The following is a 108,672-nucleotide window of genomic DNA, read 5'->3' on the forward strand; positions in this document are numbered from 1 at the left end:
GGGTCGAAGCCACGGGCTTGATGAACGCCATCCGACAGCCGCTTGCATCGTTCGTAGCGCGGAACATCACGGTCTCGTAGCTCTACGCTGCGTCTGCTTTCGGCGCCTGCGCCTCGAAAGCAGAACTTCGCAAAACCACCCACAGCGGTCCTTCCGGTAGCGACCCAACCCAGCCGCCGGAAGCGCTGTTGGCGTTTCCACGAAGCGGACGTCCGTCAGCCGCTCGGCAACTTCACCTCGGGGTGGGGAGCGGACTTCAGCCCTTCGCCCCAAAGCAGACCCCGAGGGTGCCGCAGTTCACCGCTTGCCAGCGGCAGCCAAGCTCGTCCGTTCCACAATCTCGACCGCACCGCGACGTAGCTCGATCAAACCCGCCTCGGCCCATTGCGCCAGGATGCGGCTCACGACCTCTCGCACGCTGCCGACGTCGTCCGCGAGCTTCTGATGGGTCACGGCGACGACACCCCGTGGATCGGCCTCGGCCAGAAGGCGCTGGGCGAGACGCCGCTTGAGCGGCGCAAACGCGACCTCGTCGATCAGCGTGAACAGGCCGGACATCAGCCGCGTGTAGTCGTCCATGACGAAGCTGCGGAAGGCGGCACTCTCGCCCATCAGATGCTGGAACGTGCTCACCGGCAGCGCCGCCAGTTCGGTGCGCTCCTCGGCCACGCTCTGCGCCGGGAAGGTGCCGCCCGACAGGAGGCACTGCGTGGTCAGGGCACAGGTGCCGCCTGGGCCGACCTTGTAGATCAACACCTCGCGCCCGCCCTCCGACATGCGGAAGATCCGCGTCCGGCCCTCCAGGCACATCAGATAGTTGGCGCATTCGCCATCTAGGTCGTAGGCGATGGCGCCTTGGTTCAGCACCGGGAAGTGCACGGTTCCGCGTGCGATCTGGAGATGCGCCGGGCTGAGCGCTTGAAGCAGCGGAAACCGGTCGATCCATCGCTCGACCTTCTGGGCATCCGTCATGGCTGGCTTCGTCCCCCCGGCCATGACGACGGGCTGATCGTCCGGCTCACATTGCGCTTTTCTCCCGGCGCGCCCGACTTGTGTGACCTGGGTCACCGACCGGGTGCAGCGATCCGGCATAGCATCGCGACACAACGAACACGATACGGGTGCCACCCATGTGCAGCCCCGCCGGGAGTGAACCGATGCGCCGCCTCGCCCTCAGCTTCATGCTGGCCGCCCTCGCCGCCAGTCCGGCCGCCGCCGAACAGGATCTGTTGCTCGGGGCCGACATGACCTCGCCCGCTATGACCAAGGCCGAGATGAGCCGTGCCGACGTCGAAGCGATGATCAAGGCCGCCGACGGCAAGCCCGTCGATCTGCACGACAAGTCCCTGTCGGGCCTCGATCTCTCCGGGCTGAACCTGCGAGGCGTCAACTTGCGGACCGCGCGCCTGAACAAGGCCAACCTGCGCGGCACCGATCTCAGCGGCGCGAACCTCGAACAGGCGTGGTTCCTGAAGGCCGACCTATCCGGCGCCAAGCTCGCGGACGCGAAGATGTTCGGCATCACCGCCCGGGACGCCGACTTCAGCGGCGCTGACCTCAGCCGGTCCATGCCGATCGGCGACTTCAAGGGCGCCAAAATGAGCGGCGCGACGTTGGTCGACCTCAAGGGCGGCGCCGACATCAAGAACCAGTCGATGGGCCTGATGCGGGCGGTGTTCACCTCGGTGAACTTATCGGGCGCAAATCTGAAGGGTGCCAATCTCGGGCGATCGCGCCTGGAATACGCCGATCTCAAGGATGCGAACCTCACGGACGTCGTGCTGATGGGCTCGGACTTGTCCGGGGCGAACCTGACTGGCGCCACGGTGGCGGGCGCGGACTTCAAGAACGTCGACGTCAGCGGTGCCCGGCTTATCGACCTCAAGGGTCAGTCCGAGGCCAAGGACTGGGCCGAGCGCGTGAACGTCGACCGCGCCATCACTCAGGCGTCGAACTAACCTTCGTTTCCTCGCCCCAAACCCAATCACGGAGATCCATGCTCATGACGACCCGCCGCATCCTGCTCGCCGCCTTCGCCGTCGCCCCCATGCTGTTCGGCACTGGTGCGATCGCCGCCGAGATGACCTACACACCCGCCGCGTTCGAGGCAGCTCAGAAGGCGGGCAAGCCGATCCTCGTGCACATCACCGCCCCGTGGTGCACCACCTGCGCGGCGCAGAAGCCGATCCTCTCGAAGCTAGAGGCCGAGCCCAAGTTCAAGGACCTCCAGGTGTTCGATGTCGATTTCGACAGTCGTAAGAACGTGGTGAAGCAATTCGGCGCGACGATGCAGAGCACGCTCATCACCTATAAGGGCTCCAAGGAGACCGGGCGCTCGGCAGGCGAGACCAAGCCCGAGGCGATCGCGTCGCTCCTCGACAAGGCGATCTGAGCCGTCATGATCACGAGCCTGGGCCTCGCCTTCGTCGCTGGCATCCTCTCGGTGATGTCCCCCTGCGTGCTGCCGCTGCTGCCGCTGGTGCTCGGCGCGGCGGCCTCAGAGCACAGGTTCGGTCCGGCGGCGCTCGCCGCCGGGCTCGCCCTCTCCTTCATGGTCATCGGGCTGTTCGTGGCCACCGTGGGGTTCGCCATCGGTCTCGATGCTGGCCTCTTCCGAACCGGCGCGGCCATCATACTCATCCTGATTGGGCTAGTCCTGATGGTCCCGGCGGCCCAGACGCGGCTGGCCGTGGCGGCTGGTCCGATGAGCAACTGGACGGAGAACAGGTTCGGCGGGTTCTCGACGGTTGGGTTGCTGGGGCAATTCGGCGTGGGCGTGCTGCTCGGGGCGATCTGGAGCCCGTGCGTCGGCCCGACCCTCGGGGCGGCCTCACTGCTCGCCTCACAGGGACGAGACCTCGGCACCGTCGCGTTGACCATGCTCCTATTCGGCCTCGGAGCGGCCCTGCCACTGCTCCTGCTCGGCACGCTTTCACGCGAGGTGTTGATGCGCTGGCGTGACCGGATGATGGGCCTAGGCAAGGGGCTGAAGACCGCCCTCGGCCTGATCCTCGTGGCGACAGGGCTGATGATCGTCACGGGCTACGACAAGACGGCTGAAACCGCTCTGGTCAACGCCTCACCGTCCTGGTTGACCAAACTGACCACCGGTCTCTGACGTTCCCAAGCCAGAATAACTGGCACGTAGATGAGAGTTCCAAGTCCACGCCGCCACGTAGAGGTTTATTCTCGCGGAGGCGCGCTATATGGAGTTATCTCCTTCGCGCGGGACATCTGTGCCATGCCCGATCGAATTTCGCGCATTCCCATTGTGACGGCGTTCCATGAGCCCGTGACCGGCAGCGTGCAGTACGTGGTCGCCTGTCCCAGAACGCTACGGTGCGCCCTCATCGATCCTGTGCTCGACTACGACGAAAAATCAGGAGCCGTGGCAACTCGCTCGGCGGACAAGCTTCTCGCCTATGTCGAGCAACAGGGGCTCACCGTGGAGTGGGTGCTCGACACCCATCCACACGCCGACCACTTCTCAGCCGCGGCATACCTCAAGACGCAGACGGGCGCGCCGATGGCGATCGGTGACCAGATCGTGCAGGTGCAGGCGCTCTGGAAGGATCTCTACAACCTGCCCGAGGCTTTCCCTTGCGATGGCTCACAGTGGGATCGCCTGTTCGCAGACGGAGACCGCTTCCACGTAGGCGAGATCGAGGTGACGGTGCTGTTCTCGCCGGGCCACACGCTCGCGTCCGTCACGTACCTCGTGGGGGACGCGGCCTTCATCCACGATACGCTGTTCATGCCGGACGGTGGCACAGCGCGAACTGACTTTCCCGGAGGTAGCGCCTGTGCGCTCTGGCGCTCGATCCAGCGCATCTTGGCGCTGCCCGCGGATACGCGCTTGTTCACCGGCCACGACTACCAGCCGGGTGGCCGCGAGGCGCGTTGGCAAAGCACCATTGCCGAGCAGCAGTCGCAGAACCGGCACCTGCTCGACGGCCATGACGAGGCGCATTTTGTGGCGCTACGTCAGGGAAGGGATAGCTCCCTGTCGATGCCACGCCTCATCCTTCACGCCCTACAGGTGAACATACGGGGTGGCCGAATGCCGGAGCCAGAACGCAATGGTCGTCGGTATCTCAAGATCCCGCTGGAGGCGCTGTCCGGCGCTGCTTGGCAGTGATGATCATCGACGATCTCGCGGTCGCTTCGACGGCCACCGCAGCAAGCGGAGCGATTAGGAAGCGATGACGAGATTAGCAGCCGCCTGCACCCTCTTCCTGGGGCTGTTCCTCGGACCAGCGCTTGCCCTCGAAGCGGTGACACCCGGCTACTATGCCGATCAGAAAGTCGTCTACCAGAACGACAGCGGGATGCCGGACAACGCCACCTACTTCAAGCACATCCTCGGCAACATGAAGAACCACATCGAGGCGGTAGGCAGGGACCACATTCAAATCCGAGTGGTCGACTTCGGCGACGGCGTCGATCTGTTTCAGATGGCAGCCAAGGACCCTAAGCTTGCGCAGCAGATCGACGGCCTCAAAGCAGACGGCGTCAAGTTTTTGATCTGCAAGAATACCCTGACGATGCGCAAGATCGATTGGCATGAACTCTACGGGGTGACGGAGACAGACATCGTCCCGAGCGGAGTCGCCGAGATCGTCCGGCTTCAGGGCATGGGGTTCACCTACGTACACCCCTGATCAATACCCTCTCAGGCTCGGGAAGGCGCTGGTTGCCCCGGCACATGTGTGGGACCCCTACCTCGAGGCCGTGGCGCTCAGGGTCATGCGGTAAGGCGGATGCAGCTTCAATCCACTCTCACATGCCCGCACTGCGACCGTCAGGAAACGGAAGCGATGCCGACCGACGCCTGCCAGTTCTTCTACGAATGTACCGGCTGCGGCACGCTCCTGCGCCCGAATGCAGGCGACTGCTCCGTGTTCTGCTCCTTCGGTGATGTGACCTGTCCGCCGATCCAGGAAGCCCACAAAAGCGGCCAACCTGCGCTCTGCCGTGCTTGATCATAGCGGCCAGCCCAGCCGTTCTATCTCATCGACAACCTGGAAGCGGACCTTCCCGAGGCCCGCAATGGGTCGTGAGCGGGGGCGGGAGCGATGTCTGCTTCTATGGCATTGCCGCTCCGAATAGGAACGGCAGAAATCCATCCTGAGCAGCCATCCCGCGCCCGACCCAACTCGGCCATCCTGCCTCTGCACTTACCTCCCCGGAAGCGGACACCTTTAGTCGGCCCCTACGTCATGGCTTCGCGCGAACCACCGGTCCCGGTACGCTCGGACCCGCTCGGCGCCGCCGGCCAGCGGGCCGATCCAGCCGGCATAGCTGTCTGGCCGCACCAGCACCGCGCTGCCCGTGTCCCCGAACGCCGCCACGAACCGCCCTGCGTCGTCCGGGGCTGAGGCGAGCTGAACGACATGGCCGTCCGCCCCCGCAAAATCCTCGGGGCGTGGTCCCTCATCCGGCAGAGCGAGCACGAGAGTGGGATGCGACGGGTCGAGTGCCCGGTGAAGGTGCGTTTGCCTCCAGGCCCCCTCGATCCATTGCTGGACGGGCAGGTCCGGCATCCGGTCGCCGGCGCGCAGGGCGCCGGGATGCCCGTCATCCTCCGAAAGCGGGCTGTCGCGGTAGCCGAGGGCGATCTGCGCCATGGTAGCAGTGGCGTTCGCCTGTACTCGGTCGACGCCTACGATCCAGGGGCCGAGATGGTTGAACAGAGTGCGTACCACCAGGTTCTCGGTGCCGATCGTCGTCGTGAGGCTGTCGGTGCGTGAGAGGACGCTGCGCATCACCGGTAGCCGGTCGGCCTCGTAGGTGTCGAGCAGGTCGGCCGGTGCCTCGCCGCGCGAGACCAGAGCGAGCTTCCAGCACAGGTTGATCATGTCCTGGATGCCGGTGTTCATCCCCTGCGCGCCGGCCGGGGAGTGGATGTGCGCGGCGTCCCCGCCCAGGAACAGGCGCCCGATCCTGAGGCGGGGCACCATGCGGCTGTTGATGCGGAACCACGAGCTCCAGGTGAGGTCATGGAACCGGGCCGGGATGGGGGAGCGCTGGTCGTAGATCGCCTGCAACTCCTCGAGCGGGGGTGCAGTGTCTTTCGAGGGCGCGCTCAGCGGGTTCGAGGCGATGAGGCGGAAGTGCTCGCCGCCCATCGGGAACAGCCCCATGAAGCCGTGCTCGGACGAGAAGATGTGGAAGTCCGTGTCGGCCAGAGCACCGTCGATCTTGAGATCGCCCAGCGCGTAGTCCTCGGTGCGGGTATGACCTTCGAAGGGTAGGTCGAGGGTGGTGCGCACGAGGCTGTGTGCCCCTTCCGCCGCGATGATCCAGGGCGCAGCGACCCGCTCCAGGGCGCCATCGGGACCCTCGAGGACGGCATGGGCGGGCGCAACGTCAGGAGCATGCGCGTCCTGCTGGATGCCGACGATCTCCGACTTCCATTCCGGCAGGACGCCATGGCTTGCGCAGGCTTCGCGCAGCACGCGCTCGGTCTCGGCCTGCGATACGAACAGGATGTACGGATAGCGGCTCTCGACATGCGCGAAGTCGAGATGGAAAACCCGCTTGCCGCCGCCGTAGACGCTGCCGTAACGGCCCGGATTGCCGAGGCGGACCAACTCTTCGGCAAGCCCACGTTGATCTAGTAGTTCGAGGGTCCGCGCCTGGACGCCGATCGCGCGGGAGGTGGTGGCCGGTGCATCCCGCTTGTCGATGAGGCGCACGGGGACGCCGAGGCGCGACAGTTCGAGGGCGGCGGTCAGACCGGTTGGGCCGGCTCCGACGATCAGAACGGGGTCGGACATGGTACCTCCTTGTGCGTCAGTCTCCAGCCAGCCACGGCGAGGCCTCGTCGGGCGGGAGTTCGGGACCATGGGTCTCCTGCGTGTAGAGGCGCAGGCGTCGGCGATCGGGGTCAGCGAAGACGACGAGCCACGCCTGGATTGCGATGAGGACAGGCGAGTGAGCGATGCCCGCCGCGTCGAGGTGCGCCATCCATTCGTCGAGGGCGGATCGGTCCCGCACGGTAAGGGTAACCGGATCAAAGCCGGCCTGACGCGCGGCTTGGATCGGGTCAAGGCGCAGTTCGAGGTGCGTACCGAGCCCCGGGACCTTAAGGATGAGAGCATAGAGTGAGCCGTCGGCGTGCCGATGGTCCCAGGCTTCGACGCGACGGGCACCGAACGCCTGTTCGTAGAAGGCGAGGCTACGGTCGAGGTCGGCGACCGAGAACTTGAGATGATGTATGCCGTTCAGGATCGGTGTCGCCATGGCGCACTCCGTCCGGGGAGAATGCGGCTCAGGACTGAGCCAGCGCCCTGACTGTCCATTTCTGTTAACCGCTTAACAATGTCAAGGACGCCGAGGAAGACGCCAGCTCCGCCGCTCGTCCCGCCCGACTTCGTGCGCGACCGCTATCGCGAAGTCCTCCCGCCCGGCGATGCCCTCGCGTTGGAGGCACTGTTCGCTTTGCGCTCAGGCGTGCAGGCGCTCGACAACGTCGTCGCGCGCTGGCTGGGCAACGACGCGCTGACACCTGGACGTTGGCAGGTGCTGGCGGTGTTGTGGTCGCGCGATGAACCCGTGCCCCAACGCGAGATCGTCGTGGCGCTGAAGGTCTCGCGCGCCAACGTGTCGATGCTGGTCGATGCCCTGCAGAGGGAAGGGCACGTCGAGGCGGCTCCAGACCCAGCGGACGGACGTCAGGTGTTGGTCTCGCTGACGCCTGGGGGCCGTGCGGTCACAGATCGGCTCATGCGGGAGACGGCCGGCAAGTTGCGGCTCAGTCTTGCCCTCGACGATGATGCGTTGCGCGCCTTGACCGATCTGATGATGCGGCTCCTTCCATGATCTTAGCGCCGTAACAATTTACATTTGATCGAGTGAATGGACTGGGCCTATCGAGCCGGGTGTGCGTGTCCGTTTTGAACCTCTGGCCCTCCAAAGCCGACCGGCAGAAATCCACCCCGAGCGGCCATTCCGGAAGCGACCCAACCCAGCCGCCAAGACAGCTATCGGCGCTCTCCCAAAGCGGCCGTTCATCAGCCGTGCAAGAACTTTGACTTTGGTTTGAAAGCGGTAGTCAGCTGCTCGCTGGAAAGCAGCCGTTCGGCTGCGCGACTAAATCCTTCATTTAACCGGCGCAGTCGCCACCCCCCGAAACGGACATCGGACGGTGCGACGACACACCGACGACGGCGGGTGAACGACAGATCACACCGGCCTACGCCCGACGACCGGTCCCGTAGCGGGCCAGGAACATGGCCACCGCCTCCTCGACCACGACCGCGTCGCGGGGGGCATCCTTGAAACCGTCACCGATTGCCATCACACGCGGCCAGATCACGAACTCCTGGATCAGCCCCATAAACTGGCGCGCCGCCAGTTCGGGCTGCTCGCAGCACAGCAGCCCCTGGCCCGTCAGCGCGGCCAGCACATCCGCGAACGCTGCCACCAGCGGCGCCTTACCCGCTCGGTAGAACTCCTCGGCGATCCAGGGCAGGTGGCGCGACTCCGCGATGACCAAGCGTGTGAAGGCGATCTGGTCCGTCCCGTGCACGAAGCGTAGCAGCGAGCGCGCGAAGCCGCGCAAGACCTCCCCGGGGTCGGCCGCCAAGGCCGGCGGCGCGTGGGCCACCGCTGCCACCTCGGCCCGCACCGCGTCCCAGTGCCGGTCCACCACCGCCCGGAACACTGCGTCCTTACTGCCGAACTGGTTGTAGACCGTCTGGCGCGACACGCCGGCCGCCTGACCGACCTGCTCTAGGTTCACCCCTTCGTAACCGGCTTCCAGAAACAGGCGCCGCGCTGCGTCGAGGATCGCGGTCGGGGTGCTCGCGCTTGACGTGAACGCCCCGGTCTCGCCACCGTGCCCGTCGTCCCGGATCGCCGCGCCGCGCCGTGCCATGATCGCACCCCTCTGTACTAGACTGTAAAGTCAATATACACGGGTAATCCCATGAGGTCGACCACACCGGCAAACGCGGGCGCGACCCCGATCCGGGAGCATGCCATGCTCAGAAACCGTCCCGGTCCGCGTCCTGCCACGGGCGGGGTCTCGCCCGACCTGCCCCGCCCCCTGATGGCATGGTGCAGCGTCGCCGTCCTGTTCGTCGTGCAGATCTTCTCATGCGTCGACCAGCAGGCGCCGCGCCTGCTCATCGCCCCGATCAAGGCTGACCTCGCCATTTCCAACACCGAGGTCAATCTTGTTATCGGACTCGGCTTCGCCCTGGCCCACGCGATCGCTGGCCTGCCGATCCGCCGCCTTGTCGACCGCGTCTCGCGCTCCGCGTTGCTCTCGACCGGGCTCACCCTGTGGTGCGCCTGCACCGTCCTATGTTGCTTCGTGCGCTCCTTCCCGCAGCGGGCGCTCGCTCGCGCAGGCGTGGGCGTCGGCGAGGCCACCGGCACCCCCGCATCGGCGCAGATTGGCCTTCGTCGTGTTTGCGGTCTCGGCCTACGTCGGCGCGGGGTCCGCGCTGGTGCCCGGCAGCGCGAACGGCGACGAGACGCAGCTTTGGCGCGCGCTCGCCGTGGGCGCGCCGGCCCTGGCGGTCCTGGCCACGCTTGCGGCCTTCGCGGGCCTGTACCCGTACCGGGCCTGCGTGGCCGCCAATGCCGGGGCGGCGCTGGCGACCGCCGCCTGAGGAGGATGTCATGACCGAGCCTGCCGCCCCGACCGTGCCCCCCGAGGTCGCCTGGAGCCGCTTGTCGGCGGATGCGCTCAACGACCTCGCCCGCCGCGACACCGTGGTCTTGCTGCCGGTGGCCTCCACCGAGCAGCACGGGCCGCACCTGCCCACCGGCGTTGACGACTACCTAGGCACCGCCGTCTGCCGCAGAACGGCCGAGCACCTCGCGCCCAACCAGCCGGTCGTAGTCGCCCCGACCGTGTGGTGTGGGTTGGCCGACCACCACGTCGCCTTCGGCGGGACCTTCACCCTGTCGCTCGCCACCTACCACGCCCTGCTGCGCGACCTGTGCCGCTCGATCCTGGCGGCGGGCTTCCGGCGGATCGTGCTGGTCAACAGCCACGGCGGCAACATCGCCGCGCTGTCGGCGCTCTCCGTCGAACTGACGCGTGAGTTGGATGCACCGATCGCGACGGTGACGTACTTCATGGAGGCCGCCGACGCGGTAGCGGGCATCCTGGAGGACCAAGCCAATGTCATGCACGCCTGCGAAGGCGAGACCGCGATGATGATGGCGCTGGCCCCCGAACTCGTGGACGCGACCCGGCTGCCCGAGGCGCATGGGCCAGCCTTCGACGTGGCGGCCTCGCTGCTGCCGACGCTCCGGCGGGTGCGCGGCTGGCAGGAGGTCTCACCGGGCGGCGTCGCCGGGGACGCGCGGCGGGCGAGCGCGGCCAAGGGCAAGGCGCTGCTCGATGCCTGCGCTCAAGCGCTGGCCGATCGGCTGCGGGCCGGTGAGCCGTGGTCATGACGGCGCAATCTCGGGGCGATGGGACGGGGGGGGATCACTATGACGGCAAGCGAGACGCCCGAGACCTACCGGGTCGGCGGGGCGAGCGTGACCAAGATCCCGGAGATCGCGTTGCCGTTCCCGGCCTCCGCGCTCCTGCCTGACTACGATCCCGACGTGGCCACGCCGACGCGGGACGGCTCCCAACCCGGCGACGCCAGGGGTCGGCAGCTGACCGTGTCCGTCCACGCTTGGCTGGTGCGCGTCGGCGGCCTGACCGTGCTGGTCGATGCGGGCGTCGGCAACGGCAAGACCCGCGCCGCGAAGGCGTTCGACCACCTTGATACGGCTTGGCTCGACCGCCTCGCAGCCGCGGGCGCCCGGCCGGAGGACATCACCCACGTTCTGCTGACCCACTTGCACACCGACCACGTCGGCTGGAACACTGTGCCAGGGCCGCACGGCTGGGTGCCGACCTTCCCGAACGCGCGCACCCTGCTGCCGCGGCGGGGCTATGAACTATTCACCGCGCCGGACGGTCTCGCGCGGCCGAACCACGATATGTTCGCCGACAGCGTCCAGCCGGTGGTGGAGGCGGGCACTGCCGAGTTGGTGCCGCCGGAGGGAGGCGAGGCACTGCCGGGCTTCAGCTTCCTGCCGACCCCGGGGCACAGCCCGGACCACATGTCGATCCTGCTGCGCGCGGACGGGCGGGAGGCGTTGTTCGCCGGTGACGTACTGCACGACCCGGTGCAGGTCGCCCAACCCGACTGGTGCTCGATGTTTTGTGCCGACCACGACGAGGCGCGCCGGTCGCGGCTGCGCGTGCTCGAACTCGCCGCTGAGCGCGGCCTGACTTGGTTCAGTTCGCACTGCGCGGGCACGTCCGTCGGCACCGTCGCCCGGGTGGGTGATGGCTTCGCGTGGTCGTTCCTCTGAGGCGACGACCGCTGACGCGATCCGCACGCCCGATACCGATGCCCGCCGCGATCCGAAAATCCACCGCATGACCGACCTCATCCGCTACCCCTCGCCCCTGCCCGCGCCGCTCTCGAAGGCGGTGCGCGTCGGCGACCTACTGTTCCTGTCTGGTCAGACCCCGCGGGGGGCCGACCAGAAGCCGGTGGGCGGCGCCATAGAGGAGCAGACCGAGGCCGTCATCGCGGCGATCCAGGCCACGCTCACCGAGTTCGGCCTCGACCTGTCCGCGATCGTGCGTTGCACGGTGTGGCTGTCCGACCTCGGCCTGATGGCGCGGTTCAACGCGGTGTACGCGGCGGCCTTCGGCGCGCACCTGCCGGCCCGCAGCACCGTCGAAGCCAAGCTGGTCGGCGGCGTGGCCGTCGAGATCGAGGCGACCGCCTTCGTCGGCACCTCGCGATCCGTCCCCCTCGGGTGAGGCGCACGGTCCGGCACTAGGTACAAGCGCCGATCTAGCCCACGAGCCTGCGCTCGCATACCGGCTGGGGCGGACGCGCATCACCCATTCGATGCCGACCTCATGGCATTGCAATCCACGCATTTTGACTTTACTGTAAAGTAAATAACCTTATGGTTCATGAGGCGGGGGCAATCCGCGCGCCCATCCCGCCGCCTGGGGGATCTCATGTTCGTGCTACCCGCAGCGACCACCGCCAACGCGTCCGAACGCCTCTACACGAAGATCACTTGGCGGCTGCTGCCGTTCCTGACGACCTGCTACATGTTCGCGTTCCTCGACCGGATCAACATCGGCTTTGCCAAGCTCCAGATGCAGAGCGACCTCGGCTTCTCTGATGCCGTCTACGGCACCGGAGCGGGGATCTTCTTCATCGGCTACGTCATCTTCGAGATCCCGAGTAATCTGCTCCTGGCGCGGATCGGCGCGCGCAAGACCGTGGCGCGGATCCTGATCCTGTGGGGCATCGTCTCGGCGGGAATGATGTTCACCCACGACACGACCACGTTCTACGCGCTGCGCTTCTTGCTCGGGGTGTTCGAGGCCGGGTTCGCCCCCGGCATGATCCTGTACCTGACCTACTGGTACGCGCCGGCGCGGATGGCGCGCGTGATGGCCGTCGTCATGGCTGCGGGGCCGATCGGCGGGGCGCTGGGCGGCCCGATGTCCGGCTGGGCGGTCGCGGCTCTCGACGGCGTGCACGGGCTACGAGGTTGGCAGTGGATGTTCCTGATTGAGGGACTGCCCTGCGTGGTGCTGGGCGTGATCGCCTACCTTACCTTGACCGACCGGCCCGAGCAGGCGCGCTGGCTCGATGATGGCGAGAAAGCCCTCCTGGCCGGGGATCTGGCCGTCCATCCGGGGCGGGTCGAGGGCCACAGCCCCCTGCTTAAGGCCGTGCTCGATCCGCGCGTGCTCGGCATTGCTGCCAGCAACTTCTGCGTGATCTGCGGCATCTACACTGTGAGCTTCTGGCTGCCGACGATCCTGAGCGCGGCGGGCCTTACCAGCACGACAACTATCGGCTTGGTCTCCGCGCTCCCCTATGTCGCCGCGCTTGCCGCGATGCGCCTGTTGTGCCTGAGTTCCGACCGGCGCCGGGAGCGGCGCTGGCACAGCGCCCTGTGCGGCCTCGTTGGTGCCGCGGCGCTTCTGCTCGCGACGACGTACCCGCAGACCCTGGCGGTGGCGCTGCCCGGCATCACGCTGGCGACCGCGATGATGTGGGCGTCGTACACGGTGCTCTGGGCCATCCCAGCCGACTACCTCGATCCGGCCGCCGCGCCGGGTGGCATCGCCTTCGTCAACGTCGTGGGCGTGCTCGGCGGTTTCTTCAGCCCGGTCATCATCGGCTCCGTGAAGACCGCCACCGGCAGCATAAGTGCGGGGCTGCTGGTGATGGTCGGGCTGCTGGTCGCGGGGGCGGTGGTGATGCTGGCTAACCGGCTGCCCCGACCCGCGTGAACCCGGGGCGTCACAGACGGCGACAGGTAACCCCGCCGGTGCGCTCGCTCCGCCCCCGAAACACGTCATCGAACGGTGAGACGCGATGGATACGATGGTGAAGTTCTTCGACGGGCACAACGATACGCTGCTGCGCCTCTCGCTGTACGCTCGGCCCGACCCGGAGCAAAGTTTCCTCGACGGGCGGCCGGACGGGCACATCGACCTGCCGCGCGCCGAGCGCGGCGGAATGCTGGGGGGCCTCTTCGCGCTCTACGCGCCATCCGAGACGGGTCTGAGTTTCGATCACTTCCACGGCGCCAGCTACGATTGCCCGCTGCCGCCCGAGGTGCCGCTCGCCGTCGCCCAGCGGATCGTATTGAAACAGGCCGCCATCCTCATGCGGATTGTTGCCGCCTCCGAGGGTGGGGTCGTCCTGTGCCGTGACGTCGGCGAGATCCGGTCCGCGATCGACGTGGGCCAGTTCGCCGTCGTTCTCCACCTGGAGGGCGCGGAGGCGATCGACGAGGATCTGCAAGCGCTCGACGTGCTGCACGCGGCGGGCTTGCGCTCACTGGGGCCGGTCTGGAGCCGTAACAATGCCTTCGGTGGGGGCGTCCCGATGCGGTTCCCCAGTTCGCCCGACGCCGGTCCGGGGCTGACGGCCGCCGGCGCCGAACTCGTCCGCGCCTGCAACCGGCTGCGCATCCTCGTCGACCTATCGCACCTCACGGAGCAGGGCTTCTGGGACGTCGCGTGCCTGTCGCAGGCGCCCCTCGTGGCAACTCACTCGAACGCCCACGCCGTCTGCCCGTCATCGCGAAACCTAACGGACCGTCAGCTCGACGCTATCCGGGACAGCGACGGCTTGGTGGGGCTGAACCTGGCCACCTGCTTCCTGCGGCCGGACGGCCAAATGTTGGCCGACACCGATCTCGACGTGGCGGTGCGTCATGTCGATCGACTTGTCGAACGCCTCGGTGAAACCCGTGTTGGATTGGGGTCGGACTTCGACGGCGCCGTAGTGCCCGACCGCGTGGGGTCGGTGGCGGGTACCCAGGCGATCTTCCGAGCACTATCGGAGCGAGGCTACAACGACGATGCCCTCCGCCAGATCGCCGTTGAGAATTGGCTGCGCGTGCTGTCGGTGACGATCGGCTGATCGCCCGTCCTTCGCCATTGAGCGCGCTGCGTCTGCTATTCTGCTCCGCCCTTTCCGAAAGGGTCAGGCTGTTTTAGCCAGGCCCATGCCTTCGAAGCCAGCCGAACTGCCAGTAAGCAGATGCTCCGAACGGTCGAGAAGGGTCGTGAGCGGGCGCGACGACGACGTCCGCTTTTTATACATTCCCGCCCGGAAGCCTACCAGCTGAAATCCACCCATCAGAGACACTCACACGAGCGATCGGCAGCGGCTGATGCTGGCCGTAAGCGGAACGGCCGCTTCGGAGAATGCCGGCCGGAAAAGCGGACAGCCTCCTATCGACCCAACCCGGCCGCCGTAAGTGCTGTCGGCGTTCCCCCAAAGCAGACGTTCGTCAGCCGTCCGACAACTTCAGCTCGGGGTGGAAACCAAACCTTGGCTTTCCGGCTTAAAGCAGACCTTCCGTCTCCCTCCCAAGGCGTCACCCCACTCAATGTGAACAGGTCTAGGTTGAGGGCGCTGGTAGGATCACGCACCGGCGAGGATGACTTCGATATTCAGTAACCGTCGGTTTGCGGACCGCAGCTGGGCGCGGCCGGGCGTTGATGCAGGTACGATCCTTTGTCCGCATCAGGTAAGAAGGAGGAAGGTTGCAGTCTAAACGAGCGCGCCCGTGTCGTATCGGAGCGTCTCCCGTGCAGGGCGATGCGATCGGAGATGCGTCTCGGACCTTGAGCAGCCCCAAACACCTGACGCTCGCGCCCGCGAGCCTCTCCCGCAGGAGTTCCGCCATGCACTACGTCACGAAGGAGAAGACACCAGACGGGCACTTCATGATCAAGGTCGCTGGCCGCTCTGTGACGGAGACGCACGAGAAGCGGAAGGCCAAGAAGCTGGTGCGGGCTCTCTGCAACCTGCGTCGTCTGAAGAAGGACAAGGAAAGTCTGGTCGCCTCATGATCGGCCTGAATGCCAGCAGTCTCGCTGTACCGCGCCTACACGAGCTGTATCTCACCTTGCTTGAGGCCGAGTCGTTTGGCGAGGTCGCGCGACAGGGCGCCGACGACCTCGACCTCCATGGCATCCGTCGCCATTGCGCGAACCTGGGTCAGAGCCGTCTTGGCCGACACGGCCAGGACGGCGTAGACGCGCACTGCCTCACGCTTCTGATGCACGGCGATCAAGAACGCGGTGCGTTTTCCCTTCTTCCTTAACGGACCGTCTTCAGTGCCGTCCTGCGCGAACTTGGGCATCAATCGTCATCATCGTCGGGCTTCTCCTTGGTGATGGCCCCGGTCCTGGGATCGACGTGGAACTCCATCTTCACGCCATTCTTCAGACCCTCACCCTCCCAGTGCCCATCGTCGGCCTTCACCTTCGTCACCGAGGTGTAGCCTGCCTCCTGGAGCTTCTGCTTGACCTGTTCGACGGGCATCCAATCGGGGCCAGGCACGTCTTTCTTGGCCATCGCGGAGCCGGCGCAGCCCAGCGCCAAAGCCAGGGTTAGAGGTGCGAGCACTACCGATTTCATTAGCCGCCTCCATTTCCGTTTGTGTCCAACAACGGGTGGCTCATGGAGCGGTTGCGCGGCAAGCACTGAAGAAGGCTGCTAAAGCTGCTCCTCGACACTCATGACGCCGGGACATGCCCGCAGCGCGCGGGCAATCTCGGTGACCGACTGGCGTGAGAGACGCGCGAACGAGATCAGGATCTCGTCCTGATCCGGGTCGGCCGCCCGCTGCACGACGAACTGGCGGATGCGCGACGCACGATTACCGGCGATCTCGCGAACCGTGTCGAACGTGACTCGTCCTGCCTCGGCCAGGACGCGCAGCGGCTGAACCTGGAGGCGGTTGTGGTAGCGCTCCTGAAGCGGCTTCAACCCGGCCAGGATTGCGAGCAGGATGACGGTGGTGGCGATCCCGGCGACGTAGAGACCGCAGCCGATCGCGAGCCCGATTGCCGCTACCGCCCAGAGGCTCGCCGCCGTGGTGAGGCCCTTCACGACCTCTCCGCGCAGCAGGATCGTGCCCGCACCGAGAAAGCCGATGCCGGACACGACCTGAGCGGCGATACGAGCGGGATCGAGCACGACGTTCTTGGTGCCGAGCACATCACCGAAGCCGAAGGCCGAGACGATGATGATCAGGCAGGCGCCGACGCCCACGAGCATGTGGGTACGCAGCCCTGCCGCCCACAGCAGGCGCTCGCGCTCGACGCCGATCAGGCCACTGAGGACGGCGGCGAGGAGGAGACGTGCGATGATCTCAACGTTACCGATCATGCCGTGTCCGCGATGGGGCGCTCGCCTCGGTGCTCACCCTGTTGGCGGCCAGTGCCGCTGCACGGCCTGCGGCCGCGTAGAGGTTGAGACGCGAGTACACGCCAAAGCTTGAGCCATCGTCCAGAAAGCCGCCGCCGGGTCCCTGCGTCTCAGTCAGGATCGCATTCGCTTCGGCAAGCGTGATCGAGGGGAAGGCTGCAGTCAGGAGATGGCCGGCCTCCGGGGCGATCTTGCCGACATCCTCTTTCATGTCGGCTGTGCTCTGGTGCACGACTGGCAGACCGTAGGTCTGGGTAGCGTTGTAGAGGGCCTCGTTTGCCGTTGGGTCCTTGAAGCGTCCGTTGTCGGCTGCGGCGCAGATCGCAATGGTGTCGCCGCAAGCGCCATTCAGGAACGCGTCGAGATCGGCTCGAGCCGCCTTCAACGCTACGGTATAGTCGGTGACGACGATCTCCTTGTCAGGTCCATGGCTCATCTCGTTGAGGACGGCGGGGTTTTTGCGGGTCTGCCCCACATAGGCTGGATCGTTGGCGAGCAGATGGGCGACGGCGTGCAGGGCCGTGGCCCGGCCCCCGAGCACGTCCATCGCGTAGTGTGCACCGACGACGATGCGGTCGTTGCCGTATTCGGCGGCCCGGGCGATCATCTGCTGATAGCGTTCGGGCACGAGGATCGCGAGGACCACCGCCTCGGTGTAGCCGTAGGTCGTGTGGCCGCTCGGGTAGGAGGGACTGTCGAACAGGTTCTGGTTGGGGCCGCGAAGCCAATCGAGACTGTGTGAGGGGCGGCCGAAATAGTCCTCGCCGCGGAAGGCGATCAGGCGTGGCTCGGTCTGGAACGGTCGGGAATTACCATAGGCGTCGGCTCCCTGGCTGCCGGCCGGGCGTCCATAGGCCTTGCCGAACACATCGGTGACGCCACCGTTGGCGGTGAGGATTGCAGTCGCCGCCTCGGACACTGGCGTCTTACCGTTCGTCGTCGCGTTGGCAAAAAAATACTTGCCCGCGTTTGAGTCTGATTTGGTGATGTTGTTCGTGTACCCTATAAGATCTGAGATTGATGGGGATATACTAGCGAACGTCCTCGTATCCTTATACTGTGCTCGCTCCTGATAGGCAGCGCCGAGTTTCGATCCGAGGCCATCGGCGAGTTCAGTGGCATTGCCATCGGTGATGAAGCTGTCGCGCAGCGCAAATTTCTGCTGCTCCGAAAACGACATGAGGAGTGGCTGCTGGAGTGCGCCGATTTGAATATCGCCGGTGATCTTCAGGTTCGCGGCCAAAGCCGCCTTGCCTTCGGGTGAGTTGGGTAGCGCGGCAACGGGCGCGAGCCCGGTCAGAGCTGCGATGTTAGGCGGAGATTGTGCCTGCGCGCGGAGTGGGACCAGCGTTAGGACGAAGATGAGGAGGTGTTCGGCGAGTCTGCTCATCGGATGAGCCTAGCGCTGTTGGATCTGCGGCGAATAGGGGTGGATGCGCTCCGTCCGCAAACCCTCGTGAAAATCGACCTTTACCAGGCCAGACATGCCGCGCCCATGGCGATGGCGAGACAGGATGTGATCCGACGCGCGGTCAGCGTCTCCTTGAGGAACACGCGCCCGATGATGGCGGCGTAGACCACGCTGGTCTCGCGCAGCGCCGACACCACGCCCATCGCGTCGTACTGCATGGCCCAGATGACGATGCCATAGGCCAGGAGTGAGACGAGGCCGCCGGTAAGCGCCATCACGGTCTGCACCCTGGTGTAGGCCGGGGGCTTGCCGCGCATCAGGTAGAAGATGGGCGGCATCGTGAGGCTCCAGAGAAGGAACATGCTGTTCGTGTAGGCCACGCTGCTCCCTGCTAGCCTAACACCGATGCCGTCCACGACGGTGTAGGCGCCGATCAGAACGCCCGTGGTGAGGGCGGCGGGGAGGAAGTCGGCTCGGAGGCCCTTGCCCTGGAAAGCCAGCGTGATGATCCCGGCGGACACCAAGACGATGCCGATGGTAGAGACGATGTTGATGGCCTCGTGGGCGAAGATCATCGCGCCCACGGCGACCAGAACGGGTGAGGACCCGCGTGAGATCGGGTACGTCTGCCCGAGATCACCGACGCGGTAGGTCCGCACCAGGGAAAGGTTGTAGCCGGTGTGGATGATGGCCGAGGCGATCACGTAGGGCCAGCTCGCCGCGTGGGGCCACGGCACGAACACCGCTGCGATTGCGGTGACGCAAGTGACCGCGATCATCATCAGCGTCATCGACCAGAGCCGGTCATCACCGCCGCGGAGCACCGCGTTCCAACTTGCGTGCAGGATCGCGGCGCACATCACGTAAGCGAGGACGAACGGGCTCATGGAAGCGGCTCAGGATTGTCAGTGCTATGCCGGGTAGGCCCAATCAGCGCGATAGAGACTGCTGAACGGTCGCTCTCTTCGCGAGATGTGGCGATAGGGCGAGCATGATCGGGACGACGGCCAGCGCGGTCACGGCGCCTGCGACTGCCGCCCAGCGTGATGCGTCCCGTGACGGAGCGACTGCTGGAGACGAGGTAAGCTGTGATGCGAGAGTCAACCTGTTTCCTGCATCGTTCACGCACAGGATGCCGACCCTCGGTGATGCCGGCAAACGACTAATGCTGACGCTCGTGTGAGAAAACTTGACACAGGCGGCTTGTCGCTCAGAGGCCATGGAGGCGTTCGCGAAGCCTTGAGCGGCCGCGCCCTGACCCTCAGAACGCACCTTCCGCCATCCGAACAGCAATTCCCGATGGCTCGCGAGATTGATGCACACGCATCCTCAGCTGTCATGATATGCCGTCAAGCACGACCGTGGTCACAAGACCATCGCCCCTCAAAACCGGGACTTCGCATGCTGGCTTGGTTTCGCGCGCTCATGCCGAAGGAGGACCGCTTCTTCGACCTGTTCGAGCGCCATGCTGCCACGCTCGTCGATGGCGCGGCCGCGCTCAGGGCACTGCTCGACGGCACGCAGGACATTCCGGCGGCGTGCGCTGCCATCGCAGCCCACGAGGACGCGGCCGACGCGATTACCCGGGACGCGCTCCTGGCGGTCCGCCGCACCTTCATCACGCCGTTTGACCGCGGCGACATCCAAGCCCTGGTCACCTCGCTCGACGATGCCATCGACCAGATGCTCAAGACCGCCAAGGCCGTTCAGCTGTTCGAGGTGACGGCCTTCGAGCCAGCGATGCGTGAGATGGGCAGCGTAATCCAAGAGGCTGCGAGCGTGGTCGCCGAGGCTCTCCCGAAGCTGCGGGTGTTGGGTGAGAACGCCACCACGCTGAACACCCTGACCGAGCGCGTCATCCAGCTGGAGGGTCGCGCGGACGACCTGCACAATGCTGGCGTGAAGGCTCTGTTCAGGGCCTCCCGACAGGATCCGATGGCGTTCCTCATCGGGTCCGAACTCTACGATCACCTGGAGAAGGTCATGGATCGGTTCGAGGACGTGGCGAACCAGATCAGCAGCATTGTCGTCGAACACGTCTGAGCCAGCGAGCCACATGTGACGCTCCTGATTGCCCTCATCGCCGTCGCCCTGTTCTTCGACTTCCTGAACGGCTTGCACGATGCCGCCAACTCGATCGCCACCATCGTGTCGACCCGAGTGCTTGCGCCGCGCTACGCGGTGTTCTGGGCGGCGTTCTTCAACTTCGTGGCCTTCCTGGTCTTCGGCCTGCACGTCGCCGGCACGGTCGGCTCCGGCATCATCGACGTCACCGTGGTGAACGACCGCGTGATCCTGGGCGCGCTCGGCGGGGCGATTACCTGGAACCTGCTCACTTGGTATGCCGGTATCCCGTCCTCCAGCTCGCACGCCCTCATCGGCGGCCTTCTAGGAGCCGGCGTCGCCAAAGCCGGGCTTGGCGCGATCGTCTGGCCGGGTGTCATCACAACGAGCGCCGCCATCGTGCTCTCGCCTGCACTGGGTTTCATGCTCGCGCTGATGCTCGTGCTCGCAGTATCGTGGATCTTCGTGCGCTCCACGCCGGTCGCCGTGGACGGGCTGTTCCGAAACTTGCAGTTCGTCTCGGCCTCGCTCTACTCCCTCGGGCATGGCGGCAACGACGCTCAGAAGACCATGGGCATCATCGCCGTGCTCCTCTACGCCCACGGCGAGGAGAGTGGCGGGTTCCACGTGCCGCTCTGGGTGGTGCTGTCATGCCAGACCGCGATGGCGCTCGGCACCCTGCTCGGCGGCTGGCGCATCGTGCACACGATGGGATCGAAGATCACGCGGCTGACACCCATGCAGGGCTTTTGTGCCGAGACAGGCGGTGCACTGACTCTGTTCGCCGCGACCGCGTTCGGGATCCCCGTCTCGACCACCCACACGATCACCGGGGCGATCGTGGGTGTCGGCGCGGCGCGGCGGGTCTCGGCGGTGCGCTGGAACGTGGCGCAGGGCATCGTGGTCGCCTGGGTCATCACGATGCCAGCCGCCGGTCTGGTCGCGGCCCTGGTCTACGGCCTGTCCGGCCTAGCGCTGCCGTAAGGTGGACCTCAAGCCATCTCTTAAGCGGTACGATGCGGGCGGCCGACGTCGGCTGGTCGTTGTCAGCGCGCTGGGGGTGGTGGAAATCCTCACCTGGGGGTCTTCGTTCTACCTGCCCGCCGTCCTGGCCGGGCCGATCGTGCGGGACACCGGATGGCCGCTGGCCGGGGTGGTCGGCGGCCTCACGCTCGGTCTATTGGTGGCGGCATTCGCCTCGCCTTACGTCGGGGCAGCCATCCACCGCCGCGGCGGCCGGCCGGTGCTGATCCTTGCAGCGCTTCTGCTCACGTCCGGCTTGACGATAGTCGCCATGGCGCCCGGCCTGCCGGTCTACTTGGCTGGTTGGCTCGTGATGGGATTGGGCATGGGTTGCGGCCTGTACGATCCCGCCTTCGCTACGCTCGGTCGACTCTACGGTGCGGAGGCTCGGCCGGCGATCACCACCCTGACGCTCTGGGGCGGGTTCACCAGCACGATCTGCTGGCCACTGTCAGGCTTCCTCGTAGGCCAGATCGGCTGGCGGGGAACGTGTCTGGCCTACGCAGGGCTGCATCTCGTGCTCACGCTGCCGCTGGTGCTTACCCTTATTCCGTCTGTCCAGACGCAACGCGAGACGCTTGGCTCCGCAGCATTCACGGACGCTCCGTTCCCGGTGGACAGGCGGCTGTTCCTGTTGTTCGCGGGCGTGCTGGTGCTCGGTGGCGCGGTCATGTCGATCGTATCGGTACACCTGCTGGCGTTGCTGCAGGCACGCGGTGTACCGTTGACCTCGGCCATCTCCTACGGCGCGCTCATCGGTCCGGCACAGGTTGCGGCCCGCGTGATCGAGATGTCCAACAAGGGGCGGCACCATCCGCTGTGGACGCTGACGGCTGCCCTGAGCTTGATCACTCTCGGGATAGGGTTGCTGACCGCTGGCATACCGGGCTTGGGCGTGTGGCTGGTCCTCTACGGGAGCGGGAACGGGATCTACTCGATCGCCCGCGGGACGGTGCCGCTCGTCTTGTTTGGTCCCGAGCGTTACGCTGTGCTGGTAGGCAGGTTAGCCAGACCGGGTTTGGTCGCTCAAGCGCTTGCTCCGTCGCTCGGTGCGTTCGTGCTCGTGCGCGGCGGGGTGGACGCTCTGTTCGTGCTGCTCGTCGGCTTAGCTCTAAGTAACCTTGGTATGGTCGTCGCTCTGTGGCGGGTCCGATGATCCTGCTCAGCTGGTTGTGCCTGAGCGAGGCATCGACGCGAAGGTTTCCTGATCAGGCTGCCCGAAAGCGGACTTTCTGAGCTTCCGCGAAGGGTCGGGAGCGGGACCCGTGATGCTGTCCGCTTCCATGCGGTGTCACCCGAGAGCGGACGAGCGGAAATCCACCCAACCCAGCTATTCTGAGGTGCCCGCCAACGCAACTGAAGCTGGCCGTAAGCGGCCTGTCCGCTTTGGAGAACTGCCGCGGGAAAAGCGGATCGCCCCCTATCGACCCAACCCGGTCATGACGCGATACGGATTGCTTTCCCGCTAGCAGACATTCCACTGCCCCAATGCGGATCAATCGAGCCGAACTGGCCGACCTCGGGACCTTCCTGACCATCGCGCGCCACCGCAGCTTCCGGAGGGCGGCCTTGGAGCTTGGCGTCAGCGCCTCTGCGCTCAGCCACGCGCTCAAGGCGATGGAGGCGCGCCTAGGCGTCCGCCTCCTCAACCGCACCAGCCGCAGCGTCACGCTGACCGCGGCGTGCGAGGATCCACTGGTGATGAGCATGGCGAAGCCGTGTGTGGCATGCATGCGCATCACCGCTATCTCAGAATGGCTGAGGCGTCCGGGCTTGTTCAGGTTCTCGATCGGCACTGCTCGCTGCGGCACGCATGGCCGGAACGGTTCACGTCGGATGGGTGGCGCGGTTAAGTCAACGTTGGGACGAGAAGCCAGCGGGAACCGGGTGAAGGTGGATGCACTTCCGCAATTGACAGAGCGGAACAGCACCATGACGATCAGCGACACTCCGCGGCCTCACGAGACGTGCAACAACACGCCCTCGAACGCTAAGGCAGTCTCCATCGCAGCGCTCAACGCCCGGCTGACGGACGGCATCGACCTCGCCCTGGCGATCAAGCAGGCGCACTGGAACCTCAAAGGGCCTTCGTTCATCGGCATCCACCTGATGTTGGATGGTTTCCGCGATGAGATGGACGACCTCAACGACAAGGTCGCAGAGCGGGCGGTGCAGCTCGGGGCTACCGCCCTCGGCTCGACCCAGGTCGTGGTGGGATCAACCAAGCTCCCCGCCTACCCGAGTGGCATCTACGCCATCGCCGACCACATCGCCGCGCTGATCGACAGCTACGCCGCCTACGCCAACGCGGTGCGCGAGAACATCGACGAGACCGACGAGGCGGGCGATCCCGACACGGCCGACCTGTTCACCGAGATCTCCCGCGCCGTCGACAAGCAGCTGTGGTTCCTCGAGGCCCACGTGCAGGAGCCGACCGGCGCCCTGCGTGACGGCAATGCGGGGCGCTGAGGGCGCATCACGCACGCGCCCTCCGCGCCGACGCGACGATGTTTTCGCATCGTTCGCCGGCGCGTCCTCTCCTCCCCCTTGAGGGATGGCGCTGGGGCGGGGGTCGTCAGGGTCGGGCAATATGGTGCCCCCTGCATCGCCCCCACCCCTGGCACAGCCCCGCAAGCTGAAGCGATCCCGGGCAGGCCCGGGGTCGCCAGGGAAGGGGAGAGGCGGTTCAACTGAACTTCAACAGCTTGATCGCGTCGAAGTCCTGCACCCCGCCGCCCACGCGCTTGGTGGTGTAGAACAGCACGTAGGGCTTGGCCGAATACGGGTCGCGCAGCACGCGCATCCCGGTTCGGTCGACCACCAGATAGCCCCGGCGGAAATCCCCGAAGGCCACCGACAGGCTGTCCTTGGCGAGATCCGGCATCGCCTCGGCCTCCGTGACCGGGAAGCCGATCAGCGTCGCGGGCCGGCCGGCGGCGAGCGGCGGCTGCCAGAGGTAGTTGCCCTCGCTGTCCTTGAACTTGCGGATCGCGCTCTGGGTGCGCCGGTTCATCACGAAGCCGGCATTCTGGCGATAGCCCGCCCGCAACCCGTAGATCAGGTCGAACAGCACGTCCCCCGGGCTGGTTGATGCGAAGGCCCCGGCCGCGCCCGTAGCCACGAAACCGAGCTTGCCCGGCACCCAGGCCGCATTGGCCACCGTGTCGTAGTTCAAGAAACCCCGCGGGCGGCTCGCGCCGTTGCCGGCCACGAAGGCGACGCCCTCTTGCTCGGCGAAGGCGGTCTCGATCTCGGCCGAGAGCCATGCGTCGAGATCCACCACGGCGTCGTCCAGCAGCGTCTGGGTGGCGGCCGGCATGGCGTAGAGTTCCATGGCGGGGAACACGATCTCCGAGAGCGCAGGCCCGTCGGTCTGCGGGCGCGGCGCGGTCTCGGCCGCCCAGCCGGTCACCGGCGCGCCCACCGAGACCGCGCGCTTGTAGTGCGCCCCCGAGATCTGCTGCACGCTGGCGATGGACCGGATCGGCGAGATCTCGCCGAGGCGCGTCAGCACGGTCCGCTCGATCGTGTCGGGCACGAGGTAGCCGCCGTCCGGCCCCGAGCCGGCCGAGAGGGCCTTGGCCTCCAGCCGCTTGAGGCCTGCGCTCTCGCCGGCCCGGACGTAGAGGTCGAAGGCGGCCTTGTGCTCCTGCGCGCCGGCATCCATCCGCGGCCCCGGCTGGCCCAGCGGCGGCCGGGCTTGCTCTAGGTTGATCCGGTCGAGGCGGGTGCGGGCGGCGTCCGGCGCCGCGTCGATCCGGGCGAGCTTCTCCTCGGTGAGCACATCGGTGCCGAGCCGGCCCTCGATCCGATGGATGCGGCTCTCGTTGGTCTCCTTGAACGCCGCGAAGGCGGCCGACAGTTCGTCGAGGGCGGAGCGGACCGGGGCGCCCTCGGGCCGGACGGCCTTGTCCTCCAGATCGGGGAGGCCGCTCTTGGTCTCGTAGGCGGCGGGCGCGCGGGGAGTATCGGCGTGCATCGGAAACCTCTGGATCGGGGGTGAAGTCAGGGCCGCGGGGCGGATGTCGGGGCGATCCGCCGGGCGAGGCCGCGGATCTCCGCGGCCAGCACATCGGATGCGTCGGGACCGGGGCTCGCCCGGGCGCTCGGCTGGAGCGGGAAGGTCACCAGAGAGATCTCCCAGAGATCGACGCGGTGCAGCCGACGCTCGCCGCCCGCGCTCCGGCGGGCGAGGACGGTGCGGAAGCCGATCGACAGGCCGTCGAGCCCGCCCCCGCGCAGCAGCGCGTCGACCTCCCGGGCGCGCTGCACCGCGAGGTTGAGCTGCCCCTCCGCAAACAGGCCGTGGGAATCCTCACGCAGGGCGAGCCAGCGGCCGATCGGCTCGGCGGGGTCGTGCTGGAACAGCAGCCGCACGCCGGCCGGCCCCTGGCGCGCGAGGCTCGCCGCGAAGGCGCCCGGCACGACCACGTCGCGGCCGAGATCGGGCACGCCGAAGACGCTGGCATAGCCGGTGAAGTGGCCATCCATGGATGAGTCCTCGGGCGTCGTTTTGGGAAAAAGGCGGTCTGATCCGCGGGCGCGCCTTCCCTCCTCCCTCTGCGGGGGCGGGCCGCCCCTGCGAAGCCGGGGTCGGGAGCCACCCTCCCCCGTGGAGGGGGGAGGGAGAGCGTCGGCGCTTCGTCAGGCCCCGCCGGGCCTCTCCGGCGGATAGCCCACCGCCTCGCGCTTCTCGGAGATCGCCAAGAAATCCGCCGCCTGCACCCGGCGCCACAGGGATTCCCGCTCGCCCGCCAGCGCCTCGATCCGGTCGAGGTCGGGTTCGAGATCCACCGGCCCGAAGGCGGGCTCCAGCCAGACCGCGAGGGCCTGCGCGGTGCGGCGCGCCAGCGGGATCAGGGTCTGGCGGTAGAGCGCCCGGTTGGCCTCGGCGTAGTTGGCGTGGGTGTTGTCCCCGGGCAGGCCGAGCAGCAGCGGCGGAACCCCGAAGGCGAGCGCGATCTCCCGGGCCGCCGCGTTCTTCGCCTCCACGAAATCCATCTCCCGGGGCGACAGACCGAGCGGCTTCCAGTCGAGCCCGCCCTCCAGCAGCAGCGGCCGGCCGGCATTGGCGGCACCCTGGTAATTCGCCGCCAGCTCCGCCTTCAGCCGGTCGAATTGCGGCTCGAACAGCGTCGCCCCCGCGAAGACCAGCGCCCCGGAGGGCCGGGCGGCGTTGTCGAGGAGCGCCTTGTTCCAGGCGCTCGCGGCGTTGTGGATGTCGAGGGCCGTCGCGGCCGCTTCGATCGGCGCGAGGCCGCCGGTCTCGTCCTCCGGATTGAACAGGCTGAGGGCCAGGATCGGCGCCACCTCGGGGGCGCCGGGGGGCGGCAGATCGAACCGGCGGCTGCGCCCGCCCACGGTGTAGATGTAGGCCGCCGGCCAGCCGTCGGACCCCGGCAGCATCCGCATCCGCCCCGGGCGGAGGGCCTGCAGCGCCGCGAGCCGGCCGTCGAGGGTGACGGCCTCCAGATAGGCGGTCCCGGTCAGGAGCAGGTCGGCGTAGGTCGTCTCCAGGAGATGCCCGCCGCTCTCCCGCGGGTTCGGTCGGGCGAGCAGCGCCAGCAGATCGCTCCCCCGATCGGCGCCCGGTCCGGTGGCGATCAGCGGCAGGCTCGCGGCGCTCTCGGCGACCAGCCGGACCGCCCGGTGGACCACTGGGTTGCGCGCATAGCCGGCTTGCGCCAGCGCCGTCGGGTCGCGGGGCGTCCAGCAGGCCCGGCCATCGGCGTAGAGCGCGAAGGCCGGAGCGGCCTTGGTGGCGGGGGCCGCCTCGCGCGCGTCGCGGCGGGTCACCCGCGCCAGCCGTTCGAGAAGGGTCGACATGGCGGTTCGGTCCTGGATTGGGATCTTGCGATGCGCGGCCGCTTGTCCGCGCAGCCGGGCGTGGCCGACCGGCGGGGATCGGCGCGGCTTCGGGTCTGGCCGAGGACAGCCCCGCCCGGTCGAAGCCCGGCGGCGTCAGGATTTCGCCCGCTGAGCCCCGATCGGCGCGCTCACCGACAGGCCCAGCGCCTTGCGGAGCCTGACGGGGCCGGAACGCGCTGCCGGAACAGGGGAAAAGACGGGTGCGCGCGGCGCTGCGCAGGTGACCGTTGTACCGGCGCCACAGTGAAGCACACGATATCGTGTATACAGGATGCAGTTCGTTCCTGAGACCACGAACCGCCTCTCGGCGCGCTTCCCACGGAGGCGCGCCGCATTGTTTTGGGGCCGTGCGGCCGATCGCGTCACAGACGCCGGATCCGCGGTTCCGCCCGCACCTCCAGCATCAGGTGCGTCAGCGCCCAGACCAGGGCGTCGAGCCGGTCAGGCGAGGCTCCGCCGGACAGGCCGTCCGGCCCGAAATTGCACAGCTCGTCCTCCAGCGCCGGAAACGCCCCGACATGGTGGACGAGGCCGCGGGCGTAGAGCAGCGAGACCGGCTCCGCCCGAAGGTACTTGCCCCGCGTGGCGTGGACCCGGGTCACCGGCACCGCCGGATCGCATTGCGCCAGCACGGCCGCCGCCATCTCGCCCCCCTGGTTGACCTCGACCACCAGGGCATCCGCGGCGAGGCGGTGGTAGAGCGCCAGCGCCGCCCCGGCCCAGGCCTGCGGGGTGGCCCGGGACAGGCTGGCATCGGCCAGCACGAAGGCGCGGCCCCCGGCGCGGCCGGCCGCCACGATCCCGCAGGCATCCGAGCGCGCCCCCGAGGTCGCAGGCGGATCGACCGCCACGACGATCCGCCCGAGATCCGGCGCGTCGGCGACCCGGCCCGCTTCGAGGCTCCCGCGGTCCCACAGGGCGTCGTCGCGGTCCTCGATCAGCTCGCCGTCGAGTTCCTGGCGGCCGAGGCGCGTGCCGGCATAGCGCCCGACGACGCGCTCCAGAAAATCGGGTGCGAGATGATCGGCGTTGTCGCGGGTGCGGGCGCGGCTCACCACGGTGCGCGGGTCGGCGAGCAGGCGGCGGATCAGCGGCACCGGCCGCGGCGTGGTGGTGACGAGGTTGCGCGGCCGGGCGCCCAGGCGCAGGCCGAATTGCAGCATGTCGAAGGCGGCCTCCGGCCGGCGCCACTTGGCGGCCTCGTCGCACCATGCGGCGCCGAATTGCGGGCCGCGCAGCGCGTCCGGCTCCTCGGCCGAGAACGCCTGGGCGACGGCGCCGTTGCCCCATTCGAGGCGGCGCCGGCTCGGCGACCAGACGGGCCGGGATCGGCCGCGCCGGGGCAGGCTCAGGAGCCCCGAGGGACCCTCGATCATCACCTCGCGCACGTCGCAATGCGTCTCGCCCACCAGCGCGATGCGCCCGACCGGCTCGGGCGTGAAGGCCGGATCGCCTTGGGCGAGGGCATCGACCCATTCGGCCCCCGTGCGGGTCTTGCCGCTGCCGCGGCCGCCGATCACCGCCCAGGTCGTCCAGGGGCCGGTCTCGGCCGGCGGGAGCTGGTCAGCGCGGGCGCGGTGCAGCCAATCCGCGTCGAGGGCCCGGAGCAGTTCGGGCGGCAGGGTCGCGAGGAAGTCAGGCAGGCGCCCCGCGGCCGACAAAGCCATCATAGCGTCGCGCGATCTCCGCGCGGAGGGCGGGCAGGTCGCGTTCGCTGCCGTCATCGCCGCCCTCCCCCGTCGCGCCGCAGGCGCCCTCGGCATCGATCTCGTCGAGCAGCCGCTTCAGGCCGCCGAGGTCGCGCAGGATCCGGGCGGACTCGGCGAGCGCGACACCCTCTTGGCTCAACGCCGCATCGTAGGCGGCGATCTGCCGGGCGATGTGCGCGCGCAGGTGCGTCAGCAGGTTCGCTGCGTCGATCGTCGGCGTTGGATCGCCCGCTGTCGACTGCGTCAGCGGCGTCAACCGGATGGCCGCGCTCAAGCATTCCGTCCGGCTGTGCCCGAAGCCCAGAGCCGCCGCGATGTCGGCGGGATCGTTGCCCGGCTGGCTCAGGAGCCGGGCCACAGCCTGACGCCGCGACGTCGACCATCGCAGGAAGACGGAATGCCAGTGCGGCGGCCGCGGCCATCCGTCCCGGGCGTTCCACGACTTGATCGTCCGCGGCTTGATCCCGGTCCGGGCGGCGATTTCGGTGATCGGCAGGTCGGTCTCGCGCAGGAGCTGCAGCACCGCAGCGCGTCGCTCGGCGGGATGGGCAGCGCATAACGGCATCGCCGTCTCTCCGCACACGTCTCGACCGTGCCTGGGTGATAGCCCAGGAGCGCGCCGGTGTCAAGCCTTAATTCCTAAATCGGCGCACTTTAGGAATTCCGGCCGGTCCCCGGAGGAACGGAGGCGGTCCGTCAGGATCGAAGCCGCGTCCCTGTCCTTCTTCATCCGATCGGATGCCGCGACGGTCCGCCCGATCGCACCGGCCGGCGTCATTCCGTGCGCCGGCCTACGTCTCGCGGGGGATCAATCATCCCATCCCTGTGAATGACAGCTCCAAAGGCGGCTGAAGACCGGAACGGCGCCCCGGTCGACACGTTGACGGGCGCATTCCACACGGTCCTCTCACCCCCACAGCGCGTCGAAGCGAGTCGAACCGAGTATGGTCGGACAGCCACCAGGGTCCGGAACGGCTGCGCCGCAGGACGATGGTCCCGTGGGGGGTTCCGACATGGCTCCGGCGCAGGGCAGCGCCGAGGCGGCGCTGAGCGACAGCTTCAGGCGCTTCGCCGACGTCGTCCCGCTGATGATGTGGCGCTCGGACGAGAAGGGCCACGCGATCCACCACAACGAGTGCTGGCTGGAATTCACCGGGCGTCCGCTCGCGGCGGAACTCGGTCTCGGCTGGCGCGAGGGGCTGCACCCCGAGGATTTCGACCGGCACGCGCGGATCGTCGCGCAGGCCTTCGAGGCGCGCGAGCCGTTCACCGTGGAGTTCCGGTTGCGCCGACACGACGGCGTCTATCGCTGGCTGCTCGATACCGCGCGCCCCCTGATGGAGGATGGGCGGTTTCAGGGCTATCTCGGCTCCTGCTTCGACATCACCGATCGCAAGCACGCCGAAGAGAACATCGAGCACGCGCTGGCCGAGAAGGAGACGCTGCTCGCCGAGGTCTACCACCGCGTCCGCAACAACCTGCAGGTGATGGTGAGCCTGATCGGCCTGTACGGCCGGGCGGCGCCGGATGCCTGCCGCGGCAGCTTCGAGGCGCTGGGCCAGCGGGTCCGGGCGATCGCCCTGGTGCAGCAGCACCTCCACGAGGCGCCGCACATCGCCTCCATCGACCTGCGGGATTACCTGCACCGCCTGGCCTCGGGCCTCGGCCAGCTCCGGCGCGCCGGCCGGATCAGCGTTCAGGTCGAGGGCTCGGGCAACGGGCTCGTGGAGCCGCGCACCGCCAACGCCCTCGGCATGATCGTGGCCGAGATCGTGGCCGAGTGCCTGGATGCCACCGCCGAGCACGTCGCCTGCGCCATCAGCATCGGGCTGGATGCCGCGGCGGGGCTGCCGCTGCGCGTCTCGATCGTCTCCGGCGTGAGCGAGATGGCGGCCTCCGGACGGCCCAATGTCCCCAAGCTCGGCCCCCGGCTCATCGCGGCCTACGCGGCGCAGGCCGAGATCGCCGTCTCGGGCGATGCCAGCCCGGCCGATCCCCTGAGGCTGACCCTGCCGCCGACCGCCGCCGTGCAATGACCCACCGCGTCTCTGGGCCCCGTCGCCACGACGGCGCGGACGGCCTATAGCGACGCGGACGCGACCCGGATCCGGACCAGCATGCTGCCCCCGATCGACACCATCATCGAGAATTTCGAGATCGTCGAAGACGACGATATGCGGCTCGAATACCTGATCGAACTCGGCCGCGCCCTGCCGCCGATGCCCGATCCCCTGCGGACCGAGGCCAACCGGGTCCATGGCTGCGAGAGCCAGGTCTGGATCGACACGGCGGCCGAGGGCTCCGGCCCGGAACGGCGCGTCAGGCTGCAGGGCTTCAGCGATTCCTTCATCGTCCGCGGCTTCGTGGCGCTGATGGTGGCACTCTACACCGGCAAGACCCCGCGCGAGGCCGCCGAGACCGACGGGCTGGACCTGTTCCGGCAGCTCCGCTTCGGCTCCCACGTCACGTCGAAGCGGTCGAACGGCGTGCGGGCGATGGCCGAGCGCATCCACCGGGACGCGACCCGGCTCGCCGCGGAGGGGTGAGGCCGGGCGGCGCTCATCCCCGCCAGAGGCGCAGGCGCGCCTGCTCCGGCCCCGTGGCCTCCCGCTCCAGGCCGTAATGCTCGGCGAGCCGCCCGAGGGCGATGCGCGCCACCACCTTGGCGGACCGGGCCGGCCAGCGCCGCTCGACCTCGATCCGCTCCAGGCCCTTCAGGAAGCCGCAGAGATCGATCAGCAGGCCGGACAGGTCGCTCCCGACCGCGTCGAGGGCGCCGCGCACCCGCTGCCGTGCTGCGATCACGTGGTCTGCCGCCGAGGCCGGATCGCGCGGGCCGCCGCCATCGACACGGGTCGCGCCGAATTCACCGCCCATCCGGGGCAGCAGCGCGGCAGCCTTCATGTCCCGCCGCAGCCGCTCGCCGGCCTCGAAGGAGACCGCGTCGATCAGCGGGACGCCGTCCCGGCCACGGCGGCGCACCATCCAGGCGAGCGGGTTCTCGGCGGCGTTGCGCAGGACCGGCCCCGATGCGTCGTCGCCGGCCTCGACGGTGAGCACGCGATGCTGGGCGGCGAAGGCGGCTTCGCCCCCCGCCGCCTGCCGGCGCAGGCGCGATCGCCCGGCGCTGGTGATCGTCAGCCGCGTGCCGGCGGCATCCCGTTCCGCCAGATCGGCCGCCGCGAGGGCCCGGCCGGACGCCGCCGTGAAGCGCCCGCTCCCCACGGAAATGCCGTCGCCGCCGCGCCGGACGATCAGCGAGTCCTCGGCGAACGGGTCGGGGCGCGCATAGGCGCCCGGCTCGCCGAGCCGCACCAGCAGGCGGGCGGCCTCGGGCGGCAGATCCGCCGATCGGGCCCGCCCAGGCTTCGTCGCGCCGGCACCACGGGGCCTCGTTCCCGACTTGATGTTCATGTTTTGTTCCTGTGAGTGCGTGGCTCAGCGGCGCCCGCATACCCTGTCAGGACAATCGTGAAAATCAAGGCTTATTTACCTACGATCCACCGCTAGTTTGCCGCAGGCCGGGCCGGACGTCGGCGCAGGACATCCGCGATCTCGTCTTCCGATTTGCCGCGGACCTCGTAGCCCATCGCCTCGAATCGATCGATCAGCTCGGTGCTGGTGGAGGCCGAGCGGGCGGCCCAGTCCGCGAGGATGCCGTTCACCTCTTCCAGATCGGGGTCGGAACCATCGGCCTGCGAATCGGGCTTGGAATCGGGGGCTGCGACCATGTCGGACCTCGGGTTCGAACCGGCACCGCCCGCGCGGATGCGCCGCGGCCGGCGGTTCAACGTTCGAGGTCCGAATGGGGTCCCGCGGGGTGCGCGGGTCGGATGCCGGCCCCGCGCGGTGGCGTCTTGCATCCCGCCGCCCGCCGGGACACATCCCCTGACCCGCACGTGACGGGATCCGACGGGAGACACGATGACGGAGATCGGCCGAGGCTTCCCGGCTCAGCAGACCGGTACGCCGATGGAGGCACCCAGGGCCGAGGCCCGGCCCCGGCGCTTCAGCGTGCATGGGCAGGAGATCACCGATCCCTACGCGTGGCTGAAGGCCGAGAACTGGCAGACGGTCCTCAAGGACCCCGCCGCGCTGCCGGAGGACATCGCCGCCTACCTGAAGGCCGAGAACGCCTTCGCGGAGGCGGCGCTCGCCGGGACCGCGGATCTGCGCAAGCGGCTCGTGGCCGAGATGCGTGGGCGGATCCAGGAGGACGAGAGCGGCGTGCCGGAGCCCGACGGGCCGTTCGCCTACTACGCCCGGCACCGGGAGGGCGGGCAGCACCCGCTGATCTGCCGGCGGCCGGCGACCGTGCCCGAGGTGCCCGAATCCGGCCCGGACCCGGACGAGACGATCCTGATCGACGGCGACCGGGAGGGCGAGGGCCTGCCGTTCTTCGCGATCGCCGCCGCGGTCCATTCCGACGACCACGCCCGCCTCGCCTGGAGCGCCGACACCAAGGGGTCGGAACTCTACACGATCCGGGTCCGCGACATCGCCACCGGCCTCGACCGCGACGACCGGGTCGAGGCGACCTCCGGCGAGGCGGTCTGGGCGGGGGATGGGGAGAGCTTCTGGTACGTGGCGCTCGACGCCAACCACCGGCCCGCCAAGGTCATGCGCCACCGCCTCGGCACGGCCCAGAGCGCGGACGAGACGGTCTATACCGAGCCGGATGCCGGCTACTTCGTCCATATCGGCAAGACGCAGTCGGGCGCCTTCCTGGACGTGACGGCGAGCGATCACGAGACCTCGGAGATCCGGCTGCTCGACCGGCACGCGCCGGAGGGGACGTTGCGCCTCGTGCATCCGCGCGAGCCGCTGCTGATCTACGGCGTGGAGCACCGGGGCGACCGGCTGTTCATCCGCACCAACGCGGACGGGGCGGAGGATTTCAAGATCGTCACCGCGCCGGTCGACGATCCGGGCCGGGCCAACTGGACCGACCTCGTGCCGCACCGGCCGGGGGTGATGATCCGCCACCTGCACGTGCTCACGGGCCACCTGATTCGATTGGAAATCGAGAACGCCAGGCCACGGATCGTCGTGCGCGACCTCGACAACGGGGACGAGCACGTCGTGGCGTTCGAGGAAGAGGCCTATTCCCTCGGCCTGAGCGCCGGCCACGCCTTCGACACGGCGACGATCCGGTTCGTCTACTCGTCGATGACGACTCCGTCGGAGACCTGGGACTACGCGTGCGGCAGCCGGACCCGGACCCTGCGCAAGCGGCAGGCGGTGCCAAGCGGGCACGATCCGGCCGCCTACGTGACCCGGCGGCTCTTCGCCACCGCGCCGGACGGCGAGCAGGTGCCGATCTCGCTGCTGCACCGGCGGGATCTGCCCCTCGACGGCAGCGCGCCGCTCCTGCTCTACGGCTACGGCTCCTACGGCACGCTCATGCCGGCCGCGTTCCGCACGAACCTGCTGAGCCTCGTCGACCGCGGCTTCGTCTACGCCATCGCGCATATCCGCGGCGGCACCGAGAAGGGCTGGCGCTGGTACCTCGACGGCAAGCGCGAGAAGAAGCCCAACACCTTCACGGATTTCATCGCCTGCGCGCGGGCGCTGATCGCGGCCCGCTACACCGCGCAGAAGCGCATCGTCGCCCATGGCGGCTCGGCCGGCGGCATGCTGATGGGGGCGGTGGCCAACCTCGCACCCGAGCTGTTCGCCGGCATCGTGGCCGACGTGCCGTTCGTCGACGTGCTCAACACGATGCTCGACGCCGAACTGCCGCTCACCCCGCCGGAATGGCCCGAATGGGGCAACCCGGCCGAGAGCGAGGCCGCCTTCCGGACGATCGTCGCGTACTCGCCCTACGACAACGTCGCCGCCAAGGACTACCCGGCGATCCTGGCGCTCGGCGGCCTCACCGACCCGCGGGTGACCTACTGGGAGCCGGCCAAGTGGGTCGCGCGGCTGCGCGCCACCATGACGGGGGGCGGCCCGGTGCTCCTGCGGATCAACATGGAGGCCGGCCACGGCGGCGCCGCCGGCCGGTTCGACCGGCTGGAGGAGGTCGCGCTGATCTACGCGTTCGCGCTGATGGCGGTGGGGAGGGCCTGAACCGCTCCGTTCAGGGCTGAGCCTCGGCGGGCGCGGGCGGCTGGGCCTCGCCCTGCATCCGCGCCCGCCGCGCCGCCTCCTCGGCGGCGGCCTTCTCCGCCGCTGCCTTCTCGGCCGCGGCCTTCAGCGCCGCGGCGCGCACCTTGTCCATCTCGATCCGGGCACGGCGGCGCTGCCGCTCCACCTGATCGGCCTCCGTCAATTCGATCGTCTCCAGTTCGCGCTGGAGCACGAAGGCGGCGAGCCCGTTCGACAGGGCGCCGACATCGAGCACCGGCTCGGGGGCGGCGAGCGGCCCGGCAAGCCCGAGCTGGATCGTCGGTGGGCCGGCGCTCCAGCCCCGGGGGACCGGACCGCCGGCGAGCGTCCCGCGGGCGTCGAGGCGGGCGCTGCGCAGGTCGTAGCCGATCGTGCCGGCCCAGCGGGCGGGCCCGAAATCGATGTCGACGGGGCCGGCCCGCAGGATCCCGCCCACGATCGTGACGGCGGCGCGTGCAGGTCCGGTCGCCTGCGCCGCCGCCTTGCCGAGTTCCTCCGCGACCAGCGCGCGCAGGCGCCCCTCGCGCAGCGGGTCATCGATCTCCACCGCCCGGGCCAGGGCACGCCCCGCCGCCCCCGGATCGGCCGCCGGGACGCGCAGGTCCTTGAGGGTCAGCGTGCCGCTGCCCGAAAGGCCGTCGCCGAGGCCCGGAAGCGTTTCGGCCGCGGTGGAGAAGCGCAGATCCGCATCCAGGCGCCCGCCGATCGGGCCATCGGCCAGCCCGGTGATCGCCACATCCTCCAGGGTGCCCGAACCCGAGATCGCCGCACCGGCGCCCGCCCGGGTGATCGTGGCGGAGCCCGCGATCCGCCCGCCCCCGAGCTTGGCCGTCAGGTCCCGCAGGGCGAGGCTGGCCTCCGACAGGTCCAACGCCACGGCGGCGTCCGTGCCCACGAGGCCGCGTCCGAGATCGAGCTGGGCGATGCGCGCGTCGAGCGTGATGGACGGGGGATGGGCCGGCGGCCCGAACCGCCCGTTCTCCTGCGGCGGGAGCAGGAGCGCCTCGGTCAGTTGCGGCAGGGACAGCCGGTCGACGCCGACGCGCCCGCGCAGGGCGCCGCCTGGCGCGCGCAGCAGCGTCCCGTTCACGGCGGACCCCGCGATCTGCCCGGTGGCCGCTGCGGCGCTGGCACCCGCGTCCTGCGCGAGCGTGACGGTGAGGTCGGCCGGCCACGCGCCGGGCCGCAGGCGCGCGGCGCCGGCCAGACTCAGGAAGGGCGCGAGGTCGGCCGTATCGGCCCGGACCACGCCGGCGGTGGGCAGCGCATCGGCGCCGATCAGGATCGGCCGCGCGGTCGCGATCCGTAACCCCGCCACCGTCCCGTTGGCAGTGACCGCGAGGCTGGACCCGTCCGGCCGCTCGGCGTTCAGGTGAAGCTCCGCGGGCTGCTGGAGGCCCGGGATGTCGGTGCGCCCGAACCATGTCCCGGCCCGGGCGGTGCTCAAGGCGGCGGTGCCGCCCTCGATCCGCGTCCCGCGGCTCGCCAGCGTCAGATCGAGGGTCCCGCCGCCCGCGCTGCCCCGGGCCTGCGTGCGCAGGGCCTCGGCGGCACCGCCCTCCCGGTCGAGGGTGACGGCAAGGTCGAGGGGCGCGTCCTTCAGGAAGGCCGGCAGCAGGCGCAGCTCCCCGACCCAGACCCGTTCGAGCAGGCCGAGCAGCGGCGCCGCCACCGGGGCCTTCAGGCGGCCCGAGACGCGCCCGGTCCCGTCCGCGCCGATCCGGCCGGAGAGGGTGGCGCTCGCCCCCGCGAGGTCGGTCACCGCGAGGCTGTCGACCACGACGCTGGCGCCGTCGGTCTGGATGCTCGCCGCGATGGTGCCGTTGCCGGAGCCGATGGTCCCGAACCGGACGTCCCGGGCCTCCAGGGTGAGGGCGAGGTCGAGGTCGCGCAGGGTCCCGAGCGTCGTCCCGAGGGGCGGCAGGGCCGCGACGTCGATGCCGTTCGCCCGGATCTGCGCGTCGAACCGGCCCCGCGCCCCGGCTTCCGCGGCGGTGTAGCGGGCGTTCCCGGTGATCCGGGCGGTGCCGAGGGCGAGGCGCAGGTTGCGCAGGGACAGGCTCGCGGCGTCGGCCGAGAGGTCGGCGGCGGCCTCGATCCGGCGCCCGTCGAGCACCGCGATTAGCGGTCCCTCCACGCCGAGGCGGCGCAGGTAGCGGCCGAGCGCATCCGAATCGGGGGTAACGAGCGCCACCGGCCCGGTCAGGCGGAACGGCGCCGTCTCGACCTGCCCGCTCACGCTGAGGGTCGACTCCGCCGGGCCTGTGACCGAGAATCGGCGCAGCAGCAAGCCCCCCGCCCGCTCCACGGTGCCGGTGAGCGCGAGGTTCGACCATTCATCGCCCCCGAGCACGGCGCTGCCCACCGCGAGGTCGAGGTCGAGCATCGCCGGCAGCGCCCCGCCCCAGTTCGGCAGGCCCCGGGCGATCAGGTTCTGCCCCTCGGTCGAGGCCAGGAAGGCGTCGAGGTCGAGGCGGCGGGCCTCGAGGTTGAGGCCGGCGCGCCACTGGCGCAGATCGAGCCGGCCGGTGCCGCCGAGCCGCAGGGTGCGCCCCCCCGGGTCGATGGCGAGATCCACCCCCTCGAACCGCACCTGCGTGCCCCGGGCCTTGAACGCCCCGCTCAGCGAGAACGGCAGATACGGCCCCGCCGCCTGGGTCGGGGGACCGACCACGACGCGGGCGGTGCCCTCGGCCTCCACCTGGACGGCCTGGCCGGATTCCTGCGGGACGAGGCCGAACCGCGCATCCGCCTCGAACCGCGGATGGGCATCGCCGCCGCCTGAGATCTTCACGGCGAGCCGCCCGTCGGCCCCCGGGGTGCCGCTGACAGCCCGGAACGGGACGCCACCGCTCGTGCCCTCCACGCGCCAGGGCCCGACCAGGGCCGGGGCCTGGAGGGTCAGGTCCTGCGCGTAGAACTGATCGGTCCGTCCGGTCGCCGGCACCTGGGTGGTGACGAGGAATTGCTGGACGTGCAGCGCCTCCAGGGCGAAATCGCGCCCGCGCAGGGACGCGCCGAGATCGGCCGGCAGCTTCAGGGCATCGGGGCCGGCGAGCGGGAGCTTGATCTCGGCCCGGCCGACCCGCGTCTCGGTGAAGCGGAACTCGCCCTTCAGGAGCGGCGCCAGGGCGACCTCGGCCTTGACGAACCGGGCATCGAGGGTCGGGCGTTCCGGATCGGTCCCGAGGTGCAGCCGGTCGACGCGCAGCCGCGGCGAGGGCAGGAGCCGGACCTCGATCCGGCCGTCGGTCCGGGCCGGGACGCCGAGCGACCGGGTGATCGCCCGGTCGACCAGGGCGCGATGGGCCTGCCAATCCACGAAGGGCGGGACGGCCAGGGCCGCCACGAGAACCAGGATGACGGCGCCCGCCAGCGCGGTCAGAAGATCACGCAATGGTCCCGTTCCGCACTCGTTTCCGCGCGGGACCGCCCCCCGCGTGCCCCCGCGGGCAAACCGCACCGGCCATAGCACGATCAGGGGCCGGGGGCGCCAGCGGGGATCTACGTGGTCAAGAACCTCGTCGCTTCGACGCGACGCGGCTGTTCGTATGAACGGAAGGTTCATAGCTCGCAAATAACTGGTACGATTTACCCACCAAGCCCGACCGAAATGCGAGACATGACATGAATTATCGCACCTCGGAAGGCACTTAGATTCAACTTAATAGACTAGTATCATTGCCGGTATAGTCGCAAAAATTGTCAACTTGGCGCGAGGTTGGCAACAGGTTTGGCGGCAGGATGTTTAATGCTCGCCGAACAGGCAGGTCAGCACAGGAAAACGTCATGCCCCAGAAAGCCCATACCGAGGCTGCCGAGCATCACGAGAAGGCCGCCAAGTCGCATCGCGCAGCCGCCGAGCATCACGGCAAGGGCGATCACGCGGCTGGTCACAAGCACTCGACGGAAGCACACGGTCACGCGGAGAAGGCCAAGGAGCATTCGACCAAGGCGCACGGCAAGAGCGCCGAGAACCACAAGTCGTAAGGCCCTTCCCGGGTCCGGCCCTCGCCCGAGGACGGGCGAGGGTTGGATCGTGAGACCTTTACCTGCGACGCTTCTCGTTGACTCCGTCACGACGCTCAGCCCACGGGACGCAACTCTCGGTTCGGATACCCTGCCGGCCGTCGTCCGTGCCGGCACGGATGATGGGTCTGCACGGCCTCACGCGTTGTCCTCACGCTTCGAGAAGGATCCCGGCAGCCGTTCGAACGGTCGGCGCCGATCGAGCTCGGCCAAGGCTACAGGGTCCGCAGCCAACCCGCCGCCAATAGGCGAAGTCCATCCGCCCACCCCACACCCTCCGGTCGCATCCCGCCCGAACCACCTCGACGCCGTTCGCGATTTGGTCCAGGGATGCGGGATGCAGAACCGCCCGCACGCGCAGCCCGCCGGGGACGGCGCTCCGTCCTCCTCCATCGCCGCCCGCGCCATGGGCGCGCTCCGCCGCGACGCCGCCGCTTATCTCGAAGGGCTCAACCCCGAGCAGCGCCGCGCCGTCGAGACCACGGAGGGCCCGGTCCTGGTGCTGGCCGGGGCCGGCACCGGCAAGACCCGGGTGCTCACCACCCGCATCGCCCACCTGATCGCCACGAACCGCGCCCGGCCCTTCGACATCCTGGCGGTGACCTTCACCAACAAAGCCGCCCGGGAGATGAAGCACCGGATCGGCGCGCTGATCGGCCCCGCCGGCGAGGGCATGCCCTGGCTCGGCACGTTCCACGCCATCGGCACCAAGATCCTGCGCCGTCACGCCGAACTCGTCGGGCTGAAATCCGACTTCACCATCCTGGGCACCGACGACCAGCTTCGGCTGATGAAGCAGGTCATCGCCGACCAGAACATCGACGAGAAGCGCTGGCCGGCCCGTGCGCTGTCGCATGCCATCGACGGCTGGAAGAACCGCGGCCTCGGCCCCGAGCAGGTGCCCCCGGGCGAAGCCGCGGCCTTCGCGTTCGGCAAGGGCGGCACGCTCTACACGGCCTATCAGGCCCGGCTCGCGACGCTGAACGCCGTCGATTTCGGCGATCTTCTACTGCTCTGCCTCAAGCTGTGGCGCGAGAACCCCGACGTGCTCGCCAACTACCAGGACCGCTTCCGCTACATCCTGGTGGACGAGTACCAGGACACCAACGTCGCCCAGTACCTGTGGCTGCGCCTGCTCGCACAATCGCGAAAAAACATCGCCTGCGTGGGCGACGACGACCAGTCGATCTACGGCTGGCGCGGCGCCGAGGTCGACAACATCCTGCGGTTCGAACACGACTTTCCCGGTGCGGTGGTGGTGCGTCTGGAGCGCAACTACCGCTCCACGGGGCACATCCTGGCCGCCGCCTCGGGGCTGATCGCCAAGAATGAGAGCCGCCTCGGCAAAACCCTGCGCACCGACGACGAGCCGGGCGAGCGCGTCACCGTCACCGGCGCGTGGGATTCGGAAGAGGAGGCGCGGCTGCTCGCGGAGGCGATCGAGTCGCTGCAGGCCAAGCAGCATTCGCTGGCGGAGATCGCCGTGCTGGTGCGGATCTCCGCGCAGATGCGCGAGATCGAGGACCGGTTCGTCCAGCTCGGCCTGCCCTATCGGGTGATCGGCGGCCCGCGCTTCTACGAGCGGGCTGAGATCCGCGACGCGCTGGCCTACCTGCGCGCCACCGTGAACGTCAGCGACGACCTCGCCTTCGAGCGGATCGTCAACACCCCGAAGCGGGGCCTCGGCGACGCCACGCTCCAGCAGCTCCACGGTTACGGCCGCGCCAACCGGGTGCCCCTGCGGATCGCGGCCGAGCGCCTGTGCGAGACCGACGAGCTGAAGCCCCGGGTCCGCTCCACCCTGCGGGCCCTCACCGAGAGTTTCTCCCGGTGGGCGCGGCGCGTGGAATCGCAGCCCCACAGCGAGGTCGCGCAGACCATCCTGGAGGAATCCGGCTACACCGAGATGTGGCAGAAGGACCGCTCGGCCGACGCCGCCGGGCGCCTGGAGAACCTCAAGGAATTCGTCCGCTCCATGGAGGAGTTCCCCGACATGGCGGCCTTCCTGGAGCACGTCTCCCTGGTGATGGAGGCCTCCGAGGCCGAGGGCGCCGAGCGGGTCTCGCTGATGACGCTCCACGCCGCCAAGGGCCTGGAGTTCGACACCGTGTTCCTGCCCGGCTGGGAGGACGGCCTGTTCCCGAGCCAGCGGGCGCTCGACGAGAGCGGCCGGGCCGGGCTGGAGGAGGAGCGGCGCCTCGCCCATGTCGGCCTCACCCGGGCGCGCAAGCGGGCGAAACTGTCCTTCGCGGTGAACCGGCGCATTCACGGCCTGTGGTCCTCGACCATCCCGTCCCGGTTCATCGACGAGCTGCCGGAGACGGCCGTCGACGTGGTCGAGGCCCCCGCCCATTTCTCCGCCGGCGCCTCGCGGTTCGACCGCAACCCGACGCCCTTCGGATCGAGCTACGGCACGCCCGGCTGGCAGCGGGCCCAGGCCAACACGGCGCCGCAGGGCGGCCGCGGCTTCGGATCCGCGCCGGGGGGTCGATCGGGCGGCCCGCGCCAGATCGAGGGCGAGCTGATCGCCAAGTCCACGGGCGCGCCGTCCGCGTTCCAGGCCGGCCAGCGGGTCTTCCACACCAAGTTCGGCCCCGGAACCATAGCCGGCGTGGACGGCAACAAGCTGACCGTTGACTTCGACAAGGCCGGCCGGAAGATGGTGCTCGACAGCTTCATCCAGGCCGGGTGAGGCCTGTCCCGCCGATCAAGCCCGGACGTTTCAGGGCGGCAGGGTCGGCCGGCTTCGCCCCCGCGGGCGGGGAGGATCGCGATCGTGCCGGATGCCGCGTCATCGCGTCTCCCTCATCCCGATGCCGAGCCTGATGCATCCGCGCCAGCACGGCGCGTTTTTCGTACCGGCCGAGGCGAACGTCACCCCCCGGTCACACCCCACACGCAATCGTGGGACACGAATCACGCTGGCGCGGCAGTTGCGTCACGTATTCGGCCGCGCGCGGCATGTCGTGACGCTCTCCACAGGCGGACGAGCGCGGGGCGGAACCTTTGGGACGGGGCCCGTATTAGTTCCGCAAGCGAGTAGTACCGGGAGCAAATAGGTAAACGGCAGTTCAGCGACAAATCCAGGTTGGCAAGTCCCGTTGGAGTGTACATCCATGAAGAGACGCCGCGCACGCCTTGAATTGGTTGAAGACCGCACGTCCCGCATCCACCGCACACGTTTCGACGAAGAACGCAATCTCGCCCCGATCCAGCCCCTCACCGAACGCCAGGCCGACTATCTCGACGCCCTCGCCCGCTCCCCGCAGGTCATCGTCCTGGGGCCCGCCGGCACCGGCAAGACCTTCATCGCCGGCACCCGCGCCGCGGACCAGCTCCGCCAGCGCCGCATCGCCAAGGTGGTGATCACCCGCCCGAACGTGCCGTCGGGCCGCTCGCTCGGGTTCTTCCCCGGAACCCTCGAAGAGAAGATCGCCCCCTGGGTCGCCCCGCTGACCGAGGCCATGAAGGAGCGGATGGGCGCGGCCGCCTTCGAGATCGCGCTGAAGGCCGGCGACATCGAGATCGTCCCGTTCGAGGTGATGCGCGGGCGCACCTTCAAGAACTGCCTCGTGATCCTCGACGAGGCGCAGAACACCACGGTCAACGAGATCAAGATGTTCCTGACCCGGATCGGCGACGATTGTCAGGTCATCATCAACGGCGACGTGTCGCAGACGGACCTGCGCGAGACCTCGGGCCTGCGCATCGTGATGCACCTCATCAAAAGCCGGATGATGCCGATACCGGTGGTCGAATTTACTCGGAACGACATCGTGCGCTCAGGGATCTGCGCCGAATGGGTGAAGGCGTTCGAGGAAACGAATCTCTAACTCAGAAGTTGATGGCGGCGGGTCCTCGACGGCCCGCCGTGCCGTCCCGCGGCACGAGACGACTCTCCGTACCTCCCGTCCGGGAGGATGAACCGGGCATCATACCCGGCCATCAGAGAATTGGAGTCTCCTCGTGAGGAAACTGACCTACGCCTTCGCCCTGATCACCGCGCTGGGCGGTGCCGCCCTCGTCCAGCCCGCCTCCGCGGCCCCCGCCCTGCCGGGCGCCGTCGCGGCCCCCGACGCCGTCACACAGGTTCGGATGAGCCACATGGAGCGGCGCATGATGCACCATCGGATGGAGCGCCGCATGATGCGCCACCACATGCGTCGTCGGATGATGCACGGCCGCATGCACCGCATGTGATGCCGGCGCGGAGCGGGGCCCGATCCGGCCCCGCTCCGCGATCCTGACGATCTGGGCGTTGCCCGCCTCACCGACGATTCCTATCTCGTTGTCTCGAATCGTGCCGTCAGGCGGCCGCTGCGGCAGCCGGCCGATCCGGGAGACCAGGATGCCCCCCTCCAATCGCCTGTTCGACGACCTCGCCCGCCTGATGACCGACGCGGCCGGCGCCGCGCAGGGCGTGCGCCGCGAGGCCGAGACCGTCGTCCGAGCCCAGCTCGAACGCGTCATCCGCGACCTCGACATCGCCTCCCGGGAGGAACTCGACGTGTTGCGCGACCTCGTGACCGGCCTGCAGGCGCAGAACGAGGCCCTCGCGTCCCGCGTCGCGGCCCTGGAGGCGAGATCCGGCCCCGCCGCGGCGGGCACGGCGGGCCTGAGCGAGGCGGTCTGAGCCGTGGCTGAGTCCCCGGGGCAACGCCGGGGGCTTTTACACAGGAAGCCGCAGCGACGATCCGGTTTCCTGTTCACTGACTGTGAGCTGCACTTTGTGTCGCGAGTCACGGCCGGTTTATAGTCGGGCATAGGGTGATTCGGGGGCTGCGGGGCGATGTCCGCGGAGCTTCGACAGTCGATCGCATCACCCCCGGCGCCGATCGGCCGGCTGTTCCAGGTCTTCGGGGTGTTCTCGGCACTCCGGGTTTGCATCATCGCTCACGACGGGCCGGACGTCACATCCGGACCATCCATTTGGATCGTCATGCCGCTGCTCAACGTCGACTTCCACGATCCGGATAGAAACGAGCATCCGCTCGACGTCGTCGAACGACTGGCGTCCCTGCGCGACTGGATCTTCGACCGGGCCGAGACCGACGAGATGTCGGTGACGAGCCCCGGCCGCTGGACCGACTACAACGTGGCGTTCACCTGGATCGAAGACGTGGAGGCACTGCACGTCGCCTGCGCGTTCGATCTCAAGGTGCCGGACCGGCAGCGGACCGAGGTGATGCGCCTCGTCGCGCTGATCAATGAGCAGCTCTGGGTCGGGCATTTCGACCTGTGGTCGAGCGACGGCGTGGTGATGTTCCGCCACGCGCTCCTGCTCACGGGCGGTGCCGTCCCGACCCATCCGCAATGCGCCACCATGATGAAGACCGCGGTGGATGCCTGCGAGCGGTATTATCAGGCGTTCCAGTTCGTGCTCTGGGCCGGCAAGACCGCCCGCGAGGCGCTCGACGCGGTGCTGTTCGAGACCGAAGGCGAGGCGTGACCGCCCCGGAGCCGGACGCGGCATCGATGCCCGCCTCGCTGGTCCTGGCCGGGGCCGGCAAGATGGGCGGGGCGATGCTGGCGGGCTGGCTCACCGCGGGTCTCGACCCGCGCCGCACGACCCTCATCGACCCCGTGCCAAGCCGCGAGATCGTCGCTTTGTGCGCGGAACGGGGCCTCGCCCTCAATCCGGCGGCCCCCGAGCCGGGCGCCGTGCTGGCCCTCGGCATCAAGCCGCAGGGTCTGGAGGCGGCAGCGCCCGGCCTCGACCGGCTGATCGGCCGCGACACGCTCGTCGTCTCGATCCTGGCCGGCAAGACCGTGGCAGACCTGCGCGGGCGGCTTCCTCACGCGCGGGCCGTCGTGCGGGCCATGCCGAACCTGCCAGCCAGCATCGGCCGGGGCGCCACCGGCGCCTACGCGAATCCCGAGGTCACGCCCGGGCAGCGCGCCGCCGCGAACGCCCTGCTGGCGGCGAGCGGCACCGTGGCATGGCTCGCCGACGAGGCCCAGATCGACGCCGTGACGGCGGTTTCCGGCTCCGGGCCGGCCTACGTCTTCCTGATGGTCGAGGCGCTGGCCGAGGCCGGGATCGCGGCCGGGCTCGACCCGGAGGTGGCGGGCCGCCTCGCCCGGGCGACGGTCTCGGGGGCCGGCGCGCTCCTCGACGCGACGCCCGCGGAGGCGGCGGAGCTGCGCCGCAACGTGACCTCCCCCGGCGGCACCACGGCGGCGGCCCTCGACGTTCTGATGCGCCCGGACGGGCTCGGCGCGCTGATGCGGGAGGCCGTGGCGGCGGCCCGGCGGCGGGCGGGGGAACTCGCCGGCTGACATCCGATCGGACCCGTGCGGCAAGGCGGCGCGAAGCCCCTGCCCTTCCGCTACGGACTGCCTACATCAGGCGGGACGACCGACAGGAGCGGGCGACAGACCCATGACCGAGAGCAAAGGCCCCGCGAAGCGCCCCCGCAAGGCCGCGAGCCCGGCCAAGGCAAGCAGCCTATCCGAGAATGCCGCGCCGGAGAGCCTGGCCGCCGAGGCCACCGCCCAGGCAGGCGCGGCGATGGGCGACAGCCCGCCGAAGCTGCCGCCCCGGGAGGCCGCCGTCGAGGCGCTGATGCGGCTCGCCGCCGAGCAGCCCTGGAACGACATCGAGATCGGCGACATCGCCCGGGAGGCGGGGCTGACGCTGGCCGAGCTCCGCGATCTGTTCCCGTCGAAGGGCGCCGTTCTCGGCGGCCTCACCCGGATCATCGACCGCAAGGTCCTTGAGGGCGACCTTGCCGGCCTGGAGGAGGAGCCGACCCGCGAGCGCCTGTTCGACGTGCTGATGCGCCGGCTCGACGCGATGGAGCCCTACAAGCCGGCCCTGCGCCGGATCGCCTACGCGCTGCGCGGCGAGCCGCTGTCGATGCTGGCGCTGAACGGCATCATGCTGAACTCCCACCGCTACATGCTGGCCGCGGCCGGGATCGACACGGAGGGGCCGCTCGGCCAGCTCAAGCTCCAGGGCGTGGTGATCGCCTTCGCCCGCGTGACCCAGGTCTGGCTCGACGACGACGATCCGGCGCTCGCCCGGACGATGGCCCGCCTCGACAAGGAGATCCGCAACGGCGAGCGCTTCATGGAGCGGGCCGAGGATGTCCGGCGGCTCACGGCACCGCTGCGCGCGCTGGGCCGCTCGGTCCTCGACCGCCGGCCGCGCGCGCGACGCAGCCGCGACGGCGACGAGACGGATCCGGCCGCCGCGATCTGAGAACCGACCTGACCCGGGCCCCCGGGTCTGGGAAGGTCTCTACCTTGCCGTGACGAGGTGTTTTCGGACGCGCTGAGCATCACCGACCGGTCGATCAATACGGCAGGCCGGAGCAAGCCCGCACCCTTCCTCCCCCCAGAGGGGGAAGGGCGACGCGCGTGGATGGCTCCGACTCGGATCGCAGCCATACGGGGAAAAGGACACGCGTTTTCCCCATCATCAGGTCACGACCGCACGTGGTGATCCCCGCACCCAGCCCAGCACCGCGAAACGGCCGGGTCGCGACCTTTCGAGACCCGGCCGTCATTCGTCCACCCGACGCATAGGAGTTTGCGCTTCGGGCAGACAGGGCTTGGCGGGCTCAAACCGCCTGGATGTCGCGCAGGAAGCCGTCCACCTCCTGCTTGACGGCCTGCGACTGCTTGGCCAGCTCGGCCGCCGCGTTCAGCACCTGCGCGGCGGCGCTGCCGGTCTCACTGGCCGACGCCAGCACCCGCGACACGTTGGACGACACGTGCTGCGTGCCCTGGGCCGCCTCGGTGGCGTTGCGCGAGATCTCGCTGGTCGCCGCCGTCTGCTCCACCACCGTCGAGGCGATGGCGCCGCTGATCTCGTTCACCCGCGTGATCGTGCGGGCAATCTGCTGCATCGCCTGCGCGGCTTGGCCCGTGGCACCCTGGATGGCGGAGATCAGCCCGCCGATCTCGTCGGTGGCCCTGGCGGTCTGGTCGGCCAGTTCCTTGACCTCGGCGGCCACCACGGCGAAGCCGCGCCCCGCCTCCCCGGCGCGGGCCGCCTCGATCGTGGCGTTGAGCGCCAGCAGGTTGGTCTGCGCCGCGATGCCGGAGATCGTCGTCACCGCCGCGCCGATCTGCTCGGCGGCGGCGCGCAGGCTGGCCATGGCGGCCTCGCTCGCCTCGGCCTCATGGGCAGCGAGCCCGGCCGCCTCGTTGGCGCGGAGTACCTGCCGCTCGATCTCCTGCAGTGACGACACCATCTCCTCGGCCGCCGCCGCCACCGTCTCGACGTTCATGGAAGCCAGGTCGGCCGCCGTGCTGGAGGCGACCGCCTGATTGTTGGTGTCGTCGGCGATCTGCGTCATCGAGCGGGCGGTGGCATCGAGCTCGTTGGTGGCCAGGGTGACGATCTCCAGGGAGGCGGCGATGTTGTGATCGAAGATCTCGACGAGCTGTTCGCGACGCTCGGCCCGGCGTTGGCGGGCCGCCAGCGCGTTGACCTGGGCGGCCTCCAGCTCGGCCCGGACGATCGCGTTCTTCCGGAACACCTCCACGGCCTTGGCCATGGCTCCCAGCTCGCCCGAGGCGTCCTGCGAGGGGACCACGAGATCCGTGTCGCCGTTTGCCAGGCCCGCCATGGCCTTCACCATGCCGTCGATGGGCCGGATGATGCTGCGCCCGATGAGCGAGGCCAGGGCCACACCGATGATGAGGGCGAGCGCGCCGAGGCCGACCTCGATGCGCCACGCGCGTAGGGCCATCTCGGCGGTCGACGCCCTGATCTGCGCCGACGTCGTCAGGATCCGCTCACGGAGCGTGGCGCAGTCCGCCGTGATGGCATCGGTATTCGGCTTGATGCCGGTCTCGAACGTCGCCTTCGATGCGGCCGCCGCCTCGTGGAAGGCGTCGAGCCCCGCCTGGTAGGCGGCAAGCGCGTCCGCGAGGTCCTTGAGCCGCTCGGCGATGCCCGCAACGCCATGCCCCTCGGCATCCTGGAGCGCGGCGCGGGCCTGCTCGATCTTGCCTCGGAACGCGTCCCGATAGACCGGGCTCTGCTCGATGATGGAGCGCGCGGCCGCGAGGCGCGCGGCCAGGACGGCATTCTCGAAGCGCATGGCGTGCAGCTTCGCCCCATCGTCGCTACCCTGGCTCATGTCCGCGAGCAGGCCCTGGAGCAGGTGTGCGAGGCGGTTGCCCGCCTTGATCATGTGCTGCTTCGCGGCGTCGAGCTTGGTGCCGGCCTCCGCGAGACGGTCGAGATCGGCCTTCATGGCGGCCGCGCTGCCGACGATGGCGCGATAGCGGGTTCTCCCCAAATCGGTCAGGGCCAGGGCCGTGCGGCGCTCGGCCATGTCCTCGATCGAACGCCGCACCTCCTGCATGGCGACGACCTGTGCGGCGTCCGGCGCCAGGCGGTAATGCTCGGCTTTGGCGGAGAGCTGGGCCGCGAGGCCGTCCATCGCGATGATCTCCTGCGCGCTCTCTCCGACAAAGAAGAGTCTTTCGTATTCCTGGTTGAGATAATTTTGCTGATAAACCGCGAAGACGCCGATGACGGCGGCAATCGAGACGAGCAGGGCGAACCCGGCATACAGGCGGATACGTATTCCGATCTTCACGATACCAAGCTTTCTCGAAGAAGGATCGTTGTGGGATGAACTTCCCCAGAAAGCGAACCGTCCATGACAGCTCTATGTCACATCTAAATCGAAACCTGACGTTTGTCCTATGAATTTTGAATGATTGAACCTGAAACCAGTATCTCGTCAGAAGGTCGCCCCAACCCAACGGCATGCTGCGCATCCCATCAAACCAGTGCGGAATTAGAGAACTGTCTGAAAATTTATCGAATCGTCCGCCTCAGATCATTGCACAACTTGAGCGTAACGATCCTTGCACGGCTTCGATGTTTTGAACGTCGCACTCTTCAGCCGCGCGATCATCCAGTCATGACCGGAAAGGCCGCCCAGGCATCGGATCGAGATCCGGAACCGGGATCGATCGACCAGTGCTTCGCCCGCGTGTTCCACGCGGGACAGTCCGAGGGGATCGATGCGAATCGACGCCGCTCGGGCGCCCGGCGATTCGCGTGAGGCTCCGGGAACGCCCACCGCCGACAACAGGCTCGGAACCAGCCGTTTCAAGGTAGCGGGTCAGGCCCGAGCCGTGGCGTCCCAGCCTCGGGTCGCGCAAAGGGTGCACAGCGATCGAGCACGGCTTCGCGCTGATCGGTCCCGCCATGCGGCGGCATGGATTGCGCCGACAGGCTCAGGCGGCGCGATCGCCCAGGGCCTCGCGCATCAGAGTGGCCACCATCCCGCTCTGAAACTGGTCATGCCGGACGCGCAGCGCGTCGGGGATCTGAGCCGGGGCCTCCGGCTCCGGATCGTCGAGGGCATCGCCCGCGAGCACGATCCGCAACCCCGGACGCAGGGTCCGCGCCTCGACGGCCAGTTGCGCGCAGCACAGCCCGCCCTGCAGGCCGGAATCCACCACCATCACGTCCACCGGCAGGCCCAGCGCCAGGACCGTCATGGCGTCGACCCCACGGTCGCAGGCCGTGACCTGATAACCCAGAAGGCGGACCTGCACGGCCACCTCGTCGCGCCACCGCTTGTGGCGGCCGACCACCAGAACCTGGATCCGGTAGCAATTGCCCTGAGGCAGCAAGCTGGAGGCAGTCCCGACGTCGGCTGAGGGCATTCCGCACTCGACTTCGTGCTGGCTTTGCGATGCAGCATGCTAAGCCTTGTTGCAATGCGGACGCAAGCCTGCCGCCGCGAAGGCGCCGCATTCCTCACCGCGTTCGCCCAAAGAGGCGGCAGCCGGGATCGCTGGTCATAGGGTAGGCATATGGTTGACGCAGCCGGGGTCCTGCGCTCAACACCGGGCCGCCGCGGGATACGTCCGCGCGCTGCCGGAGCCCGAGCCGATGTCGTCCGCGAAATCCCCGCCCGTCTCTCCGCTGGCGCCCACCGCGACACCGGAACTGCCGCCCCTCCCGGGGGTGCGAATCGCCACCGCTCAGGCCGGGATCCGCTACAGCGGCCGGACCGACGTGCTCTACGTCGCGCTGGAGGCCGGCACCACGGCGGCGGGCGTTTTCACCCGCTCGAAATGCCCCTCGGCGCCGGTCGACTGGTGCCGGGAGGCGCTGGCCGACGGTTCGGCGCGGGCGCTGGTGGTCAATTCCGGCAACGCCAACGCCTTCACGGGCCGGCTCGGCCGGGAGGCCGTCGCCCGCACCGTCGAGATCGCCGCGCAGGCGGCGGGCTGCGGCCCCCGCGCGGTCTACGTCGCCTCGACCGGCGTGATCGGCGAGCCGCTGCCGGCCGAGCGCTTCGCGGGCGTGCTGGCGGACTGCGCGGCCCGCGCCACGGACGGCTCGGCCGCCTGGGCCGAGGCGGCACAGGCCATCATGACCACCGACACCTTCCCGAAGCTCGCCACCCGCACGGCCACGATCGACGGCGTGACGGTGACGCTCAACGGGATCGCCAAGGGCGCCGGCATGATCGCCCCCGACATGGCCACGATGCTGTCCTTCGTGTTCACCGACGCCGCCCTGCCCCAGGCGGTGCTGCAACCCCTGCTGTCGGCGGGCACGAAGACGAGCTTCAACTGCGTCACGGTCGACGGCGACACCTCCACCTCCGACACGCTGATGCTGTTCGCGACCGCCAGAGCCGGCAACGCGGCCGTGTCGGACCCGGCCGATCCGCGGCTCTCGGGCTTCCGGGATGCCCTGGAGAGCCTGCTGATCGAGCTGGCGCAGCTCGTCGCCAAGGATGGCGAGGGCGCGCGCAAGTTCGTCACCGTCCGGGTCACGGGGGCCGAGAGCGATTCGTCCGCACACCGCATCGCGATGTCGATCGCCAACTCGCCGCTGGTGAAGACCGCGGTGGCGGGGGAGGACGCCAACTGGGGCCGGGTCGTGATGGCGGTCGGCAAGGCCGGCGAGCCCGCCGACCGGGACCGGCTCGCCATCTGGTTCGGCGACGTGCGGGTGGCCGTCGAGGGCGCCCGGGACCCGGATTACAGCGAGGCGGCGGCGAGCGCGGTGATGCGCGAGCCGGAGATCGGAATCCGGGTGGATCTCGGCCTCGGCGACGGCCAGGCCCGGGTTTGGACCTGCGACCTGACCAAGGCCTATATCGAGATCAACGGGGATTACCGCTCGTGAGGGCGGCCCTGGCCGGCGCCGCCCTGATCCTGGCGCTGGCCGCCGGAGCCCGGGCCGACGATTCGGCCTGCGACCGCCACATCAGCGTGGTCGGTCGCGCCGCGGAGGCGCGGGCGCCGGATTTCGCCGAGGTGACGGTGGGCATCGAGGCGCGCGCACCGACCGCGGCGGCGGCCCTCGACGCGGCCTCGAAGGCGGTGGCGGGCGTGTCGGCGCAGGCCCGCGCCCTCGGCGTGCCGGCGGCCGATATCGGCACCGCGGCCGTCTCGCTCCAGGCCGCCACGCGGTCGGTCGCCCGGCCGGGCGGCCTCACCGAGGAGCCGGACGGCTACCGGGCGAGCAACCTCGTCAGCGTCCGCCTCGCCGACATGGACCGGCTCGGCGACCTCCTGCGCCAAGCCCTCGATGCCGGCGCGAACCGGATCGACGGCGTCGGCTTCGGCCTGCGCGATCCCGACAGGCTCGATGCCGCCCTCCAGGTCGCGGCGGCCCGCGACGCCCGCGGCCGCGCCGCGGCGCTCGCCGACGCCCTCGGCGTCAAGCTCGGCCCGCTCTGCACCCTCGGGCCCGCGGGCGGCGCGCCCTATCCGCTGGCGAGCCGCGCCCTCGCAGCGCCGATGGCCGCCAAGGGCCGGCGCGTGCCGATCGAGGCCGGAACGATCCAGATGTCCTCCGAAGTCTCGGCCACCTTCGCGGTGGCGCCATGAGCGCTCCCGGGACCGCCGGCCCGCGCCTCCTCCTCGTGGTGGCGGTGGCCCTCGTCGATGTCGACGGCCGCGTGCTGGTGAGCGAGCGCCCGGCGGGCAAGCAACTCGCCGGCCTGTGGGAATTCCCCGGCGGCAAGGTCGAGCCCGGCGAGCGGCCGGAGGAGACGCTGATCCGCGAACTGGCGGAGGAACTCGGCATCCGCGTCGAGGAGCCATGCCTCGCGCCCCTGACCTTCGCCAGCCACGCCTATCCGGAGTTCCACCTCCTGATGCCGCTCTACATCTGCCGCCGCTGGACCGGCACGCCGCAGCCGATGGAGGGGCAGGCGCTGAAATGGGTCCGGCCGAAGGCCCTGCGCGACCTCGCGATGCCGCCCGCCGACGCGCCGCTGATCCCGTTCCTGATCGATCTCCTGGAGGTCTGAACCGGCCGGCCGTTCCGAGCCGTCATCGCGGGCGCAGCGAAGCGACCCAGGGTTGCGCATCGCCGCCAAACGTGGCGCCGCTGGATTGCTTCCCTCCGCTCGCAGAGTCGGCAAGGCGGACGCGGTCCGGACGCCGTCATGGCCCCCTTCAAAGTGCCAGGATCGCCTCGACCGCCTCCTGCACGGCGAGCGCCTCCGCGAAGGTTGCGAGGTGGTGCGGCTCGCCCCGCACCATCCGGACGACGCCTTCGAGCTGGCGCCGCAGGGTGATCGGGCGCAGCTTCTCGTTGGGGATCGCCCCGGGCTCCGGCTCGAAGCGACCATCCGCGCCAAGGCGTTCGGCGATGGCCCAGTCGCGCAGGCGAACCGCGCCCGCATCGCCCGTCAGCGTCCACGTGTTGTGGTCGTCCTTGTCGGTGCCGCCGACCCGGCCGGTGAGCGACACCGGGATGCCCCCGGCCGTGAGCGTGACGGCGACCGCCCGCTCGGAGCGGCCGGCCTCCGGAAAGTCGATGGCGCCGCCGATCCCCTCCAGGGGGCCGAGCAGGCGCCGGGCGAGGAACAGGAAATGCGAGACCACCTCGCGGGTGAAGCCGCCCTCCGCCCGTGCGTCGAGCCAGCGCGCCGCGTCGGCCTGCCAGGGGCGCGGCCAGCGGGCGAATTCCACCGCGACGGCGAGGTGAAGCGGCGTCCCCACAGCACCCTCGGCGATCCAGCGCCGGAGCGCCGCCACGCCGGGCGACGAGGCGAAGGGGAAGTTCACCGCACCGGCAGACCCGGCCTCGGCCGCGAAGGCACGGGCTTCGACCAGATCGATGGCGAGCGGCTTCTCGCAGAAGACGCTCCGGCCCGCCGCCAGGGCTGTCCGCGCGTAGCCGAGATGCGAGGCCGGCGGCGAGGCGACGTAGAGGCAGGCGCTCGCCGCCACGACGGATTCGGCGTCGGCGGCGAGCGGCACAGCCGGGAAGGCCGCGCCGATGCGGGCCAGGGCCTCCGGCGCGGGGTCCCAGATCGCCGCGACCCGGACGGGCACGTCCGGTGCCCCGTGGATGGCGCCGAGCAGGCGCTCGCCCATGATGCCCGCGCCGATGATCCCGAGGGCGAGTTGGTCGTCGGTGGCCGGCATGGAGGATCCCGCATGTCGGACGGCGGGGATGCGCGTCCCGGCGCAGCCTTACGGTTCCGAACCCGTGCGGGAAAGACCGCCGGTCCAGACAGCTTCAGGTGCGGCCCTGCCGGGCATCGAGGCTGAACGGGCCGGCGCCGAAGGCCGTGATCTGCAGCAGGCCCCCGGCGACCGCGAGGTTCTTTAGGAACTGGAACATCTGGTTCGGGTCGCCCGCAGCCGCATGGAAGATCACCGCTGTGGCGACCGCGAAGAGGGCCAGCGCCAGGGCGACGAGCCGGATGCGATAGCCGGCGATCAGCAGCAGGCCGCCGCCGATCTCGACCAGCGTCGCCGCCCCGTAGGAGAGCATGGGCAGCGGCAGGCCGGCGGCCTCGATGGTGGCGAGGGTCGCGGCGGGCGCGGCGAGTTTGCCGGCCCCGCTCACGAGGAAGAGCGCGCTCATCAGGACCCGGCCGGTCGCCGACAGGAGGGCCGCGAGGGATGCGCCGGCGGCGGTCGGGGCGGGGGCGTTCGAGGTGGCCATCGGGGTCGTCCGTTTCGTGCGAATCGAGGGGGGGCGCTTCAGGCCGCGCGCGGGCGTTCGATGTCGCGGAGCCAGTCCGCCGCGAGACCGAGATCGGCCTGCGACAGACCGTGGCCGGCGGGCAGGGTCCGGTGCGCGACGACCGCGCCGGCGGCGGTGAGCTGCGCCGCGAGGCGGCGGGCATTCTCGACCGGCACGATCGGATCCAGGGCGCCGGACAGGATCAGGACCGGTTTTCCCGCGAGGTCGGCCGCCGGGGGCTCGGCGAGGGGCACCATCGGGCGGATCAGCACGGCGCCCGCCAGAACCTGCGGCCGCAGCATCAGCAGCGCGGCGGCGATGTTGGCGCCGTTGGAGAAGCCCAGCGCCAGCGGCGCGCCGAGGCCATAGCGGTCGCGTGCCGCCGCCACGAAGCCGGCGAGGTCATGCGTGCGGCGGCGCAGGTCGGCTTCGTCGAACACGCCCTCCGCCAGCCGGCGGAAGAAGCGCGGCATGCCGTTCTCGGACACCGCGCCCCGGGGCGAGAGGAGCGCGGCGCCCGGCGCCAGCATCCGGCCGAGCGGCAGGAGGTCGTTCTCGTCGCCGCCGGTCCCGTGCAGGAGCAGCAGCGGGCGCGCGGCATCCGGGCCGGGCTCAAACCGGTGGATGAAACCGAGGGTCTCGTGGGTCATGGCGACCTCCTGGCGATGTGAAGGCAGGCCCGCCCCGCGGGACGCGGAGCGGGCTCGCTTGCTTCAGGCGACCTTTGGCAGCACCGCCTCGATCTCGGCCCGGTGCGGCTCCAGTCCGGCGGGCAGCTTCAAGGCCCGACCGAGAGCCTCGACCGGCTCGTCGACCGCGAAGCCGGGCGCGTCCGTGGCGATCTCGAACAGCACGCCGCCCGGCTCTCGGAAGTAGATCGAGCGGAAGTACTGCCGGTCGCGCTGCTCGGTGACGTTGAGGCCCCGGGCGGCGAGCGCTTCGCCCATCGCGGCCTGCGCGGCGTCGTCCGCCGCCCGGAACGCGATGTGGTGGACCGAGCCGGCGCCGGGCCGCCCCGGGAGGAAGCCCCCCACGGCCCGCAGGGTCACGAAACCGCCGATCGCTGCGCTGCCCGCGAAGCGGATCAGGTTGCCCTCGCGGCCGGCCTCGTGCAGGCCCAGCACCTCCGTGAGGATCGCGGCCGTGGGCTCCGCCCCATCGAGGAGCAGCGTGACCCCGTGCAGGCCGCGGACGGCGTGCTCGGCGGGAACCTCCGCGGAGACCCAGGCCTGGGCCTGGGCCTCGACGTCGTCCACACCGACCAGCGCCAGCATCATGCCGTCCGGGTCACGGAAGCGCAGGGTCGGCGCGCCGAACACCTGGACGAGCGGCTCGTGGGCGACGCCTTTCTCGATCAGACGGTGGGTCCACCAGCCGATGGAGGCGCGGGGGATTCGGAAGGCGGTCTCCTGCGTCTCGCCGACGCCGACACGGCCGGCAGCGGCCCGCTCGACGGGAAAGAAGGTCAGGATCGTGCCGGGGCGCCCGGCCGCGTCGCCGTAATAGAGGTGGTAGGTGCCCGGATCGTCGAAGTTGACGGTCTTCTTCACCAGCCGCAGCCCGAGCACGCGGGTGTGGAAATCGAGGTTGCGCAGGGCCGGCCCGGAGAAGGCCGTGACGTGGTGGAGGCCGGTCTCGATCATGGCGCTGTCTCCTGAAGCCTGCCGCGCCGGGCGCGGTGCGTTTCGCGATGACCGCACTGTGCCTCTTGCCACCGGTTCCGAAAATAGAAACGATGGAAACCCATCGTTTCCGGATATGACCCATGAGACTGCCTGATTTCGAGGCCTGGGCGGTGTTCGCCAAGGTGGCGGAGACCGGCTCCTTCGGGCGGGCCGCCGCGGATCTCGGGCTGTCGAAGGGCACCGTGTCGAAGGCGGTCGGCCGGCTGGAACTCCGAATCGGCGCCCGGCTGTTCAACCGCACGTCGCGCAAGCTCGCACTCACGGAGGCGGGACTGGCCGCCAAGACGGGCGCCGCGCGCATCCTGGCGGAGGGCGAGGCCGCCGAGGCGCAGGCCATGGCGTGCGCCGCGGAGCCGCGCGGGCTGGTGCGGCTCGCGGCCCCGATGACCTTCGGGGTGATGCACGTTGCGCCGCTGCTGCCGGATTTCCTGCGCCGGCACCCGGCCGTGTCGGTCGACCTGCACCTCTCGGACGCGGTGGTCGATCTCGTGGGCGGCGGGTTCGACATCGGCCTGCGCATTGCGGCCCTGCCGGATTCGTCGCTGCGCGCCCGGCGCCTCTGCGCGGTCCGCCGTTCGCTGGTGGCGACCCCCGCCTATCTCGACCGACACGGCCGCCCCGGGCATCCGGATGACCTCGCCCGCCACGCGTGCCTCGGCTACGCCTATCTGCCGACCCCCGACCGGTGGCGCTTCGTCAATACGCACGGCGCGCAGGCCGTGGTCACTCCCGGGGGGCCGCTGCGGGCCAACAACGCCGATGCGCTGGCCCCGGCGGTCCGGGCCGGCCTCGGCCTCGCGCTCCAACCCGATTTCATGATCTGGGATGATCTGGAAGCCGGCCGCCTGGAGCGGGTTCTGCCCGACTGGTCACCACCGCCGATCGCGCTGCATCTCGTCACGCCACCCGGCGATCCCCGGCCGGCGCGCGTCACGGCCCTCATCATCCATCTGACGCAACGCCTCGCCCATGCCCCCTGGGCGGGGCCATCCGGGGCGGCCGCATCGCGCGATTCCTTGCCTCCGGCTGAACCCGATATACCTTAAGGTGGCATGTCCCCTGGCAGCTCACCTTATTAATGGAGCTCCAATACCAGATTGATAGATCGACAATACCGGATCCGGCGTACCATCCCGGTTTGTGCACAGGTGAACCGTTTTTTCGCATCCAGGGTCGCGGGCCGGCATCCCGTTCGGCCTACACGGTGCCTAGAGACCTACGAGGTTGGCCGTATCGCGGAAATCGCTCCGTCAGGTTTATCATCGGCTTGCACGACAACCTGACGTATGCGAGGACTATAGTCCAAGCCGAAGGCCGCAGGATTTCGCCGGCTGGGGATGCTATGTATGAGTGTATACCGTCTAGTCGAGGCCTCGATGTTCACAGCGGTTCCCGGGCGGCGTGTGCCTGACCGGCTGCGGCATAAGACGGTCGCGGCGGCTGTGGCAGATTCGCTGAGGCAGCAGATTTTGAACGGCGAGCTGCGTCCGGGTGTCCAGCTCCGCCAGGATGCGCTGGCGGAGGAATTCGGGATCAGCCGGATCCCGATCCGGGAAGCCCTCCTGCAACTGGAGGCCGCAAACCTCGTCAAGATCGTGCCGCACCGGGGCGCCGTGGTTTCAGGGCTGTCGCTGGAAGAGGTGGAAGACATCTTCAAGCTGCGCATCGAGCTTGAGCCGCAGCTCCTGGCGCTCTCGGCCCCCCGACTCACGAATGAGGACTTTCAGGATCTGCGCGTCGTGCTGGCGGCATACGGGGAGTCGCTGAGCACCGGCGAGGTCCTGCGCTGGGGCGAATTGAACCGGCGCTTCCACTTCGACCTGCTGCGCCACGCGGACCGCCCGCGCGCGCTGACCATCGTTTCGGGCCTGCTGCAGGATTGCGACCGCCCGACCCGCCTTCAGCTTGCGGCCTCCGGGGAAATCGCGCGCGCCCAGGAGGAACACACGCAGATCCTCGCCCTGTGCGAGGCGCGGAAGGTCGAAGCGGCGGCGGCGGCGCTGCGCTCCCATATCGAGACTGTCGGCGTCTGCCTCGTGGCGATCTACCGGGACGGGCTGGCCCGGCTCTGACCGGATCCGGCCGCCGTCGCGCCGGGAACCTCAGTCCACGCGCTTGCCGGCCCGGCCGCCGAAACGGGTCAGCCGATCCTTCACCTCAAGCACCCTTTGGACCTTCGCGCCGAGCGTAAGGAGCTGGACGAGGCGGTCGGTGTCGAGCCGGCGCATGTCGTCGTACCAGCCGGTGAACAGCTCGAACAGGTCGTGCATCTCCCCGAGCCGGGCCTGAGCGTGACGCTCGGCGTCGGTCTCGACCTCCTGCATCAGCAATTCGCGCAGCATGGTCAGGGTCGGGTCGATCTCGCGCTTCTTGCGCTCCTCGACCAGGGTGCGGACGATCTGCCAGACATCCTCGGGCGTGGCGAAGTAGTCCCGCCGGTCCCCGGGCCTGTGCTGGAGGCGCACGAGATTCCAGGCCTGCAGCTCCTTCAGGCCCATGCTGACATTGGAGCGCGATACGCCGAGCCGCTCGACGATCTCGTCGGCGTTGAGCGGCCGCTCCGACACGAACAGCACCGCGTAGATCTGCCCGACCGTCCGGTTGATGCCCCACCGGGAGCCCATCTCGCCGAAATGGAGCACGAAGGTCTGGACGAGGGGGGGCAGATGCACGGGGCGTTCCGACGGGACCAGGATCCCGGTCGAGGCCGGGTTTTCGGGGAGCCTATCAGGTCCTGAGCCAGAACCGGAGCAGCGTCGCGACCGATCCGAGGGCGACGATGCTGAGCGCCCAGATCGCCACGAACCAGGCGAGGCGCTTCCACAGGGGGAGCGGCGCGGGGGGGCCATCAGTGATACCCGTGCGTGTCGACCTTGCCGCGGAACACCCAGTAGGAATACGCGGTGTAGGCCAGGATGATCGGGATCAGCGCCGCGGCGCCGACCAGCAGGAAGATCTGGCTCGCCTCGGGGGCGGCCGCCTGCCAGATGGTGATCCGCCCCGGCACGATGTCGGGGTAGATGCTGATGCCGAGCCCCAGGAACGACAGGCCGAACAGCCCGAGCGCGATCAGGAACGGCGCCCGCTCGGCCCCGGCCCGCAGGGTCCGCCACAGGGCGAAGGCCGCGAGTGCCACGAGGAGCGGCACCTGCGCGGTGAGGAGCACGTTCGGCATCGCCAGCCAGCGCTCGAAGTAGCGCCCCTGGAGGAACGGGGTCGCGGCGCTCACGAGGGCGACCGCCGCCACCGTCGCGAGGGTGAGTCGCTGGGCGTGGCGCCGGGCCTGGAGCTGGAGCAGGCCCTCGGTGCGCATCACCAGCCACGTCGCTCCGAGCAGCGCGTAGGCGACCGCGAGGCTGACGCCGACCAGCAGGCTGAACGGCGTCAGCCAGTCCCACCAGCCGCCCGCATAGGCGCGGCCCTTCACGGCGATGCCCTGGAGCAGCGCCCCCAGGGTGATCCCCTGGGCCAGGGCCGCCACGACCGAGCCGACCGCGAAGGCCGCGTCCCAGGCGGCGCGGTGGCCGGGATCGCGCCAGCGGAACTCAAAGGCCACGCCCCGGAAGATCAGCCCGAGCAGCATCGCCAGGATCGGCGCGTAGAGGGCCGGCAGGATGACCGCGTAGGCGAGCGGGAAGACCGCGAACAGGCCGCCCCCGCCCATGACCAGCCAAGTCTCGTTGCCGTCCCAGACCGGGGCGATGGAATTCATCGCGGTGTCCCGCTCGGGTCCCGGCCGCAGGGTCGGGAACAGGATCCCGATGCCGAGATCGAAGCCGTCCATGACGATGTAGGCGAAGACCGCGAAGGCGATCACGAACGCCCAGACGACGGTGAGATCGACGCTGTACAGCATGGCTGCCTCACCCGATGGGCTGAAGATGGCGGTCGGGATCGACCGCCGGGGCGGGCGTGAGGCCCGCGGTGCGGATCGGCGCGCCGGGCTCGAGCCCGGGCTCGCCGACCTGCGGAGGCTTGGCCATGAGGCGCAGGATGTAGAGCGTCCCCATGGCGAACACCGAGACATAGACCACCACGAAGGCGGTGAGCGAGGCGGCCACGGCCGGCCCGTCGAGCGGCGAGGCCGAGTCCGCCGTGCGCAGCAGGCCGTAGACCGTGTAGGGCTGGCGCCCGACCTCGGTGGTGATCCACCCGGCCAGCACCGCGACGAAGCCGGCCGGCCCCATCGCGAGGGCGAAGCGGTGCAGGGGCGCCCAGGCGTACAGCCGGCCCTTGTAGCGCGCGAGCAGGCTGAGGCAGCCCAAGAGGAGCATCAGCATGCCGATGCCGACCATCACCCGGAACGACCAGAACACGATCGGCACCGGCGGCCAGTCCTTGCGGGGCAGGCTGTCGAGGCCGGCGAGCGGCGCGTCGAAGGCGTGCTTCAGCACCAGGGAGGACAGCTTCGGAATCGCCACCGCGTAGCGGACCGTGCCGGCCTCCTGGTCGGGCAGGCCGAACAGGATCAGCGGGGCGCCGTCCGGATGGCTCCGGTAATGGCCCTCCATGGCCATGACCTTGGCGGGCTGGTGCTCCAGGGTGTTGAGCCCGTGCGCGTCGCCGGCCAGGATCTGGGCGGGGGCGACCAGGGCCGCCATCCACATCGCCATCGAGAACATCGTCCGGGCGGCCGGGTTGGCCCGGTCGCGCAGCAGGTGCCGGGCGCCGACCGCGCCGACCACCAGGGCGGTCGTCAGGTAGGCCGCCAGCACCATGTGGACGAGGCGGAACGGGAAGGACGGGTTGAACACCACCGCCCACCAGTCCAGCGGCACGAACTGCCCCTGCGGGTTGGAGCCGTAGCCCGTCGGCGTCTGCATCCACGAGTTCACCGCCAGGATCCAGAAGGCCGAGACGAAGGTCCCGATCGCCACCATCAGGGTCGCGGCGAAGTGCAGCCGTGGGCCGACCTTGCGCATCCCGAACAGCATCACCCCGAGGAAGCCGGCCTCCAGGAAGAAGGCTGTCAGAACCTCGTAGCCCATCATCGGCCCGAGCACCGGCCCGGTCTTGTCGGAGAAGACCGACCAGTTGGTCCCGAACTGGTAGGACATCACCAGCCCGGACACGACGCCCATCGCGAACGCGATGGCGAAGATCTTCAGCCAGTACCGGAACAGGTCCATGAACACCGGCCGCCCGGTGGCGAGCCACAGCCCCTCCAGCACCGCGAGGTAGCTCGCCAGCCCGATCGAGAAGGACGGGAACACGATGTGGAACGCCACCGTGAACCCGAACTGCGCGCGTGCGAGGATGAGCGGATCGAGATGAGCGAGCACGGCGGGTCTCCGGCCTGGGAATCGCGACTCGCGGTATAGCAATTTCAGAAAATTCTGAAAAGACGATAATGTCTACGTGTCGCCGGCCGGGCCGCGGCAGCGTAAGATCCGCGCGGGCTCTGGACGCGCACGGCCGGACACGGCAGGTTCAGCCCGTCCCCCACGATCGGGACCCTGCCGGCACGGCAACGCATCGGGCCGAAGGGCCGAGAAGCGCCCCCGTCGGCCGCGCCCGGACACCACGAGAGCTTTTCGCGCCCCATGGCCGCTTCCGTTGCCGACACCCCCGCCCAAGCCGCTCCGGTCGATCTCAACGCCGTCCTGTCGGACCGCATCCGCGGCATCGGCACGAGCCAGATCGGCCTCGTGGCGGATCGCGGGCGGGACGACCCGGAGGTGGTGAAGCTCTGGATCGGCGAGGGCGACCTGCCGACGCCGCCGTTCATCGTCGAGGCGGCGCACCGGGCGATGCTGGCGGGGCACACCCGCTACACGACCTCCCTGGGCCTGCCGGCCCTGCGCGAGGCGCTCGGCGCCTATCACGCCCGCCACTGGGGCGTTGAGATCCCGCCCGACCGGTTCGCCGTCACGGCTGGCGGCATGAACGCGATCATGCAGGCCGCACAGGTGCTGCTGGAGCCCGGCGACGAGATCATCATTCCCTCCCCGGCCTGGCCGAACCTGCGCGAGGCCGTGCGCATCGCCGGCGGCGTGCCGGTGGCGGTGCCCTACCGCAGGCTGCCGGACGGGCGCTTCACCCTGCCGCTCGCCGATATCGAGGCGGCGCTGACGCCCCGGACCCGGGTGATCATGATCAACTCGCCCTCGAACCCGACCGGCTGGACCATGCCGCTGTCCGAGATGACGGCCCTGCGCGACCTCGCCCGGGCCCGGGGCCTGTGGATCCTGTCGGACGAGGTCTACGCGCACTTCACCTACGGCAACCGGATCGCCCCGTCCTTCCTGCAGATCTGCGAGCCGGACGACCGGCTGATCGTCACCAACACCTTCTCGAAGAACTGGGCCATGACCGGCTGGCGCGCCGGCTGGGTGATCTTTCCGCGCGGCCTCGCGCCGACCTTCGCGAAGCTCGGGCAGTACAGCACCACCTCGATCTCGACCTTCGTGCAGCACGCCTGCATCGCCGCCTTGAACGAGGGCGACGGCTTCATTCGCACCATGGTCGACCGCTGCGCCGAGGCCCGGGCGATCCTGGTGGACGGCCTGTCCCGCCTGCCCGGCGTCACCGCCGCCCCGCCGGACGGCGCCTTCTACCTGATGGCCCGGATGGGGGGCGACGAGCCGAGCCTCGACTTGGCGCTCCGCCTGCTGCGTGAGGCGAAAGTCGGCGTCGCGCCCGGCACCGCCTTCGGGCCGGAGGGCGAGGGGCTGGTGCGGATCTGCTTCGCCATCAGCCCGGACCTGGCGCGGGAGGCGGTGGCGCGGCTGTCGGGGGTGCTGGGGCGAGACGGGCGAACCGGCCGGGGTTCAGGTCCGGCGTGAATGCCGGGATCCCCCTCGCCCCGCACGCGGGGAGAGGGGGCGTCACGTCCTGCAATGTCGCGACATGTTCGAGGGCGGAAGCGCAGCACGCCTGTCAGGCCGCTGCGTTTCCGCCCTCGACAAATCTCACCGCCCCCAGCGCAGCACCAGCGCATCGTTCCGCCGGGCGAGTTCGATCAGGCCGGCGCGGGTCGCCGGGTGGAGCGGCTGGATCGGCAGGCGCGCGGTCTCGTGGGCGATCACGCCGCCCTCAGCCATCAGCGCCTTGCAGGCGAGCAAACCGCATTGCCGGTTCTCGTAGTTGATCAGCGGCAGCCAGCGCGCGTAGGCGTCCAGCGCCGCCTCGCGGCGGCCGGCCGCGTAGGCGTCGGTGATCTGGCGGATCCCGTCCGGGTAGGCGCCGCCGGTCATCGCCCCGGTGGCGCCGGCGTCGAGGTCGGCCATCAGGGTGATCGCCTCCTCGCCGTCCCAGGGGCCGATCACGGCGTCGCCGCCCTGTGCGATCAGCTCGCGCAGCTTCGCGGCGGCCTGGGCGGTCTCGATCTTGAAATAGGACACGTTGGCGATCTCCCGGGCCATGCGCGCCAGGAAGGCGGCCGGGAGCGGCGTGCCAGAGACCGGCGCGTCCTGGATCATGATGGGGATCGCGATCGCATCCGAGACGGCGCGGAAGAACTCGTAGATGCCGAGGTCCGGCACGCGGATCGTGGCCCCGTGATAGGGCGGCATGATCATCACCATGGCGGCCCCGGCGGCTTCAGCCCGGCGGGAGCGCTCGGCGCAGACCTGCGTGGCGAAGTGCGTCGTGGTGACGATCACCGGCACGCGGCCCGCCACATGCTCCAGCACGGCGTGCATCACCCGCTCGCGCTCGTCGTCGGTGAGCACGAACTGCTCGGAGAAGTTGGCGAGGATGCAGATCCCGTGGCTGCCGGCATCGATCATGAAGTCGATCGCCCGGCGCTGCCCGTCGAGGTCGAGGGCGCCGGAGGCGTCGAACACCGTGGGGGCGACCGGAAAGACGCCGCGATAGGGCTGGGCGAACGAGGTCATGGGCGGTCCTTGTGCCGCGGAGCCAGAGGTTCCGCCCCGCGAATCACGATCTGATCGGGGCGGGCCGCCTCCTAGCACGAACGCCGCTCGGGATCGTCGCGGGGCGGAGCTGCCGGCGTGACAGGAGGGCCAGCTGAGTTTCAGCCCCGGGCCCAGAACAATCCCGACCCGGCCGGAGTAGACCGGCGCGACGGCGCTCGGATTCGCCACGATCGATCCGCTCTCTTGCCTTGACGGCCCGACTCGATTCATTGACCGAATGTACGTGCGGGTCCGAGATCGACTTTGGTTACCGCGAGAGATCATTGTTATCGGCGTGAGGTATTTTCGGATGCGACGTTTCTCGACCGGTCTGGCCGCTTTGCTGGGTATCTCGGCTCTCTTCCTCGGCGCCCCCGCCCGGGCCGACGACCTCGATGCGATCCGGGCCGCCAAGACCCTGCGCATCGGCACCGAGGGCACCTACGCGCCCTTCACGTTCCACGATGCCTCCGGGGCGCTGGTCGGGTTCGACGTCGAGATCGGCCGCAAGGTTGCCGAGAAGCTCGGCGTCACGCCGCAGTTTCTCGAAGGCAAGTGGGACGGGCTGATCGCGGGGCTCGACGGTGGGCGCTACGACGTGGTGATCAACCAAGTCGGCATCACCAAGGAGCGGCAGGCGAAGTTCAACTTCTCCGAGCCGTACATCCGCTCCCGGGCGGTACTGATCACCAAGGCCGACCGGACCGACATCGCGTCCTTCGCGGACCTGAAGGGCAAGAAGGCCGCCCAGAGCCTGACCAGCAACTTCGCCCGCCTCGCCGAGCAGTCCGGGGCGGAGCTCATCGGCACGGACGGGTTCGATCAGTCGGTGCAGCTGGTCCTCACCGGGCGGGCCGACGCCACCGTCAACGACAGCCTGTCGTTCCTCGACTTCCGCAAGCAGAAGCCGAACGCCCCTGTGAAGATCGCCGCCGAGCAGGCCGACGCGGACGCGTCCGGGATCATCCTGCGCAAGAACAACCCCGCGCTGAAGGCCGCCCTCGACAAGGCATTGGAAGACATCAAGGCCGATGGCAGCTACGCGGCGATCGCGCAAAAGTATTTTGGCGCGGACGTGTCGAAGTAGATCGTCCGAAGGGAGCCCCGTGACGCCGCGACGCGCATCGGATTACACCGGTTCGGACCGCAGACCATGAGGCGGGAGCATCCCCGCGACCCTCCCTCCCCCCTCGGCGGGGGAGGGAGACGCGCGGAGCCGGCCCTTTCTCCGATACAGATCTCTGAACCAAGCCCCCGGAAGGAGACGCCGCCCCGTGCCGCACTGGCTCGACCTCATGCTCCAGTCGCTCGGGCCGCTGCTCGTCGCAGGGTTGCGCTTCACCGTTCCGTTGACCCTGATCGCCTTCGCGCTGGGGCTCGCCCTCGGCCTCGGGACCGCCCTCGTGCGCCTGTTCGCCCCCCGTCCCCTGGCGGCGCTGGCGTGGCTCTACGTCTGGATCTTCCGCGGCACCCCGCTCCTCGTCCAGCTCTTCGTGATCTTCTACGGCCTGCCGAGCGCCGGGATCCTGATCGACGCCTTTCCAGCCGCGGTGATCGGGTTCACGCTGAATGTCGGCGCCTACACCTCCGAGATCGTGCGCGCCGCCATCGCCTCCATCCCGAAGGGCCAGTGGGAGGCGTCCTACGCGATCGGCATGACGCCCGCCCAGGCGCTCCGCCGCACGATCCTGCCGCAGGCGGCGCGGGTGGCGGTGCCCTCGCTGGCCAACTCCTTCATCGCCCTCGTGAAGGACACCTCGCTCGCCGCCGCCATCACGGTGCCCGAGCTGTTCCAGGCCGCCCAGCGCATCGTCGCGATCACCTAAGAGCCGCTGATCCTCTACAGCGAGGCCGCCCTGATCTACCTCGTCCTGTCCACGCTCCTGTCCGGCCTCCAGACGCTCCTGGAACGGCACCTCGGGCGCTACGGCGGCTACCTGGAGGCGCGCGCGTGATCGCCCTGTCGGCCATCGAGAAGCGTTTCGGCGCCAACCCGGTCCTGCGGGGCGTCGATCTCGACGTTCCGGAGGGGCGGGTGACGGCGCTGATCGGCCCGTCGGGCTCGGGCAAGTCGACGCTGCTGCGCTGCGTGAACCTCCTGGAGATCCCGCAAGGCGGCACGCTCACGCTCGGCGAGATCCGCCTCGCCTTCCGGACCGGGCACCCGCCGCCCCGGCGGGAGGTGCTCGCCGTGCGCCGCCAGACCGGGATGGTGTTCCAGAACTTCCAGCTCTTCCCCCACCGCACCGTGATCGAGAACGTCACGGAGGGGCTCGTCACCGTGGCCAGGTGGACGCCCGCGAAGGCGCGGACCCGGGCGATGGACCTGCTGGAGCGCGTCGGCCTCGCCCACAAGGCGACGGACTGGCCCGCGAGCCTCTCAGGGGGCCAGCAGCAGCGGGTGGCGATCGCCCGGGCGCTCGCGCCGTCCCCGCGCCTGCTGCTCTGCGACGAGCCGACCTCGGCCCTCGATCCGGAACTTGCCGCCGAGGTGGTGGACGTGCTGGCCGGTCTCGCGGGCGAGGGCATGACGATGCTGATGGCCACGCATGATCTGCGCCTCGCCCGGCGGGTCGCCGACCGGGTGGTGTTCCTGGAGGGCGGCGCGATCGTCGAGCAGGGCCCGGCCGCCGACCTGTTCGGACGGCCGGAGGATCCGCGCACCCGCCGCTTCGTCCGGACGCTGCTCGGCGAGGCGGCGCAGAACGGCTGACCGGCGCGCGGGCCGTATCAGGACACCGGCCGCTCCGGGCTCGAGACCAGCCGCAGATACACCGCGAGCGCCGCCAGGAAGACCGCGAGGCCGAGCCCCGTCGCATAAGGGCCAAAATCCTTGCCCGCGATCGCGAGCGATGCGCTGTGCCCGGCCAGGAGATCGGCGCCAGCGAGCAGCACGCCGACGCAGCTCTCCCCCACGAGGAAGCCCGATGCCAGGAGGACGCCCCGGCGGCGGGTGGCGCCCACGGCCCGATCGACATCCCCGCCGCGGACCCGGGCGCGCAGCCGGCGCTCGGCGACCCAGCCGAGCACGCCGCCGATGGCGATCGTCATCTCCACGGAGAGCGGCAGGTACATGCCGATCCCGACCGTCAGCGCCGGGAAGGTGAGGTTGCGCCGCTTCAGCCACGTCTCCGCGGCGACCAGCACCGCCCCGAGCCCGGCCCCGATCAGCACCATGCGCCAGGGTAGCGTCCCGTGGACGATGCCGTTGGCGATCTGTGTCATCAGGGCGGCCTGCGGCGCCGGCATGGCGCTGCCCGCATCCTGCCCCGCGCGCAGCGGCCCGCCGACGAAGCCGTAGGCCTCGAAGAGCAGCGACAGGATCGGGGCGATCACCACGGCTCCGATCCCCACGCCAAGGATCAGCGCGACCTGCTGGTGCCAGGGCGTGGCACCCAGCACCTGCCCGGTCTTCAGGTCCTGCAGGTTGTCGTTGGCGATCGAGGAGGTCGTGACGATCACGGCGGTCAGCAGCAGGGTCATGCCGGTGACGAACCGGTCGCCCTCCGGCCCGGCGGAATGGCCGAGGATCAGCGGCAGCAGCAGCGCGGTCGCCATCGTGGTCAGGATCCCGATCCCGGAGATCGGGCTGGACGACGATCCGAGCAGGCCGGCGAGGTAGCCGCAGGCCGCCGCCATCAGGAAGCCGAACAGAACCGTGAACAGCGTCGCGGCGAGCGCCAACACGATTAGCAGGCCGCCGAGATCGGCGGGCTTCGCGAAGAGCCAGAACAGGACCGCCAGCGGCACGCTCAAGCCCAGCGTCGCGGCGCCCACCCAGGTGATCGGCAGGTCGCGCTCCTCGCGGGGATGGTCCTTGCCAAGGCCGCCGCTGCCCGAGAGCGCCGCGCGGATGCTGCCGAGGATCGGCTTCGCCAGCGAGCAGACCGTCCACACGCCGCCCACTGCGATGATGCCGGCGCCCATGAGCCGCACCTGATCGGACCAGACGGCCTCGGCCGCGGCGCCGGCGGATGTGCCGGGATCGGGCGACAGGGCGGTCAGCACCGGCACCGCGATCCCCCAGGCGATCACGACGCCCGTGAGGAGCGCGAGGCAGGCGCCGATGCCCACGAGGTAGCCGACGCCGACCAGCGCCAGCGAGAAACCCGTCCCGGCGCGGAACGCCGCCCCGCCGAGGCTGATCGCGCCGCTCAGGCCGTCGCCGAGGACCTTCAGGCCGGTGGTGGCGAATCCGATCGCCCCGGCGACGCCCGCGGCCGCCAGCAGGTCGCGCAGGCCCTGGCCGCCACCCTCCTCCTGGCCGGTCCGGAGCACCTCGGCGGCGGCGATCCCCTCCGGGTAGGGCAGGTCGCTGCCGGCCACGAGGGCCCGGCGGAGCGGGATCGAGAAGGCGACGCCGAGCAGGCCGCCGAGCAGGCACACCGCGGTGGTCTGCCAGAACGGGAAGCCGTGCCAGTGCCCGACGAGGACGAGGCCCGGCAGCGCCAGGATGACGTTGCACAGCGTGCCGGCGGCCGAGGCCTGCGTCTGCACGATGTTGTTCTCGAGGATGCCGGCGCCGCCCATCAGACGGAACGCGCCCATCGAGATCATCGCGGCCGGGATCGACGACGAGAACGTCATTCCGGTCTTCAACCCCATGTAGAGGTTGGCGGCCATGAACACGATCGTGATGGCCGCGCCGAGGGCGATGCCGCGCAGGGTCAGCTCCGCTGGACTCTCCTGCGTCTTCGGCGGCGTCGGGCTGCGGGCGTCCATCGGTCACTCGTGCTGCCGTACGGCAACTGCACAAGGGCCGGAAACTTTCCCCCACGGCGCGTCTCGAACCCGAACGGATCGCCGCCTGGGTCGATCTGCCCCGGGGTCATACCGCCGATGTGATGCAGTCGCCCGGCCCGGCCACGGGTTGCGTGAGGGACAGCCCGCGTCGAACGCAAGCCCGCGCCGGTGCCTCCTCCCGCCCGGAATCCCGTCGTGTCCAAGTGGTACCTCTACGGCTTCGCCCTGCTGGCCGGCATCGCCAACGCCATCGAGCCCGGGCAGAACGCGACCCTGGCCAAGGCCACCGGGCAGCCGATGCTGGCGGGCATCTTCTGCTTCGCGCTGGCGATCCTGTGTCTCCTCGGCATCATGGCCTTCGTCGGGCGGCGGGACCGGCAGGCTGCCGAGCCGGCCAGCCCCGTGCCCTGGTGGGCGTGGCCCGGCGGCCTCCTCGGCGCGGCGGTCGTCCTGGCGCAGCTCTACGTCTCGGAGCAGATCGGCGCCGCGCCGTTCCTGGGCTGCGTGATCACGGCGGGCGTGGTCGGCTCGATCGTCCTCGATCATTACGCCCTCGTCGGCTTCGAGGAGCACAAGGCGAGCCGCTGGCGCATCCTCGGTGGCGTCGTGATGATCGCGGGCGTCGCCCTCGTTGCGGCTTTCTGACAGGTCCAGCCGCTGCGACCCCCGCCCACCCAACCAGGATGCGATCATGATCTTCCTCTACGGCGTCGCCCTGCTGGCAGGGCTCGCCAGCGCGGTCGAACCGGGCCAAAACGCGGGGCTCGCTAAGTCCCTCGGGCGGCCGCTCCTGGCGGGCGTGGTCAGCCTCCTGGTCAGCATCGCCACGATCGCGATGGTCATGCTGGTGGTCGGACAGGGCGGGATTCCGGGGCTCGACCGGCTCGAGCAGGTGCCCTGGTGGGCCTGGCTCGGCGGGCTGATGAGCGCGGGCCTCACGGCGGCGCAGCTCTACCTGTCGAAGGCGATCGGTGCGGCGACCTTCCTTGGCCTGATCGTTACGGCAGGCGTCATCACCTCGATCCTCCTCGACCATTTCGGGCTGGTGGGCTTCAAGGTCCACCCGGCGGGCCTGTGGCGAATCCTTGGGGGCGCCCTGATGATCGGCGGCGTCGGCCTCGTCGCCCGGTTCTGAGGCCGGCCTCAGCGTCGGGATCCGTCTCCGCCGCTTGGGCGTTTCCTTAAATCGCTACCCCTGCCCGGAGGCATGCCGTGGGGCTCGCCGCTTTCGCCTTCTTCGTGATCCCCTGGATGGCCGTCGCCGCCTGGCTGTTCCTGAGGCCCGGGGGCTTCCGGCAGGGCGTCCCATCGGCCCCCTGGCGCCCGCTGGCGGATTACCCGCCGCCGGGACGGGACCAGCAGCGCGCCGCCGAGACGCAGAGCCTCGAATCCGGCGCAGCCCACGACGGCAAGCACGCGCCGATCGAGGTCGCCTGACGTCAGCCTTCGGCCTGCAACAGGTGCAGGCTGAAGCTGCCGCCCTCGGCCCGCCAGAGGGCGCGCGGCTGCCAGCCGGCATGACGCGCGAGCGCCTGGAACGCATCCGCCGTGTACTTGTGCGAGGTGTCGGTCCGGATGCTCTCGGAGGCCGCGAAGGGGATGGCCTGTCCGCCGAGCCGGTAGGTGCCGGGCCGGGCCGTCACGAGGTGCGCCTCGACGCGGAACGGATCCGGCCGAAGGCGGATCTCGTGGCGGAAATTGTCGATGTCGAAATCCGCCCCGCATTCGCGGTTGAGCCGGGTCAGGATATTGCGGTGGAACGCCGCCATCAGCCCATCGGCGGCACCGTAGGCGCGCTGCAGGCGCTCGGGGTCGGTCGTCCCGTCGGCACCCACGAGAAACAGGCCGGGCCCGAGCGTCGTCCGCGCCCGCTCCAGGAACCGACCGGCCTCGCTCGGGTCGAAATTTCCGATGCTCGTGCCCGGGTAGAAGCCCAGGATTCCACCCGGCCCCGGACGGATCGGCAGTTCCACCGGCGCGGCGTAATCGGCACAGAGCGGCACCATGGCGATGCCGGGATAATCCGAGGCGAGCCGCCGGATCGCCGCCTCCAGATACGCGCCCGAGATGTCGATGGCCACGTAGGCGGCGGGGTCGGTCAGCGCATCGAGGAGGGTGCGGATCTTGCGGCTCGCACCGCTGCCGAACTCGACCACGGTCGCGCCCCGCCCGACTTGGCGCGCCACCTCGGCAGCGACCCGGGGGAGAAGCGCGGTCTCCTGGGCCGTCGGGTAGTAATCGGCGCTGTGGCAGATCCGGTCGAACAGCTCCGAGCCGGTCTCGTCCCAGAGGTATTTTCCAGGCAGCGTCTTGGGCGCAGCGGTCAGCCCCGCAAGCGCGTCGCAGAGAATGGCGTCGCTCATGATGGCCTGCCCGGCCGCGTGGCCGTGAGGACCACCAGGGCGAGGCGCTCCACCGCGTCGTAGGCCTCGGTCGCCAGTTCCTCGCCGTATTCGTCCGGATCGACCTCGCGGTAGGTCCAGTCGAGACGCGCGCGAGCGCAGAGGTCGGCGACGGCGTCGCGGAACGGATCCTGCCCCTCGACGATGGCCGCGCCGGTAAACAGGACGAGGCTGCCGCCGGGGGCGAGGCGCTCCACCGCCTGCGCGGCCACGGCAAGGGACAGGCCGGCCCCGAGCGGGCCGCCCCCATGCCGATAGGCCCGCGCGGCGGTATCGATCATGAAGGGCGGGTTCGACACGATGAGGTCGAACAGGCCCTCGACGTCGCGCAGCAGGTCGCTGCGGAGGACCGCGACCCCGTCGGCCCCGGCGAGCCGGGCGTTGACCCGGGCCGCCCGCATCGCTGCGGGGTTGATGTCGACCAGCACGACCTCGGCGCCCGGCACGCGCTTGGCGACGCAGATCCCGCCAGCGCCCGAGCCGCAGCCGAGGTCGAGCGCCCGGCGCACCGGCGCGGTCCGACCCTCCAGATGGGCGATCACCGCACCGGCGAAGCGCACCGTGTCGGGGCCGAAGAACACCGCGTCGGGCGCGCTCGGCGGATAGGCGGAATGGGCGAAGAGCTCGCCGTCGAGGCTGGAGAACCGGATCGTTGGCCGCAGGAGCGGCCCGTCCTCCGTCGCGGCGCCGGCCGCCCGCATCAGGCGCAGGATCGGCTCGGGCAGCAGGCCGGCCCGGAACGGCCGGCTCCAGCCGAACACGTCGCGCAGGCTCTTCGCCTCGGCGTTGCGCGACCGCGCATTGACGTGGGCATGCGTGGTGGGGGTGACGGTGGTGAACGTGTAGCCGGTGTCGCGCAAGGCCCGCGCCAGGGACAGCACGGCCGCCTCGTCCTGAGGAAACGGTTCGGATCGCGTCATCGGCCGGGTCTCAGTCGGTCACCGGGCTCGCCGGACGGGCGCTGTCCGCGAAATCCCCGGCACCCTGAGAAATGAGATCTTGAACGCGTTCGGCAACGGGACAACGGTCGCTCATCGGACGTCGCATGGGGATCGGGTCACGCCACCGGTATCCAGCACAGGCACACGGGCCGTGGGCCGATCGGCCGCGGTGCCGTCCGGCATGGAATGCCCGGGAAACCGTTCGCCTCGGCTGTTGTTCCTTGAGCGAAAGGCTGGATTTAATAATTAATCTATGTTAATACTTGTATGTATCAAATATATCGGCGGTCGATTGGTCCATTCACGGTCCCGGGCGACACGGGTTCGCGGTCTCGGCGGCCCCATCCGCCAGCCTGGAAGAGCGCGGGTCCCCAGTCCCATGCGGGCGCGGGAAACGCGCCGCCGGTCCGCGACGTTAACGATCTGATTACCATCAAAACCTAGCTCATCCGGCGGAAACGGCGCCGTCGCGCCGGTCGAGCGCTGACGATGTACGCCGTCGATTTCGTGTCTGCCTGGTACGCCGCGGCCGCGGCCCATCTCGACCTGTTCGGATCCTTGGGCCTGTGCCTGGGTTTCACGGCGGGCATGATGCCGCGGCGGGATCGGATCCTCCTGGCCTCGGCCGCCTGCGCGGCTGCCTTCGGCGTCCATTACCTGACGCTCGGGGCGCTCACCGGCGCCGCCATGTGCGCCATCTCGGTGCTGCAGAGCCTCGTGGCGCTGACCTGCCTTGGCCGGCCGGGCCGGAGCGGCTGGGTGCCGCCCCTGTTCGCGGCGAGCACGCTCGCGGCGGCCGGCCTGACGGTCGCCACCTGGACCGGCTGGCCCTCGGCCTGCGCGGCCCTCGGCACGTTGCTCGCCACGGGCGCGCGCCTCCGCACGGCCCCCCAGCCCATGCGCCTGCTGTTCCTCGGCGCCTCCCTGTGCTGGGCCGGACACAACCTGTTGGTCGGCTCGGTCTTCGGCCTGACCTGCGACCTGCTGACGATCTCGGGGCTCGGGATCGCGCTGCTGCGTGCCGTCCCGGCCCGTCCGGTCACGCCGGAGGGCCTGCGGGCGTAGCGGCCCCCTGCGGCGATCGACCCGGGCAACCCCGGGGTTTCCCGACGTTCCCTTACCGCGCACCCTGCCGAGCGAGACCGCCGGCGTCCCGCCGGAGTACCCGTTTGTCCGAGGCCACCTATCCCCCGCTCGACGTGCTCAAGCCGGTGGCCGACGGCGTCTGGATCGTCGATAGCGGCCCCCTGCGCGCCCTCGGCATCCCCCTCCCCGTCCGGATGACGGTCATCCGGCTGCGCGATGGCGCGCTCTGGCTGCACTCGCCGACGCGCTACGAACCGCTCCTACACCGGGAGATCGCGGCGCTGGGGCCGATCCGCCATCTGGTCGCGCCGAACATCGCCCACTGGACCTACCTGAAGGCGTGGCAGGACCATTGCCCGGGCGCGCTGACCTGGGCGGCCCCGAACCTGCGCCAGCGGGGGCAGGTCCAGCGCTCCGGCCTGCGGGTCGACCGGGTGCTGGACGACGCGGCGCCTCCCGACTGGAGAGCCGACCTGCGCCAGACCGTCGTCCCGGGGGGCCTCTCGTTCCGGGAGGTCGCCTTCTTCCACCAGGCGAGCCGGACCCTGATCCTGACCGACCTCGTCCTCAACCTCGAACCGGCGAAGGTGCCCGCTCTGCTGCGACCGTTCCTGCGGCTGGCCCGCATGACCGCGCCCCACGGGCAGCCGCCACCCTACCTGCGCCTAGTCATCAAGCTGCGGCGGCGGGCGGCGGCGCGGGCGGCCGCCGAGCTGATCGCCTTGCGGCCGGAACGCGTCATCTTCGCGCATGGGCTGTGGTTCGCGGGGGATGCCGTCGCGCGCCTGCGTCACGCCCTGCGCTGGCTCGGTCCGTTCGGCTGAGGCCGTGCCGGATCGCGACCGGCTGATACCGAACCTTGATGAGCCTGACTCCATCGCGGTTCGTCCGCGCGAAGGCGCGAGGGCGGTCGTCCGCAGGGCGCGATGATCCCGCCCCTAGGTCGGGATCATCGCAGCCGGGTGTCAGGTGTCCTTCGCGAGCTGCCGCAGGATCCAGACGCGCGCGGCCGCGAGATCTGTTAAGACGGGCGGGTAGATCGGATCCACAGGGCCGAATCCCGCCTCCAGGAACCATTTGCCCGCGTCCGCCCCGTGCTGCTCGGACAGGCGGACCAGCACCGCGACGAGGAAACCGTCCGCGAAGACGAGCTGGCTCTCGGCATCGTCGCTCTTCGTCGCGACCTGCACCGGCTGCAGGCTCAGGATCATAGGCCGTCCACACGGCGCCGTCAGGGGCCGGCGCCCTCCTCCGGGGCCGGATCGGCGCCGTCGAGGGACCGGGCGAGCTCGGTCAGCACTTCCTCGACCATGGGCGGCCAGGGCGCGTTCTCAGCGTCCATGAGGCGCGCGGCGCTGACCAGGGCGGTGATCTGCGCGTCGTAGATCGGCCGTCCGACGAGTTGCGCGTAACGCACCCGGGCGGCGAGCGCCGTCGCCAGACGCTGGACCTCCGCGATCTTCGCCTGCGGCGCGCGGATGCCCTCGCCGTTGTCCATGCCAGCGCCCCTTGAATCCCGTCCCGGTTGTCATCGGCCCTGTTGTCATAGGTCATGACCGGCGCGCCGTCAGGGGGCCGCTGGGAAGACCTCGGGAACTTCCGCAGGCCGGGAGCGTCGTTTCCACACATAGACGCTTGTCGTTCCAGGAGCTTCCCATGCGCGCGCCGATGATCCTCGCGGTGACCGCCTTAATCGCCTGCGCCGTCCCCGCCTGCGCGGATCCGGTGAGCGAGACCGGCACGGGCGGCGGCCCGGCCTCCGCCGCGAAGGCCCCGCACACCACCGCGACGGGCCAGACCGTGCCGAACCCGGGCGCCCTCAACCCGAACGAGACCGGCAGCATCGACCGGCGCAGCACCAACGAAGAGCGCAACGACGCGATCACGCGTGGCATCTGCATCGGCTGCTCGCGCTAGGGATCGGCCGACCCCGAGCCGGCTCGGGGCGGGTCTTGGCTGCTCTGGCGCAAGGTGTCCCGAACGGCCCACGGCGCCGGCCCATCAGCCCTCCCGAACCCATCCGGACCTGGCGTCGACGCGCGGCGAACGAGGCTGTCGGTCAGGCGGCGCGCAAGACCAGACTCGGCCTGACCGCGTCACGGTATCCGGAGCGGATCGGGGAGCCGGCCACGGAGCGCGGCCTGACCGGCGATGTCTTCGGCCGCGCGTCCGCCAAGGCCGTCGCGAAGAGCCCGACGCTCCGGCCGAGCGACCACGCACGGTGGCCGGGCCGGCTCAGCGCTCGGCCCGCAGGCTCTTGATGATGCGGCCGGCGATCTTGCGCACGGCCGCGTCGTCCCGCGATTCGCCGTCGCCCGTGTCCCAGAGATGATCCAGGCTGCCGTCGAGTTCGTCCAGAAGCTCCGGATGGCGCTGGGCGAGGAATCGGATCGTCCCGAACAGCAGGTGTTCGGTCGCCATCTCGCGGCGGCGGGCGTCCACGACGGGGTCGTGGGGCGGCGTGGGGGCAGAGGCTGTCATGCCGGCCCAACGGGCAGCCCGCGTTCCGGTTCGACGCGAGCGGCGCGGTGCGGTGCCGCGGAGGCCGCACCGGAACGGCACCGGGTCGCGTCGGCCGTCGTCCCGGATCAGGGAGGGCACCGATGGTCGATGGCGCGCCGATCCAGGGGCGTGCCGAAGGCATCGGCCCGGACGGGGCCCATGCCGGCACCGTCGATCATGCCGACAGGGGTGGGATCAGGCTGACGACGCGCGACGGCGTGGTCCGGCTCGACCGTCCGGCTGTGGCGGTCAGGCGCGGGTGGCCGACGTCCCGGCGGGACACCCGGCGCTCAGCGCCGCAAGCCCCCGATCCAGGCCGTCAGCGGTTCGACGAAGGCAGCCCGGGTGCGAGCCCAGACCGTCCCGGTCCGTCCGTCCTCGGCGCGGCGGCCCGTCATGAGCGCCGCCACCAGCGCGTCCTCCCGGGATTTGCACTCGTCGAGCGCGTTGCGCTCGTCGCCGGCGCGGCTCTGACCCGGGGGCTGATGCGCGGTCGCCTCGCGCAGGCACCGGTGCCAGGCGAGTTCCAGCGCGCGGGGGTCGGCCGGATCGGCGACCGGGCCGGCGTCCGCCGCGATGGGAGCCAGAACGAGGATCGCGCACAGGCCGACGGACGCCCCCGGGCGCGGCGACACCCGGCGCCTATCGAGACCTGTCTCGCGATGCGCTTCCCCCCGCCGGATCGATGCCGACGGACAGCGCTTGGGCAACGGCGTGCGCATGCCCGTCCTATGCCCCATGGCCGAGCCGATTGGATAGAACGGATCGGCAACAGTGCGGCGCGTTCGGCGCCGCCGGTTCACGTGCCGCGGCCCGGCCGAGCCGCCCGGCAGCTGTGGTCCATGAGTTCCTCGGCGCTCGCCTCCGGCATCCTGTAGGCCAGGAGGATCATGCCCGCCCCGGGGTCGTCGGGATCGGCCGACACCGCCGCGAAGCTCGCGTCGTGCAGCCTCCCCCGCCAGCCCGGGACGCGGGCGAGCGCCGCGAAGGGATTGAACGTCTCCACCGCGTCCGCCGGCACCCGCAGGGCGAGGTACTGCTCCTCTTCCAGCGGCACGGGAAACGGCACCCAGCTCTCGCCGACGGCGTCACCGTGCGCCTTCAGGGCCGCCGTGACGCTGCGGTGCATGCAGTCGAGATGGATGTGCAGTTGGTCCTGGCTGCGTCCGCCGACGGAGTTCACCTCCAGGCCGACCGCGGCGACCGGCAGCCGCCCCTGAAGGGCATCCGACACGAAGTGCCGCGCGTCGAGCGCCGCCCGCCAATACGCGGCGCCGCGCGGGCCCTGGAGCACCGGCGCCTCGATCCCCGACACGTTGTCGGTGGGCATCACGACCGTGTGGGTCGGCTGGCCCGGCGCGCGCAGCACCGCGGTGCCCGGCCGCGTGTCGTCGCCCAGATCGACCGACAGGCAGGGGAAGCTCCGGCCGGCGGCCTTCTTGGCGAGGACGCAGCCCTGCAGCGCGACCCACAGCACGTCCCGCGCCGGGTTGGCGGCGTCGGCCCCGGGGATCAGCGTGACGGCGAACAGGCTCGCGACGACCAGCATACGGCGCATGGAGAGGCCTTCCGATCCGGGTCGGCCGTTAAGCGGCAGGCAACGGCCGGCGGACACTGTAGGCTCGAGCCGTCAGCACGAGGTTACGGAATGTCGACGATTCGAACCGACACGCGGTGGCTCGGCCTCGCGCGCCTTGCGGCCTGGATCCTGGTAGCCTTCATCGTCGCCGTCACCCTCGTGCCCATCGGCCTCCGGCCGGTGGTGACCGCCAATCCGAGCATCGAGCGGATCGCGGCCTACGCGCTCGCCGGGCTGATGATGATGGTGAGCTATCCACGGCATTGGCGTCAGATCCTGATCGGCAGTGTCCTCCTGGCCGGCGCCCTGGAGGCGGCGCAGACTCTGACGAGCACGCGCCACGGACGGTTCGAGGACTTCCTGGTCAAGGCCGGCGCCGCGCTGGCCGGCGCGGTGGCGGGCCTCGCGATCGTGGCGGGCCGGCGGCGTCCGGGGCGCCTCGCGGATCGATAGGCACGCGACCATCGTCGGTCGAACCGGTCGGGCAAAACGACAACTCGCGCGGATCCGGCCCGTTTGCGGTCCCGTATAGAAACCGCCGCGCTTCCTCCGCATTGTCTCACGGGGCGTGTTGGGGGCATGCACGCGAGGGTCTCATGTTCGGCGCGGCCAAGCTCACGGGACGGTTCTGGTTTCGCAAGACGTGGACGGGCAAGCTGGTCCTGGTCGTCGAGGAGGAGAGGCCGCGGTGGCTGAACCGCGGCGGCCCGACCAAGCTGCGCTGGCGCGATGCGCGCCTGCTCGATCTGGCCGAAGCGCCGCTGCGCGCGCTGATGACCCTCGAACGGACCTATCGGGCCGATTACGGCGCGGGTGCCGCCCGGGTGCTCCAGGCCGTGGTCCCGTCCGGGACGCGCGGCGTCATCGCCCCGCCCCAGGACCAAGCGGCCAGCACCTGAGGGCGCGGCTGCAGGTCCCCGCATGGCAGGCGGGCCACCCGGCTTTGTAACCGAGTTTATCCAGCGTCCGCCCGCCAATTAATCTATGTTGCTATTCCATGCCCAGCTGGTAGATAATGATCAGGATTAGTTAGATCTGATCAGACAAGCCCTTGACTACCGGCAAGGAACGTCACGTTCATGGCGCACTGCCGTGAGAGAGGCATCGATGGAAGACAACACGTCAATCCCAAACCAGGACTCGGTCGATTTCGTCGAGCTGACGGCCGACATCGTCTCGGCTTACGTCGCCAACAACTCCGTTCCGATGCCCGACCTGCCGTCGCTTCTGTCCGGCGTCCATGCTGCGCTGACGGGGCTGGGCCAGAGTTCGGCACCCGCGGAGCCGGACTTCAAGCGGGCGACGCCCGCGCAGATCAAGAAGTCGATTACGCCGGACGCGCTGATCAGCTTCATCGACGGCAAACCGTACAAGACGCTCAAGCGTCACCTCAACGGCAACGGCATGTCGATCGAGCAGTATCGGCAACGCTACGGCCTGCCGCCCGATTATCCGACCACGGCCTCCAGCTACTCGGCGATGCGTGCCGAATTCGCCCGCAACGCCGGCCTCGGCCACAAGCGCCGGAGCCCGGCGGCCAAGAACGCCGCCCCGTCGGAGACGGTCGCGGAGGCCCCCGAGCGGGCGGCGGACGCCGCCAAGCCTGCCAGGGGCCGCAAGAAGAAGGCCGAGGCGTAGGCTCCGGGCTCTAGGCTCCGAGTCCGCCAGGTCCGGCGATCCCGGGCGGCGCCGCAGCGGCGCCCGGGCCGGAACGACGCGTGCGGCCGGCCGTTGCTCCCGGAACAGCCCGGAGCCGACCTTGAACCGATTGATCCTCGCCCTTCTCGTCGCCGCCGCGACCGTCACCGGCCTCCCGGCGGCAGCCCGGGCGCAGGACCGGACCGGGGCGGCGCCCAAGGCCGAGACCGCGGGCAAGCCCGAGGCCGACACGAAAGATCCCGGCAAGACGGCCACGGAGGCCGTGACCAACCCCGCCGCCGTGCCGCCCACCGAAGGCGCCGTCGGCAGCGGCAAGCCGCCGGTTGCCGCTGCGCCCCCCGCCACGGGCCGATAGGTCGGCCGGTCCCGTCCAAGGGTCGGCCGCTGCGCCGGCGGGCGAACCATTGCGGCCCTCGCGCGTCTGCCCGGCGCGGCCAAGCATCGACCGCGGGGCGAGCAGAGCCGGATGAGTCCTTACGAACGGGTCGCCGAATCGAGAATCCGGCCCGCTGACCGCGATCCGGGCGCGACCCGTCCCGGATTGCGCGGCCTGATCGGGGGGATCGCCGCGCCCGATCCCCGCCTTTGGGTGCTGAGCCTCGCGATCATCGGCCTCGATGCGGCCTGGATGCGGGCCATTCACATGAAGGCCGCGCCGACGGGCTTCGCCGTGGCGGCGGTGATCGTGGTCGTCCTGCTGGTCGCGGCAGCCTGCCTCGCCACGGTGAAATCGGATCCGCCGCTGCGCGGCATGGCGCTGGCGAGCGCGTTCCTGATCACCTTCACGGTGCCGGTGGCGGTGCTGCATGTCCTCGCCGCCGGCCTGGGGCTGCCCTTCGTCGACGACGCGCTGGCCCGGTTCGAGGCCGGCCTCGGGTTCGACTGGACGGCCCATGTGGCGTTCCTGGCGCGGCATCCCACCCTGTCGTGGTGGCTGGCGCTCGCCTATCATTCCAGCGGGCCGCAGGTCGGGATCGTGGTCATCGCGCTGAGCGCGACCCGCCGGCTCGGGCGGCTCTGGGCCTATGCCCGGCTGTTCTCGGTCACGCTGCTGTGCGTGATCGTGGTCGCCTCCCTGGTGCCGGCGTTGGGACCCTATGCGCATTACGCGCCGCGCCACGTCCCGGCGGAGCACCTGGAGACGGTCGGCGCGCTCTGGCACCTGGAGCCGGTGGCGCGGCTGCGGGCGGGCACGCTGGACACGCTGGCGCTCGGCGACCTGCGGGGGCTGGCCACCTTCCCGTCCTTCCACGTGTGCCTCGCGATCCTGACCGCCTGGGCGCTGGCGCCCCTGCCCGTCCTCGGCCCGCTCGCGATCCTCCTCAACGCGGCCGTGATCGTGGCGACGCTCGGCGCGGGCGGCCACTACCTGCCGGATCTGCTGGCCGGGGCGGCCCTGGCGGTCGCGGCCATCACGGTTCGCGAGCGGACCCGGCGGCGCGCGCCGGCGGCGGCCCCGGCCGGACCGGTCCCCGGCGTGATCAGCCCAGCCGACGCCTGAGCGCGCGGGCCGCGAACCGCCCCGACAGGGGCGCGTCAGCCCTCCAGCGGAGATCGAGGGCCCATGCCCGAGACCCGATGGAGGATGCGCGCGATGCCGAGCCGGGCCGGACGGGATCTGGGACCTCCGCGGCCATCCGACCCGCACCGGCATCGCCGCCCAGGCCCTCGATGCCGCCGCGGCCGTGCGGCTCCGGTCGCTCGCGAAGACATCGACCGGGCTCACCTGCACGGTCCGGCCGGATCCCCCGGCCGTCCCGCTTGTCCGCAGCGACGCCCATCCATAGATCCCTCCGATGACGGCACTCCCCTTCGACAACAGCTACATCCGCCTGCCGGAGCGCTTCTACGCGCGGCGTCCGCCGACGCCCGTGGCGGCCCCCCGCCTGATCCGGCTGAACCGGGCGCTGGCCGAGGAACTCGGCCTCGATGCCGGCTGGCTCGCCGGCCCCGACGGGGTGGCGGCGCTGGCGGGGAATGCGGTTCCGGAAGGCGCCGACCCGATCGCCGCGGCCTATGCCGGGCATCAATTCGGGCAGTTCGTGCCGCAGCTCGGCGACGGCCGCGCGGTCCTGCTCGGCGAGGTCATCGACCGGAACGGCCTCCGCCGGGACATCCAGCTCAAGGGCTCCGGCCCGACCGCGTTCTCCCGGCGCGGCGACGGGCGGGCGGCGCTGGGGCCGGTCCTGCGCGAATACCTCGTCAGCGAGGCCATGGCGGCGCTCGGCATCCCAACAACCCGGGCGCTCGCCGCCATCGCCACCGGGGAGCCCGTGATCCGCGAGACCCTGCTGCCCGGCGCCGTGCTCACCCGCGTCGCCGCGAGCCACATCCGGGTCGGCACATTCCAGTTCTTCGCGGCCCGCGGGGATGACGAGGCCCTGCGGGCGCTGGCCGACCACGTCCTGGGCCGGCACTATCCCGCGGCCGCACAGGCCGCGCATCGCTACCGGGCGCTGCTCGACGCGGTCATCGCCGCCCAGGCCGATCTGGTGGCGCGCTGGCTGCTCGTGGGCTTCGTCCACGGGGTGATGAACACCGACAACATGTCGGTCGCCGGCGAGACGATCGATTACGGCCCCTGCGCCTTCCTCGACGTCTACGATCCCCGCACCGTCTACAGCGCGATCGACCAGACCGGGCGCTACGCCTACGGCCAGCAGCCGCGCATCGCGCTCTGGAACCTGACCCGGTTCGCCGAGACCCTGCTGCCGCTGCTCGCCGATGACGAGACCGCGGCGGTCGCCGCCGCAGAGGCTGCGCTCGCGGGCTACGCGCCGCGCTTCGAGGCCGCGTATCAGGGCGGTCTCAATCGGAAGCTCGGCCTGGGTTCGGTCCGGGACGGTGACCCGGCGCTGGCGAGCGACCTCCTGACGCGGATGGCCGAGAACCAGGCCGATTTCACCTTGACCTTCCGGACCCTCTGCGGAGCCGCCGAGGGACCGGCGGGGGACGGGGCCGTGCGCGACCTGTTCGTCGATCCGACCGCCTACGATGGCTGGGCCGCCGGCTGGCGGGCGCGGCTCGCCGAGACGGGCCGCGACCCGGCCGAGGTTGCCGCTGACATGCGGACGGTCAACCCCGCCTTTATCCCGCGCAACCACCAGGTCGAGGCGATGATCGCCGCGGCCGTGGAGCACGATGACTTCACGGCCTTCGAGGCCTTCCTGACGGTGCTGGCACGACCCTACGCCGATCAGCCGGAGCACGCCCGCTACGCGCGGGCGCCCGAGGGCGGCGGGGTCGGCTACCGGACCTTCTGCGGCACGTAAGGCAGCCCCAAGGCCCGGGGCCGGATCAAACCTGGGGCCGGGATCAAACCTGGGGCCGGATCAAACCTGGGGCCACGTGTAGATCTCGTGCACGGAGCCGTCGGCGCGGAACCAGTGCACCCGCGTGGCCGGGTTGAACCCGTGATCCCGATACGAGGTGGCGATCACCGACACGAGGGAGGACGCCAACGACCGGTCGACGATGTCGTAGGCGAGTAGCTGGGGCGTGCGCCCATCGTCATGGGCGAGATCGCGGACGAAGATCGAATACGACATCTGTCTGACTCGGCTCCATCTGAAACAACCAGCACTTGCATATATCTCGAGGATCGCCAGGGTTCAGCGCAAGTTCGCGTCAAGGTTAAGCAGCGTTAATCGGATTTCGGAGACTTGATTGCGTCTTCGCCAACCGGACTCGGTTGCGGAACCGCGATGAGGTCGCGCATGGCAGGGCCGCAACCGGGCATCGGATCCGGTCTGGACGGCGGCCGCGCCTTCGCCGATCCTGTACGGCCGGACGCGGCATGCCGCCCGCACCGCGCGAAGAGGAGATTCCGGGACGATGGGCAAGCGGATCCTCGCGGGACTCGCCGCGCTGCTCCTCGGCCTGTCGTCCGCCCTGGCGGGGCCCGTCGTGGTCGCCTCCAAGCTCGACACCGAGGGCGGGGTGCTCGGCGCCCTCATCCTGCAGGCGCTAAGGGCGAAGGGGATCCCGACGGTGGACAGGACCCAGCTCGGGGCGACGTCGATCGTGCGTCAGGCCCTGCTGGAGGGCCAGATCGACATCTATCCGGAATACACCGGCAACGCGGCGTTCTTCTTCGGGCGGCAGGATCTCCCGGTCTGGAAAGACGCGCAGGCCGCCTACGAGACGGCCCGGAGCCTGGATCTGAAGGCCAACGATTTCGTCTGGCTGGCGCCCGCCTCGGCCAACAACACCTGGGCGATCGCGGTCCGCGACGACATCGCGAAGGCCAACACCCTCACGACGATGAGCGATTTCGGCCGCTACGTGGCGGGCGGCGGCGCGATCAAGCTCGCGGCCTCCTCGGAGTTCGTCTCCGCGCCGGCCGCGCTCCCGGCCTTCGGCCGGACCTACGGCTTCGCGCTCCGGCCGGAGCAGCTCGTCATCCTGGCGGGCGGGGATACCGCGGCCACCATCGCGGCGGCGGCGCGGGGCACCTCCGGGACCAACGCCGCCATGGTGTTCGGGACCGACGGCAGCCTCGCCGCCGCCCGCCTCGTCGTGATGGCGGACGACCGGGGTATTCAGCCGGTCTACCAGCCCGCGCCGGTGGTGCGCGGGGCCGTCCTCAGGGCTCATCCCGAGATCGCGGCGGTGCTCGATCCGATCTTCCGCCGGCTCGACCTCGCCACGCTGCGCGACCTCAACGGCCGGGTGCAGCTCGGCGGCGAACCGGCCTCCGCGGTGGCGGCGGATTTCTTGAAGGCGGCGGGGCTCGTGCCGTGAGGCCAGGGCGGGCTGTGGCGCACTGCGGGCTGCGGCGTTGGTGACACAAGCGCCGTGTGTCATCTTTTCGTTGAGGGATCGCGGGTTGCTGCCACGCCCCCGACCGTCCCCTCTCCCCGCGTACGGGGAGAGGCCGGCACGGACCTCGTCGTCCGTGCGGGAAGCGGAGGCGAAGCCCGAGCGGCGGTGAGGGGGCTTGTCAGGATGAGACGCTTCCGGAGCCGCCCGCTCACCCTCGGCTGCCGTCGCTCCGGCGACGACGAGGTCGCCGGAGCCCGCTCCCCGCAAGCGGGGCGAGGGCGATCCACGGAGGCGGTCATCGCCGTTCCGATAGAAAACCGCCGCCGACCGCCACTCCCGACCATCTTCCCCGTGCGCTCGCCACATTCGGTCCGGGCGCGCTAAGTCCAGGCGACGCGCGGCCACGCTCCTGCGGACGCGCCCGGAGCCTCGGAATGGGCCAACCCTCTGCGACCGGGACGTATGCCGGCGGCCGCCCATCGGGCCGACTCGTCTCCGGCCTCGATCCGCTGGGCGCGGCCCTCGCCGCGCTGCTGGCCGTCGGCCTCCTGGCGCTGCCGCTGATGGTCGCGCGGCCGAACCGGATCGCCGAAGGTACGCCATCGATGGCATGGTCGGCGTTGCCTTGCGGCCAGGCGCTCATGCTCCTCGCCGTTCTCGGTTTCGCCGCACCGCTGCTGGCGCTGCGGATCCCACCGCCCCTGCGGCTCGCCGCGGGGGCGGCCGCGCTGCTCTCTCTCGGCCTCGCGGCCGGCTGGGCGGCCGATCACCTGACGCCGCCGGGCGACCGCTATGCCCGGGTCTCGCCGGATGCCGGCTGGTGGCTGGCCTGCGCGGCAGCCGGCCTCGCCGCCGGCGACGGGCTGGCGCGCCTGCGGCCCGGCCCCGGGACGCGGGTCGCGGCGCTGGCGGCCGTCGCGGCCCTGGCGGGGGTCACCCTCCGGTCCGGGTTCTGGGACAACCTCTCGGTGATGCGCGAATATGCCGGCCATGCGGACACGTTCGGCCGGGAGGTCCGGACCCATCTCGGCCTCGCCCTCGCGTCGGTGGCGGCAGCAGCCCTCGCCGGGATCCCGGCCGCCATCCTGGCGCGCCCGGTCCCGCCCCTGCGCCGGGCGCTGCTCGCCGTGCTCAACGGGGTGCAGACCATCCCCTCCATGGCGCTGTTCGGGATGCTGATCGCCCCGCTGGCCTGGATCGGCCGCACGGTCCCCGGGGCGGCGGAATTCGGGATTGCGGGGATCGGCCCCGCCCCGGCCTTCGTGGCCCTGTTCGCCTACGCGCTCCTGCCCGTGGCCGCCGCGACCGTGGCGGGGCTCGACGCCGTCCCCGAATCGGTGCGCGACGCGGCGCGCGGCGTCGGGATGACCGGCCGGCAGCGCCTCCTCCAGGTGGAGCTGCCGCTGGCACTCCCGGGACTCCTCACCGGGATCCGGATCGTCCTCGTGCAGAACCTCGGCCTTGCGGTGATCGCGGGGCTCGTGGGCGGCGGCGGGCTCGGAGTGTTCGTCTTCCAGGGCATCAGCCAGAACGCGGGGGATCTCGTCCTGCTCGGGGCGCTGCCGACCGTCGCCCTGGCGGGCGGCGCCGCCGTGCTGTTCGACGCCGCCATCGCGGCGAGCCGGACCGCGGAGCCGCGCCCGTGAGGCCGGATCCGATGATCGAGCTCGCCGGAATCAGCCGCGTCATCGGCGGACGCGCGGTCGTGTCCGACGTCAGCCTGCGGGTCGCGGCCGGCGCGATCCTGACGGTGGTGGGCACCTCGGGATCCGGCAAGACGACCCTGCTGCGGATGATCAACCGCCTCGTCGAGCCGAGCGCCGGCACGGTCCGCATCGGAGGCCGGGACATCCGGGCGGTGGCCCCGCACCTCCTGCGCCGGGGAATCGGCTACGCGATCCAGGGCCACGGCCTGTTCCCCCACCGGACCGTGGCGGAGAACATCGCCGTGGTGCCGCGGCTGCTGGGCTGGGACCGGCGGCGGATCGCCGAACGGGTCGACGCGCTGCTCGGCCTGTTCCACCTCGATCCGGCCGCCTACCGCGACCGGCTCCCGGCGGCGCTCTCGGGCGGCGAGCAGCAGCGGATCGGGGTCGCCCGGGCGCTCGCCGCCGAGCCGCCGATCCTGCTGATGGACGAGCCGTTCGGCGCCCTCGATCCGATCATCCGCGGCCAGGCCCAGGCGGATCTGAGGGCGATCCAGCGGCGCACCGGCACCACCATCGTGCTGGTGACCCACGACATGGACGAGGCCCTGCGCCTCGGCGACCGGATCGCCGTGATGGATCGCGGCCACCTCGTGCAGGAGGCCGATCCGGCGGCGCTGATCGGCGCGCCGGCGACGGATTTCGTCGGCGCCCTCCTCGGCGGCGGCGACCGGGCCTTCCAGCTCATGGCGCTGCGCGCCGTGGACGACCTCGTCGAGCCCGGCGCGGCGCCGGGCGAGCCGATCCCGGCGGGTATCTCGGTGCGCGCGGCACTGGCCGAGAGCCTCTGGTCGCGGCGCCCGGCCCTGCCCGTCAGCCGCGACGGCGTGCTCATCGGCCGGGTGACGCGCGCCGTCCTTGAGGCGCAGGGCGCCCGCCCGTGAGCCGAGCGGGTCCGCTGGTGAAGTTCGCGCTGCTGGCACTGCTCGCCGCCTTCCTGCTCGCGCCGCAGAGCTTCGCGGGGCTGTTCCGCCCCTTCGCCCCCGGAGACACGGCGCCGATCTACACGCAGACCCCGCTGCTCACCCTCACCGTCAACCACCTCCTGCTGGTCGCAGCTGCGACCCTGGCGGCGGGCCTGCTGGCCGTCGGCTTCGCGGTCGCGGCGACCCGGCCGGCCGGCCGCGACGTCCTGCCGTTCGCCCGGGCCGTGGCCAATCTCGGCCAGACGTTCCCGCCGGTGGCGGTCCTGGCGCTGGCCGTGCCGGTCTTCGGGTTCGGGCCGGTGCCGACGCTCGTCGCCCTGGTGCTGTACGGGCTGCTGCCGATTTTCGAGACGACGCTCACCGGCCTCGAGGGCCTCGATCCGGCGCTGATGGAGGCCGCGCGCGGCCTGGGCCTCACCGACCGCCAGCGGCTCGTCCAGGTGGAACTGCCGCTCGCCCTGCCGATGATCCTGGCCGGGATCCGGCTCTCGGCCGTCATCGGCCTCGCGACGGCGACCATCGGCTCGACGGTGGCGGCCAGCACGCTCGGCGAGGTGATCATCTCGGGCCTGCTCACGGGCAACACCGCCTACGTCCTGCAGGGCGGCCTCGTGGTCTCGGCGCTCGCCATCCTGATCGACGCGGCGCTGCGCGCGCTCGAACGGGTTGCAGCGCGGCGATCTGGATTTCCTTCCTAGAATCGACTAACGGTCTTGCGGGACCGTACGCGCGGTCCTGGGGCTTGGAATCCCCTGTCTGATGGTTGGTGCCGACCAGAACGGCACTTGCACCTTGACCATACGGTCGGGGAGCCTGCGACGTATGTCCAGGCGTTCCGGCGCTAAAGGTCGTAGGGACCGTTCAGACACGGTTTTCCAACTCCCCGACTCGGGATGGTCGAAGGCTCGTTCGCGGGGGCGTACCGCGGACCATAGCCGGCCTGGAGGGCGGGTGATGGCTCCCATCGATCCCGAGTTGCGGATGCGCCAGCTCGCAGAACTGCGCGCAGCCTACGACGCCAGCCCCGACATCGGGGACGACCCCGTCGAGAACAGCACGGCGCGGCATTCGCGGGTGCTGCTGGGGCGGATCCTCCGCGCCCTCAGCGGCCCGCACGGCAGCGCGTGCGGACCGGAAAGCCGGCCGGTCGGCAAGGCCTGCGCCGACGCTTGAGGCGTCGCCGTGTCGGGCAGCCTTCAATCCCGAGCCGCGATCGCATGAACGATCCCGCCCCGCAGGGCGCAGCAAGGTCGAGTCCGGCCCGAACACATGGCTCGATGCATGGAACAGAATATTCTTCGATCGGATCGACCTCTTTATCTCCGATGGTATGAATATCATCTGGATATCTGACCTGCTTATCCGCATCAACGTCACAAATCGTCGGATGCATCGCAATATAAATGCTATGCTTATTTCTAAAATAAAACAATCATCCAATTATTGTTCGAATACGGTCAAATAAATTACGATCTCGCAGTATTCGAAAAATATACTGTTGAATCGATGAGATAATTGTATCACGCTACCCGCGGCGCCGATGATTCGGTCGGCCAGACTTCGGCAAGGAAGCCCCTCGCCGGCCCATCTTGCATGCGCCAGATCGGGAGGTCGTCATGATGTGCAGAGAGATCGTGTTCGCAGCATCCGTGATACAGTCGGTGGCGTTCGGCCTGCTGCTTCTGGGTCCCGTCCCGGCGGGCGCCGAGGACATGCCGCGGCAGGGTGATTTCCGGATCACCTACACCTCGACCGTGCCGGCGGCGCCGAAGCCCGTCACCATCGGCGAGAACCGCGTCGCCTCGGCCACGATCAACATGATGACCGCGGTCAACGAGTCCGGCGGCAAGCTCCTGCACAACATGGCCGGGCGCTGCACCTCTGCGCCGACGATCGACAATGGCGCCAAGACCCTGGAGAACCACGGCTATTGCGACTACGTCGACGCCGACGGCGACCACGTGTTCGAGAAGTGGGACTACCCGCTCCAGCCGCTCGCCGCAATGAACGAGGGGACGGGCGAGTGGATCGGCGGCACCGGCAAGTTCGCGGGCCTGTCGGGCACGATGACGATCCGCTCGCGCCGGCTGAACACCCTGACGGACGGGGCGGTCCAGGTGGTTGGCGAGAAGCTCGGCCACTACAGCCTCACCGACACGGTGGCGAGCGCCAAGCCGGATTGAGAGGAACCGGGACGGCGGGCCGTCCCGGCGCTATACGCGCCCCATGACGCCCGCCGATCGAGACCGGTTCGAGAAGTGCCTCGCGCTTGCCGCGCAGGGCGCCACAGCGGGCGAGCGCGCGGCCGCACAGGCCGCCGCCGCGCGCATCGCCGCGGGCGCCGGCCTGACCCTCGCCGAGGCGATCCGCGCCGTCCGACCAGCGCGGGCGGAATCCGGATCCCGATCGGCACCCCGGCGTCCCTATGCCTGGGCCCAGCCCAAGGAGCCGGTGACGCCGATCACGGTCGAGGAATTGCTGCGCCAGAAGGCCGAGACCGAGGCCTGGCGCAAGCGGGCCGCCGCCCGGGCCAAGCAACGGCGCCGGCAGGTGCAGCCGGATGAGGAGGCCTACGCGGCCGAGCAGCGCGCCCGGCAGGCCGAGCGCGACCGCGCCTGGGCGCAGGCGCGCGCCGGGGCCTCATCCGACGACCCGTAGGGCGCCGTCCTACTTCGTCACGAGGCTGCAGGTGCTCTCCGACAGGGGCTGGAACGCCTGATCGCCCGGGATGGTCTTCAGGATCCTGTAAAAATCCCACGGCCCCTTGGACTCGCCAGGCGTCTTCACCTGCGCGAGGTACATGTCGTGGACCATCCGGCCGTCGACGCGCAGGCTCGCGTTGCGGGCGAAAAAGTCCTGGATCGGCAATGCGCGCATCGTGGCCATGACCTTGAGGCCGTCATCCGTCCCGGCGGCCTCGGCGGCCTTCAGGAAGTGGAGCACGGCCGAGTAGTCGCCGGCCTGCACCATGGTGGGCATGCGCCCGCCCATCCGCTCGCCGAAACGCTTCGCGAAAGCCCGGGTCTGGTCGTCCAGGTCCCAGTAGAACCCGGTCGTCAGGATCATGCCCTGGGCGTCCTTGAGACCGACCGAGTGGATGTCGGTCAGGAAGATGTTGAGCCCGCCGAGCGTCTGGCCGCCCTGCGGGATGCCGAACTCGCTCGCTTGCTTGATGGTGTTGATCGTGTCGGCGCCCGCATTGGCCATGCCGATGATCTTGGCGCCCGACCCCTGCGCCTGCAGCAGGTAGGACGAGAAATCGGCATTGGGGAACGGGTGCTTGACCGAGCCCAGCACTGTGCCGCCCTTCGCCTTCACCACCCGGGTGACCTGCGCCTCCAGGTCGTGCCCGAAGGTGTAGTCGGCGGTGATGAAGAACCACGTGTTCTTCGGGTCGTCCGCCAGCGCGGTCGCGGTGCCAGCCGCCAGCGCGTAGGTATCCCAGGTCCAGTGGGCGCCGGTCGGCGAGCAGGCTGAATTGGTCAGCGCCATGGAGCCGGCACCGGAATTGATGTCGATCTTGCCCTTGGCGCGGGCGACCTCGCGCACGGCGAGGCCCGCCACCGAGGAGTTGGTGTCGAAGATCGCGTCGACGCCCTCGGTATCGAACCAACGGCGGGCGATCGCGGAGGCGATATCGGCCTTGTTCTGGTGGTCGGCGAAGATCAGCTCGACCTTGCGGCCGTTGATCGGGCGGCCGAAATCCTCGACCGCGAGTTGCGCCGCCGTCACCGAGCCCCGGCCGGCGAGGTCCGAATAGCCGCCCGACATGTCGGTCAGGACGCCGATCTTGATGCCGCCGTCGGCGTACTGGGCGCGGGCCGGCGCGGCGGCGAGACAGGCCGCGAAGGCGGCGGCCAGGGCCGCGCCACGGCGCCGCGCGATTCGATTCGACATGGACTTCCTCCCCTCTGGTTGCTTGTTTTTTTATGGTTCCGATGACGCGGCCTGTCGGCGCCTCGTACTACAGCCGGGATTCCCAGTTCGAGCGTAGCGGGCGGTGCAAACACCCCTCCCCCCTGCGGGGAGAGGGCTCCGGCGCCCACGGATCTCGGGCCTGCCCGAGATCCGACCTTTGTTGCCCCAGTCGGGCAGGCCCGACTGGGGATGTCGCCGGAGCAAGGCGGCAGCCGAAGGTGAGCGACCGTGCAGCCCGGTCAGCACCGCGTTGGTCAGGGCTCGGATCGGCCGCAACGGGTGGTCGGCAGGAACGCGCTCTTCGAGCCGCACATAGCTGAACAGGTTGGTCGATCCTCCCTCACGCCCGCGCATCGCTCACCCCCCAACGCCGCCGGCAGAGTGAATCATCTCGCAAGCCACGCCGCCACCGACTTTTGCAGCAGTCTTCCGGAGCGTGATGCCGACCACCATGCGCCGGACGCGGCCGTTGAAGCGCTTGATCATGCCGTTGGTTTTGGATGTGTAGGAGCGCGTCTTGCGATGCTGCGCGCCGCGCCGGTCGTAGACCGCCTCGAACGCATCGGCCGTGGAGCAGGAGCCGCGGTCGGTGAGCACGTGGGTGACCTTGAACGGAAAGGCCCTGAGCGCGTCCATGAGGAAGGCCACCGCCGGGCCCGTGGTGTCGTCCTTGATGGCGACATGCCCACGGCGCGCGGCACCACCGATGGCGACGTACAAGTCGCGTTTGTGCGGGATGCGGTCGCAGTCCTACAGCTGGGGTAGGTGGTTTACATCCCCGTGGAGAACGCCGACCTCGTAGTTCTTTTTGCGTTGGGAGAACGGCCTCACGCCTGCTGGCGCAGGCTCGGCATCGTGCCGAAGCGGACGATCTCGTCGTGCATCCGGCCCAGTGGGAGTACCTTCGCGACCGCGCCGCGCTCGATCGCCTCTTTGGGCATGCCGAAGACCACGCAGCTCTCCTCGTCCTGCGCGACGGTCAGCGCACCAGCCCGGCGCATCTCCAGGAGGCCCGTAGCACCGTCGTCGCCCATCCCGGTCATCAGGATGCCGAGCGCGTTGGTGCCGGCGCATTGTGCCGCCGACCGGAACATCACGTCGACCGAGGGCCTGTGGCGCGAGACCAGCGGCCCGTCCCGCACCGCGACGCTGTAGCGGTTGCCGGTGCGCTGGACCAGCAGGTGCCGGCCACCCGGCGCAATCAGGGCCTGCCCGGGCAGCACCGCGTCGCCGTCCGTCGCCTCCTTGACGGAGATGGCGCAGAGACCGTCCAGCCGCTTGGCGAAGGCGGCGGTGAAGCGTTCGGGCATGTGCTGGACGACGACGAGGCCGGGACAATCCTCCGGCAGTACGTCCAGCACGTCGCGCAGCGCTTCCGTTCCCCCGGTCGAGGCGCCGATGCAGACGATCCGCTCCGTCCCGGCGACCGGCCGGGCGCGGGCGAAGGGCGGCAACATGGCGTCGGCCGTCAGCTTCTTCTCGATCGGGCGACCCGGCGGTCGGACCGGGCGCAGCTTGGCCCGGGCGGCCGCCCGCACAGCGTCGCAGACCCGCACCGAGGATTCGAGCAGGAACTGCCGCGTGTCGGCTCGGGGCTTCGGCACCACGTCGACGGCGCCTGCCTCCAGCACGTCGAACAGCGTCCGAGAGCCCTGCTCGGTGAGGGCCGAGCAGACGATCACGGGGATCGGCCGCTGGGCCATGATCTTCCGCAGGAACGTCAGCCCGTCCATGCGCGGCATCTCGAGATCGAGGAGGATGACGTCGGGCATCTCGTCCTGGATGCGCCGTGCCGCGATGAACGGATCCGCCGCCGTACCGAGGATCGTGATGTCGGGCGCCGCATCCAGGATGCTGACGAGCGTCTGCCGGACCGAGGCCGAATCGTCCACGATCAGCACGCGGATCGGGTCCTGCCGGCTCATTGGAACATGTCTCCCGTCCGGCGGAAGATGGTCGAGGCGACCTGCTCCAGGCCCGGCACGCCGGCGCCCGCCATCGACTCGGAATGGCCGACGATGAGGAACCCGCCGGGACGCAGATGCGAGCCCAGCCGCTGCAGCACCGTCTTCTGTGTGGCTTTGTCAAAATAGATCAGCACGTTGCGGCAAAACACGATGTCGACGTCCCGATCGACCGGGTAGACCTGATCCATCAGGTTGAGGTTCTGGAACTGCACCCGGTTGCGCAGTTCGGGCACGATCCGCCCCAGCTTCTGCGCCGGATCCCGGGAGGCCATGACGTAGCGTCGGCGGACCTGCGGTGGCACGGCCGCCAGCATCTCGTCGGGATAGACGGCATCCGTCGCGACCTTCAGAACCTCGCTGGAGACGTCGGTGCCGAGAATCGCGTAGGTGAACGGATATCCGCTGGCGACCATGTCCTGCAGCACCATCGCAAGCGTGTAGGCCTCCGCCCCCGTTGAGGCGGCCGCGCTCCAGAGCTTGAGGCGCGGGCGGCCGACGACGCCCCGGCATAGGAGCGGGACCAGATCGTCGCGCAGAAGATCGAAGTGGGCCGGCTCCCGGAAGAAATCCGTCTTGTTCGTCGTGATGCAATCGACGATGTGGCCGAATTCCTCCGTCAGATGACCGTCGTCGAACAGATATCGGCCGTAATCGTCCAGGCTCCCGAAGTCGAGCGCGCGCATGCGCTTGCGCAGCCGCCCCTCCAGCATGGTCCGCTTCGCCGGCGGCATCTGGATCCCGACCCGCTCCTGCACGAGATCGGCGACGGTGCGGAAATGACGGTCGTTCAACTGCGGCATGATCGGGTTCCCGGCCGGGCCGTCATGCGGCGAGGGATGGCGTGAGCAGGGCCGGATCATCGCCCGCCATGAGCGCCTCAAGGTCGAACACCACCACGAAAGCGTCGCCCTTCCGGCCGATGCCGGCGATGTAGCGGGAGCGCCAGCGGCCACCGACATTGGGAGCCGCCTCCAGTTCTGCTTGGTCAAGTTCCGTGACCTCGATCACGCGATCCGCCACGAAGCCGACGCGTCTGGCGCCCGCGCCCTGGGGGATGTTCAGCAGGATGATGCGGGTCGACGGCGTCACGGGGATCGACGGCAGGCCGAGCTTGGTCCGCAGGTCGACCACCGGGTAGCTCTGTCCCCGGACGTCGATCATGCCGACCAGGAAGGGGGGCGCCTGCGGAAGGGCGGCCGGCACCCGGTAATCCAGGATCTCGTGAACGGACGCGATGTCGATCCCGAAGATCTCCCGATCGAGACCGAGGGTGAGATACTGCCATATGCTGGACATTCCGGTCTCCGGTTCTCTCGCCGCCGGCGCCCCGCTGGCGAGGCACCGGATCCGCGACGGCGGCGTGTCTGTATCGATCGTATTGGGCGCGGGGCACGGGCCCCGCGCCGCTCAGGCGGCGCGGATGAAGTCGGCGTCGCGGGCGTCGCCCTCGCCCATATCGATGGCGAAGCCGCCGCCCTGAACCGCGGCGGCCCGGCCGCCGCGCGGCGTGAGGCCGGCCTTGCCGCTCGCACCGGCGGTCCGGGCCGGAGCCGCCATCCGGGCGGCCGCGGCCCGCAATTTCGACACCGCCGGCTCGGCGGCGGCATCGGAACCCGCGTCATCGATGCGGAAGTAGGCGATGGTCGCCTGGAGCCGCTCGGCCTGGGTGGCCAGTTCGTCCGAGGTCGCCGAGACCTGCTCGGACGCGCTGGCGTTCTGCTGGGTCACCTTGTCGAGCTGCTGGATCGCCTGGTTGATCTGGCCCGAACCGACATCCTGCTCCCGGCACGCCGCCGAGATCTCCTCCACCAGGCTGGCGGTCTTCTTGATGTCGGGCACCAGCCGCCCGAGCATCTCGCCAGCCTGCTGGGCCGCCTTGACGGTGTCGGCCGACAGCGTCCCGATCTCGGCCGCCGCCGCCTGGCTGCGCTCGGCCAGCTTCCTCACCTCGGAGGCCACCACCGCGAAGCCGCGGCCGTGCTCGCCCGCGCGGGCCGCCTCCACGGCGGCGTTGAGCGCCAGCAGGTCGGTCTGCCGGGCGATCTCCTGCACGATGGTGATCTTCTGGGCGATGGTCTGCATCGCCTCCACGGCCCGGCCGACCGCCGCGCCGCTGGCCTCGGCATTCTGGGCCGATTGCCGGGCGATCGCCTCGGTCTGGCTGGCGTTCTCGGCGTTCTGCTTCACGTTGGCGGCCATCTCCTCCACGGAGGCGGAGGCCTCCTCGGTCGAGGCGGCCTGCTCGGTCGAGCCCTGCGACAGCTGCTCGGCCGAGGACGACAGCTCCTGAGACCCCGACGACACGTTGCTCGCCGCCGCAGCCGCCTCGCTCACGACGGCGCGCAGCTTCGCCAGCATCGTCTGCAGGGCGAGGCCCATCCGGTCCCTGTCGGAGAGCGGCTTGGCCTCGACCGTCAGGTCCCCCCCCGCGATCGCGTCGGCGAGGTCCGCGGTGGCGTTGAGGTTCGCGGTCATCCGGTTCATGGCGATCATCAGGTCGGCGATCTCGTCGCGTGAGGTCACGGTGATCGTCTGGCTCAGATCTCCGGTCGCGACCGCCTCCGCCATCGCCACCGCCTGGGCGAGGCCGCGCGCGATCGACACCGCGAGCCAGCCCGCGATGGCGATGCCGAGGACGAGCCCGCCGAAGACCGTAACGAGCAGGATCGTCTGACCCTCGGCCGACGTGGCCTTCGCCAGTTCGGCCGCTTCGGTCTTGCGCCGGGTTTGGTAATCGACCAAGGCGTTGACGGCCGTGACCGTATCGCTGCTCGCGACGGCATAATCGCCGGATGCGAGGGTCTGGGCCTGGACGGACGTGCCGGTCTCAGCCGTGGCCAGCGCCTTTTGCGCGGAGGCGGCCCAGGCATCGAATTTCTGCCGCACGCCGTCGGTGGCTATTCCCCGGGCAGCACCGACACGGAACAGATTGTCCAGGTCATGCGCGAGTTCTGCGCCTGTCTGTCTGGTTGCGGCGACGCGCTGGGCGAGAACCGCCGTATTCGTTGCGCTGGTCGTGGATTGCAGCTGCCCCCAGCTCCGTTCGAGGTGGATCTGTACGGCCGTGACGGCCCGGACCAGATCGTCGGCGCGCCCCCCGGCCTTCGCCACCGCCGCGTCGAGTTCCGCACGCAGCGCCGTTATCGCCGGACGGCCGGTCGTGTCGATCTCCGCCAAGGCCCTGACCGCGGAGTTGGCGCGTGTCAGCTCGATCACCTTGAGGCCGATCGTCCGTTGCTTGTCGAACTTGGCCGACACCTCCTCGAAGAGCCGCTTGGCCTCGTCGTTCAGCAGCAGGGGCTTCGCCTTGGCGAGGGCTGCGACCACTTCGCCGCGGTATTCCGCGGCACGCTTGGCGGAATGGCTCATCTGCTCGTCGTCGATGCTGAGGACGGTGGCGCGCACATTGGAGACGACCCGGATGGCACTGGCCTTGGCCTCCAGCAGGCGTGCCTCCAACTCCGAGCGCCCGATCACAAACGTCATCGCCGCGTCGGCGCTCAGGAGCTTCTGGTAGCCGACGCCGCCCGCCAGCCCCACGAGGATCAGCATGATGCCGAAACCGGCGGCCAACTTGGCCTTGATGGTGATACGCATTTTCGACGCCCCCCCGGCGTTCAGTTGAGGATCTGCTGCATGTCCGGGATGATGACGAACTCGTCCCCGGATTTGACGATCGAGCGGATGAACGCGGGCCGCCACGATGTCCCGATCGCGGGCGCCGGCTGGCGGGTGTCGAGGGCGACCGCGGTCACCTCGAACACCTTGTCGGCCACCAGGGCGACCAGCGTCGGGTCGCCGTCGAGGTCGAGTTCGATGACCACGAAGCGGGTATCGGCCGTCGCGGCCTCGACCGGCATGCCGAAGCGCGCGCGGATGTCGGCCAGCGGCACGACGTTGCCGCGCACGTTGACGACGTGGCCGAGATGCGGCCGCGCCCCGGCGACCCGGGTGGCCGGGATCGGGTCAATGATCTCGCGCACCATCCCGGCCCCGAGCGCGAAGGTCTCGGTGCCGATGCGCATCATCACGACCGACAGGGCGCGGCCCTGCTCGATGGCCTCGATGAAATCGGTCATCACGCCACCTCCCGGTACGCGCGGAGCCCGTCCGCGGCCCCGCATCCCTGTCCGGCCGCCGTCAGCATGGCCGGGTCGATGATCAGCGCCGCGGTCCCGTCGCCCAGGATCGTGGCGCCCGAGAAGGTCGTGACGTCGGCATGGAGCTTCGAGAGCGACTTGATCACCGTCTGATGGTTGCCGAGGATCTGGTCGGCCACGAGCCCGAACCGGGCCTCGCCCACCGAGACGACGATGACCTTCTGGTGCTGGTCGGGCGCGCCGGTCGCGTCGAACAGCCTGCGCAGGCGCAGGAACGGCACGAGGTCGCCGCGGATGTTGAGGAAGTCCCGGCCCCGGTCGCCGCGGCCGTCCTCGGGCAGCTCGACGCATTCCTCGACGGCCGCCAGCGGCACCACGTAGCGACCCTCCCCGACCCGGATCAGCAGGCCCTCGATGATCGCCAGCGTCAGCGGCAGGCGCAGCACGATTGCGGTGCCCGCGCCCGGCTCGGTGACGATGTCGATCGAGCCGCGCAGGGCCTCGATGGTCTTCTTCACCACATCCATGCCGACGCCCCGGCCCGAGAGCGCCGAGACCTTTTGGGCGGTGGAGAAGCCGGGGGCGAACAGGATCTGGTAGACCTGCTGGTCGGTCAGGACGGCGCCGGGCGCCACCAGCCCGCGCTCCTCGGCCTTGGCGCGGATGCGCGCCACGTCGAGCCCAGCGCCGTCGTCGCGCACGGTGACGTGGACCTGGGCGCCGACATGCTCGGCGGTGAGGGTAATGCGCCCGGTGGCGTCCTTGCCGGCGGCGCCGCGGCGGGCGGGATCCTCGATGCCGTGGTCGATGGCGTTGCGGATCAGGTGCACCAGCGGGTCCGCCAAGCGCTCGATCACGGTCTTGTCGAGCTCGGTCTCCTCGCCCGCGGTGACGAAGCTCACGGGCTTGCCGAGATCCCCCGAAAGGTCGTGGACCAGGCGCCGGAACCGGCTGAACAGCGCTCCGATCGGCACCATCCGGATGCTCATGGTGGTGTCGCGCAGCTGCGCCGACAGCCGCTCGATCTCCTCCGCGATGGTCTGGAGCCCGGCATCGGCATGGTGGCCGGCGAGCTGGCTGAGGCGGGCCTGGGCGATCACGAGTTCGCCGACCCGGTCGAGCAGCTCGTCGAGCCGCTCCGCCTCGACCCGCATGGTGCTGGCCGCGCGCGGCTCGGTGCCGCGGGCCGGGCTCCGGCGCTCCGGCTCGGGCGGCTTCGCGGTTTCCCGCGCGGCCGGCTCGGCCGCCCGCACCGGCACCGAGACCAGCGGCGGCACGGGGGCAGACCGGGGCGCCGGCTCGGTTGCCGGGGCCGGCGCGTCGAGGGGCGTCGGCGAGAGGACCATAGCGTCGCGCACGAACAGGAAGACGTCCTCGATCGCCTCCCGGGTCACGGCGCCGCGGAGGGTGATGTCCCAGCCGAGCGTCAGGCTCTCGGGGTCCAGGGCCGCGAGGTCGGGCAACGCCGCCAGCCGGGGCACGACCGTGCAGGGGCCGAGGTCGCGCAACTCGTCGAGGAGCGCCAGCGGGTTCGTCCCGTTGCGCAGCACCTCCGGGGCGAAGCCGATCCCGATCCGCCACCCCGCGGCCGCCACCTCGGCATCGGAGACCGGCTCCGGCCGCGAGGCCGTCTCCGATTCGGCTTGGGCCGGGGCCCGGCTCACGAGACGCTCAAGCTCCCCCAGGATCGCTTCGCCGATCACCGGTGCGGTGGCGTCCGGATCCTCAATCAGCGTGCGGATGTGGTCCTTGGCCGCGAGCGACACGTTCACGAGGTCGGCGCTGGTCGGCACCTGGCCGCGCCGGACGAGGTCGAAGGCGGTCTCGAAATCGTGCGTGAAGGCGGCGACCCGCTCGAAGCCGAACATCGCCCCCGATCCCTTGATCGTGTGCAGGGCGCGGAACGCGGTGTCGATCAGCGCCGGATCGTCCGGCTTGTCGCCGAGGTCGAGCAGCGCGGATTCGAGTCGGTCGAGAAGTTCGTTGGCTTCCGCCAAGAAGACCGCGCGCGGATCATGATCAGTCATCGTCGGGCAGGTCCAAAGGGTCCGGATTTGATGCATCCGCGCGAGCGATCACTCGGATGCACCGTCATTTCAAGGCTGGATCTTCCGATCCATCCGACCGACGCCCGATCGATCCGGGATTCAGCCCATCACCTCAGAATAATCTTACCGCATAAAAGTTAAAAGAGTAAGCTATGATCGATGATATAGGATCTCTCATTTCTCGTTTCCTGCACAACTCATCCCATATCTTGAAGGATGCTCAATGCAAAAAATGCATATCTTACTTTTTGCTATCGATTGACGAATCAAATATTAAAACCCCTCCCCATTGATCAATCGATACGATGGTATTCTTGATATGGCGGTATGATCTGATATCGACTTCGCGCGAAAACTGTCGCCTCGATCAGAAGAGATCGATCCCCGCCAGGGGATCGTCATCGCGGCCCTCACCCGATGGCGCGCCCAGCAGGCGTCGGGACAGCCGCTCCCGGACCTCCCCGAGGGTGCAGCCCGCGATCATCGTCGCGGCCCAGTCCAGTTCCGCCGAAGCCGGTGCTGCAGGCGCAGTCTGGATCGCCTGGAGGATCGCCTGCAGGTTCTGGAGGCGCTGCTTGGCCAGGTCTTGGAACTGCATCGCCACGATGGCGACCGAGACGTCCTGGGTGATCACGTCGGTGGTCTGCACCGTCTGGGTCAGCACGCCGGCGAAGCGCGAACTCTGGGTGACCAAGGCGCGCATGACCAGGCGCACTTGGGCATCGGCGGTCCGGCTCTCCTCCGACATGTCGATGGTAGCGATGTCGTGCAGGAGCGCGTGGCTGCTGCGCAGGCCCGTGGCGATCGAGCCGATCTGCTGCTTGATCACGCCGGAGAGCGCGTTGATGGCGCCGGCGAGGCTGCGCACCTCGTCGGCCACCACGGCGAAGGCCTTGCCGGCCTCCCCGGCCCGGGCCGCCTCGATCTTGGCGTTCAGGGCCAGCAGGTTGGTCTGGCGGTTGATCTTCTCGATCTCGGCGACGCTGCCATCCACCGAGGACAGCGCGCCAAGCACGCCGTTCAGCGCTTCCTCCATGGTCGCGCCGCGCGACGACATGAAGCCGATCTTGTCGTTGAGCACCGCCAGGATCTCGCCGAGCGCCGCCGCGACCTCGGCGAGCGGCCGCTCGGTCCCGTCGATCCGCACCGACTGGATCGACGCCACGAGGCCCTGCACGATCTCGGACTGGCCCCGGGTTGTCGCGGCGATGCGCTGGAACCGGTCCGACAGGCTGTGGACGTCGGTCTCGACATCGGCCGAGATGATCCCGAGTTCGTCGATCAGAGCATCCAGGGTCTGGCGCTGCAGATCGGACAAGCCGAGCCGCGCCTGGAGCAGATCCGCGGCCCCGAGCGGGCAGGAGTCCGGCCGCGCCGGGACGTCGCGCTCCGGGTCGAGCGCTGCGCCAGGTTCCGACGCCGTGTCGCGCTCCGGACTAAGATTGGCGCGCCCCCAGAAGGCCATCGAAGTGTATTCCTTGGACGCTGCCAGTTCTTGCTTCGGACAATCCCGAACTGACGGCCGCGAGCCAGGGGCTCGTAAAACCGAGCTTCTGAATGAACGGTTATGCCATTGGCTCGACGGGGTTATGTTGTTGCCTCCAGAACAAACGTTCAATATGAATATCCATCAAATCATATCTCTAGGATAAGTCATATCGTTGGTAGCGAGTGATGCTAATACTTTATCGATCGACGAAAAATTCTGAATATAAAAGCTCCTTTTCTGGGCGCACGGCAGCGGTTTTCAACAGAATTTGCTCCACATCGCGTTGGTGTCGGCCTATCGAGCTGATTAGCTCAAGAGAAATTTAACATCCTCGAATCTCTACAGAACCCGACCGCAACCAGCCCGGTCGCGCGCGCGCCTCGGACATATCATGGTCGAACCCCTCACCCTCCCGATGCCAGCCGAGTGTACATTGCGGACGGCGCGGGCGTTCAAGGAGGACCTGTCGGCGGCCCTCGACGGCGCTACCGTCGTGCTGCTCGATTGCGCGGCCATAGAGCATGTCGACATCACTTTCGTGCAGTTGGTCGTCGCGGCCGCCCGGTCGTCCGGCCGGCGCGGCGTTACGCTCGACCTGACCAGCCCGCCCAAGGCGGTCGCGGATGCGTTCCGACGCGCCGGCTTCCTGCCGCACCACCCGTTCGAGTCCGCATCCGATGCCACCATCGGTTCGCCCGCGGCCCCCGCCCTCTGATTCCAGAACCGGACGTCTTCCATGGCCACTGTTCTCGTCGTCGACGACTCGCCGAGCATCCGTCAGATGATCAAGATCGTGCTGACCCCCGCTGGACACACAGTGATCGAGGCCGGCGATGGCGTGGAAGGTCTCGTCAAGGCCAAGGCCGAACCGATGCAGCTCGTCATCACCGACCTCAACATGCCGGCGATGAACGGCATCGACATGATCAAACAGCTTCGTGCGGTGCCGTCATGCGCGGGCGTGCCGATTCTGTTCCTGAGTACGGAGTCGGACGAGGGCGTGAAACAACAGGCCAAATCGGCCGGTGCGACCGGCTGGATCACGAAGCCGTTCAAGCCCGAACAGCTCCTTGCTGTCGTCTCGAAATTGATCCGCAATTGATCTTTTACTATCGATAATCTGCCATATCTTGCGCAGTTGCTCAAGATTTTGTTGAGAAAGGTCCCGGTGCGTCGATTGAACATACCGCCATGCTGACCCAACTGGCTGGCTTTGGACCGGGTTGATTGAGAGGATCAGCCAGAATTGACGGATCCGGACATCCAGGAGTACTGCCCGACCGTCTATCCTCACGTCCCCGAACAGCCCAGCCCCACCCGTCATCGAAGCCTCTCCGATCGACGCCAGCGGGGCATCCGAACGCGTCCGCAACCGAAAAACGCACAGACTTTGAGGCGCCGGGGCGAAGCGCAGGCCTCGAAGGAGCCCGCCAGATGGCTCTGAGATCCCCGGAGTCCTCTTCGAGGCCCGCTGACGCGGTTGCCTCAGGATGATGGGGTTGGTGAAGATCAACCGATCGATCTGCCACAGCGTGCTATCGGGTATCATGGGCAACGCGATCGGGCACGGCTTCAAGCCTGTGTTGCGCCACGCTCTCTTGCGCCGAACCGGTGTCCACTTCGGCGGAGAGCGCTCTGGCCCAGTGGGCCGCGCTCATCGGCGGACTCCGCCGCCATGCAGCCGTCCCGGAAGGGGCAGGCGTTCCGGCGCGCGGCGGTCACCAGGGTCGTCGAGATCCACCGCGCGCCGATCGCGGTCCCGCGCATCCGCAGGCTGCGAAACGGCTGAACGAAGGCTCAATCTGCGGGCGTGTAGTGGAGCGTTCCGGCACGGCGCGTCGGCTGACCGGTGTCGCTGGTGTGATTGATGCCGTCCATCACGGGCACGTCCTGGAAATCGAATGGGCTGACACCCTCGAGGCAGGCCACGTTGACGGCGTAGAGCGTGCTGTCCGAGCGCCGCTGATGGTGGATGTAGATCCCGCAGCGGGAGCAGAAGAAGTGCTCGGCCGCGCCTGTGTGGAAGCGATAGCGGGTCAGCACGTCCGCGCCTTGCCGGATCCGGATCCCGCCCGCCTTCGCCATGGCGACGACGGCCCCGCGCATGCGGCAGTACGAGCAGGTGCAGCGCCGGACCGATCGGAGGCCATCGCTGAGCGCCACCTCGAACCGCACCGCGCCGCAATGGCACCGCCCGGTGCGCAGATCCGTACCGGTGTCCATGTCGACCGAACCCCATCCTCCGACGTCTGATGGAGCGTATCGCCGTGGCGGCGACCGGACAATTCAGGGATTCGCACGCGTTCTGTGAGAACGCCTCACGCGACGTTCAACGCGGCCTGGGTCCGAACTGGATCGCCCGCGCGATCTCCGAGCGTCGCGCGGCATAGCCGGGGGCGGCCATCGGGTAGTCGTTCGGCAGGCCGTAGCGCGCGCGATACTGCTCGGGTGTCAGGCCGTGGGCCTTGAGGTGGCGTTTCAGGGTCTTGTAGGAGCGACCGTCGAGGAAGCTCGTGATGCCCTCGTGCTGGACCGACTTGCGGATCTCGACCGGTGTCGGACGATCGGGCAGGGGCGTGGCTACGGCGTCCGGCCGTACGAGTGCCGTGAGCGCCGCGTGGACGCTGGCCAGGACGAGCGGCACGTTGGCCGGCGAGACGGTATTGCCTGAGACATACGCCGCAATGACGCGCACCGCGAAGCGGTCAATCGCGTGCCGAAGATCGGTCTGAATTGCGCTCGCCTCGTCCGGAATCATCAGGAGCCCCATAAAACACATACAAATTGAAATACTCATACATTCGATCGAGTCAACGCGGAGGGGTGATGGGCGCGGGCCGGTGTCGCGTGAGAGGCGGGCCGCCGATCCGGTTGGGCACGACAGCGCCGGCCATCGGATCTTCGAGCCTGCGACCCGCGGGCCGCGCAGCGATCCTGTCGTGAACCGGGTCGGTCGGAGCTGCATGCGGTGCAAATCGGGTCCGGCCGGATCCGCCTGCCGGATGTGGACCGCTTGGCGTCGGCCGCTTCCGCTCGACCGGGCTTCGTGATCCAATATTGTCTTCGCACATCGCGAAGTCTGTTCCAGGAGCGGACCCTCTGTCCTCGCGTCCACGAGCCGAAGAGACGGCATCAGCCCGGCGCCAGCCGGGGACCCGGCCCCGCGCCGTCGCGGGTGTGCGGCGCCGCGGCCTGCGGGTCGCGCCGCTCCTCGTGCTCCTGCTCGTCCCACCCGCGGCCCGGGCGGAGGATGCGCTCGGGCTGATCGCCCCGGACGGGCCCGGCTTCGGCGCGCCGCCCGAAACAGAGATGCGGGCCCGGGTTGCCGCCGCGTTTCCGGAGGCGCCCATCGTCCGGTTCCGCAAGGTCAGGCCGATGACCGGCGAGACCGGCCACGACGTCGCGTTCTGCGGTCAGGTCAGCACCACGCCGCCGGAGCAGCGCGAGCCGAACTTCCACCTGTTCCTCTACGGCCGCACCGCCGAGACCGAGACCGTTCAGATCCTCGGGTCCGAATCCCTCAACGGCTACCGCGTCGGCCGCAAGTTGATCGGTGCGCTGCGGCGCATCGGGTGCCTCTAGAACGCTCTGCGCCGACGTGGATGCCGGTTCGGCCCGAGAGAGCGCGTCAAACCAAGATCTTGGAGCCGCGCTCAAGCGTCGGCCGGCGTGAAGCCGGCATGAGGACTGTAACCACCGCCCCGAATCCAGCCCTCCTCGGTCAAGCTGAGCCGTGTCATGCTGCCCGAAAACAGACCACGATGGTGGAGAACGACATGACGCGCCATACACCGGCTTGGAGATGCCTGATCGCGGCGGCTGCCCTGGTCGTCGCGGGCGCGGCCGCGGCACAGGAGGTCAGGCGGACCGAACTCGGCCGTCAACCGGTCTCGGGTGAGGAAGGCCGCGAGATCGTCATGCAACTGGTCGAGATCCCGCCGGGGGCGACCTCGCGCCGGCATTTTCACAACGGCGAGGAGGCCTACTACGTGCTTGAGGGCGGCCTCGTGCAGATGCCCGGCCAGGCGCCGAAGGAGCGGCCGGCGGGCGAGCACGGAATCAACCGGCGCGGCGTCCCCCACGCGGGCTACACGGTGGTCGGCGACTGGACCATGAAGATCCTGTCGGTCTACGTCGTCGACAAGGGCAAGCCCCTCCAGGAGGCCGCCGAGTGACCCGCTGCCCCATCCGTGGCGAGAATGTGGCAGAAGCTTGACTATTCGAACCGAATCAGATTTAAACTTGACCGTTGCCTCGTAGATACACCCCAAGATCCGTTGGAGGTTCCGATGTGCGCGCGGAAGACCTTCTATATTTTCGCCAAGTCGTCCGATGCTCAGCAGTTCTGCGCCGTCCGGCAGGATCAGCCCATCCCCCGGATGATCGACGGCGTGCAGTGGCGTTATGTGAACTGCATCGACACGGCGCGGGACAAGCCCTACGGTTTCGACGCCGACGATGCCCATAAGGCCATGCGGCATCGCGGCGTCTACTTCTACAGACGCGAATTCATCTTCTCTCAGCCCGGCGGCCTGCTTCAGGCGGCCTGAGCGTCGCCCGCCCTCCCCGGGGTGCCTTAAAACGCCGCAGCCCGCCGCGGCCGGGCGAACCGATCGCGGGGACCGTCGCTTGGCACGCGGCGGGATCCGGCGAGTCGGGCCCCGGCCATGGGAGGACGGACGTGTCGTTCAGGAAGGGTCTGGCCGGCATCACGCTGGCAATGATGGGCACGGCCCCGGCTCCGGCCTGGGCCTGGGGCGTTCCCGGATGCACCAATCTGCCCGAATACAACCGCGCCCTGGGGGCGTTGCAGGGCATGACGAGCGCTTGCGACATGAGCGTCGAGGAGGCCCGGCGCGTCATCGCGGCCCATGACGGGGTCGCCGCACCGCCGCCCGCCGCCGCGGCGCCGATGGCCGCGCCGCCCCGGGCTCACCGCCGGCATCATCGGCGGGTCCGGCACGCGCGCTCGACCCGGCCGTGACGGGTGCGTGTGGGGCCGGCGCGGGCGGACCGGATCACGGGGCGGCCGGTTCGATCCGCACGCGCTCGTAGGCGTCCACGACGTGGCGGCGCATGAGATCGGCCGCGCCCTCGGCGTCGCCGGAGATCATCCGCTCCAGGATGCGGCTGTGCTCCTGCCAGACGCTGATCGACATGCCCGGATACCGCAGCACCTGCCCCATGGCGCGGCGCAGATGCAGCCAGTGCAGCCGCATGGTCTCCCCGATGATCGGGTTACCGGATAAATCGTACAGGAAGGCGTGGAAATCCATGTCGGCCTGGAGCGTGGCCCGGGCATCGCCCGCCACCACGAGGTTGCGGCCGTGCTCGACCAGGGACCGTCCGCGCACGATGGCGCTCTTGCTCAGCCGGCCCGCCGCGAGGCTCACCGCCAGGGGCTCCACCGCCGAGCGGAACTGGTAGATCGCCTCGAAGAACTCGGGCTCCACCGCCGTCACGGTCAGACCCCGGCGGCCCGTCTGGACCAGAAAGCCCTGCGCCTTCAGCACCGCCAGGGCGTGCGTCACCGGTTGGCGGGAGACGCTGAGGCGGGCCGCGATGTCGTCCTGCGTGAGGCGCTCGCCCGGCTTGAAGGTCCCGTCGCACAGGGCGTCGAGGATCACCGCGTAGGCCTGATCGACAAGGCTCGTCGACGGTTCGAGTGACTGCACGCCCAAAACTCCCGCCCACACGCTGGCGAACGGTATCCGGTCCGCTTGACAGAATCGCAAGCGCTCTGCACGTTGCGTTCCGTGTACTGAATTCCGTGTTCGTTAAATCATGACGGCGCGGGATGAAATTCCGGTCGGACGCCACCGGCCGGACTTGCGACGGAAGCATCCCCCGAAGGGCCGCCGGGATCGCGAAAACAGACTTGAACCGGCGCGACGACGCCGGACGGACCAAAAAAATCTGTGATCGACAGGGAGGACGTCATGTCGAGCGGTCTCACGCTGAACCCCGTCGCCGGCCTGTCGGATCGCGACGCGCTCTACGGGCGCGTGCTCCGCCGGGTCGTGCCGTTCCTGCTGGTCTGCTACGTGGCGGCGTATCTCGACCGGGTGAATGTCGGCTTCGCCAAGCTGCAGATGCTGGGCGATCTCAAGTTCAGCGAGACCGTCTACGGGCTCGGGGCCGGGGTGTTCTTCCTCGGCTACGCCCTGTTCGAGATCCCGAGCAACATCGTCATGGTCCGGGTCGGCGCCCGGTACTGGATCTCGCGGATCATGATCACCTGGGGGCTGATCTCGGCCGCGATGATGTTCGTGTCCTCGCCGACGAGCTTCTACGTCCTGCGCTTCCTCCTGGGCGTGGCCGAGGCGGGGTTCATCCCGGCGATCATCTACTACCTGACGGTCTGGTTCCCCGCCTCCCACCGCGGCAAGGCCTCGGCGCTGTTCCTGGCGGGGATCCCGCTCTCGGGGATCATCGGCGGTCCGCTCTCGGGCTGGATCATGACGGCCTTCCACGGCACGACCGGTCTCCAGGGCTGGCAGTGGATGTTCCTGATCGAGGGGCTGTTCGCCACGCTCCTCGGCCTCTGGTGCCTGGTCCGCCTCGACAACGATCCGGCCTCGGCCACGTGGCTCACCCCGGCCGAGAAGGAGCGGATCACCGCCGACATCGCCGCCGAGGCGCGGGACAAGCCGCTGCACTCGGCCCGCGACGGCCTGACCAGCGGCCGGATCTGGCTGCTCAGCGGCACCTACTTCTTCTTCACGATGGGGCTCTATGGGATCAGCTTCTGGCTGCCCTCGATCATCCGGGACAGCGGCGTGAAGGACCCGCTGACGGTCGGGCTCCTCACGGCGATCCCCTACACGGGCGCCTTCGTGACGATGTTCATCGTCGGCCTGAGTTCGGACCGCCAGCGCGAGCGGCGCTGGCACCTCGCGGTCCCGGCCCTGGTGGGGGCGGCGGGGCTGATCGCGAGCGTGCTGGTGGCGCACAGCCCGGTCCTGGCGCTGGCGGCCCTCACGCTGGCTTCGGCCGGGACGCTGACCTGCATCCCGCAATTCTACACCCTGGCCCCGGCCGTGCTCTCGGGAGCGGCGGCGGCGACGGGCCTCGCGGTCGCCAATTCGGTCGGCAGCGTCGCGGGCTTCGTGAGCCCGTACCTCCTGGGCTGGGTCAAGGACGCCACCGGCAGCACCGGGCAGGGCGTGATGGTGCTCGGCGCCATGCTGGTGATCGGCGCAGGCTTGGTCTTCCTCAACCCGGCGCGGCTGGTGAACCGCTGAGCGGCATCCGCTCAGCCCCCGCGCCACGCCCGCTCGGCCCGGTCCCAGGCCTCCAGGGGCTGGAGATCCGGCACCCACGCCAACCCGCTCTTGGCATCCGACGAGATGGCCTCCGTGGTCACCAGCACGTCGAGCAGGGCCGGGCGGTTGGCCATCGCCCGGGCGAGGGCGTCCGGCAGGTCCTCGGCCCGCTCCACCCGCTCGGCGTGCAATCCGAAGGCCCGCGCCATGGCGGCGTGGTCGGCGCGCTGGAGCCGCGTCCCGACCACGCGCCCGTGCGTGACCTCCTGGTCGTGGACCTCGATCTGCCACGCGCCGTTGTTGGCCACCACGAACAGGACCGGCGCGGCGTGCCGCTTGGCGGTGTCGAGCTCCATGGCGTTGAAGCCGAAGGCGCCGTCCCCGGTGGCGACCACGACGGTCCGACCGGGGGCCGCGAGCGCGGCCGCGATCCCGTAGGGCACGCCGACGCCGATGCAGCCGAACGGGCCGGGATCGAGCATGGTCCGGGCCGAGAGGCCGACCCGGGCGAAGCTCAGGAAATCGCCGCCGTCGGTCACCAGCACGGAATCGGTCCCGGCCGCGTCCTGAATCGCGGCGAGCAGGCGGTTCGGATGCATGGTGCCGTCCGACCCGTCCGGGGCGGTCCGGGACTGTACCCGGAGCTTTTCGGCCCGGGCGGCGTGGCCTTGGCGCAGATCGTCCGCCCAGGCGCGGTCGAGGGACGGTGCGCGGTCGCCGATCCCGCGCGTCAGTGCCGCCAGGGTCGCGCCGGGATCGGCCAGGAGGGCGGTGCCGGAGCGGTTGTCGCGCAGCTCCCCGGGGGCGCCCGCGATCCGCAGGAACTGCGCCGCGCCGAACACCGACGGCGAGCCGTAGGCGAGCTGGAAATCCAGGCGCCGCCCCACCGTGATCACGAGATCGGCCTCCTGCATGGCCCGGCCGCGCATCGCGGCGATCACCGCGGGGTGGTCGTCCGGCACCAGCCCGCGGCTCTCGGCCGTATCGAGATAGGGTCCGCCGAGGCGGTCGAGGAACGCGATGAGCTGCGGGCCGGCTGCCCGCGCGCCGCGCCCGCTGATCACCAGGGGCCGCCGCGCCCCCAGCACGAGGTCGACGGCGCGGGCGACCGCCTCCGGGTCCGGATAGGCGCGCGACGGGGCGCGCGGGTGCATCAATTCAGGCAGCAGCAGCGGCGCCGGCACCGGGGCCCGAAGCACGTCGGTCGGGACGTCGAGATAGGCCGGCCCTGGATCGCCGCCCTCGCCGAGCGCTCGCGCCACCGCCTCGGCGAGTTCCTGCGGCAGGAGGCCCGGCTCGCGCACCGTCCGGGCATAGCGCGTGATCGGGCCGACGAGCCGCGCGTGGTCGAGGTCCTGCAGGGCGCCCCGGTTCTCCTGCGCCCGGGGTGGCGTGCCCGAGAGCACGAGGACGGGCGTGCGCGACACGTGCGCGTTGGCGATGCCGGTGATCGCGTTGGTGAGGCCCGGCCCCGCGGTGACCAGGGCGACCCCGAAGCCGCCGACGACCTCGGCTTCGGCCTGCGCCATGTGGACGGCCGCCCGCTCGTCGCGCACGTCCACGATGCGGATGCCGGCTGCGTCGAGCGCCATCCAGATCGGCATGATGTGGCCGCCGCACAGCCCGTAGACCCGCGCGATGCCGTGGTTGCGCAGGAACGCGGCGATCACGGATGCGGCGCTGTTCTGGCTCACAATGGCTCCCCCCTCCATGTCCACAGCCTGATCTCGCGGCACTGCAATATAAGTTCACCCTTGACCGCGAACCGGCACGATCTTACCCAAAGCATACGGAGTACGGAATTCAATAGCGAGGGCCCCCGGGATGAGCCAGCCGATCCGCGTCCTGTTGGCCAAGGTCGGCCTCGATGGCCACGACCGGGGCGTGAAGGTGGTCGCCCGCACCCTGCGCGATGCCGGCATGGACGTGATCTACTCGGGGCTGCACCGCACCCCCGAGGAGGTCGTCACCGCGGCGATCCAGGAGGATGTCGACGTGCTCGGCGTCAGCCTGCTCTCGGGCGTCCAGCTCACGGTCTTCCCGAAGATCTTCAAGCTCCTGTCGGAGCAGCAGGCGGACGACCTGATCGTCATCGCGGGCGGGGTGATGCCGGACGAGGATGTCGCGGCCATCAAGGAGATGGGCGT

Annotated in this window: 114 protein-coding genes and 3 pseudogenes (1 of these 117 only partly in view); 66 read left to right on the top strand and 51 right to left on the bottom strand. The window is 69.7% G+C overall.

The window, feature by feature from the left end; all coding sequences use genetic code 11:
- Positions 1–297 precede the first annotated feature (297 nt).
- Positions 298–972, bottom strand: coding sequence for a Crp/Fnr family transcriptional regulator (locus MKK75_RS27300; RefSeq protein WP_244045623.1), 675 nt, complete (start codon positions 970–972; stop codon positions 298–300).
- Between the two features lie 185 nt (positions 973–1,157).
- Between MKK75_RS27300 and MKK75_RS27305 the strand changes: the two genes are divergently transcribed.
- The 6 genes from MKK75_RS27305 to MKK75_RS27330 all read left to right on the top strand — a co-directional run bounded on the left by MKK75_RS27305 (position 1,158) and on the right by MKK75_RS27330 (position 4,982).
- Positions 1,158–1,958 (top strand): pentapeptide repeat-containing protein, encoded by an 801-nt coding sequence (locus tag MKK75_RS27305; protein WP_244045624.1) that lies wholly within the window; start codon positions 1,158–1,160, stop codon positions 1,956–1,958.
- A 44-nt stretch (positions 1,959–2,002) separates the two neighbouring features.
- On the top strand, positions 2,003–2,392 hold the full coding sequence (locus MKK75_RS27310; protein ID WP_244045625.1) for a thioredoxin family protein: 390 nt from the start codon (positions 2,003–2,005) through the stop codon (positions 2,390–2,392).
- 6 nt (positions 2,393–2,398) lie between these two features.
- Positions 2,399–3,118, top strand: coding sequence for a cytochrome c biogenesis CcdA family protein (locus MKK75_RS27315; protein WP_244045626.1), 720 nt, complete (start codon positions 2,399–2,401; stop codon positions 3,116–3,118).
- A gap of 123 nt (positions 3,119–3,241) precedes the next feature.
- Positions 3,242–4,138 (top strand): MBL fold metallo-hydrolase, encoded by an 897-nt coding sequence (locus MKK75_RS27320; RefSeq protein ID WP_244045627.1) that lies wholly within the window; start codon positions 3,242–3,244, stop codon positions 4,136–4,138.
- Positions 4,139–4,202: 64 nt separating this feature from the next.
- On the top strand, positions 4,203–4,661 hold the full coding sequence (locus MKK75_RS27325; protein WP_244045628.1) for a DsrE family protein: 459 nt from the start codon (positions 4,203–4,205) through the stop codon (positions 4,659–4,661).
- Positions 4,662–4,760: 99 nt separating this feature from the next.
- Positions 4,761–4,982, top strand: coding sequence for a GDCCVxC domain-containing (seleno)protein (locus MKK75_RS27330; RefSeq protein ID WP_244045629.1), 222 nt, complete (start codon positions 4,761–4,763; stop codon positions 4,980–4,982).
- A 219-nt stretch (positions 4,983–5,201) separates the two neighbouring features.
- Here MKK75_RS27330 and MKK75_RS27335 read toward each other — a convergent pair whose 3' ends face one another.
- Together MKK75_RS27335 and MKK75_RS27340 are read right to left on the bottom strand one after the other, a co-directional pair.
- Complete coding sequence (locus tag MKK75_RS27335) at positions 5,202–6,779, bottom strand: FAD-dependent oxidoreductase (protein ID WP_244045630.1); 1,578 nt, start codon at positions 6,777–6,779, stop codon at positions 5,202–5,204.
- A 16-nt stretch (positions 6,780–6,795) separates the two neighbouring features.
- Complete coding sequence (locus tag MKK75_RS27340; RefSeq protein WP_244045631.1) at positions 6,796–7,245, bottom strand: VOC family protein; 450 nt, start codon at positions 7,243–7,245, stop codon at positions 6,796–6,798.
- Positions 7,246–7,377: 132 nt separating this feature from the next.
- Here MKK75_RS27340 and MKK75_RS27345 point away from each other — a divergent pair, with 132 nt between their 5' ends.
- On the top strand, positions 7,378–7,824 hold the full coding sequence (locus MKK75_RS27345; protein ID WP_244045632.1) for a MarR family winged helix-turn-helix transcriptional regulator: 447 nt from the start codon (positions 7,378–7,380) through the stop codon (positions 7,822–7,824).
- Positions 7,825–8,197: 373 nt separating this feature from the next.
- On the opposite strand, the gene MKK75_RS27350 is transcribed toward MKK75_RS27345, so the two are convergent.
- A complete protein-coding gene (locus MKK75_RS27350) occupies positions 8,198–8,881 on the bottom strand; it encodes a TetR/AcrR family transcriptional regulator (RefSeq protein ID WP_244045633.1) in 684 nt (227 codons plus the stop codon).
- 174 nt (positions 8,882–9,055) lie between these two features.
- Here MKK75_RS27350 and MKK75_RS27355 point away from each other — a divergent pair.
- The 8 genes and pseudogenes from MKK75_RS27355 to MKK75_RS27390 all read left to right on the top strand — a co-directional run.
- Positions 9,056–9,340, top strand: a pseudogene (locus tag MKK75_RS27355) (MFS transporter); the annotation flags it as partial.
- 64 nt (positions 9,341–9,404) lie between these two features.
- Positions 9,405–9,623 carry a hypothetical protein gene (locus MKK75_RS27360; protein WP_244045775.1) on the top strand — a complete coding sequence of 73 codons (219 nt, stop codon included), beginning with the start codon at positions 9,405–9,407 and terminating at the stop codon, positions 9,621–9,623.
- Between the two features lie 10 nt (positions 9,624–9,633).
- On the top strand, positions 9,634–10,419 hold the full coding sequence (locus MKK75_RS27365; protein WP_244045634.1) for a creatininase family protein: 786 nt from the start codon (positions 9,634–9,636) through the stop codon (positions 10,417–10,419).
- Between the two features lie 39 nt (positions 10,420–10,458).
- Positions 10,459–11,337 carry an MBL fold metallo-hydrolase gene (locus MKK75_RS27370; RefSeq protein WP_244045635.1) on the top strand — a complete coding sequence of 293 codons (879 nt, stop codon included), beginning with the start codon at positions 10,459–10,461 and terminating at the stop codon, positions 11,335–11,337.
- Positions 11,338–11,404: 67 nt separating this feature from the next.
- Complete coding sequence (locus tag MKK75_RS27375; protein ID WP_244045636.1) at positions 11,405–11,797, top strand: RidA family protein; 393 nt, start codon at positions 11,405–11,407, stop codon at positions 11,795–11,797.
- A 207-nt stretch (positions 11,798–12,004) separates the two neighbouring features.
- Entirely contained in the window at positions 12,005–13,300 is a 1,296-nt protein-coding gene (locus MKK75_RS27380; protein ID WP_244045637.1) for an MFS transporter, read from the top strand.
- A gap of 85 nt (positions 13,301–13,385) precedes the next feature.
- Positions 13,386–14,441: a dipeptidase gene (locus MKK75_RS27385; protein WP_409567617.1), complete on the top strand. Its 1,056-nt coding sequence runs from the start codon at positions 13,386–13,388 to the stop codon at positions 14,439–14,441.
- A gap of 770 nt (positions 14,442–15,211) precedes the next feature.
- Positions 15,212–15,379, top strand: a complete 168-nt coding sequence (locus MKK75_RS27390; RefSeq protein ID WP_244045639.1) for a hypothetical protein — start codon at positions 15,212–15,214, stop codon at positions 15,377–15,379.
- A 35-nt stretch (positions 15,380–15,414) separates the two neighbouring features.
- Here the strand turns inward: MKK75_RS27390 and MKK75_RS27395 are convergent, their stop codons facing one another.
- The 5 genes from MKK75_RS27395 to MKK75_RS27415 form a co-directional block, all read right to left on the bottom strand.
- A complete protein-coding gene (locus MKK75_RS27395) occupies positions 15,415–15,672 on the bottom strand; it encodes a hypothetical protein (RefSeq protein ID WP_244045640.1) in 258 nt (85 codons plus the stop codon).
- The gene (locus tag MKK75_RS27400; RefSeq protein ID WP_244045641.1) at positions 15,672–15,950 is read right to left on the bottom strand and encodes a PepSY domain-containing protein; all 279 of its coding nucleotides are present in this window, start codon (positions 15,948–15,950) and stop codon (positions 15,672–15,674) included. Before MKK75_RS27400 ends, MKK75_RS27395 begins: the two co-directional genes overlap by 1 nt.
- A gap of 78 nt (positions 15,951–16,028) precedes the next feature.
- Complete coding sequence (locus tag MKK75_RS27405) at positions 16,029–16,703, bottom strand: MgtC/SapB family protein (RefSeq protein ID WP_244045642.1); 675 nt, start codon at positions 16,701–16,703, stop codon at positions 16,029–16,031.
- Entirely contained in the window at positions 16,693–18,132 is a 1,440-nt protein-coding gene (locus tag MKK75_RS27410) for a phosphatase PAP2 family protein (protein WP_244045643.1), read from the bottom strand. Before MKK75_RS27410 ends, MKK75_RS27405 begins: the two co-directional genes overlap by 11 nt.
- Before the next feature lie 80 nt (positions 18,133–18,212).
- Positions 18,213–19,040 (bottom strand): DMT family transporter, encoded by an 828-nt coding sequence (locus MKK75_RS27415; RefSeq protein ID WP_244045644.1) that lies wholly within the window; start codon positions 19,038–19,040, stop codon positions 18,213–18,215.
- A gap of 514 nt (positions 19,041–19,554) precedes the next feature.
- On the opposite strand from MKK75_RS27415, the gene MKK75_RS27420 reads away from it, so the two are divergent.
- The 4 genes from MKK75_RS27420 to dps all read left to right on the top strand — a co-directional run bounded on the left by MKK75_RS27420 (position 19,555) and on the right by dps (position 23,709).
- Positions 19,555–20,196, top strand: a complete 642-nt coding sequence (locus MKK75_RS27420; protein WP_244045767.1) for a DUF47 domain-containing protein — start codon at positions 19,555–19,557, stop codon at positions 20,194–20,196.
- Positions 20,197–20,211: 15 nt separating this feature from the next.
- Positions 20,212–21,201 (top strand): inorganic phosphate transporter, encoded by a 990-nt coding sequence (locus MKK75_RS27425; RefSeq protein ID WP_244045645.1) that lies wholly within the window; start codon positions 20,212–20,214, stop codon positions 21,199–21,201.
- Between the two features lies 1 nt (position 21,202).
- Entirely contained in the window at positions 21,203–22,396 is a 1,194-nt protein-coding gene (locus MKK75_RS27430; protein ID WP_244045646.1) for an MFS transporter, read from the top strand.
- 332 nt (positions 22,397–22,728) lie between these two features.
- Positions 22,729–23,709, top strand: coding sequence for a DNA starvation/stationary phase protection protein Dps (gene dps, locus MKK75_RS35905; protein WP_279594170.1), 981 nt, complete (start codon positions 22,729–22,731; stop codon positions 23,707–23,709).
- A gap of 217 nt (positions 23,710–23,926) precedes the next feature.
- Here the strand turns inward: dps and MKK75_RS27445 are convergent, their stop codons facing one another.
- From MKK75_RS27445 to MKK75_RS27465, 5 genes are all read right to left on the bottom strand, one after another.
- Positions 23,927–25,219: a phage major capsid protein gene (locus tag MKK75_RS27445; protein WP_244045647.1), complete on the bottom strand. Its 1,293-nt coding sequence runs from the start codon at positions 25,217–25,219 to the stop codon at positions 23,927–23,929.
- A 26-nt stretch (positions 25,220–25,245) separates the two neighbouring features.
- Positions 25,246–25,731, bottom strand: a complete 486-nt coding sequence (locus MKK75_RS27450) for an HK97 family phage prohead protease (protein ID WP_244045648.1) — start codon at positions 25,729–25,731, stop codon at positions 25,246–25,248.
- Positions 25,732–25,884: 153 nt separating this feature from the next.
- The gene (locus MKK75_RS27455) at positions 25,885–27,066 is read right to left on the bottom strand and encodes a phage portal protein (protein ID WP_244045649.1); all 1,182 of its coding nucleotides are present in this window, start codon (positions 27,064–27,066) and stop codon (positions 25,885–25,887) included.
- Between the two features lie 404 nt (positions 27,067–27,470).
- Positions 27,471–28,775, bottom strand: coding sequence for a DNA-packaging protein (locus tag MKK75_RS27460; protein ID WP_244045769.1), 1,305 nt, complete (start codon positions 28,773–28,775; stop codon positions 27,471–27,473).
- The gene (locus MKK75_RS27465) at positions 28,744–29,382 is read right to left on the bottom strand and encodes a helix-turn-helix domain-containing protein (RefSeq protein WP_244045650.1); all 639 of its coding nucleotides are present in this window, start codon (positions 29,380–29,382) and stop codon (positions 28,744–28,746) included. The genes MKK75_RS27460 and MKK75_RS27465 overlap by 32 nt, the downstream gene beginning before the upstream one ends.
- Positions 29,383–29,830: 448 nt before the next feature.
- Here MKK75_RS27465 and MKK75_RS27470 point away from each other — a divergent pair, with 448 nt between their 5' ends.
- Together MKK75_RS27470 and MKK75_RS27475 are read left to right on the top strand one after the other, a co-directional pair.
- Positions 29,831–30,853 carry a sensor histidine kinase gene (locus MKK75_RS27470; RefSeq protein ID WP_244045770.1) on the top strand — a complete coding sequence of 341 codons (1,023 nt, stop codon included), beginning with the start codon at positions 29,831–29,833 and terminating at the stop codon, positions 30,851–30,853.
- Positions 30,854–30,934: 81 nt separating this feature from the next.
- Positions 30,935–31,363 (top strand): SufE family protein, encoded by a 429-nt coding sequence (locus MKK75_RS27475; RefSeq protein ID WP_244045651.1) that lies wholly within the window; start codon positions 30,935–30,937, stop codon positions 31,361–31,363.
- Between the two features lie 13 nt (positions 31,364–31,376).
- On the opposite strand, the gene MKK75_RS27480 is transcribed toward MKK75_RS27475, so the two are convergent.
- Together MKK75_RS27480 and MKK75_RS27485 are read right to left on the bottom strand one after the other, a co-directional pair.
- Positions 31,377–32,231, bottom strand: a complete 855-nt coding sequence (locus MKK75_RS27480) for a DUF6456 domain-containing protein (protein ID WP_244045652.1) — start codon at positions 32,229–32,231, stop codon at positions 31,377–31,379.
- Between the two features lie 92 nt (positions 32,232–32,323).
- Positions 32,324–32,548, bottom strand: a complete 225-nt coding sequence (locus MKK75_RS27485; RefSeq protein ID WP_244045653.1) for a hypothetical protein — start codon at positions 32,546–32,548, stop codon at positions 32,324–32,326.
- Positions 32,549–32,741: 193 nt separating this feature from the next.
- Between MKK75_RS27485 and MKK75_RS27490 the strand changes: the two genes are divergently transcribed.
- Entirely contained in the window at positions 32,742–34,889 is a 2,148-nt protein-coding gene (locus MKK75_RS27490) for a S9 family peptidase (protein WP_244045654.1), read from the top strand.
- Between the two features lie 10 nt (positions 34,890–34,899).
- On the opposite strand, the gene MKK75_RS27495 is transcribed toward MKK75_RS27490, so the two are convergent.
- A complete protein-coding gene (locus tag MKK75_RS27495; protein WP_244045655.1) occupies positions 34,900–38,325 on the bottom strand; it encodes an AsmA protein in 3,426 nt (1,141 codons plus the stop codon).
- Between the two features lie 392 nt (positions 38,326–38,717).
- Between MKK75_RS27495 and MKK75_RS27500 the strand changes: the two genes are divergently transcribed.
- The 8 genes from MKK75_RS27500 (at position 38,718) to MKK75_RS27535 (ending at position 46,161) form a co-directional block, all read left to right on the top strand.
- The gene (locus tag MKK75_RS27500) at positions 38,718–38,918 is read left to right on the top strand and encodes a hypothetical protein (RefSeq protein WP_244045656.1); all 201 of its coding nucleotides are present in this window, start codon (positions 38,718–38,720) and stop codon (positions 38,916–38,918) included.
- Positions 38,919–39,294: 376 nt separating this feature from the next.
- Positions 39,295–41,649 carry an ATP-dependent helicase gene (locus MKK75_RS27505; RefSeq protein WP_244045657.1) on the top strand — a complete coding sequence of 785 codons (2,355 nt, stop codon included), beginning with the start codon at positions 39,295–39,297 and terminating at the stop codon, positions 41,647–41,649.
- 424 nt (positions 41,650–42,073) lie between these two features.
- Positions 42,074–42,790, top strand: a complete 717-nt coding sequence (locus MKK75_RS27510; RefSeq protein WP_244045658.1) for a PhoH family protein — start codon at positions 42,074–42,076, stop codon at positions 42,788–42,790.
- Between the two features lie 133 nt (positions 42,791–42,923).
- Positions 42,924–43,157, top strand: a complete 234-nt coding sequence (locus MKK75_RS27515) for a hypothetical protein (protein WP_244045659.1) — start codon at positions 42,924–42,926, stop codon at positions 43,155–43,157.
- A 148-nt stretch (positions 43,158–43,305) separates the two neighbouring features.
- Complete coding sequence (locus tag MKK75_RS27520; protein WP_244045660.1) at positions 43,306–43,590, top strand: accessory factor UbiK family protein; 285 nt, start codon at positions 43,306–43,308, stop codon at positions 43,588–43,590.
- A gap of 306 nt (positions 43,591–43,896) precedes the next feature.
- A complete protein-coding gene (locus tag MKK75_RS27525; protein WP_244045771.1) occupies positions 43,897–44,406 on the top strand; it encodes a YbjN domain-containing protein in 510 nt (169 codons plus the stop codon).
- A 26-nt stretch (positions 44,407–44,432) separates the two neighbouring features.
- Positions 44,433–45,236 (top strand): pyrroline-5-carboxylate reductase, encoded by an 804-nt coding sequence (gene proC, locus MKK75_RS27530; protein ID WP_244045661.1) that lies wholly within the window; start codon positions 44,433–44,435, stop codon positions 45,234–45,236.
- A gap of 232 nt (positions 45,237–45,468) precedes the next feature.
- Entirely contained in the window at positions 45,469–46,161 is a 693-nt protein-coding gene (locus tag MKK75_RS27535) for a TetR/AcrR family transcriptional regulator (RefSeq protein ID WP_409567618.1), read from the top strand.
- A 361-nt stretch (positions 46,162–46,522) separates the two neighbouring features.
- Here the strand turns inward: MKK75_RS27535 and MKK75_RS27540 are convergent, their stop codons facing one another.
- Both MKK75_RS27540 and MKK75_RS27545 read right to left on the bottom strand, forming a co-directional pair.
- The gene (locus MKK75_RS27540) at positions 46,523–48,517 is read right to left on the bottom strand and encodes a methyl-accepting chemotaxis protein (RefSeq protein WP_244045663.1); all 1,995 of its coding nucleotides are present in this window, start codon (positions 48,515–48,517) and stop codon (positions 46,523–46,525) included.
- A 649-nt stretch (positions 48,518–49,166) separates the two neighbouring features.
- Positions 49,167–49,601, bottom strand: a complete 435-nt coding sequence (locus tag MKK75_RS27545; RefSeq protein WP_244045664.1) for a histidine kinase — start codon at positions 49,599–49,601, stop codon at positions 49,167–49,169.
- A 229-nt stretch (positions 49,602–49,830) separates the two neighbouring features.
- On the opposite strand from MKK75_RS27545, the gene argJ reads away from it, so the two are divergent.
- From argJ to MKK75_RS27560, 3 genes are read left to right on the top strand one after another with little or no spacing between them, the layout of a single operon-like run.
- Positions 49,831–51,081: a bifunctional glutamate N-acetyltransferase/amino-acid acetyltransferase ArgJ gene (argJ, locus tag MKK75_RS27550; protein ID WP_244045665.1), complete on the top strand. Its 1,251-nt coding sequence runs from the start codon at positions 49,831–49,833 to the stop codon at positions 51,079–51,081.
- Positions 51,078–51,788 (top strand): SIMPL domain-containing protein, encoded by a 711-nt coding sequence (locus MKK75_RS27555; protein WP_244045666.1) that lies wholly within the window; start codon positions 51,078–51,080, stop codon positions 51,786–51,788. The genes argJ and MKK75_RS27555 overlap by 4 nt, the downstream gene beginning before the upstream one ends.
- On the top strand, positions 51,785–52,213 hold the full coding sequence (locus MKK75_RS27560) for a (deoxy)nucleoside triphosphate pyrophosphohydrolase (RefSeq protein WP_244045667.1): 429 nt from the start codon (positions 51,785–51,787) through the stop codon (positions 52,211–52,213). Before MKK75_RS27555 ends, MKK75_RS27560 begins: the two co-directional genes overlap by 4 nt.
- 148 nt (positions 52,214–52,361) lie before the next feature.
- Here MKK75_RS27560 and MKK75_RS27565 read toward each other — a convergent pair whose 3' ends face one another.
- The 4 genes from MKK75_RS27565 to MKK75_RS27580 form a co-directional block, all read right to left on the bottom strand.
- Complete coding sequence (locus tag MKK75_RS27565; RefSeq protein WP_244045668.1) at positions 52,362–53,339, bottom strand: Gfo/Idh/MocA family protein; 978 nt, start codon at positions 53,337–53,339, stop codon at positions 52,362–52,364.
- Between the two features lie 94 nt (positions 53,340–53,433).
- A complete protein-coding gene (locus MKK75_RS27570) occupies positions 53,434–53,865 on the bottom strand; it encodes a DoxX family protein (protein ID WP_244045669.1) in 432 nt (143 codons plus the stop codon).
- Positions 53,866–53,903: 38 nt separating this feature from the next.
- Positions 53,904–54,536 carry an alpha/beta hydrolase gene (locus MKK75_RS27575; RefSeq protein ID WP_244045670.1) on the bottom strand — a complete coding sequence of 211 codons (633 nt, stop codon included), beginning with the start codon at positions 54,534–54,536 and terminating at the stop codon, positions 53,904–53,906.
- A gap of 63 nt (positions 54,537–54,599) precedes the next feature.
- A complete protein-coding gene (locus MKK75_RS27580) occupies positions 54,600–55,529 on the bottom strand; it encodes a ring-cleaving dioxygenase (RefSeq protein ID WP_244045671.1) in 930 nt (309 codons plus the stop codon).
- Positions 55,530–55,651: 122 nt separating this feature from the next.
- Here MKK75_RS27580 and MKK75_RS27585 point away from each other — a divergent pair, with 122 nt between their 5' ends.
- Together MKK75_RS27585 and MKK75_RS27590 are read left to right on the top strand one after the other, a co-directional pair.
- Entirely contained in the window at positions 55,652–56,617 is a 966-nt protein-coding gene (locus tag MKK75_RS27585) for a LysR family transcriptional regulator (protein ID WP_244045672.1), read from the top strand.
- A gap of 330 nt (positions 56,618–56,947) precedes the next feature.
- A complete protein-coding gene (locus MKK75_RS27590) occupies positions 56,948–57,643 on the top strand; it encodes a GntR family transcriptional regulator (RefSeq protein WP_244045673.1) in 696 nt (231 codons plus the stop codon).
- 30 nt (positions 57,644–57,673) lie between these two features.
- Here the strand turns inward: MKK75_RS27590 and MKK75_RS27595 are convergent, their stop codons facing one another.
- From MKK75_RS27595 to MKK75_RS27610, 4 genes are read right to left on the bottom strand one after another with little or no spacing between them, the layout of a single operon-like run.
- A complete protein-coding gene (locus tag MKK75_RS27595; RefSeq protein WP_244045674.1) occupies positions 57,674–58,243 on the bottom strand; it encodes a GbsR/MarR family transcriptional regulator in 570 nt (189 codons plus the stop codon).
- Positions 58,244–58,298: 55 nt separating this feature from the next.
- Positions 58,299–58,469, bottom strand: a complete 171-nt coding sequence (locus MKK75_RS36205; RefSeq protein ID WP_313901896.1) for a DUF2474 domain-containing protein — start codon at positions 58,467–58,469, stop codon at positions 58,299–58,301.
- The gene (gene cydB, locus MKK75_RS27605; RefSeq protein WP_244045675.1) at positions 58,420–59,427 is read right to left on the bottom strand and encodes a cytochrome d ubiquinol oxidase subunit II; all 1,008 of its coding nucleotides are present in this window, start codon (positions 59,425–59,427) and stop codon (positions 58,420–58,422) included. Before cydB ends, MKK75_RS36205 begins: the two co-directional genes overlap by 50 nt.
- A gap of 7 nt (positions 59,428–59,434) precedes the next feature.
- On the bottom strand, positions 59,435–60,853 hold the full coding sequence (locus tag MKK75_RS27610; protein ID WP_244045676.1) for a cytochrome ubiquinol oxidase subunit I: 1,419 nt from the start codon (positions 60,851–60,853) through the stop codon (positions 59,435–59,437).
- Positions 60,854–61,114: 261 nt separating this feature from the next.
- On the opposite strand from MKK75_RS27610, the gene MKK75_RS27615 reads away from it, so the two are divergent.
- Positions 61,115–62,356: a pyridoxal phosphate-dependent aminotransferase gene (locus MKK75_RS27615; protein ID WP_244045677.1), complete on the top strand. Its 1,242-nt coding sequence runs from the start codon at positions 61,115–61,117 to the stop codon at positions 62,354–62,356.
- A 126-nt stretch (positions 62,357–62,482) separates the two neighbouring features.
- Here the strand turns inward: MKK75_RS27615 and MKK75_RS27620 are convergent, their stop codons facing one another.
- Positions 62,483–63,409: a dihydrodipicolinate synthase family protein gene (locus tag MKK75_RS27620; protein WP_244045678.1), complete on the bottom strand. Its 927-nt coding sequence runs from the start codon at positions 63,407–63,409 to the stop codon at positions 62,483–62,485.
- Positions 63,410–63,740: 331 nt separating this feature from the next.
- On the opposite strand from MKK75_RS27620, the gene MKK75_RS27625 reads away from it, so the two are divergent.
- From MKK75_RS27625 to MKK75_RS27635, 3 genes and pseudogenes are all read left to right on the top strand, one after another.
- A complete protein-coding gene (locus MKK75_RS27625) occupies positions 63,741–64,517 on the top strand; it encodes an amino acid ABC transporter substrate-binding protein (protein WP_244045679.1) in 777 nt (258 codons plus the stop codon).
- 187 nt (positions 64,518–64,704) lie between these two features.
- A pseudogene (locus MKK75_RS27630) lies at positions 64,705–65,385 on the top strand (amino acid ABC transporter permease).
- Positions 65,382–66,143 carry an amino acid ABC transporter ATP-binding protein gene (locus MKK75_RS27635; RefSeq protein ID WP_244045680.1) on the top strand — a complete coding sequence of 254 codons (762 nt, stop codon included), beginning with the start codon at positions 65,382–65,384 and terminating at the stop codon, positions 66,141–66,143. The pseudogene MKK75_RS27630 and the gene MKK75_RS27635 overlap by 4 nt, the downstream one beginning before the upstream one ends.
- A gap of 17 nt (positions 66,144–66,160) precedes the next feature.
- Here MKK75_RS27635 and MKK75_RS27640 read toward each other — a convergent pair whose 3' ends face one another.
- The gene (locus MKK75_RS27640; protein WP_244045681.1) at positions 66,161–68,152 is read right to left on the bottom strand and encodes an OPT family oligopeptide transporter; all 1,992 of its coding nucleotides are present in this window, start codon (positions 68,150–68,152) and stop codon (positions 66,161–66,163) included.
- A gap of 216 nt (positions 68,153–68,368) precedes the next feature.
- Between MKK75_RS27640 and MKK75_RS27645 the strand changes: the two genes are divergently transcribed.
- The 3 genes from MKK75_RS27645 (at position 68,369) to MKK75_RS27655 (ending at position 69,610) form a co-directional block, all read left to right on the top strand.
- The gene (locus MKK75_RS27645) at positions 68,369–68,818 is read left to right on the top strand and encodes a DMT family transporter (RefSeq protein ID WP_244045682.1); all 450 of its coding nucleotides are present in this window, start codon (positions 68,369–68,371) and stop codon (positions 68,816–68,818) included.
- Positions 68,819–68,864: 46 nt separating this feature from the next.
- Positions 68,865–69,308 (top strand): DMT family transporter, encoded by a 444-nt coding sequence (locus MKK75_RS27650; protein ID WP_244045683.1) that lies wholly within the window; start codon positions 68,865–68,867, stop codon positions 69,306–69,308.
- A 77-nt stretch (positions 69,309–69,385) separates the two neighbouring features.
- Positions 69,386–69,610 (top strand): hypothetical protein, encoded by a 225-nt coding sequence (locus MKK75_RS27655; RefSeq protein ID WP_244045684.1) that lies wholly within the window; start codon positions 69,386–69,388, stop codon positions 69,608–69,610.
- A gap of 2 nt (positions 69,611–69,612) precedes the next feature.
- On the opposite strand, the gene egtD is transcribed toward MKK75_RS27655, so the two are convergent.
- Complete coding sequence (egtD, locus tag MKK75_RS27660) at positions 69,613–70,536, bottom strand: L-histidine N(alpha)-methyltransferase (RefSeq protein ID WP_244045685.1); 924 nt, start codon at positions 70,534–70,536, stop codon at positions 69,613–69,615.
- The gene (locus tag MKK75_RS27665) at positions 70,533–71,495 is read right to left on the bottom strand and encodes a methyltransferase (protein WP_244045686.1); all 963 of its coding nucleotides are present in this window, start codon (positions 71,493–71,495) and stop codon (positions 70,533–70,535) included. Before MKK75_RS27665 ends, egtD begins: the two co-directional genes overlap by 4 nt.
- 510 nt (positions 71,496–72,005) lie before the next feature.
- Here MKK75_RS27665 and MKK75_RS27670 point away from each other — a divergent pair.
- Entirely contained in the window at positions 72,006–72,581 is a 576-nt protein-coding gene (locus MKK75_RS27670) for a YgjV family protein (protein WP_244045687.1), read from the top strand.
- A gap of 104 nt (positions 72,582–72,685) precedes the next feature.
- Complete coding sequence (locus MKK75_RS27675; RefSeq protein ID WP_244045688.1) at positions 72,686–73,426, top strand: DUF4336 domain-containing protein; 741 nt, start codon at positions 72,686–72,688, stop codon at positions 73,424–73,426.
- A 141-nt stretch (positions 73,427–73,567) separates the two neighbouring features.
- Here MKK75_RS27675 and MKK75_RS27680 read toward each other — a convergent pair whose 3' ends face one another.
- Both MKK75_RS27680 and MKK75_RS27685 read right to left on the bottom strand, forming a co-directional pair.
- Positions 73,568–73,813 carry a hypothetical protein gene (locus MKK75_RS27680; protein ID WP_244045689.1) on the bottom strand — a complete coding sequence of 82 codons (246 nt, stop codon included), beginning with the start codon at positions 73,811–73,813 and terminating at the stop codon, positions 73,568–73,570.
- 20 nt (positions 73,814–73,833) lie between these two features.
- A complete protein-coding gene (locus MKK75_RS27685; protein WP_244045690.1) occupies positions 73,834–74,100 on the bottom strand; it encodes a hypothetical protein in 267 nt (88 codons plus the stop codon).
- A gap of 158 nt (positions 74,101–74,258) precedes the next feature.
- Here MKK75_RS27685 and MKK75_RS27690 point away from each other — a divergent pair, with 158 nt between their 5' ends.
- Positions 74,259–74,519, top strand: a complete 261-nt coding sequence (locus tag MKK75_RS27690) for a hypothetical protein (RefSeq protein ID WP_244045691.1) — start codon at positions 74,259–74,261, stop codon at positions 74,517–74,519.
- Between the two features lie 318 nt (positions 74,520–74,837).
- On the opposite strand, the gene MKK75_RS27695 is transcribed toward MKK75_RS27690, so the two are convergent.
- The 3 genes from MKK75_RS27695 to MKK75_RS27705 form a co-directional block, all read right to left on the bottom strand.
- On the bottom strand, positions 74,838–75,083 hold the full coding sequence (locus tag MKK75_RS27695; protein WP_244045692.1) for a hypothetical protein: 246 nt from the start codon (positions 75,081–75,083) through the stop codon (positions 74,838–74,840).
- Positions 75,084–75,394: 311 nt separating this feature from the next.
- Positions 75,395–75,739: a hypothetical protein gene (locus MKK75_RS27700; RefSeq protein ID WP_244045693.1), complete on the bottom strand. Its 345-nt coding sequence runs from the start codon at positions 75,737–75,739 to the stop codon at positions 75,395–75,397.
- Positions 75,740–75,903: 164 nt separating this feature from the next.
- A complete protein-coding gene (locus MKK75_RS27705) occupies positions 75,904–76,662 on the bottom strand; it encodes a CDP-diacylglycerol diphosphatase (protein ID WP_244045694.1) in 759 nt (252 codons plus the stop codon).
- Positions 76,663–76,752: 90 nt separating this feature from the next.
- Between MKK75_RS27705 and MKK75_RS27710 the strand changes: the two genes are divergently transcribed.
- From MKK75_RS27710 to MKK75_RS27735, 6 genes are all read left to right on the top strand, one after another.
- Positions 76,753–77,136, top strand: a complete 384-nt coding sequence (locus MKK75_RS27710; RefSeq protein ID WP_244045695.1) for a hypothetical protein — start codon at positions 76,753–76,755, stop codon at positions 77,134–77,136.
- Between the two features lie 143 nt (positions 77,137–77,279).
- Positions 77,280–77,582, top strand: a complete 303-nt coding sequence (locus tag MKK75_RS27715; RefSeq protein ID WP_244045696.1) for a hypothetical protein — start codon at positions 77,280–77,282, stop codon at positions 77,580–77,582.
- A 208-nt stretch (positions 77,583–77,790) separates the two neighbouring features.
- Entirely contained in the window at positions 77,791–78,321 is a 531-nt protein-coding gene (locus tag MKK75_RS27720) for a MucR family transcriptional regulator (protein WP_244045697.1), read from the top strand.
- A 121-nt stretch (positions 78,322–78,442) separates the two neighbouring features.
- Entirely contained in the window at positions 78,443–78,697 is a 255-nt protein-coding gene (locus MKK75_RS27725) for a hypothetical protein (RefSeq protein ID WP_244045698.1), read from the top strand.
- Positions 78,698–78,808: 111 nt separating this feature from the next.
- Entirely contained in the window at positions 78,809–79,843 is a 1,035-nt protein-coding gene (locus MKK75_RS27730; protein ID WP_244045699.1) for a phosphatase PAP2 family protein, read from the top strand.
- Between the two features lie 295 nt (positions 79,844–80,138).
- Positions 80,139–81,614, top strand: a complete 1,476-nt coding sequence (locus MKK75_RS27735; RefSeq protein ID WP_244045700.1) for a protein adenylyltransferase SelO — start codon at positions 80,139–80,141, stop codon at positions 81,612–81,614.
- 60 nt (positions 81,615–81,674) lie between these two features.
- Here the strand turns inward: MKK75_RS27735 and MKK75_RS27740 are convergent, their stop codons facing one another.
- A complete protein-coding gene (locus MKK75_RS27740) occupies positions 81,675–81,890 on the bottom strand; it encodes a hypothetical protein (RefSeq protein WP_244045701.1) in 216 nt (71 codons plus the stop codon).
- Positions 81,891–82,176: 286 nt separating this feature from the next.
- On the opposite strand from MKK75_RS27740, the gene MKK75_RS27745 reads away from it, so the two are divergent.
- From MKK75_RS27745 to MKK75_RS27775, 7 genes are all read left to right on the top strand, one after another.
- Positions 82,177–83,085, top strand: a complete 909-nt coding sequence (locus tag MKK75_RS27745) for an ABC transporter substrate-binding protein (RefSeq protein WP_244045702.1) — start codon at positions 82,177–82,179, stop codon at positions 83,083–83,085.
- Between the two features lie 455 nt (positions 83,086–83,540).
- A complete protein-coding gene (locus MKK75_RS27750) occupies positions 83,541–84,752 on the top strand; it encodes an ABC transporter permease (protein WP_244045703.1) in 1,212 nt (403 codons plus the stop codon).
- Positions 84,753–84,763: 11 nt separating this feature from the next.
- The gene (locus MKK75_RS27755) at positions 84,764–85,696 is read left to right on the top strand and encodes an ABC transporter ATP-binding protein (protein WP_244045773.1); all 933 of its coding nucleotides are present in this window, start codon (positions 84,764–84,766) and stop codon (positions 85,694–85,696) included.
- The gene (locus MKK75_RS27760; protein WP_244045704.1) at positions 85,693–86,436 is read left to right on the top strand and encodes an ABC transporter permease; all 744 of its coding nucleotides are present in this window, start codon (positions 85,693–85,695) and stop codon (positions 86,434–86,436) included. Before MKK75_RS27755 ends, MKK75_RS27760 begins: the two co-directional genes overlap by 4 nt.
- A 256-nt stretch (positions 86,437–86,692) precedes the next feature.
- Complete coding sequence (locus MKK75_RS27765; protein ID WP_244045705.1) at positions 86,693–86,911, top strand: hypothetical protein; 219 nt, start codon at positions 86,693–86,695, stop codon at positions 86,909–86,911.
- Positions 86,912–87,354: 443 nt separating this feature from the next.
- Complete coding sequence (locus tag MKK75_RS27770) at positions 87,355–87,921, top strand: hypothetical protein (RefSeq protein ID WP_244045706.1); 567 nt, start codon at positions 87,355–87,357, stop codon at positions 87,919–87,921.
- Between the two features lie 43 nt (positions 87,922–87,964).
- The gene (locus MKK75_RS27775) at positions 87,965–88,396 is read left to right on the top strand and encodes a hypothetical protein (RefSeq protein ID WP_244045707.1); all 432 of its coding nucleotides are present in this window, start codon (positions 87,965–87,967) and stop codon (positions 88,394–88,396) included.
- 9 nt (positions 88,397–88,405) lie between these two features.
- Here MKK75_RS27775 and MKK75_RS27780 read toward each other — a convergent pair whose 3' ends face one another.
- The 10 genes and pseudogenes from MKK75_RS27780 to MKK75_RS27825 all read right to left on the bottom strand — a co-directional run bounded on the left by MKK75_RS27780 (position 88,406) and on the right by MKK75_RS27825 (position 99,236).
- Positions 88,406–89,635, bottom strand: a complete 1,230-nt coding sequence (locus tag MKK75_RS27780; RefSeq protein ID WP_244045708.1) for an ABC transporter substrate-binding protein — start codon at positions 89,633–89,635, stop codon at positions 88,406–88,408.
- Between the two features lie 213 nt (positions 89,636–89,848).
- Positions 89,849–90,010, bottom strand: a pseudogene (locus MKK75_RS27785) (IS5/IS1182 family transposase); the annotation flags it as partial.
- A gap of 3 nt (positions 90,011–90,013) precedes the next feature.
- A complete protein-coding gene (locus MKK75_RS27790; protein WP_244045709.1) occupies positions 90,014–90,376 on the bottom strand; it encodes a hypothetical protein in 363 nt (120 codons plus the stop codon).
- Positions 90,377–90,483: 107 nt separating this feature from the next.
- Positions 90,484–91,581: a chemotaxis response regulator protein-glutamate methylesterase gene (locus MKK75_RS27795; protein WP_244045710.1), complete on the bottom strand. Its 1,098-nt coding sequence runs from the start codon at positions 91,579–91,581 to the stop codon at positions 90,484–90,486.
- Positions 91,578–92,423, bottom strand: a complete 846-nt coding sequence (locus tag MKK75_RS27800) for a CheR family methyltransferase (protein ID WP_244045711.1) — start codon at positions 92,421–92,423, stop codon at positions 91,578–91,580. Before MKK75_RS27800 ends, MKK75_RS27795 begins: the two co-directional genes overlap by 4 nt.
- A gap of 22 nt (positions 92,424–92,445) precedes the next feature.
- Positions 92,446–92,919: a chemotaxis protein CheW gene (locus tag MKK75_RS27805; protein WP_244045712.1), complete on the bottom strand. Its 474-nt coding sequence runs from the start codon at positions 92,917–92,919 to the stop codon at positions 92,446–92,448.
- Between the two features lie 111 nt (positions 92,920–93,030).
- Positions 93,031–95,220, bottom strand: a complete 2,190-nt coding sequence (locus MKK75_RS27810; protein WP_244045713.1) for a methyl-accepting chemotaxis protein — start codon at positions 95,218–95,220, stop codon at positions 93,031–93,033.
- A 20-nt stretch (positions 95,221–95,240) separates the two neighbouring features.
- The gene (locus tag MKK75_RS27815; protein ID WP_244045714.1) at positions 95,241–95,702 is read right to left on the bottom strand and encodes a chemotaxis protein CheW; all 462 of its coding nucleotides are present in this window, start codon (positions 95,700–95,702) and stop codon (positions 95,241–95,243) included.
- Complete coding sequence (locus tag MKK75_RS27820) at positions 95,702–97,750, bottom strand: chemotaxis protein CheA (protein ID WP_244045715.1); 2,049 nt, start codon at positions 97,748–97,750, stop codon at positions 95,702–95,704. Before MKK75_RS27820 ends, MKK75_RS27815 begins: the two co-directional genes overlap by 1 nt.
- Before the next feature lie 388 nt (positions 97,751–98,138).
- Entirely contained in the window at positions 98,139–99,236 is a 1,098-nt protein-coding gene (locus tag MKK75_RS27825; protein ID WP_244045716.1) for a methyl-accepting chemotaxis protein, read from the bottom strand.
- 415 nt (positions 99,237–99,651) lie between these two features.
- Here MKK75_RS27825 and MKK75_RS27830 point away from each other — a divergent pair, with 415 nt between their 5' ends.
- Together MKK75_RS27830 and MKK75_RS27835 are read left to right on the top strand one after the other, a co-directional pair.
- Positions 99,652–99,975: an STAS domain-containing protein gene (locus MKK75_RS27830; protein WP_244045717.1), complete on the top strand. Its 324-nt coding sequence runs from the start codon at positions 99,652–99,654 to the stop codon at positions 99,973–99,975.
- Between the two features lie 21 nt (positions 99,976–99,996).
- The gene (locus MKK75_RS27835) at positions 99,997–100,362 is read left to right on the top strand and encodes a response regulator (RefSeq protein ID WP_244045718.1); all 366 of its coding nucleotides are present in this window, start codon (positions 99,997–99,999) and stop codon (positions 100,360–100,362) included.
- 695 nt (positions 100,363–101,057) lie between these two features.
- Here MKK75_RS27835 and MKK75_RS27840 read toward each other — a convergent pair.
- Both MKK75_RS27840 and MKK75_RS27845 read right to left on the bottom strand, forming a co-directional pair.
- The gene (locus MKK75_RS27840; protein ID WP_244045719.1) at positions 101,058–101,483 is read right to left on the bottom strand and encodes a GFA family protein; all 426 of its coding nucleotides are present in this window, start codon (positions 101,481–101,483) and stop codon (positions 101,058–101,060) included.
- Between the two features lie 106 nt (positions 101,484–101,589).
- Positions 101,590–102,030 (bottom strand): MucR family transcriptional regulator, encoded by a 441-nt coding sequence (locus MKK75_RS27845; protein ID WP_244045720.1) that lies wholly within the window; start codon positions 102,028–102,030, stop codon positions 101,590–101,592.
- Between the two features lie 407 nt (positions 102,031–102,437).
- Between MKK75_RS27845 and MKK75_RS27850 the strand changes: the two genes are divergently transcribed.
- The 4 genes from MKK75_RS27850 to MKK75_RS27865 all read left to right on the top strand — a co-directional run bounded on the left by MKK75_RS27850 (position 102,438) and on the right by MKK75_RS27865 (position 104,244).
- Positions 102,438–102,842 carry a hypothetical protein gene (locus MKK75_RS27850; protein WP_244045721.1) on the top strand — a complete coding sequence of 135 codons (405 nt, stop codon included), beginning with the start codon at positions 102,438–102,440 and terminating at the stop codon, positions 102,840–102,842.
- A gap of 194 nt (positions 102,843–103,036) precedes the next feature.
- Positions 103,037–103,435, top strand: coding sequence for a cupin domain-containing protein (locus tag MKK75_RS27855; RefSeq protein WP_244045722.1), 399 nt, complete (start codon positions 103,037–103,039; stop codon positions 103,433–103,435).
- A gap of 114 nt (positions 103,436–103,549) precedes the next feature.
- Positions 103,550–103,810 (top strand): hypothetical protein, encoded by a 261-nt coding sequence (locus MKK75_RS27860; RefSeq protein WP_244045723.1) that lies wholly within the window; start codon positions 103,550–103,552, stop codon positions 103,808–103,810.
- Between the two features lie 131 nt (positions 103,811–103,941).
- Positions 103,942–104,244 (top strand): hypothetical protein, encoded by a 303-nt coding sequence (locus tag MKK75_RS27865; protein WP_244045724.1) that lies wholly within the window; start codon positions 103,942–103,944, stop codon positions 104,242–104,244.
- A gap of 34 nt (positions 104,245–104,278) precedes the next feature.
- On the opposite strand, the gene MKK75_RS27870 is transcribed toward MKK75_RS27865, so the two are convergent.
- Positions 104,279–104,935: a GntR family transcriptional regulator gene (locus MKK75_RS27870; RefSeq protein WP_244045725.1), complete on the bottom strand. Its 657-nt coding sequence runs from the start codon at positions 104,933–104,935 to the stop codon at positions 104,279–104,281.
- A 264-nt stretch (positions 104,936–105,199) separates the two neighbouring features.
- On the opposite strand from MKK75_RS27870, the gene MKK75_RS27875 reads away from it, so the two are divergent.
- A complete protein-coding gene (locus MKK75_RS27875) occupies positions 105,200–106,504 on the top strand; it encodes an MFS transporter (protein ID WP_244045726.1) in 1,305 nt (434 codons plus the stop codon).
- Between the two features lie 11 nt (positions 106,505–106,515).
- On the opposite strand, the gene MKK75_RS27880 is transcribed toward MKK75_RS27875, so the two are convergent.
- Complete coding sequence (locus MKK75_RS27880; protein WP_244045727.1) at positions 106,516–108,219, bottom strand: thiamine pyrophosphate-binding protein; 1,704 nt, start codon at positions 108,217–108,219, stop codon at positions 106,516–106,518.
- 130 nt (positions 108,220–108,349) lie between these two features.
- Between MKK75_RS27880 and MKK75_RS27885 the strand changes: the two genes are divergently transcribed.
- On the top strand, positions 108,350–108,672 hold the 5' portion of the coding sequence (locus MKK75_RS27885) for a cobalamin B12-binding domain-containing protein (RefSeq protein ID WP_244045728.1). It continues 85 nt past the right edge of the window; only the first 323 of its 408 coding nucleotides appear in the window; the start codon lies at positions 108,350–108,352; its stop codon lies beyond the right edge, outside the window.

Origin of the sequence: Methylobacterium sp. J-030, from assembly GCF_022829545.1 — a bacterium.
Lineage (GTDB): Bacteria > Pseudomonadota > Alphaproteobacteria > Rhizobiales > Beijerinckiaceae > Methylobacterium.

What these genes read in the sequence shown, in the direction of transcription:
- MKK75_RS27750 (WP_244045703.1), top strand. Translation starts at nt 83,541, where the DNA reads ATGGGCCAACCCTCTGCGACCGGGACGTATGCCGGCGGCCGCCCATCG.
- MKK75_RS27520 (WP_244045660.1), top strand. Translation starts at nt 43,306, where the DNA reads ATGCCCCCCTCCAATCGCCTGTTCGACGACCTCGCCCGCCTGATGACC.
- MKK75_RS27670 (WP_244045687.1), top strand. Translation starts at nt 72,006, where the DNA reads ATGTACGCCGTCGATTTCGTGTCTGCCTGGTACGCCGCGGCCGCGGCC.
- proC (WP_244045661.1), top strand. Translation starts at nt 44,433, where the DNA reads ATGCCCGCCTCGCTGGTCCTGGCCGGGGCCGGCAAGATGGGCGGGGCG.
- MKK75_RS27315 (WP_244045626.1), top strand. Translation starts at nt 2,399, where the DNA reads ATGATCACGAGCCTGGGCCTCGCCTTCGTCGCTGGCATCCTCTCGGTG.
- MKK75_RS27615 (WP_244045677.1), top strand. Translation starts at nt 61,115, where the DNA reads ATGGCCGCTTCCGTTGCCGACACCCCCGCCCAAGCCGCTCCGGTCGAT.
- MKK75_RS27840 (WP_244045719.1), bottom strand. Translation starts at nt 101,483, where the DNA reads ATGGACACCGGTACGGATCTGCGCACCGGGCGGTGCCATTGCGGCGCG.
- MKK75_RS27815 (WP_244045714.1), bottom strand. Translation starts at nt 95,702, where the DNA reads ATGACCGATTTCATCGAGGCCATCGAGCAGGGCCGCGCCCTGTCGGTC.
- dps (WP_279594170.1), top strand. Translation starts at nt 22,729, where the DNA reads ATGCGGATCAATCGAGCCGAACTGGCCGACCTCGGGACCTTCCTGACC.
- MKK75_RS27860 (WP_244045723.1), top strand. Translation starts at nt 103,550, where the DNA reads ATGTGCGCGCGGAAGACCTTCTATATTTTCGCCAAGTCGTCCGATGCT.
- MKK75_RS27410 (WP_244045643.1), bottom strand. Translation starts at nt 18,132, where the DNA reads ATGAGCAGACTCGCCGAACACCTCCTCATCTTCGTCCTAACGCTGGTC.
- MKK75_RS27500 (WP_244045656.1), top strand. Translation starts at nt 38,718, where the DNA reads ATGCCCCAGAAAGCCCATACCGAGGCTGCCGAGCATCACGAGAAGGCC.
- MKK75_RS27465 (WP_244045650.1), bottom strand. Translation starts at nt 29,382, where the DNA reads ATGCCGTTATGCGCTGCCCATCCCGCCGAGCGACGCGCTGCGGTGCTG.
- MKK75_RS27375 (WP_244045636.1), top strand. Translation starts at nt 11,405, where the DNA reads ATGACCGACCTCATCCGCTACCCCTCGCCCCTGCCCGCGCCGCTCTCG.
- MKK75_RS27745 (WP_244045702.1), top strand. Translation starts at nt 82,177, where the DNA reads ATGGGCAAGCGGATCCTCGCGGGACTCGCCGCGCTGCTCCTCGGCCTG.
- MKK75_RS27505 (WP_244045657.1), top strand. Translation starts at nt 39,295, where the DNA reads ATGCAGAACCGCCCGCACGCGCAGCCCGCCGGGGACGGCGCTCCGTCC.
- MKK75_RS27780 (WP_244045708.1), bottom strand. Translation starts at nt 89,635, where the DNA reads ATGTCGAATCGAATCGCGCGGCGCCGTGGCGCGGCCCTGGCCGCCGCC.
- MKK75_RS27680 (WP_244045689.1), bottom strand. Translation starts at nt 73,813, where the DNA reads ATGATCCTGAGCCTGCAGCCGGTGCAGGTCGCGACGAAGAGCGACGAT.
- MKK75_RS27685 (WP_244045690.1), bottom strand. Translation starts at nt 74,100, where the DNA reads ATGGACAACGGCGAGGGCATCCGCGCGCCGCAGGCGAAGATCGCGGAG.
- MKK75_RS27380 (WP_244045637.1), top strand. Translation starts at nt 12,005, where the DNA reads ATGTTCGTGCTACCCGCAGCGACCACCGCCAACGCGTCCGAACGCCTC.
- MKK75_RS27485 (WP_244045653.1), bottom strand. Translation starts at nt 32,548, where the DNA reads ATGGTCGCAGCCCCCGATTCCAAGCCCGATTCGCAGGCCGATGGTTCC.
- MKK75_RS27580 (WP_244045671.1), bottom strand. Translation starts at nt 55,529, where the DNA reads ATGATCGAGACCGGCCTCCACCACGTCACGGCCTTCTCCGGGCCGGCC.
- MKK75_RS27735 (WP_244045700.1), top strand. Translation starts at nt 80,139, where the DNA reads ATGACGGCACTCCCCTTCGACAACAGCTACATCCGCCTGCCGGAGCGC.
- MKK75_RS27665 (WP_244045686.1), bottom strand. Translation starts at nt 71,495, where the DNA reads ATGACGCGATCCGAACCGTTTCCTCAGGACGAGGCGGCCGTGCTGTCC.
- argJ (WP_244045665.1), top strand. Translation starts at nt 49,831, where the DNA reads ATGTCGTCCGCGAAATCCCCGCCCGTCTCTCCGCTGGCGCCCACCGCG.
- MKK75_RS27835 (WP_244045718.1), top strand. Translation starts at nt 99,997, where the DNA reads ATGGCCACTGTTCTCGTCGTCGACGACTCGCCGAGCATCCGTCAGATG.
- MKK75_RS27565 (WP_244045668.1), bottom strand. Translation starts at nt 53,339, where the DNA reads ATGCCGGCCACCGACGACCAACTCGCCCTCGGGATCATCGGCGCGGGC.
- MKK75_RS27710 (WP_244045695.1), top strand. Translation starts at nt 76,753, where the DNA reads ATGTCGACGATTCGAACCGACACGCGGTGGCTCGGCCTCGCGCGCCTT.
- MKK75_RS27640 (WP_244045681.1), bottom strand. Translation starts at nt 68,152, where the DNA reads ATGGACGCCCGCAGCCCGACGCCGCCGAAGACGCAGGAGAGTCCAGCG.
- MKK75_RS27320 (WP_244045627.1), top strand. Translation starts at nt 3,242, where the DNA reads ATGCCCGATCGAATTTCGCGCATTCCCATTGTGACGGCGTTCCATGAG.
- egtD (WP_244045685.1), bottom strand. Translation starts at nt 70,536, where the DNA reads ATGAGCGACGCCATTCTCTGCGACGCGCTTGCGGGGCTGACCGCTGCG.
- MKK75_RS27570 (WP_244045669.1), bottom strand. Translation starts at nt 53,865, where the DNA reads ATGGCCACCTCGAACGCCCCCGCCCCGACCGCCGCCGGCGCATCCCTC.
- MKK75_RS27535 (WP_409567618.1), top strand. Translation starts at nt 45,469, where the DNA reads ATGGGCGACAGCCCGCCGAAGCTGCCGCCCCGGGAGGCCGCCGTCGAG.
- MKK75_RS27830 (WP_244045717.1), top strand. Translation starts at nt 99,652, where the DNA reads ATGGTCGAACCCCTCACCCTCCCGATGCCAGCCGAGTGTACATTGCGG.
- MKK75_RS27325 (WP_244045628.1), top strand. Translation starts at nt 4,203, where the DNA reads ATGACGAGATTAGCAGCCGCCTGCACCCTCTTCCTGGGGCTGTTCCTC.
- MKK75_RS27370 (WP_244045635.1), top strand. Translation starts at nt 10,459, where the DNA reads ATGACGGCAAGCGAGACGCCCGAGACCTACCGGGTCGGCGGGGCGAGC.
- MKK75_RS27460 (WP_244045769.1), bottom strand. Translation starts at nt 28,775, where the DNA reads ATGGCTTTGTCGGCCGCGGGGCGCCTGCCTGACTTCCTCGCGACCCTG.
- MKK75_RS27575 (WP_244045670.1), bottom strand. Translation starts at nt 54,536, where the DNA reads ATGACCCACGAGACCCTCGGTTTCATCCACCGGTTTGAGCCCGGCCCG.
- MKK75_RS27620 (WP_244045678.1), bottom strand. Translation starts at nt 63,409, where the DNA reads ATGACCTCGTTCGCCCAGCCCTATCGCGGCGTCTTTCCGGTCGCCCCC.
- MKK75_RS27445 (WP_244045647.1), bottom strand. Translation starts at nt 25,219, where the DNA reads ATGCACGCCGATACTCCCCGCGCGCCCGCCGCCTACGAGACCAAGAGC.
- MKK75_RS27690 (WP_244045691.1), top strand. Translation starts at nt 74,259, where the DNA reads ATGCGCGCGCCGATGATCCTCGCGGTGACCGCCTTAATCGCCTGCGCC.
- MKK75_RS27455 (WP_244045649.1), bottom strand. Translation starts at nt 27,066, where the DNA reads ATGTCGACCCTTCTCGAACGGCTGGCGCGGGTGACCCGCCGCGACGCG.
- MKK75_RS27405 (WP_244045642.1), bottom strand. Translation starts at nt 16,703, where the DNA reads ATGATCGGTAACGTTGAGATCATCGCACGTCTCCTCCTCGCCGCCGTC.
- MKK75_RS27490 (WP_244045654.1), top strand. Translation starts at nt 32,742, where the DNA reads ATGACGGAGATCGGCCGAGGCTTCCCGGCTCAGCAGACCGGTACGCCG.
- MKK75_RS27420 (WP_244045767.1), top strand. Translation starts at nt 19,555, where the DNA reads ATGCTGGCTTGGTTTCGCGCGCTCATGCCGAAGGAGGACCGCTTCTTC.
- MKK75_RS27415 (WP_244045644.1), bottom strand. Translation starts at nt 19,040, where the DNA reads ATGAGCCCGTTCGTCCTCGCTTACGTGATGTGCGCCGCGATCCTGCAC.
- MKK75_RS27625 (WP_244045679.1), top strand. Translation starts at nt 63,741, where the DNA reads ATGCGACGTTTCTCGACCGGTCTGGCCGCTTTGCTGGGTATCTCGGCT.
- MKK75_RS27300 (WP_244045623.1), bottom strand. Translation starts at nt 972, where the DNA reads ATGACGGATGCCCAGAAGGTCGAGCGATGGATCGACCGGTTTCCGCTG.
- MKK75_RS27340 (WP_244045631.1), bottom strand. Translation starts at nt 7,245, where the DNA reads ATGGCGACACCGATCCTGAACGGCATACATCATCTCAAGTTCTCGGTC.
- MKK75_RS27560 (WP_244045667.1), top strand. Translation starts at nt 51,785, where the DNA reads ATGAGCGCTCCCGGGACCGCCGGCCCGCGCCTCCTCCTCGTGGTGGCG.
- MKK75_RS27510 (WP_244045658.1), top strand. Translation starts at nt 42,074, where the DNA reads ATGAAGAGACGCCGCGCACGCCTTGAATTGGTTGAAGACCGCACGTCC.
- MKK75_RS27390 (WP_244045639.1), top strand. Translation starts at nt 15,212, where the DNA reads ATGCACTACGTCACGAAGGAGAAGACACCAGACGGGCACTTCATGATC.
- MKK75_RS27545 (WP_244045664.1), bottom strand. Translation starts at nt 49,601, where the DNA reads ATGCCCTCAGCCGACGTCGGGACTGCCTCCAGCTTGCTGCCTCAGGGC.
- MKK75_RS27810 (WP_244045713.1), bottom strand. Translation starts at nt 95,220, where the DNA reads ATGCGTATCACCATCAAGGCCAAGTTGGCCGCCGGTTTCGGCATCATG.
- MKK75_RS27695 (WP_244045692.1), bottom strand. Translation starts at nt 75,083, where the DNA reads ATGACAGCCTCTGCCCCCACGCCGCCCCACGACCCCGTCGTGGACGCC.
- MKK75_RS27475 (WP_244045651.1), top strand. Translation starts at nt 30,935, where the DNA reads ATGCTGCCCCCGATCGACACCATCATCGAGAATTTCGAGATCGTCGAA.
- MKK75_RS27350 (WP_244045633.1), bottom strand. Translation starts at nt 8,881, where the DNA reads ATGGCACGGCGCGGCGCGGCGATCCGGGACGACGGGCACGGTGGCGAG.
- MKK75_RS27525 (WP_244045771.1), top strand. Translation starts at nt 43,897, where the DNA reads ATGCCGCTGCTCAACGTCGACTTCCACGATCCGGATAGAAACGAGCAT.
- MKK75_RS27395 (WP_244045640.1), bottom strand. Translation starts at nt 15,672, where the DNA reads ATGCCCAAGTTCGCGCAGGACGGCACTGAAGACGGTCCGTTAAGGAAG.
- MKK75_RS27470 (WP_244045770.1), top strand. Translation starts at nt 29,831, where the DNA reads ATGGCTCCGGCGCAGGGCAGCGCCGAGGCGGCGCTGAGCGACAGCTTC.
- MKK75_RS27730 (WP_244045699.1), top strand. Translation starts at nt 78,809, where the DNA reads ATGAGTCCTTACGAACGGGTCGCCGAATCGAGAATCCGGCCCGCTGAC.
- MKK75_RS27305 (WP_244045624.1), top strand. Translation starts at nt 1,158, where the DNA reads ATGCGCCGCCTCGCCCTCAGCTTCATGCTGGCCGCCCTCGCCGCCAGT.
- MKK75_RS27825 (WP_244045716.1), bottom strand. Translation starts at nt 99,236, where the DNA reads ATGGCCTTCTGGGGGCGCGCCAATCTTAGTCCGGAGCGCGACACGGCG.
- MKK75_RS27590 (WP_244045673.1), top strand. Translation starts at nt 56,948, where the DNA reads ATGTTCACAGCGGTTCCCGGGCGGCGTGTGCCTGACCGGCTGCGGCAT.
- MKK75_RS27845 (WP_244045720.1), bottom strand. Translation starts at nt 102,030, where the DNA reads ATGGGGCTCCTGATGATTCCGGACGAGGCGAGCGCAATTCAGACCGAT.
- MKK75_RS27740 (WP_244045701.1), bottom strand. Translation starts at nt 81,890, where the DNA reads ATGTCGTATTCGATCTTCGTCCGCGATCTCGCCCATGACGATGGGCGC.
- MKK75_RS27755 (WP_244045773.1), top strand. Translation starts at nt 84,764, where the DNA reads ATGATCGAGCTCGCCGGAATCAGCCGCGTCATCGGCGGACGCGCGGTC.
- MKK75_RS27855 (WP_244045722.1), top strand. Translation starts at nt 103,037, where the DNA reads ATGACGCGCCATACACCGGCTTGGAGATGCCTGATCGCGGCGGCTGCC.
- MKK75_RS27875 (WP_244045726.1), top strand. Translation starts at nt 105,200, where the DNA reads ATGTCGAGCGGTCTCACGCTGAACCCCGTCGCCGGCCTGTCGGATCGC.
- MKK75_RS27705 (WP_244045694.1), bottom strand. Translation starts at nt 76,662, where the DNA reads ATGCGCCGTATGCTGGTCGTCGCGAGCCTGTTCGCCGTCACGCTGATC.
- MKK75_RS27450 (WP_244045648.1), bottom strand. Translation starts at nt 25,731, where the DNA reads ATGGATGGCCACTTCACCGGCTATGCCAGCGTCTTCGGCGTGCCCGAT.
- MKK75_RS27335 (WP_244045630.1), bottom strand. Translation starts at nt 6,779, where the DNA reads ATGTCCGACCCCGTTCTGATCGTCGGAGCCGGCCCAACCGGTCTGACC.
- MKK75_RS27795 (WP_244045710.1), bottom strand. Translation starts at nt 91,581, where the DNA reads ATGAGCCGGCAGGACCCGATCCGCGTGCTGATCGTGGACGATTCGGCC.
- MKK75_RS27385 (WP_409567617.1), top strand. Translation starts at nt 13,386, where the DNA reads ATGGATACGATGGTGAAGTTCTTCGACGGGCACAACGATACGCTGCTG.
- cydB (WP_244045675.1), bottom strand. Translation starts at nt 59,427, where the DNA reads ATGCTGTACAGCGTCGATCTCACCGTCGTCTGGGCGTTCGTGATCGCC.
- MKK75_RS27800 (WP_244045711.1), bottom strand. Translation starts at nt 92,423, where the DNA reads ATGCCGCAGTTGAACGACCGTCATTTCCGCACCGTCGCCGATCTCGTG.
- MKK75_RS27365 (WP_244045634.1), top strand. Translation starts at nt 9,634, where the DNA reads ATGACCGAGCCTGCCGCCCCGACCGTGCCCCCCGAGGTCGCCTGGAGC.
- MKK75_RS27805 (WP_244045712.1), bottom strand. Translation starts at nt 92,919, where the DNA reads ATGTCCAGCATATGGCAGTATCTCACCCTCGGTCTCGATCGGGAGATC.
- MKK75_RS27330 (WP_244045629.1), top strand. Translation starts at nt 4,761, where the DNA reads ATGCAGCTTCAATCCACTCTCACATGCCCGCACTGCGACCGTCAGGAA.
- MKK75_RS27585 (WP_244045672.1), top strand. Translation starts at nt 55,652, where the DNA reads ATGAGACTGCCTGATTTCGAGGCCTGGGCGGTGTTCGCCAAGGTGGCG.
- MKK75_RS27765 (WP_244045705.1), top strand. Translation starts at nt 86,693, where the DNA reads ATGGCTCCCATCGATCCCGAGTTGCGGATGCGCCAGCTCGCAGAACTG.
- MKK75_RS27650 (WP_244045683.1), top strand. Translation starts at nt 68,865, where the DNA reads ATGATCTTCCTCTACGGCGTCGCCCTGCTGGCAGGGCTCGCCAGCGCG.
- MKK75_RS27775 (WP_244045707.1), top strand. Translation starts at nt 87,965, where the DNA reads ATGACGCCCGCCGATCGAGACCGGTTCGAGAAGTGCCTCGCGCTTGCC.
- MKK75_RS27820 (WP_244045715.1), bottom strand. Translation starts at nt 97,750, where the DNA reads ATGACTGATCATGATCCGCGCGCGGTCTTCTTGGCGGAAGCCAACGAA.
- MKK75_RS27720 (WP_244045697.1), top strand. Translation starts at nt 77,791, where the DNA reads ATGGAAGACAACACGTCAATCCCAAACCAGGACTCGGTCGATTTCGTC.
- MKK75_RS27310 (WP_244045625.1), top strand. Translation starts at nt 2,003, where the DNA reads ATGACGACCCGCCGCATCCTGCTCGCCGCCTTCGCCGTCGCCCCCATG.
- MKK75_RS27400 (WP_244045641.1), bottom strand. Translation starts at nt 15,950, where the DNA reads ATGAAATCGGTAGTGCTCGCACCTCTAACCCTGGCTTTGGCGCTGGGC.
- MKK75_RS27480 (WP_244045652.1), bottom strand. Translation starts at nt 32,231, where the DNA reads ATGAACATCAAGTCGGGAACGAGGCCCCGTGGTGCCGGCGCGACGAAG.
- MKK75_RS27770 (WP_244045706.1), top strand. Translation starts at nt 87,355, where the DNA reads ATGATGTGCAGAGAGATCGTGTTCGCAGCATCCGTGATACAGTCGGTG.
- MKK75_RS27715 (WP_244045696.1), top strand. Translation starts at nt 77,280, where the DNA reads ATGTTCGGCGCGGCCAAGCTCACGGGACGGTTCTGGTTTCGCAAGACG.